Annotated in this window: 79 protein-coding genes, 5 tRNA genes, 1 other RNA gene and 1 pseudogene; 53 read left to right on the top strand and 33 right to left on the bottom strand. The window is 35.8% G+C overall.

What is annotated here, in order from left to right; translation table 11 throughout:
- Positions 1-185: 185 nt before the first annotated feature.
- The 11 genes and pseudogenes from J3U59_RS11165 to gltP all read left to right on the top strand — a co-directional run.
- A pseudogene (locus J3U59_RS11165) lies at positions 186-563 on the top strand (pseudouridine synthase); the annotation flags it as partial.
- 295 nt (positions 564-858) lie between these two features.
- Positions 859-1431 carry an RNA pyrophosphohydrolase gene (gene rppH, locus J3U59_RS11160; RefSeq protein WP_065633973.1) on the top strand — a complete coding sequence of 191 codons (573 nt, stop codon included), beginning with the start codon at positions 859-861 and terminating at the stop codon, positions 1429-1431.
- Positions 1428-2297, top strand: a complete 870-nt coding sequence (gene lgt / locus J3U59_RS11155) for a prolipoprotein diacylglyceryl transferase (protein WP_267334263.1) — start codon at positions 1428-1430, stop codon at positions 2295-2297. Before rppH ends, lgt begins: the two co-directional genes overlap by 4 nt.
- Positions 2294-3088, top strand: coding sequence for a thymidylate synthase (thyA, locus tag J3U59_RS11150; protein WP_267334264.1), 795 nt, complete (start codon positions 2294-2296; stop codon positions 3086-3088). The genes lgt and thyA overlap by 4 nt, the downstream gene beginning before the upstream one ends.
- A 244-nt stretch (positions 3089-3332) precedes the next feature.
- Positions 3333-4283 carry an LpxL/LpxP family Kdo(2)-lipid IV(A) lauroyl/palmitoleoyl acyltransferase gene (gene lpxL / locus J3U59_RS11145; RefSeq protein ID WP_267334265.1) on the top strand — a complete coding sequence of 317 codons (951 nt, stop codon included), beginning with the start codon at positions 3333-3335 and terminating at the stop codon, positions 4281-4283.
- Positions 4284-4329: 46 nt separating this feature from the next.
- A complete protein-coding gene (rlmM, locus tag J3U59_RS11140) occupies positions 4330-5412 on the top strand; it encodes a 23S rRNA (cytidine(2498)-2'-O)-methyltransferase RlmM (RefSeq protein ID WP_267334266.1) in 1083 nt (360 codons plus the stop codon).
- A gap of 22 nt (positions 5413-5434) precedes the next feature.
- Positions 5435-7297, top strand: coding sequence for a penicillin-binding protein activator (locus J3U59_RS11135; RefSeq protein ID WP_267334267.1), 1863 nt, complete (start codon positions 5435-5437; stop codon positions 7295-7297).
- Complete coding sequence (locus J3U59_RS11130; protein ID WP_267334268.1) at positions 7260-7631, top strand: YraN family protein; 372 nt, start codon at positions 7260-7262, stop codon at positions 7629-7631. Before J3U59_RS11135 ends, J3U59_RS11130 begins: the two co-directional genes overlap by 38 nt.
- A 16-nt stretch (positions 7632-7647) precedes the next feature.
- Complete coding sequence (locus J3U59_RS11125; protein WP_267334269.1) at positions 7648-8226, top strand: SIS domain-containing protein; 579 nt, start codon at positions 7648-7650, stop codon at positions 8224-8226.
- Between the two features lie 97 nt (positions 8227-8323).
- Positions 8324-11023: a DNA topoisomerase (ATP-hydrolyzing) subunit A gene (gene gyrA / locus J3U59_RS11120; protein WP_267334270.1), complete on the top strand. Its 2700-nt coding sequence runs from the start codon at positions 8324-8326 to the stop codon at positions 11021-11023.
- A 91-nt stretch (positions 11024-11114) separates the two neighbouring features.
- Positions 11115-12425: a glutamate/aspartate:proton symporter GltP gene (gene gltP / locus J3U59_RS11115; protein ID WP_065634049.1), complete on the top strand. Its 1311-nt coding sequence runs from the start codon at positions 11115-11117 to the stop codon at positions 12423-12425.
- Positions 12426-12706: 281 nt separating this feature from the next.
- Here the strand turns inward: gltP and rpmG are convergent, their stop codons facing one another.
- On the bottom strand, positions 12707-12874 hold the full coding sequence (gene rpmG / locus J3U59_RS11110; protein ID WP_034884348.1) for a 50S ribosomal protein L33: 168 nt from the start codon (positions 12872-12874) through the stop codon (positions 12707-12709).
- Between the two features lie 15 nt (positions 12875-12889).
- Complete coding sequence (rpmB, locus tag J3U59_RS11105; protein WP_034884345.1) at positions 12890-13126, bottom strand: 50S ribosomal protein L28; 237 nt, start codon at positions 13124-13126, stop codon at positions 12890-12892.
- A 381-nt stretch (positions 13127-13507) separates the two neighbouring features.
- Here rpmB and aroE point away from each other — a divergent pair, with 381 nt between their 5' ends.
- The 6 genes from aroE (at position 13508) to argA (ending at position 20063) form a co-directional block, all read left to right on the top strand.
- On the top strand, positions 13508-14338 hold the full coding sequence (gene aroE / locus J3U59_RS11100) for a shikimate dehydrogenase (protein WP_267334271.1): 831 nt from the start codon (positions 13508-13510) through the stop codon (positions 14336-14338).
- 149 nt (positions 14339-14487) lie between these two features.
- The gene (locus tag J3U59_RS11095; RefSeq protein ID WP_267334272.1) at positions 14488-14841 is read left to right on the top strand and encodes a DUF1870 family protein; all 354 of its coding nucleotides are present in this window, start codon (positions 14488-14490) and stop codon (positions 14839-14841) included.
- Positions 14842-15051: 210 nt separating this feature from the next.
- Positions 15052-15564: a shikimate kinase AroL gene (gene aroL / locus J3U59_RS11090; RefSeq protein WP_065633983.1), complete on the top strand. Its 513-nt coding sequence runs from the start codon at positions 15052-15054 to the stop codon at positions 15562-15564.
- Between the two features lie 254 nt (positions 15565-15818).
- On the top strand, positions 15819-17018 hold the full coding sequence (locus J3U59_RS11085; protein ID WP_267334273.1) for an MFS transporter: 1200 nt from the start codon (positions 15819-15821) through the stop codon (positions 17016-17018).
- Positions 17019-17097: 79 nt separating this feature from the next.
- Positions 17098-18393 (top strand): MFS transporter, encoded by a 1296-nt coding sequence (locus J3U59_RS11080; protein ID WP_267334274.1) that lies wholly within the window; start codon positions 17098-17100, stop codon positions 18391-18393.
- Between the two features lie 341 nt (positions 18394-18734).
- Positions 18735-20063: an amino-acid N-acetyltransferase gene (argA, locus tag J3U59_RS11075; RefSeq protein WP_267334275.1), complete on the top strand. Its 1329-nt coding sequence runs from the start codon at positions 18735-18737 to the stop codon at positions 20061-20063.
- An 809-nt stretch (positions 20064-20872) separates the two neighbouring features.
- Here the strand turns inward: argA and mutH are convergent.
- The 3 genes from mutH to J3U59_RS11060 all read right to left on the bottom strand — a co-directional run bounded on the left by mutH (position 20873) and on the right by J3U59_RS11060 (position 22796).
- On the bottom strand, positions 20873-21541 hold the full coding sequence (mutH, locus tag J3U59_RS11070) for a DNA mismatch repair endonuclease MutH (protein WP_267334276.1): 669 nt from the start codon (positions 21539-21541) through the stop codon (positions 20873-20875).
- 73 nt (positions 21542-21614) lie between these two features.
- Positions 21615-22163, bottom strand: a complete 549-nt coding sequence (locus J3U59_RS11065; RefSeq protein WP_267334277.1) for an NADPH-dependent FMN reductase — start codon at positions 22161-22163, stop codon at positions 21615-21617.
- 87 nt (positions 22164-22250) lie between these two features.
- Positions 22251-22796, bottom strand: a complete 546-nt coding sequence (locus J3U59_RS11060) for a Dps family protein (protein WP_065633990.1) — start codon at positions 22794-22796, stop codon at positions 22251-22253.
- Positions 22797-23064: 268 nt separating this feature from the next.
- On the opposite strand from J3U59_RS11060, the gene srlA reads away from it, so the two are divergent.
- The 6 genes from srlA to srlR all read left to right on the top strand — a co-directional run bounded on the left by srlA (position 23065) and on the right by srlR (position 27219).
- Positions 23065-23613 carry a glucitol/sorbitol-specific PTS transporter subunit IIC gene (srlA, locus tag J3U59_RS11055; protein WP_065633991.1) on the top strand — a complete coding sequence of 183 codons (549 nt, stop codon included), beginning with the start codon at positions 23065-23067 and terminating at the stop codon, positions 23611-23613.
- A 32-nt stretch (positions 23614-23645) separates the two neighbouring features.
- Positions 23646-24653 carry a PTS glucitol/sorbitol transporter subunit IIB gene (locus tag J3U59_RS11050; protein WP_267334278.1) on the top strand — a complete coding sequence of 336 codons (1008 nt, stop codon included), beginning with the start codon at positions 23646-23648 and terminating at the stop codon, positions 24651-24653.
- An 88-nt stretch (positions 24654-24741) separates the two neighbouring features.
- On the top strand, positions 24742-25119 hold the full coding sequence (gene srlB / locus J3U59_RS11045) for a PTS glucitol/sorbitol transporter subunit IIA (RefSeq protein WP_267334279.1): 378 nt from the start codon (positions 24742-24744) through the stop codon (positions 25117-25119).
- 2 nt (positions 25120-25121) lie between these two features.
- Positions 25122-25901 carry a sorbitol-6-phosphate dehydrogenase gene (srlD, locus tag J3U59_RS11040; protein ID WP_267334280.1) on the top strand — a complete coding sequence of 260 codons (780 nt, stop codon included), beginning with the start codon at positions 25122-25124 and terminating at the stop codon, positions 25899-25901.
- A gap of 73 nt (positions 25902-25974) precedes the next feature.
- On the top strand, positions 25975-26340 hold the full coding sequence (locus J3U59_RS11035; protein WP_267334281.1) for a transcriptional regulator GutM: 366 nt from the start codon (positions 25975-25977) through the stop codon (positions 26338-26340).
- 99 nt (positions 26341-26439) lie between these two features.
- Complete coding sequence (gene srlR, locus J3U59_RS11030) at positions 26440-27219, top strand: glucitol operon DNA-binding transcriptional repressor SrlR (protein WP_267334282.1); 780 nt, start codon at positions 26440-26442, stop codon at positions 27217-27219.
- Between the two features lie 277 nt (positions 27220-27496).
- Here the strand turns inward: srlR and serA are convergent, their stop codons facing one another.
- Entirely contained in the window at positions 27497-28738 is a 1242-nt protein-coding gene (serA, locus tag J3U59_RS11025) for a phosphoglycerate dehydrogenase (RefSeq protein WP_267334283.1), read from the bottom strand.
- A gap of 86 nt (positions 28739-28824) precedes the next feature.
- On the bottom strand, positions 28825-29490 hold the full coding sequence (gene rpiA, locus J3U59_RS11020; RefSeq protein ID WP_267334284.1) for a ribose-5-phosphate isomerase RpiA: 666 nt from the start codon (positions 29488-29490) through the stop codon (positions 28825-28827).
- 206 nt (positions 29491-29696) lie between these two features.
- Between rpiA and J3U59_RS11015 the strand changes: the two genes are divergently transcribed.
- The 4 genes from J3U59_RS11015 to J3U59_RS11000 all read left to right on the top strand — a co-directional run bounded on the left by J3U59_RS11015 (position 29697) and on the right by J3U59_RS11000 (position 32791).
- Positions 29697-30602 carry a LysR family transcriptional regulator ArgP gene (locus tag J3U59_RS11015; RefSeq protein WP_267334285.1) on the top strand — a complete coding sequence of 302 codons (906 nt, stop codon included), beginning with the start codon at positions 29697-29699 and terminating at the stop codon, positions 30600-30602.
- Positions 30603-30683: 81 nt separating this feature from the next.
- Positions 30684-31757, top strand: a complete 1074-nt coding sequence (hemE, locus tag J3U59_RS11010; RefSeq protein WP_267334286.1) for a uroporphyrinogen decarboxylase — start codon at positions 30684-30686, stop codon at positions 31755-31757.
- Positions 31750-32343, top strand: a complete 594-nt coding sequence (locus J3U59_RS11005) for a YjaG family protein (protein WP_267334287.1) — start codon at positions 31750-31752, stop codon at positions 32341-32343. The genes hemE and J3U59_RS11005 overlap by 8 nt, the downstream gene beginning before the upstream one ends.
- A 175-nt stretch (positions 32344-32518) precedes the next feature.
- Positions 32519-32791: an HU family DNA-binding protein gene (locus J3U59_RS11000; RefSeq protein ID WP_065634002.1), complete on the top strand. Its 273-nt coding sequence runs from the start codon at positions 32519-32521 to the stop codon at positions 32789-32791.
- Between the two features lie 146 nt (positions 32792-32937).
- Here J3U59_RS11000 and ybaK read toward each other — a convergent pair whose 3' ends face one another.
- From ybaK to glyQ, 4 genes are all read right to left on the bottom strand, one after another.
- Positions 32938-33423 carry a Cys-tRNA(Pro) deacylase gene (ybaK, locus tag J3U59_RS10995; protein ID WP_267334288.1) on the bottom strand — a complete coding sequence of 162 codons (486 nt, stop codon included), beginning with the start codon at positions 33421-33423 and terminating at the stop codon, positions 32938-32940.
- Between the two features lie 100 nt (positions 33424-33523).
- Positions 33524-34333, bottom strand: coding sequence for a hypothetical protein (locus J3U59_RS10990; protein ID WP_267334289.1), 810 nt, complete (start codon positions 34331-34333; stop codon positions 33524-33526).
- A 66-nt stretch (positions 34334-34399) separates the two neighbouring features.
- Complete coding sequence (glyS, locus tag J3U59_RS10985) at positions 34400-36472, bottom strand: glycine--tRNA ligase subunit beta (protein ID WP_416379611.1); 2073 nt, start codon at positions 36470-36472, stop codon at positions 34400-34402.
- A 9-nt stretch (positions 36473-36481) separates the two neighbouring features.
- Positions 36482-37414: a glycine--tRNA ligase subunit alpha gene (gene glyQ / locus J3U59_RS10980; RefSeq protein WP_267334291.1), complete on the bottom strand. Its 933-nt coding sequence runs from the start codon at positions 37412-37414 to the stop codon at positions 36482-36484.
- Between the two features lie 209 nt (positions 37415-37623).
- On the opposite strand from glyQ, the gene envC reads away from it, so the two are divergent.
- Both envC and J3U59_RS10970 read left to right on the top strand, forming a co-directional pair.
- On the top strand, positions 37624-38835 hold the full coding sequence (gene envC, locus J3U59_RS10975; RefSeq protein WP_267334292.1) for a murein hydrolase activator EnvC: 1212 nt from the start codon (positions 37624-37626) through the stop codon (positions 38833-38835).
- Positions 38835-39656, top strand: coding sequence for a divergent polysaccharide deacetylase family protein (locus J3U59_RS10970; RefSeq protein ID WP_267334293.1), 822 nt, complete (start codon positions 38835-38837; stop codon positions 39654-39656). Before envC ends, J3U59_RS10970 begins: the two co-directional genes overlap by 1 nt.
- Here the strand turns inward: J3U59_RS10970 and rapZ are convergent, their stop codons facing one another.
- The 4 genes from rapZ to dsbB all read right to left on the bottom strand — a co-directional run bounded on the left by rapZ (position 39657) and on the right by dsbB (position 42522).
- Positions 39657-40505: an RNase adapter RapZ gene (gene rapZ / locus J3U59_RS10965; protein WP_065634009.1), complete on the bottom strand. Its 849-nt coding sequence runs from the start codon at positions 40503-40505 to the stop codon at positions 39657-39659.
- An 84-nt stretch (positions 40506-40589) separates the two neighbouring features.
- Complete coding sequence (locus J3U59_RS10960; RefSeq protein WP_267334294.1) at positions 40590-41186, bottom strand: XTP/dITP diphosphatase; 597 nt, start codon at positions 41184-41186, stop codon at positions 40590-40592.
- Between the two features lie 67 nt (positions 41187-41253).
- A complete protein-coding gene (gene rluA / locus J3U59_RS10955; RefSeq protein ID WP_267334295.1) occupies positions 41254-41910 on the bottom strand; it encodes a bifunctional tRNA pseudouridine(32) synthase/23S rRNA pseudouridine(746) synthase RluA in 657 nt (218 codons plus the stop codon).
- Between the two features lie 78 nt (positions 41911-41988).
- Positions 41989-42522 carry a disulfide bond formation protein DsbB gene (gene dsbB / locus J3U59_RS10950; RefSeq protein WP_267334296.1) on the bottom strand — a complete coding sequence of 178 codons (534 nt, stop codon included), beginning with the start codon at positions 42520-42522 and terminating at the stop codon, positions 41989-41991.
- A 149-nt stretch (positions 42523-42671) separates the two neighbouring features.
- On the opposite strand from dsbB, the gene rluC reads away from it, so the two are divergent.
- Together rluC and J3U59_RS10940 are read left to right on the top strand one after the other, a co-directional pair.
- Positions 42672-43655: a 23S rRNA pseudouridine(955/2504/2580) synthase RluC gene (gene rluC / locus J3U59_RS10945; RefSeq protein ID WP_267334297.1), complete on the top strand. Its 984-nt coding sequence runs from the start codon at positions 42672-42674 to the stop codon at positions 43653-43655.
- 24 nt (positions 43656-43679) lie between these two features.
- Entirely contained in the window at positions 43680-44342 is a 663-nt protein-coding gene (locus tag J3U59_RS10940) for a histidine phosphatase family protein (RefSeq protein WP_267334298.1), read from the top strand.
- 81 nt (positions 44343-44423) lie between these two features.
- On the opposite strand, the gene J3U59_RS10935 is transcribed toward J3U59_RS10940, so the two are convergent.
- Together J3U59_RS10935 and proS are read right to left on the bottom strand one after the other, a co-directional pair.
- On the bottom strand, positions 44424-45881 hold the full coding sequence (locus tag J3U59_RS10935) for a M48 family metalloprotease (RefSeq protein WP_065798965.1): 1458 nt from the start codon (positions 45879-45881) through the stop codon (positions 44424-44426).
- A gap of 762 nt (positions 45882-46643) precedes the next feature.
- Positions 46644-48365 carry a proline--tRNA ligase gene (gene proS / locus J3U59_RS10930; protein WP_267334299.1) on the bottom strand — a complete coding sequence of 574 codons (1722 nt, stop codon included), beginning with the start codon at positions 48363-48365 and terminating at the stop codon, positions 46644-46646.
- 357 nt (positions 48366-48722) lie between these two features.
- Between proS and J3U59_RS10925 the strand changes: the two genes are divergently transcribed.
- Together J3U59_RS10925 and J3U59_RS10920 are read left to right on the top strand one after the other, a co-directional pair.
- A complete protein-coding gene (locus J3U59_RS10925) occupies positions 48723-50027 on the top strand; it encodes a serine/threonine transporter (protein WP_267334300.1) in 1305 nt (434 codons plus the stop codon).
- Positions 50028-50281: 254 nt separating this feature from the next.
- Positions 50282-51649 carry an L-serine ammonia-lyase gene (locus tag J3U59_RS10920; RefSeq protein WP_267334301.1) on the top strand — a complete coding sequence of 456 codons (1368 nt, stop codon included), beginning with the start codon at positions 50282-50284 and terminating at the stop codon, positions 51647-51649.
- Positions 51650-51721: 72 nt separating this feature from the next.
- On the opposite strand, the gene J3U59_RS10915 is transcribed toward J3U59_RS10920, so the two are convergent.
- The 6 genes from J3U59_RS10915 to xerD all read right to left on the bottom strand — a co-directional run bounded on the left by J3U59_RS10915 (position 51722) and on the right by xerD (position 58672).
- Entirely contained in the window at positions 51722-52081 is a 360-nt protein-coding gene (locus J3U59_RS10915) for a helix-turn-helix domain-containing protein (RefSeq protein WP_267334302.1), read from the bottom strand.
- A 55-nt stretch (positions 52082-52136) separates the two neighbouring features.
- Positions 52137-53621, bottom strand: a complete 1485-nt coding sequence (locus J3U59_RS10910) for an NAD(P)H-hydrate dehydratase (RefSeq protein WP_267334303.1) — start codon at positions 53619-53621, stop codon at positions 52137-52139.
- Between the two features lie 77 nt (positions 53622-53698).
- Entirely contained in the window at positions 53699-55093 is a 1395-nt protein-coding gene (gene mpl / locus J3U59_RS10905) for a UDP-N-acetylmuramate:L-alanyl-gamma-D-glutamyl-meso-diaminopimelate ligase (RefSeq protein ID WP_267334304.1), read from the bottom strand.
- A 122-nt stretch (positions 55094-55215) separates the two neighbouring features.
- Complete coding sequence (recJ, locus tag J3U59_RS10900; RefSeq protein ID WP_267334305.1) at positions 55216-56952, bottom strand: single-stranded-DNA-specific exonuclease RecJ; 1737 nt, start codon at positions 56950-56952, stop codon at positions 55216-55218.
- An 82-nt stretch (positions 56953-57034) separates the two neighbouring features.
- Positions 57035-57733, bottom strand: a complete 699-nt coding sequence (gene dsbC / locus J3U59_RS10895) for a bifunctional protein-disulfide isomerase/oxidoreductase DsbC (protein WP_267334306.1) — start codon at positions 57731-57733, stop codon at positions 57035-57037.
- Positions 57734-57757: 24 nt separating this feature from the next.
- Positions 57758-58672 (bottom strand): site-specific tyrosine recombinase XerD, encoded by a 915-nt coding sequence (gene xerD, locus J3U59_RS10890; RefSeq protein ID WP_267334307.1) that lies wholly within the window; start codon positions 58670-58672, stop codon positions 57758-57760.
- A gap of 241 nt (positions 58673-58913) precedes the next feature.
- Between xerD and J3U59_RS10885 the strand changes: the two genes are divergently transcribed.
- On the top strand, positions 58914-59540 hold the full coding sequence (locus tag J3U59_RS10885) for a Pr6Pr family membrane protein (protein ID WP_267334308.1): 627 nt from the start codon (positions 58914-58916) through the stop codon (positions 59538-59540).
- Complete coding sequence (gene grxB, locus J3U59_RS10880; protein WP_267334309.1) at positions 59537-60187, top strand: glutaredoxin 2; 651 nt, start codon at positions 59537-59539, stop codon at positions 60185-60187. The genes J3U59_RS10885 and grxB overlap by 4 nt, the downstream gene beginning before the upstream one ends.
- Before the next feature lie 158 nt (positions 60188-60345).
- On the opposite strand, the gene J3U59_RS10875 is transcribed toward grxB, so the two are convergent.
- Positions 60346-61380, bottom strand: coding sequence for a tagatose 1,6-diphosphate aldolase (locus J3U59_RS10875; protein ID WP_416379612.1), 1035 nt, complete (start codon positions 61378-61380; stop codon positions 60346-60348).
- 290 nt (positions 61381-61670) lie between these two features.
- Here J3U59_RS10875 and J3U59_RS10870 point away from each other — a divergent pair, with 290 nt between their 5' ends.
- The 3 genes from J3U59_RS10870 to J3U59_RS10860 all read left to right on the top strand — a co-directional run bounded on the left by J3U59_RS10870 (position 61671) and on the right by J3U59_RS10860 (position 65912).
- Entirely contained in the window at positions 61671-62990 is a 1320-nt protein-coding gene (locus J3U59_RS10870) for an MFS transporter (RefSeq protein ID WP_267334311.1), read from the top strand.
- A gap of 271 nt (positions 62991-63261) precedes the next feature.
- Positions 63262-64296, top strand: a complete 1035-nt coding sequence (gene adhP / locus J3U59_RS10865) for an alcohol dehydrogenase AdhP (RefSeq protein WP_267334312.1) — start codon at positions 63262-63264, stop codon at positions 64294-64296.
- Positions 64297-64463: 167 nt separating this feature from the next.
- Positions 64464-65912: an APC family permease gene (locus J3U59_RS10860; RefSeq protein ID WP_267334313.1), complete on the top strand. Its 1449-nt coding sequence runs from the start codon at positions 64464-64466 to the stop codon at positions 65910-65912.
- Positions 65913-66037: 125 nt separating this feature from the next.
- Here J3U59_RS10860 and rimL read toward each other — a convergent pair whose 3' ends face one another.
- From rimL to J3U59_RS10840, 4 genes are all read right to left on the bottom strand, one after another.
- Positions 66038-66589, bottom strand: a complete 552-nt coding sequence (rimL, locus tag J3U59_RS10855; RefSeq protein WP_267334314.1) for a 50S ribosomal protein L7/L12-serine acetyltransferase — start codon at positions 66587-66589, stop codon at positions 66038-66040.
- A 246-nt stretch (positions 66590-66835) separates the two neighbouring features.
- Positions 66836-68203 carry a PTS ascorbate transporter subunit IIC gene (locus J3U59_RS10850; protein ID WP_267334315.1) on the bottom strand — a complete coding sequence of 456 codons (1368 nt, stop codon included), beginning with the start codon at positions 68201-68203 and terminating at the stop codon, positions 66836-66838.
- Between the two features lie 20 nt (positions 68204-68223).
- Positions 68224-68496: a PTS sugar transporter subunit IIB gene (locus J3U59_RS10845; RefSeq protein ID WP_065634032.1), complete on the bottom strand. Its 273-nt coding sequence runs from the start codon at positions 68494-68496 to the stop codon at positions 68224-68226.
- A 29-nt stretch (positions 68497-68525) separates the two neighbouring features.
- Positions 68526-68969: a PTS sugar transporter subunit IIA gene (locus J3U59_RS10840; protein WP_267334316.1), complete on the bottom strand. Its 444-nt coding sequence runs from the start codon at positions 68967-68969 to the stop codon at positions 68526-68528.
- A 285-nt stretch (positions 68970-69254) separates the two neighbouring features.
- Here J3U59_RS10840 and J3U59_RS10835 point away from each other — a divergent pair, with 285 nt between their 5' ends.
- Positions 69255-70286, top strand: a complete 1032-nt coding sequence (locus J3U59_RS10835; RefSeq protein WP_267334317.1) for a LacI family DNA-binding transcriptional regulator — start codon at positions 69255-69257, stop codon at positions 70284-70286.
- Positions 70287-70306: 20 nt separating this feature from the next.
- On the opposite strand, the gene J3U59_RS10830 is transcribed toward J3U59_RS10835, so the two are convergent.
- The 3 genes from J3U59_RS10830 to tgt all read right to left on the bottom strand — a co-directional run bounded on the left by J3U59_RS10830 (position 70307) and on the right by tgt (position 71759).
- A non-coding RNA gene (locus J3U59_RS10830) (RtT sRNA) lies at positions 70307-70431 on the bottom strand.
- A 41-nt stretch (positions 70432-70472) separates the two neighbouring features.
- Positions 70473-70549 (bottom strand) — tRNA-Pro (locus J3U59_RS10825).
- Between the two features lie 73 nt (positions 70550-70622).
- The gene (gene tgt / locus J3U59_RS10820; RefSeq protein WP_267334318.1) at positions 70623-71759 is read right to left on the bottom strand and encodes a tRNA guanosine(34) transglycosylase Tgt; all 1137 of its coding nucleotides are present in this window, start codon (positions 71757-71759) and stop codon (positions 70623-70625) included.
- A 139-nt stretch (positions 71760-71898) separates the two neighbouring features.
- Between tgt and J3U59_RS10815 the strand changes: the two genes are divergently transcribed.
- The gene (locus tag J3U59_RS10815; protein ID WP_267334319.1) at positions 71899-72585 is read left to right on the top strand and encodes a M48 family metalloprotease; all 687 of its coding nucleotides are present in this window, start codon (positions 71899-71901) and stop codon (positions 72583-72585) included.
- A gap of 86 nt (positions 72586-72671) precedes the next feature.
- Here the strand turns inward: J3U59_RS10815 and queA are convergent, their stop codons facing one another.
- Complete coding sequence (queA, locus tag J3U59_RS10810) at positions 72672-73709, bottom strand: tRNA preQ1(34) S-adenosylmethionine ribosyltransferase-isomerase QueA (protein ID WP_267334320.1); 1038 nt, start codon at positions 73707-73709, stop codon at positions 72672-72674.
- Positions 73710-73899: 190 nt separating this feature from the next.
- Between queA and J3U59_RS10805 the strand changes: the two genes are divergently transcribed.
- Positions 73900-74661: a M48 family metallopeptidase gene (locus tag J3U59_RS10805; protein ID WP_267334321.1), complete on the top strand. Its 762-nt coding sequence runs from the start codon at positions 73900-73902 to the stop codon at positions 74659-74661.
- Between the two features lie 475 nt (positions 74662-75136).
- Here the strand turns inward: J3U59_RS10805 and J3U59_RS10800 are convergent, their stop codons facing one another.
- The gene (locus J3U59_RS10800) at positions 75137-76351 is read right to left on the bottom strand and encodes a pyridoxal phosphate-dependent aminotransferase (protein ID WP_267334322.1); all 1215 of its coding nucleotides are present in this window, start codon (positions 76349-76351) and stop codon (positions 75137-75139) included.
- 145 nt (positions 76352-76496) lie between these two features.
- Here J3U59_RS10800 and J3U59_RS10795 point away from each other — a divergent pair, with 145 nt between their 5' ends.
- From J3U59_RS10795 to J3U59_RS10740, 12 genes are all read left to right on the top strand, one after another.
- Positions 76497-76766, top strand: coding sequence for an ACT domain-containing protein (locus J3U59_RS10795; protein WP_065634040.1), 270 nt, complete (start codon positions 76497-76499; stop codon positions 76764-76766).
- A gap of 36 nt (positions 76767-76802) precedes the next feature.
- The gene (locus J3U59_RS10790; protein WP_065634041.1) at positions 76803-78158 is read left to right on the top strand and encodes a PFL family protein; all 1356 of its coding nucleotides are present in this window, start codon (positions 76803-76805) and stop codon (positions 78156-78158) included.
- Positions 78159-78437: 279 nt separating this feature from the next.
- A complete protein-coding gene (locus J3U59_RS10785; RefSeq protein ID WP_267334323.1) occupies positions 78438-78563 on the top strand; it encodes a hypothetical protein in 126 nt (41 codons plus the stop codon).
- A gap of 576 nt (positions 78564-79139) precedes the next feature.
- Positions 79140-79559, top strand: coding sequence for a hypothetical protein (locus J3U59_RS10780; RefSeq protein WP_267334324.1), 420 nt, complete (start codon positions 79140-79142; stop codon positions 79557-79559).
- Between the two features lie 91 nt (positions 79560-79650).
- Positions 79651-80226, top strand: coding sequence for a hypothetical protein (locus tag J3U59_RS10775; RefSeq protein WP_267334325.1), 576 nt, complete (start codon positions 79651-79653; stop codon positions 80224-80226).
- A gap of 111 nt (positions 80227-80337) precedes the next feature.
- Positions 80338-81141: a tRNA cyclic N6-threonylcarbamoyladenosine(37) synthase TcdA gene (gene tcdA / locus J3U59_RS10770; RefSeq protein ID WP_267334326.1), complete on the top strand. Its 804-nt coding sequence runs from the start codon at positions 80338-80340 to the stop codon at positions 81139-81141.
- Between the two features lie 289 nt (positions 81142-81430).
- Positions 81431-84130: a bifunctional acetaldehyde-CoA/alcohol dehydrogenase gene (gene adhE, locus J3U59_RS10765; RefSeq protein ID WP_267334327.1), complete on the top strand. Its 2700-nt coding sequence runs from the start codon at positions 81431-81433 to the stop codon at positions 84128-84130.
- A gap of 153 nt (positions 84131-84283) precedes the next feature.
- Positions 84284-84359: transfer RNA gene (locus J3U59_RS10760), tRNA-Thr, on the top strand.
- 33 nt (positions 84360-84392) lie between these two features.
- Positions 84393-84477: transfer RNA gene (locus J3U59_RS10755), tRNA-Tyr, on the top strand.
- A gap of 56 nt (positions 84478-84533) precedes the next feature.
- Positions 84534-84608 (top strand) — tRNA-Gly (locus tag J3U59_RS10750).
- Between the two features lie 3 nt (positions 84609-84611).
- Positions 84612-84687: transfer RNA gene (locus J3U59_RS10745), tRNA-Thr, on the top strand.
- Between the two features lie 183 nt (positions 84688-84870).
- Positions 84871-84955 (top strand): GTP-binding protein (locus tag J3U59_RS10740; protein ID WP_010312103.1); only part of this gene is annotated, 85 nt, incomplete at its 3' end.

Here is an 84955-nt window from a genome sequence, read left to right as displayed (position 1 = left end):
TATTACCCATGTGAGAGTAGGGTGCCGCCAGACTTTTAAATTAGCGCGAGAGCCCAGCAGAGATGCTGGGCTTTTTTGCTTTTTACAGCGGAATAATTATGACTAACAATGCTAGAAAATCGATAATGATTTACTATATTATTAAAAGTATTGTTATTGAACATTGTTAAATGGATAGGAAAAAAATGCGCTCATTAATTGCTTTTAACAAACCGTACAATGTAATTACGCAATTTTCTCCCCATGAAAAATATCAAACATTAAAAGATTTTATTTCATTACCCAAATTTTACCCGGCAGGTCGACTGGATACTGACAGTGAAGGATTATTATTACTGACCAATGATGGTAAGTTGCAGTCAAAAATCAGCTCGCCAAAATTTAAATTACCAAAAACTTATTGGGTACAAGTTGAAGGCTTAATTAGTCAACAAGCTATAGATAAACTCGCTCAAGGTGTTCAGTTAAAAGAGTTCTATACGGCCGCAGCTATAGCGACTAAGCTGGAAGCACCGACTAATCTATGGCAACGCGTTCCCCCTATTCGTGAACGTAAAGCTATTTCCAAATTGGTACAACATCAGTAACCATATGTAATATTTAAATCACAACAATAGAAGATGCGATTTCATATTTTTCTCAGTAGTGCATTATGAAGTATTTATAACTTATGCGGCTTTCTTGGTAGTTTAGTCATATAAATTCACTTTGCTATAATAAGCATTGTTATAAGAGCTAAATTATCTAAAAAATAGCTGATTAAAAGTATATTTGCTTGATAAATTCATTTTCCTATTTATTTATTTCTGTATGTATGAAACAATTTAGATATAGAAAAATAATTTTTTGAGGTAGTCAGTGATCGATAATGATGGCTACCGTCCAAATGTAGGAATAGTTATTTGTAACAGGTATGGTCAAGTTCTTTGGGCTCGTCGTTATGGACAAAATTCTTGGCAGTTTCCTCAGGGCGGAATTAAACTAAACGAAACGCCTGAGCAGGCAATGTTTCGTGAATTAAACGAAGAGGTAGGATTATTACCCAAAGATGTGAAAATTTTGTCTGTAACTAATGGTTGGTTGCGTTATAAATTACCTAAACGAATGATTCGTTGGGAAAATCAACCTGTATGCATAGGGCAGAAGCAGAAATGGTTTTTATTAGAATTGATTTCTGATACATCAGTAATTAATCTTAATACGTCTTCGACTCCAGAATTTGATGATTGGAAATGGGTGAGTTATTGGTATCCTATTCGTCAAGTTATTGCCTTTAAACGTGATGTCTATCGAAAAGCAATGAAAGAATTTTCTTTGCCAGTTTTTACTATACAGTCAGAGATAGAAGTGCCAACAGTTAATGTTTCTAAAAAGAAACGATTTAATTTCTTTGCTCATAAACGAAAAAATAAACAGCGTATAAAAAAATGAATCAATACTTACAATTTCCTAATTTTGATCCAATTGCTTTTTCAATTGGTCCTATTTCGCTACATTGGTATGGTGCAATGTACTTATTTGGTGTATTGGGCGCGCTTTATTTAGCTAAGCGCCGCGCAAGAAAGCCAAATAGTCAATGGACTACACAACAGGTTGAAAATTTATTATTTTGGGGTTTTTTAGGACTCTTTATCGGTGGCCGTCTTGGTTATATTTTGTTTTATAACTTTGATGCGTTTATTAAAGATCCGGTTATTTTGTTTAAAGTTTGGGAAGGCGGCATGTCATTCCATGGTGGTTTAATAGGTGCGATTTGTGTCATTGCGATTTTTGCTAAAATAACACACAAAACCTTTATGCAAGTAGCTGATTTTGTTGCACCTTTAGTTCCTATTGGGTTAATGTTTGGACGTTTTGGTAATTTTATTAATGGTGAATTGTGGGGACGCGTAACGCAATCACATATTGGAATGCTATTTCCAACCTCGTCTCATGCTGATTTTATGTATGTACAGTCTCATCCTGAATGGTTTTCTCTTTATACTCAGCTTAATGGTATTTTACCAAGGCATCCTTCGCAGCTTTATGAAATGTTGTTTGAAGGAATAGTATTATTTATTATTTTGAATTTATTTATCCGTAAACATAGACCTGTTGGTGCTGTATCTGGTCTATTTTTACTTTGCTATGGTTTATTCCGGTTTGTCATAGAATTTTTTAGACAACCGGACGAACAAATAGGCTTATTCTTAAATATGATAAGTATGGGACAAATTTTATGCCTACCAATGATTATTGGAGGTATTTTGATTCTGTTATATGCATATAGATTTAACCGTAAGGCGATTAAACGATGAAACAATATTTAGCGCTGATGCAAAAAATTTTAGCAGAAGGTACACCTAAATCTGATCGAACTGGAACGGGTACATTATCGATCTTTGGTCATCAGATGCGATTTAATTTGCAAGATGGCTTTCCATTAGTCACGACAAAAAAATGTCATTTACGTTCTATTATTCATGAACTACTTTGGTTTTTGAAAGGGGATACTAATATCCGTTATTTACAGGATAATAAAGTGACTATTTGGGATGAATGGGCCGATGAAAATGGTGATTTAGGCCCAGTATATGGTAAACAATGGCGGGCTTGGGGAGCTGCCGATGGCCGTCAAATAGATCAAATTACTCAATTAATTGAACAAATTAAAAATGATCCTGATTCAAGACGTATGATAGTTTCTGCATGGAATGTCGGTGAACTTGATCAAATGGCATTAGCACCATGCCATGCATTTTTTCAATTTTATGTTGCGCAAGGTAAACTTTCTTGTCAACTCTATCAACGCTCATGTGATGTATTTTTGGGATTACCGTTCAACATTGCAAGTTATTCACTCTTAATACATATGATTGCTCAGCAGTGTAATTTGGAGGTTGGTGATTTTGTTTGGACGGGAGGGGATACCCATCTATACTCAAATCATATGGATCAAACTAAGCTGCAATTAAGTCGAGAGCCAAGATCATTACCAAAATTATTGATAAAGCGTAAACCGCCAACAATTTTTGATTACGAATTTGAGGATTTTGAGATTGTTGATTATGATCCTTATCCTGCCATCAAGGCGCCAGTCGCAGTGTAAAGTATGTTGAAGTATTATGATAAAAAATACGTTTAATCTATTTTTTTACTCATACATAAGTTAACAATAGTATTATTGGGATTAATCAAATTAATCCCAATATTTTTTTAAATCTCTATTTTTATGATTGAACGCATCATGTAACAATAGCCGATTTTGTCAATCGGAATGTTATTTTCCTGCATATTGAGCCAAGATTGGTATATAATAGTTAACTTTGTTTAAATCATTAATTGATCTTAATATGAGTCAAAATCAGGAAATTCGTCCCGTTTTTACTAAGCACTTATTACATCCTCGTTACTGGTTAACGTGGTTAGGAATTGGTTTTTTATATTTATTGGTATTGTTACCCTATCCAATAATTTATCAACTAGGTAAATCATTAGGTTTACTTTCAATGAAGTTAATTGGGAAGCGAAAAGAAACTGCAAAACAAAATCTTAAACTTTGTTTTCCCGACAAATCACAACAAGAACGCGACGCGCTACTGCGTGATAATTTTATTTCGACTGGATTAGCTATTTTTGAAACGGGTATGGCTTGGTTTTGGTCCGATAGACGTTTAGCTAAGCATTCTTCTATAGTGGGTGATGATTATATTACAAAGGTACAGCAATCAGGACAAGGTGTTTTATTAATTGGAATTCATTTCTTAACACTCGAATTAGGTGCTCGAATTTTAGGTATGAGTCACCCAGGTGTTGGCGTTTATCGACCTAATGATAATCTGGTAATGGACTATGTGCAGCTTAAAGGCCGACTAAAATCAAACAAATATATGTTAGATCGTTACAATACCAAAGGTATGATTCGGGCATTAAAAAATGGTGAATTACTTTGGTACGCGCCAGACCATGATTATGGTCCTAAAAATAGTGTATTTGCACCATTATTTTCTGTTGAAAAAGCAGCAACCACAATCGGAACTCGCATTCTCGTTAAGTTGGGGCAACCTGCAATTATACCGTTTACACCTAAACGTGAAAAAAAAGGTCACTATATTGTTGATGTAACGCCTGTGCTTGAAGGTTATCCAATCGATGATGATGTACTTGCTGCCACGTTTATGAATAAAGCCATTGAGCATGAAATTTTAAAAGCACCGGAACAATATATGTGGTTACATAGACGTTTTAAAACGCGCCCTAAAGGTGAAGCTCCTTTATATACAGATAGTGTACAATCTGATTAATATCCGCTCATTAAATCGTGTTGAGAAGAAGAGTAAAAATTACAATATGCAAAAACTAAATAAAATTATTTTGTATTGTCGCCAAGGATTTGAAAAAGAGTGTGCGGCTGAAATCACTGATAAAGCATCACAAAAAGCAGTATTTGGTTTTGCTAAAGTAAAAGAAAATAGTGGTTATGTTATTTTTGAATGCTACCAAGATGGTGATGCTCAACACTTGATTAAAACGTTATCTTTTCGAACATTAATTTTTGCGCGGCAAATGTTTGCAGCCGGTGATTTATTAACCGATCTACCTAACCATGACCGTATTTCTCCCATCATAGATTCATTATCAGGCTTAATAGAGAAAGCCGGTGATTTACGGGTAGAAGTAGCTGATACTAATGAAGGAAAAGAACTGATAGGATTTTGTCGTAAATTTACTGTTCCTCTTCGTCAAGCTTTAAGACATAAACGTATTTTATTGAAAGTGGAAAATCCATCAAGGCCCGTCATTCATCTATTCTTTATTAATAGTCAGAGTTGCTATATTGGCTATTCGTTAAGTCAAAATAATTCGCCATTTTATATGGGAATACCTCGGCTAAAATTTCCAAGCGATGCGCCTAGCCGTTCAACCTTAAAATTGGAAGAAGCTTTCCATATTTTTATTCCATACGAAGAATGGGATGAACGATTAAAAGGTGGTTTAAATGCGGTCGATTTAGGTGCTTGTCCAGGCGGTTGGACTTATCAACTCGTTAAACGAAATATGATGGTTTATGCCATTGATAATGGTCCAATGGATAAAAAATTGATGGAAACAGGACAAGTAAAACATTATCGTGAAGATGGCTTTAAATTTGTGCCAAAAAAGCATAATATTTATTGGTTGGTCTGTGATATGGTTGAAAAACCAACTAAAGTGACACAATTAATTGCCAAATGGCTTATTAATGGTTGGTGTCGAGAAACTATTTTTAACCTGAAATTACCAATGAAAAAGCGATATGAAGAAGTAACACAAAATTTGCTGCTACTTCATGAAGAATTAAATGGTAAACAAATTAACGTCCAAATTCAGGCTAAACAGTTATATCATGATCGCGAAGAAATTACTGTGCACGTACAGCGGATTTGGGGATAACAAATTACAAGAGAATAGGTGTATGAATTTAAAACGGTCCTTTTATGCAATGCTAATACTTACATTGTTTACCTTATTGGCTGGATGTCCTGCCAATAAGCCACAAGTAATGACTGATTATGACCAGAATAAAAATTCTAGTTATTATTTATCACAAGCTGATAAAAGTTCTGGTTACGCCAAAACCAATTGGCAGTTAATGGCTATTCAGGCTTTAGTGAAAGAAAATCAACTAGCTAAAGCTGATGGATTACTATCGCAAATATCATCCCACCTTGATGCTAAGCAACAACAAGAGCGAACATTATTACTTGGTGAAATTGCAGTAAAATCAGGAAAGTCATTTGATTTTAATCAATTTTCTACTCAAGGCTTAACTCAAGCACAGTTATACCGTTACTATACTATTAAACTCAGTAGTGATGAAAAAAATAAAGAGATTAATGCACAAGCTCATGACTATACTGAATTAGAAAAATATGCGCCAGAAAATCAAAAAAAACAGATACTAAATAATACTTGGAATTTCTTTAGCAAGTTAAACGTAAATGAAATTAATTCAATTGTTGTCAACGAAGATGACAGCATTTTACAAGGTTGGATTAATTTAAGTTATGCGTACACAAACAACAGTAAAGCTCCCACTACGCAAGAAGGTGATACACCAGAAGTGATAGCCGAGAAAACGCAAAAACAAAAGCAAGCATTAAAACAAGCTGTTGCTGATTGGCTAACCCAGTATCCAGATCATCCAGCTAAAAATATCCTACCAATATTGACTGGTGAGCAGACCTTAGCTGCCGCAGACACGAATGCGAAAAAAGTAGCTTTATTATTACCATTAAATGGTTCATCACGTATATTCGGCGACACAATTAAGCAAGGTTACAGTGATGCAATAAAGTTCTTCCCGCAAGAACCACAGCAAAATGTCGTTTTACTCGACACAACAAGTGCGCCAATGGATACACTTATTCAGCAAGCAAAAGAGCAAAATGTTGAACTCATCGTTGGTCCTTTGCTCAAAGATGAAGTTGTTAAAATAAAACAATTAGCACCAAGCATACCGGTTTTAGCACTCAATAAAGTTGATAATAATACAATATCGACGAATAAAATGTGCTTTTTTGCACTATCACCAGAAGATGAAGCAAAGGATGCTGCCGATCATATTTATGCGCAAAGTAAGGTGAAACCCCTACTGCTTGTGCCACAAAATGATTTAGGCAAACGTGTCGCGCAAACTTTTGCTAAACAGTGGTCACAATTATCTGCTAATAATTCTCAAGCTTATGTGCAATATTTTGGCAATAAAAGTTCATTAAGTGCGAATATGAATCAAAATAGTGGAATCAGCCTGAATGGCTCACCTATTTTAATCAATGATGCAACTACTCAGCCGGTACCGCCTGAACAATCAGCTAGTTTTGATGCTATTTATATCTACTCTTCTTATGATGAACTAACCCTAATTAAACCTATGTTAGATATGGGGGCGGCTAAATCGGGAACTAACTTATCTCAGATAATGATTTATACCAGTTCAAAAAGCCATGTAGCCAATGCATCTAATGATTTTAACTACGATATGAATAAAACGGAATATGCTGATATTCCAATGATCATTAATCGCACCGATAATATGTTAGAAATAATACCAAGCAATATTCAGAAAGATTATTCATTATTGCGTTTATACGCGATGGGCATTGATGCATGGAGACTAGCAAACCGCTTTAATCAATTAGATTCTTATCAACCTAATTTTTTAGATGGAATGACAGGAAAATTATCGACAAGTAATCAGTGTGAAGTGACAAGAGCATTGTCTTGGCAACAATATATTCATGGTTCAACTCAAACTACCACAACAAGCGAAGAATAAACAAATTGGCAAGCATTATGAAAATATCGCTTGCCAATACTTACTTAAACAAGGGCTTTTATTAATTGCTAAAAATAGTCAATATCCCTTAGGTGAAGTTGATTTAATTATGCAAGATAAGCAATGTCTGGTTTTTGTTGAAGTACGTTATCGAAAAAATGCTAATTTTGGCGATGCTGCGATGACGGTAACGTTAAGTAAACAAACGAAAATTAAGCAAGCAGCACAACTTTGGATGCTATCTGAAAATTTGAATATTGAAGATACCGAGTTTAGGTTTGATATTTTTGCCGTAACAGGTAAAAATCAACAATGGATTATTAATGCGTTTTAATTATTAGGTGAAAAACGTGCAAGATTTAATTAAAAATTATTTTACTGAAAGTATTCAAACACAAATTGTAATGGCGGAGTCTTTAGGTTCATCAATCGAAAAAGCAGCCAATATCATTGTTCAAGGTTTACTTAATGGCAATAAAATTATGAGTTGTGGCAATGGTTCTTCCGCTGCAAACGTTCAAAGTTTTACCTCACGATTGATGACTAGCATTAATATAGAAAGACCCAGTATTCCTGCCTTAGCTTTAGTTTCTGATAATGTATTATTAAGCGCTATTGCCACTCATGAAGAAGTTTACGCACGTCAAATTCAAGCCTTGGGTCAACAAGGTGATATTTTGATTATAGCAACTAGCCAAGGTAACAGTCGATCAATTATACGGGCGGTACAAGAGGCGGTGATTAAAGATATGAAAATTGTTGCACTTACCGCTTTTGATGGTGGTGAAGTGATTGGTTTACTTAGCCAAAATGATATTGAAATTAGAGTTCCCTCCTATAAAAAAGTGATGGCTTACGAGATGCATGCAATGATTCTAAACTGCTTGTGCCAATTAATTGAAAATACATTGTTTATTCATGGTGAATAAGTTGAAATAAAAACAGTTTAGTTCTGCATTAATAGTGTTTTTATGCTATAATTATAAGCTATTTTGATGATCTAAATTAATAAGAGAACATGGTGTTATGACCGAACTAGCCAAAGAGATAACCCCCGTTAATATTGAAGATGAATTAAAATCCTCTTATCTTGACTATGCAATGTCTGTCATTGTTGGGCGTGCTTTACCCGATGTGCGTGACGGTTTAAAACCGGTTCATCGTCGGGTTTTATTTGCCATGAACGAAGCTGGATATGATTGGAATAAACCTTATCGAAAATCAGCGCGTGTTGTTGGGGATGTCATCGGTAAGTATCACCCTCATGGTGATTCTGCTGTTTATGATACGATTGTGCGTATGGCACAGCCATTTTCATTACGCTATATGTTAGTTGATGGGCAAGGAAACTTCGGTTCAGTTGATGGTGACTCTGCTGCTGCAATGCGTTATACCGAAATTCGTATGCAAAAATTTGCAGGTGCATTATTGACGGATCTTGATAAAGAAACCGTTGATTTTTCACCTAACTATGATGGATCCGAGATGATTCCAGACGTGTTACCAACACGTATCCCTAACTTATTAATTAATGGTTCATCAGGAATTGCAGTTGGTATGGCAACGAATATTCCACCACATAATTTATCTGAAGTGATTAATGGTTGCCTTGCTTTTATTGAAGATGAAAACATTTCTGTTGATGGTTTGATGGAGCATATTCATGGGCCTGATTTTCCAACGGCAGCGTTAATTAATGGTCGTAAGGGTATTGAAAATGCTTACCGTACCGGTCGAGGCATCATTTATATCCGCTCAAAAGCAACCATTGAAGTTGATGACCATTCAGGTCGTGAAACGATTATTGTTAATGAAATTCCATATCAAGTTAACAAGAAAAAGTTAATAGAAAAGATAGCTGAGTTAGTCAAAGATAAAAAAGTAGAAGGTATTTCAGCACTACGCGATGAATCAGATAAAGATGGGATGCGTATTGTGATCGAAGTTAAACGCGATGCCGTTGCTGAAGTGGTATTAAATAATCTTTTCTCTTTGACGCAGCTACAAGTTTCATTCGGTATTAATATGGTTGCTTTACATAAAGGGCAACCAAAACTATTAAACTTACGTGAAATGATTGAAGCATTTGTGCTTCATCGCCGTGAAGTGGTTACGCGCCGAACGATATATGAACTACGTAAAGCTCGTGAACGTGCCCATGTTTTAGAAGGTTTAGCAATAGCACTTGCCAATATCGATCCTGTTATTGAGTTAATTCGTGCTGCATCAACGCCAAGCGAAGCGAAAACTAAATTATTGGCGCAAGCTTGGCAGTTAGGTAATGTCGCTGCAATGCTTGAAAAAGCGGGTAATGATGCTGCGCGACCAGAAGAATTAGCACCAGAATTTGGTATTCGTGATGGTCACTATTATTTATCTGAAGCACAAGCGCAAGCTATCTTAGATCTACGCTTACATCGCTTAACAGGTCTTGAACACGAAAAAATTCTTGATGAATACAAAGCGTTACTTATTCAAATCGGTGAACTATTGCATATTTTAGCAAGTCCAGAAAGATTGATGGAAGTCATTCGTGAAGAGCTCGAAGCGGTTCGAGATCAATTCCAAGATGCAAGACGAACTGAAATCACAGCTAGCAGTGCTGATATTAATATTGAAGATCTTATCGCGCAAGAAGACGTGGTTGTTACCCTTTCTCACCAAGGCTATGTGAAATATCAACCGCTTTCTGATTATGAAGCACAACGTCGTGGTGGTAAAGGTAAATCGGCAACCAAAATTAAAGAAGAAGATTTTGTTGAAAAACTACTGGTCGCCAATACGCATGATACAATTCTTTGTTTCTCTAGCCGTGGCCGATTATATTGGATGAAAGTTTACCAATTACCTGAAGCAAGTCGTGGTTCTCGTGGTCGTCCAATTATTAATCTATTACCACTTGAAGCGGATGAGCGTATTACTGCAATTTTACCGGTTCGGGAATTTGATGACGAACATTGTGTGTTTATGGCAACGGCACAAGGTACAGTTAAGAAAACCTCACTAATTGAATTTAGTCGTCCTCGTAGTGGTGGTATTATCGCCATTAACCTACGTGATGATGATGAACTTATCGGTGTGGATCTAACAAGTAATGAAACATCAGATACCGTTGATGATGAAGAGCTCAATGATGATGTAATTGTTGATGAGACAGATAATGATGATGAAGTCTCTCAAATCTCTAATACAGAAGACATTATGTTATTTTCAGCTAATGGTAAAGTTGTTCGCTTCCCGGCGAATAAAGTTCGCTGCATGGGACGAACTGCGACCGGTGTTCGGGGTATTAAATTAGAAGGTGATGATAAAGTAGTCTCACTCATTGTTCCTCGAGGTAATGGCGCAATTTTAACTGCTACTCAAAACGGTTATGGTAAACGTACTGAACAAGAATTATATCCAACTAAATCACGCGCAACTAAAGGCGTAATTTCTATTAAGGTCAGTGAACGAAATGGAGCAGTTGTTGGAGCTGTACAAGTTGATGAAACCGATCAAATTATGTTGATCACTGATGCAGGAACGTTAGTCCGTACGCGTGTATCAGAAGTGAGCATTGTTGGTCGAAATACGCAAGGTGTTATGCTTATTCGAACGGCTGAAAGTGAAAAAGTTGTCGGATTGCAGCGAATTGCTGAAACAGAGGATGACGATAACGAGTCTGAATTTCCCTCGAACCAAGGTGAACAACGGACTGATTCATTAGAGGAATCCGAAGAATAATTTTTAATTATTAAAAAGGATTAGTTAATATAGCTAATCCTTTTTTATTTTAGAAAATCAGGAAAAGGAACAGTATTTGATGTCATTTTTTATAAAAAAAATTTTAACAAATCTTGCGTGGCAAATTTTAATTGCCTTGATCTTAGGTGTAGCAATGGGGGCTTATCTGTTCGAACTTTCTGTTCCAACTCACCCTTTACATTCTTATTATCAATTCTCTATCGTTAATATTTTCCAACCTGCGGGTGATATCTTTATTCGTTTAATTAAAATGATTGTATTACCTATTATATTAAGTACATTAACACTTGGTATTGCAGGTATCGGCGGCTCAAAACGATTAGGGACGTTAGGATTTAAAACAATACTCTATTTTGAGATAATTACTACCATCGCTATTTTATTGGGTCTTTTATGGGGCAATGTTTTCGCGCCAGGTGCAGGTATTGACTCTTCAACTTTAGCCACAACTGATGTGAGTAAATATGCAAAAGCAGCGGAGGAACTAAGTGGAAAACCTCATGGCCTTATTGTTATGATTTTAGACATGATTCCTGCCAATATTTTTAAAGCAATGACGGATGGTGCGGTTTTACCTGTAATTTTCTTCTGTGTGTTTTTTGGTTTAGGTTTAATGTCTTTACCAGATAAACAACGCGAACCATTTGTATTCTTCTTAAAAGTTGTTTCTGATACCATGTTCAAAGTGACAAATATGATCATGCGTTATGCACCAATTGGGGTATTTGCTCTTATTACTGTCACGGTGGCTAAATATGGATTCGAATCTTTATTACCACTATTCAAACTAATTTTGACCGTATATTCGGCAATGATTGTTTTTACCATAGTAGTATTAGGTATTGTGTGTAAACTCTGTAAATTTAGTATTTTTAAATTACTGAGAATTTTAAAAGAAGAATTAGTCATTGCATTTTCAACGGCCAGCTCTGAAACAGCATTGCCAAAAATCATCGAAAAAATGGAAGCTTATGGCGCACCTAAAGCGATAACCAGTTTTGTTATTCCAACCGGTTATTCATTTAACTTAGATGGATCGACTTTATACCAAAGTATTACCGTTATCTTCTTAGCTCAGCTATTTGGTATGGATTTAAGCATTATAGATCAAATTATTATTGTTATTACTCTAATGATAGCCTCTAAAGGTATTGCTGGCGTACCTGGTGCTTCAATATTAGTGCTATCTGCAACACTCGGAAGTGTCGGTATACCACTAGAAGGTATAGGCTATATTATGGGAGTCGAGCGTATTTTAGATATGGGTCGAACTGTTGTTAATGTGGTTGGTAATGCATTAGCGGCAATTGTTATTGCACGCTGGGAAAATGCATTTGATGATACAAAAGCCAGAGCTTATGAACAAAAATATTTAAAATAATCTAGGTATTAGTGTATTACTATCAAAAGCTTCTGTTTATAAAAATGGAAGCTTTTATTTTAACTAGAAAAATGATGATTCATCATAAATAGCCGTCTAGTCAGGTAGTAATTATAAACTGACTTAAAAATAATACTATTAATAACGGAAATAGTGCTCGGTTATTTTCTAATAGAAGATAAAGATCAATTGATGTAATATTTTTGATATTAATTATATTTTTTGTTTTTAGATAGATATAAAAAAACCCAGCATTTGCTGGGTTTCTCGTTTATACAAAACTATTTAATTTTAGCTTCTTTATAAACAACATGCTGACGAACAACAGGATCATATTTTTTGATCTCCATCTTTTCAGGCATGGTTCTTTTGTTTTTGCTAGTGGTATAAAAATGACCGGTACCAGCAGAAGAAACTAATCTAATTTTTTCACGTACACCTTTAGCCATGATATGGTTTCCTTATTAGTACTTTTCACCACGGGCACGAAGTTCAGCTAAAACTGCATCAATACCCTTTTTATCGATAGTACGCATACCTTTAGCTGATACACGTAATTTTACAAAACGTTTTTCACTCTCAATCCAGAAACGGTGAGTTTGAAGGTTTGGTAGAAAACGACGTTTAGTAGCATTCATCGCATGAGAACGATTATTTCCCACTAAAGGACCTTTTCCTGTTACTTGGCATACTCGTGACATGTCAATAATTCTCCGAAATTTCTATGCTTAAGCCTTGGGCGTAATATGTTAATGGAATTAACCTCGTCAGGCTTTTAGTTTGCTGCAGTTCTATTTGAGAAGCAGTCTAACCTCTCACACTACACCCATAATAATGAGGTAGCGAAGTATACGCTGTTATGCAAAGATTCTCAAGTATTATCTTATTTTAGACTAAAAATAAGTTCACTATGAGCAACGATTGATATAAAAAGATAAAGGTACCTATCAATTTGCTTCTATTTTATAACGAGCTTTACTTTAGTTAAATACAAAAATCGTTTTATTTTATAATAAATATGCTTTAATACTAAATGATAAATATATTTTTTGATTTAATTTTCTAACTTTCAAGGAGATTATATGAACCAGTTTAAGCCATATGACATCTATGGCATTATCGGTTATCCGTTAGGGCATACAATGAGCCCATTAATTCATACTACTTCGTTTCAAGATTATAATATTCCAGCTGTATTGGTTGCATTTCCAACGCCTCCAGAAGAGATACCTAACCTGTTCAAATCGGTTCGATTACTAAATATTCGCGGTTTATGTGTCACTATTCCTCATAAACAAACAATTATTCCTTATTTAGATTATGTTACTGATCATGTTAAAAAAGCAGGCGCAGCAAATTTAGTTTATTGGGATGGTGACAAGCTTTGTGGTGACAATACTGATATTGTTGGTTTTATGGAGCCATTAAGACAAAAAAAATTACCTGCCGAATATAAAAAGGTTTTATTGTTAGGCGCTGGGGGCGCAGCTCGCGCTGCTGTAGTGGGTTTGCAGGATCTCGGTTATACCGATATTACCGTTAGTGATATTTCTAAAGAACTACCCGAAGCACTAGCCAAAGAGTTCAACCTTAAAATTGTTGATTGGGAAGATCGTAGCAAAGTTGAGGCTCAAATCATTGTTAACTCAACCCCATTAGGCATGCAAGGCAAATTTGAAGACCAAACTCCTTATGAACAGGCGTGGTTTAAAGGAAAGGGCTTAGCTTATGACATTGTTTATACACCCTATAACACAAAATTTAGACAAGAAGCTGAAAAAGCAGGATGGGAATCGATTTCTGGGCGTGAAATGTTTATTGGTCAAGCAAATGCACAATTTAAAATTTGGACAGGAAAAGAACTGTCTCAACGAGCAAAACAAGCGGTAATAGACGCGCTAGCAGCAAAATAAATATTGAAAAAATAACATACATCTTATCAATGTTAATTTGATGTATGTTAGAACATTGATCATATTGTTCTATTATTCTGACATATTGATTGCCTGGATATAAATTTAATGAATTTTGTAATTTCACAATGTGAATACAAGGAGTATTTATGACAAATCTTGAATTGCAAGCTTATCGTCGTTTTTTGATGTTAAAAGTGCTAGAAGCGAGTGAATATATTGGTAAAACAGACATTAAAACTTGGCATGACTGGGAAAGCGGTAAGTTGCCTGTTCCTGAATTTGTAGCAACAGCGATGCAAGAATTAAAAAAAATTCGCCACGATAAAATCAATCTTATCATTAAAGGCATTAATGATCGGGTTGGCAGTAATACTATTCGTTACTTCATGACATATGAAGAGTTTAAAAAAGTCAATCCAGATCTTGATGTGATTCAATGGCGATTACACCAATCCATTGCCACTGAACTTTATTTTCGAGGTCTAGAAAAACTGTGCTAGCGGTTATTTTTTGTAATATGAATGACTTAATAATCTTATTGGTGTAAATATTATTTTACATTCTTTGACAGTTCTATGAAAAACATATTCATATAAATCAATAGTATTTATTTTTACAAGATTAAATGTAAAAAAAATGTTGCAAAAGATAAAGTGAATCACTAGCATAGACAAAATATTCTGAGATCTGTCAATCTGAAAGGACCCAATATGAATAAACCAATTTTTCTCGTCGGCGCAAGAGCAGCTGGCAAAACAACAATGGGAAAAATGTTAGCAAATAAGCTATCGTTTTCTTTCATTGATACAGATTGTCATTTACTCGAAACCACCCAAAAAACAGTGGCCGAAATTGTTGAAAAAGAGGGCTGGGAAGGGTTTAGGGCAAGAGAAAGCCAAGTACTGATTGATACAGCAAAACCTAATCGGGTCATTGCTACAGGTGGTGGAATGGTTTTAGCGGATCATAATCGCCAATTTATGAAACAAAATGGTATTGTTATCTTTCTTTCTGCGCCAGCGGCGACGTTAGCAGCTCGTTTAATGAAAGATCCAAATATTGCTCAGCGTCCTTCTCTTACGGGTTTATCAATTGTAGATGAAATGGAAAAAGTCGTAGCGGAACGATTGCCTTTATATCATGATGCCGCCCATTATGTTGTTAATGTCGATCAAGATGAACATCAAATTTTAAGCCAAATGCTTGAAATGTTGAATAATTAATCAACTTGTTTTGCCTAAACCCAGATAAAATACCACATTATTATGTGGTATTTTTTATGAAAAGTTATCGGGTTTTACTAATTTATCTGCCTCATCTATTGGTTTTGTTAACCATCATAGAGTTGGTAAAGTAATATCAGTAAAATATTCTTAATAAATTAATAGTTATCGCTTTTAGATTAATATTAATACTTGTATATTGAATTCGATTAACAGTTTAGTTTTAAATATATTTCAAATATGGAGTACGACAAATGGATACGTTAAAAGTCAATTCTTATGGAATTGTCGGGTCTATTTACGCTAATTATATCATTCAAAGTATTGCACTAATTGTGATTATGCAATTTTCCATTGATCTTACAAAACAGCTTAACACTGATCTTATTGGATTAGGCTATGTTGCTTCAGGTATAGGTATTGGAAAAATCTTTTTAATGTTTGTTGGTGGAATACTTTCAGATAAATTTGGTCGTAAGCTTTTTATTTTCCTCGGTATGGCGTGTTACGCGGTTTTCTTTATTGGTATGATATTTTGTACCAACATTCATCTCGCTTTTTGTCTGGCCATTGCAGTTGGGGCGGGGAATTCTTTTTTAGACACAGGTTCCATGCCTGCATTGACTGAATGCTTTCCAAGTTCTGCCGGTTCAGCAAGTGTGTTAATAAAAGCGTTTATTTCTATTGGGACTTTAGTACTTCCTTTTATCGTTACTTTTTTTGACACTAATCAAATTTGGTATGGTTGGGCTTTTCTTGGCTTTACGGCCTATTTAGTGATAAATGGCATATTATTATTACCTAAAAAATTTCCTCACAAAGATACTTCAATTAAAGGTGGCCAAGGTTCAGAGAACTATTTCAAAAGCCATCCTAAATTTGCATTTGAAGGCATTTTATTGATCATTATGGGATTTACTACAACAGCAACATTTGTCATTATTTTGCAATGGTTGCCAACTATTGCAACTGAAGGCGTAAATATGAGTGACCTTGATGCTAAACAATTAATTAGCTATTACAGTACCGCATCGATTATATCGGTATTTGTGACTGCTTTTGTCGTTAAACATTTTTTGAAACCTATCTTTTGCATCATAATATTACCTGCATTGTCAGCTATTGTTCTGATTATTTTTTATTTTAATATTTCACCTGTTATGTGCGTTATTGCAGCAATTGGTATGGGATTTACCGCAGCCGGTGGTGTACTTCAATTAACTTTAGTGGTAATGCAACAAATGTTTCCAAGCCGTAAAGGCCTTGCTGTTGGTTGTATGTATACTTTTAGTGGATTATCTTTTGTGGTTATTCCACTGATTGTGCCAAAACTTGCTATGATTGATGTTAGTTATGCAATTTTGATTGATTTTTTTATTGCGTCATTAAGTTTAATCTTAGGTTCAATTGTTTTTTATCGATTTAAAAACGTTATTGATATTACAAAAATATAATGATTGATTTAAGTATTTGTGTTCAATATTAAAACAAAATTAAAAATAATACCTTTTTGATATATATAGGAATTGAGGAATGAAAAACCGATATTGGGGCACAGCAAGTTGTTTATATATCAACTACTTTGTGCATGGAATGGGCGCGATTATTTTGGGATTAAATATTGATTATTTAGCTGCTCAATTTAACCCACAATCTGCTTATCTGTTTACTTTAAATAAAGAGGTACTCACGGCAGTACAATTAAATTTGATCAGCGAAGCAAAGCAAAGTGTTTACAACGTGATGATGGGATTGGGTATAGGCCGATTATTAGTATTATTTATTATGGGATCGTTATCCGACAGACTTGGTCGTAAACCCTTCATTGTTTTAGGTGGATTGTTTTATATCGGTTTTCTACTAGGAATTTTAGTTAGCCCGAGTGTACAAATTGCCTTTATGTTTGCTATTTTAGGTGGCATTGCCAACTCAACACTTGATGCCGGTACTTATCCAGCGCTTATGGAAGCTTTTCCTAAATCACCGGGCTCAGCATCTATTTTAATTAAAGCAGCTATTGCAGCAGGGCAATCCTTGTTGCCTATCATTGTCGGCATGATTATGGCTAACCAAGCATATTATGGTTGGTCATTCATTTTTTGTTGCGTTATTTTAGGGTTAAATGCATTGATAGTGTTTAAGATGCCTTTTCCAAACCACAAACTCACGCCAGAGCAAGAGCTAGAGAATCTAGAAAAAAATGAAAAAACAACGCCTGTTTTAAAACAAAAGGCTAATTTTTGGATAGAAGGTATCTGTTTTATCATCATTGGTTTCACTTCAACCGCGACCTTTTATCTGGTTTCGTCTTGTTTAAAAGATTTTTCACAAACAGTTGCGGGTATGGATTCTTCGGGTGCAGTACAAGCTTTTTCTTCTTATGGTATTGGGACACTTGCCAGTGTATTTTTAACTTCACTTTTGGTGAAAAGCTTAATTAAACCTGTGTATATTGTTGTGTTTTATCCACTACTTTCAACTATCATGTTGATAGTAATGTATTTTAACCCAACCCCTGCATTATGTATGATCGGTGGTTTTGTACTTGGTTTTACTGCGGCAGGCGGCGTTTTACAACTTGCACTTACCACCATGGCTGAATTTTTTCCATCAGGTAAGGGTAAAGTGCTGGGTATATTTTTTACTTCTTCCAGTATTGCAACCGCCATAATCCCGTTTTTAATTGGCTGGGTATCAACTAATTTGGGTTTACGTTATGTTATGTTGAGTGATGCCATAATAGCGGGGATTGGTACCATATTGGCTATTGTTGTATTGATGCGTTACCGAACCGTTTTTAACGTATCGCATACAATTACGGATAAATAATTAAAAAGTTGCTCAATCAAAAAATAATTTATAGATCATTTCTTAAACCTATTGGGTTGTCTGTCTAATAATCATGAAACATGATAAGGCATGCTTAAAAAAAGCATGCCTATTTAATGCTATGGTTTAAAGTTCAAGTTTATCACTGCATTTGTTAATCAATATGGTTGGTCTTAGTGGTTATTGTTAAATACAGTTATGATCAATTTATGTTCGTTGATCTTAATTTGTCTAATTTTCAGCTTTTAATCGATTTTGAAAATATTACTTGCCATTAAATTAAAAATAAATAAAATTACAATAAATGTGAATAAATATTCATTTTGATAACGGTGATTAAGATGAAAGAAAGAACAACTGAATTAGTCGAAGGGCTAAGACATTCAGTACCTTATATCAATGCTCATCATGGAAAAACGTTTGTAATTTTATTAACAGGCGCGGTATTAAAAAGTAATAATTATTCAAGCATTATTAGTGATATCGGGTTGCTTTACAGTCTTGGTATAAAACTGGTTATAGTTAATGGTGCACGTAATCAAATTGACGAATCACTTAAACATCATAATATTGAACCTAACTATCATAAGAATACGCGAATTACTGATGCCAACACGCTAGATATTGTTAAACAAGTTACAGGGCTATTGCAGCTCAATATTACAGCCAGTCTATCAATGTGCTTAAATAATACGCCATTACAAGGTGCGCATATTAATGTGGTAAGTGGCAATTTTGTTATTGCTCAGCCACTTGGTGTTGATGATGGTATTGATTATTGCCATACAGGCAAAATTCGCCGAATTAACTTTGAAGCGATAGATGAGCAATTAAATCGCGGTTCAATTGTATTACTTGGACCTGTGGGGGTATCGGTAACAGGGGAAAGTTTTAATTTATCTTCAGAAGATGTTGCAGCCGAAGTTGCAATACGTTTGAAAGCCGATAAATTAATTAGTTTTTGCGCTGAGCAGGGGGTGCTTGACGAACAGGGTAAAGTAATTACAGATCTTTTTCCTATTGATGCTGATAACTATGTTAATCAAAAAGAACAGCATGGAAAGCCGCTTTCGAGCGAAGCTCGATTTTTACGGGCAGCATCGAAAGCTTGTCGCAATGGCGTAAGACGAAGTCATTTAGTCAGTTATTTAGTCGATGGCGCAATTTTGCAAGAACTATTCTCGCGTGATGGCATTGGTACACAAGTAGCAATGCAACATTCTGAACAAATTCGCACAGCAACAATCAACGATATTGGTGGTATTTTAGAACTTATTCGTCCACTTGAAGAACAAGGCATTTTAGTTAAACGTTCACGAGAACAGTTAGAGATGGAAATTGATAAATTTACAATCATTCAACGTGATAATATGACTATTGGTTGTGCAGCACTTTATCCATATCCCGAAGAAAAAATGGGCGAAATGGCTTGCGTTGCTATCCATCCGCAGTATCGAAATTCATCGCGCGGCGATCTGTTGATCGAAAAAATCGCTGAAAGCGCCACTAATCTAGGATTGGAAAAAATTTTTGTACTCACAACCCGGAGTATTCATTGGTTTAGAGAAAAAGGGTTCAATCCAGCTGAAGTTGATGATTTGCCGATTAAAAAGAAACAACTTTACAATTATCAACGCAACTCAAAAATATTAATGTTCAATATCAAATAAATTAATTCACTATAAATCGACTTTTGGGTCGGTGATTTGCCTAATCATTAGATGTATTTGAGTTATCAGCTTAATAAAACTGATAACTCTTTTACTGTCACTTGAATAATTTAACTAATAATTTTATGAACAACGATAAGCTTGCACAATCCGTTTTTGGTAAAACTTTTTCTTTAATGCCTGATAAAACAAAAAATGGCAAAACCAGCACCGTAAAATATACAATGGCAAACCACTAATAACAGCGGCAATAATGTACCTTTAACATTAGCAGTAAAATTACCAAATATGGACGCTGTTTTATCTGTTATAAATAAAATTTGTTATGCATTTATGCAGCATATCAATGCGATAGTGAAAATGGTAACAACGCTAATAATTTTAGTAAAAAGCATACAATACAACCAACAGTAACTTGTTAGTAAAAAAGACCATTATAGTGATAGCCGCAACACGTTTTGAGCTAATAATTTAAACACATTGTTTAAATGTTGGAATATTTTTTTAGTGAAAATAACAATACCTTTTTTAGCAATAGATAACTTTTCAGCAATACCGCTGATAGTCCTAAGGTAAAAATCAGACAAGTATTATGCTTAAAAATATCCTTAGTCTGTTTTTTGTTGACACAATTGATCCCACCTAAATCGCTTTCGTAAAAAATAAGGTGTAGTTAAATAACAAAGTGAGAAGATTGGTAAAAAATAGGACAGAGAGTTTGATAATCATTACAGTGTTATCAATCATATTGTTGGTGGTAAATTAATGGTATTTATTACTGCATTTATTAAAATAACTGAGTGGTAATATTATTTAATTGCGTTATTTAAAATTTTCCAAGTAAATGACTTTTTTAAATAAAAACCGCGAGGTCGAGTTAAAATAATTTGACCATTTTCACCAATTGCTTCTGTTAATGCACGACCGTTAGCCGCTTTGGGGCGAATTTGTAAATAGGTTCCATAGCGAGCTGTAATTTTTTCAACTTGGCCAAGAGTGATCATATCCATCAGTTCTTGCCAATCTTGTTTTAGCTGTTGTTCTTGTTGAGGGGATGGCATCCACAAAATAGGACGACCAACTTTGCGATCTGCCAATGCAATAGTTCTTTCTCCTTGTATTGGGATCCAAAGCACTTTAGTCAATTTATATTTGACATGACTTGTTTCCCAAATGACCCCGTGGTTTGCCATCAAAGGGGCTACACTAACAAAAGTGGTTTCTAAAGGTTTTCCCTGGTTATCAATGGGAATGGTTTTAAGTTCAATGCCTAAACTAGCAAAATCCCGTTCGGCCTTACTACCTGCATTTGCTCCCAAAAAAGTTTCAATTAGATTGCCAACCCAACCTTTTTGTTTAGTAAGATTTTGTGGCATCGGCATATTCAAATATTTTGCGATATCAGCAAAAGTATAACCAGCTGCTAATTCAGCTCGTTGTAATAATTCTTGTTCACAATTAGGAAAAAATATTGGCATGTAAAGGCATTAACTTAATGGCGAAATATTCACAGCCAATTATATTGGCTGTGAATACGGAAATAAAGGACTATTAATTGAGTTTTTCAACCCAACTTGCATAGCTATTAATGATTAGAGAAAGGAATTCTTTAGTTTTTGCCGTTATGTTGCCGTTTTCATCGAAAGATGAATTGATATTTCCAATATAAGCTTCGGGTTGTTGTAGTGTCGGCATATCTAAAAATACTAAAGATTGGCGTAATTGATGATTTGCACCAAATCCACCGATTGCACCTTGTGAAACAGAAACAACTGCTGCTGGTTTTTTCGACCAAACGCTTTTACCGTAAGGACGAGAACCCACATCTAAAGCATTTTTGATAACAGCTGGTAAGCCTCGATTATACTCAGGTGTGACAAAAATTACGCCTTGGCATGCTGCGATTTCTTGACGAAAACGGGTGTAAGATGAAGGTGGTGTATCGGTGTCAATATCTTCATTATATAAAGGCAAATCACCAATAGAAATTAGTTGTAATGAGAGTGATGGAGGTGCAATTTCTTGAAATATTTTTGCGACTTTTAAGTTAAAAGAATCCTTGCGTAAACTACCTACTAATACCGCAATTTTTTTACTCATTTTCTATTCTCCCTAATATCTTATAAAATTAAGAGACACAGTTTGTGTCTCTTAATTATTGTTATTTATTATTAAATATAACAAATATTAATGACCAGAAGAATCCATTTTACGACCTGTTTCAAATAAGAACCAAGCACGTCTTTCAGTTTGATCGATCCACTCTTCGATTAAGCTTGCTGTAGCGGTATCATTATATTTATCGCAAATATCGTGTGCTTCACGCATACGAGATGTAAGTTTAATATTATCTTGGCAAAGTTCAGCAAGCATATCTGATGGTTCAACAAAATCAGCATCATTATCAGAAATACTTTGTAATTTTGAAATATGACCGATTGAACGAAGGGTGGTTCCACCTAATTTACGCACGCGTTCAGCGATAGGATCAGTCATCGCAAATAATTCTTCACCATGATCATCTAACATTAAGTGATAATCACGAAAATGAGGACCGCTTACATGCCAATGGAAGTTTTTAGTTTTTAAATATAAAGCAAATACATCAGCTAATACTGAATTCATAGCACTAGAGATATCTTTTGATGCTTTTTCACCTAAATCAGTTGGGAATAAAATTGCTGCTTGTTGAAGTTTTTTGGCGCTTTTTGTAGAGTTAGTCGTTTTAGCCATAACACATTCTCCTCGGTTAAATAATAAATAAATTTTCTTATATAAAATTACGCCAACTCAGCGTTAATGTCCAATGAAAATCAACTATTTTTAGCTATTACTGCTATTTCAGCAAACTATTATTTTTGTCTTGTTTTATGTTCTCCCATTTTTTTTGAAACATTTTCTTTCAAAATGAAAGAAAATGTTTCAAATTGTGATCTATATAAAAGTTTTTTCTTTTAATGTTGTTAATATGTCGACAAAGTTTAACTTAATAGGAGGCAATATGATTGACGCTATTTCATTTGGTGCTGAATGGTTTATAGGGCTATTCCAAGAGGGAGGTAAAGTATTAGTAGGAATGGTAACAGGAATTTTACCGTTATTAATCTCTTTACTGGTTGTGATGAATGCAGTAATTAAATTTATTGGGCAAGATCGTATAGAACGCCTAGCACAGGCTTGCGCTGGTAATCCAATTTCTCGGTACTTACTACTACCATTAATTGGAACCTTTGTTTTTTGTAATCCGATGACATTAAGTTTAGGGCGTTTTATGCCAGAGTATTACAAGCCAAGTTACTATGCCGCTTCTTCTTATAGCTGTCACTCGATGAATGGACTTTTTCCTCATGTTAATCCTGGTGAGCTGTTTGTGTATTTAGGTATTGCTGCTGGACTAACAACGTTGAATCTTCCATTAGGTCCATTAGCGGTTAGTTATTTTCTTGTTGGTTTGGTCACAAACTTCTTTCGAGGTTGGATTACCGATTTTTGTACTGCCGTTTTTGAAAGAAAAATGGGGATTAAATTAGATAGAGAAGTACATCTATAACATTCATCTATCAAGATAAAGAGGAAACGAAAATGGCTAAATTTATTCGAATAGAAAAAGGCGAAGCAGGTTGGGGTGGTCCTTTGGAATTACCTGTAATCGAAGGAAAAAAGATTGTCTACATTGCAGCAGGAACAAGACCGGCAATCGTTGATACTTTAGTTCAACTAACGGGTTGGGAAGCGATTGATGGTTTTAAAGAAGGTGAGCCAGCAAAAGAGGAAATCGGTGTTGCAGTAATTGATTGTGGTGGTACGTTACGTTGTGGTATTTACCCAAAAAATCGTGTACCTACGATTAATATTCATGCTACAGGTAAATCCGGTCCCTTGGCTCAATATATTGTTGAAGATATTTATGTTTCTGCGGTAAAACCTAATAACATTAAATTAATCGATAAGGACTCACAGACAGTTAAAGAGAGTTCTGTCACGCAAACGCAGCAAGCTAAAGCTAATAAAGATTCTGAGTTTAAACACTATGACAGTAGTAAAAAAATTACTGAACAGAGTGATGGTTTACTGGCCAAAATCGGCATAGGAATGGGATCGGGAGTGGCCGTTTTTTTCCAAGCTGGTCGCGATACTATCGACACTGTCCTTAAAACGATTTTACCTTTTATGGCTTTTGTATCAGCTTTAATCGGTATCATTATTGCATCAGGATTAGGTGATTTTATTGCTCATGGTTTGGTTCCTTTAGCCAATAACCCCATTGGGTTAGTCATTTTAGCTTTAATTTGTTCTTTCCCATTGCTTTCGCCATTTTTAGGTCCTGGAGCCGTTATTGCACAAGTCATTGGTACCTTAGTTGGTGTACAAATAGGGCTAGGCAATATTCCGCCGCATTTAGCTTTGCCTGCGCTTTTTGCAATTAATGCACAAGCTGCATGTGATTTTATTCCTGTCGGTTTATCACTTGCCGAAGCTAAACAAGACACGGTTAGAGTTGGCGTACCGTCTGTTTTGGTTAGTCGATTTTTAACAGGCGCCCCAACCGTGCTTATTGCTTGGGCGGTATCGTTATTTATCTATCAATAATTTGTGGGAAAAACTAGATATTTAAGCTGTGATCTTTTGTCTAGTTTGAAATGAATAAACGCACATTAAAGAAGAAAGAAGGTTAATAATGTCAAAGGTTATTTATCATTCAACTATTAATCAAATTGGTGACTTTGCGCAAGCTACTTTAGCTGATGGGATGCTGATATTATTCAAACAAGGCGCACCAGCAGATTTAGCTGATTACTGTTTTATTCATAATCATGATGATTTAAAACAGGAACTCGCCGTGGGTCAATCATTACAATTAGGTAATCATATTTATCAAATCACCTCTGTTGGTGATGTTGCTAGCGTTAATTTTCGTGAATTAGGTCATATCACACTAAGGTTTGATGGTAATCAGCAAGCGGAATTGCCAGGTACAGTGCATGTACAAGGTAAACTGCCAATTCAACTTAATGTAAATGATGAAATTAAAATTTTAAGTAATGAAGGAATATAAAAATGAAACAAGTCGCGGTCATTATAGGTGGTGGGCAAACACTCGGTGAATTTTTATGTCATGGTATTGCTGATGCTGGTTATCAAGTTGTTGTCGCTGATTTAAATATAGATAATGCTAATAAAGTAGCTCAAGCAATTAATCAAAAACATGGTTCAGGTACGGCTAAAGGTTTTGGTGTCGATGCGACCAACGAAGAAAGTGTTATCCAATTAGCTCAAGATGTTAATAGTTGTTTTAAACGTCTTGATTTGATGGTTTACAGTGCAGGTATTGCCAGAGCAGCGCCAATTACCAATTTTGCATTAAATGATTTTCAATTGTCAGTAAATGTTAATCTTACTGGTTATTTTTTATGTGCGCGTGAATTTGCCAAAGTAATGATTGAACATAAAACAGCGGGGCGAATTATTCAAATTAATTCTAAATCAGGTAAAGTTGGAAGCAAACATAATTCAGGATATAGTGCGGCTAAATTTGGTGGTGTTGGCTTAACTCAATCTTTGGCCCTGGATCTTGCTGATCATGGCATTACTGTTAACTCATTAATGTTAGGTAATTTGCTTAAATCACCCATGTTTCAATCGCTAATTCCACAATATGCTAAAAAATTAGGCATTCCAGAGAGTGAAGTTGAGCAAGTATATATTGATAAAGTGCCACTTAAACGGGGGTGTGATTATCAAGATGTGCTCAATGTACTGCTATTTTATGCAAGTGACAAAGCCTCTTATTGTACTGGGCAATCAATTAACATTACTGGCGGTCAAGTGATGTTCTAGTTAAAATAAAGTGCGAAAGCAAGTTTAATGCTTTCGCACTCTGTTTAACTCAATCAATACTGGAAAAGCGCATATGAATATGACAACCACTTTTATTATTGTTGCTTTAATTGCTTGGTGTATTCAAATTGTATTTAGTTGGTTGCAAATTCGCCGTTTTAATCAAGCTTTTTTAGCTTTAAAAAAAGGGGCGTATTTAGGCGTTGGTCGAAGTAAAACCAAACGTTTTAAACCAAGGGTTTTAATTGCGGTATCGTTAGACAAAAATCAGGTCGTGATTGATTCAGTCCGCATGAAAGGTATTACCGTGTTTGCTTTACCTAAACCCATTCCACAGTTACATGGGATGTTGGTATCGAATATTATTCCAGAAAACATTTTTCCCTATGATCTTGCCTCACAAAGCGCGCTTACTATTGCATTAACAACAAATAAATAACTTTTATTTTGAAAAGTATTTTCTTTCATAATGAAGTATAATATTTTTTAAAATAAATTTATTTTGTTGGTTAACAATGATAAGTGGTGGTAACTGGGTATGAAAGTAAAGCAACGGCAAACAGCTATTTTAGAATATCTACAAAATCACGGGCAAGTCAGTGTTGATGAATTGGTCGCCCATTTTAAAACAACAGGTACCACTATTCGCAAAGACCTTACACAACTAAATGAAAGTGGTTTAGTCCTGCGTACTTATGGTGGGGCTATGTTAAATAGGGAAATTGGTGATAGGGCGATTGATCATAAAACTTATATCAATACTGCGCAAAAAAAAGCGATAGCTAAAGAAGCGGCAAAATTGATTCATGAGGGCGATTCGATTATTTTTGATGCAGGTAGTACCGTTGCCCAGATGATTCCAATGCTTGCCCGATTCAATAATCTTACTATTATGACCAATAGTTTACATATGGTTAATGAATTAGTTGCTAATGATAACGACCAAACCATAATATTAACGGGGGGCACTTTCCGGCGAAAATCGGCATCATTTCATAATAATAATGCCTCAGCAATTGCAGCCTTTGAATGTTACACTTTTGATAAACTTTTTATGGGGGCTGATGGTGTAGATTTAGTTGGAGGTGTAACCACATTTAATGAAAGTTATCATGGCAGTGTTGCCATGAGTAAAGCTGCTGCTAAATTAATTTTGTTAGCAGATTCTTCAAAGTTTGGGCGACGTAGCCCCAATGTTGTATGTGATTTAAGTGCTGTTGATACTATTATCACTGATGATAACTTAGATGATAAATACTATGATGCATTCGTTGAGCGCAACATTAACGTTATCAAAGTAAAAGTAATGGATAACTAATTTGCTATACAACCACAATCCAAAAAAGAACGTTATTTTATTAAGATAACTTTTTTAAAATTGTATTACTTATTAGTAGTCATTAAAAACTTTAATGGTAAGCGCTGTTTTCACACAGCTTTACAAGCTACTGAGTTTAGCCAAAAAAGAATCATGTTATCGTGATTTTAGATCAGGCTAATTTCATTGATTAAGGGGATTTAGAATTCATCAATCCCCTTTATACTATAAATAGACTATATTTTATTCTAAGCACGTTATGAGTCTATTTAGTTATTTAAAAGAGTAATCTTGCTCTAATTGTGCCCGGTACACTTTTGAGTTTAACTAATAATTCCTCAGCTTTATTTTGTTCTACTCTTTCAATATCAATAACAACATAACCAATTTTGGGATCGGTCTGTAAATACTGAGCCGAGATATTCAATCCTTGTTCTGCAAATAATGTATTAATTGCTGTCAATACGCCGGGTTGGTTATTGTGTATGTTGATAAAACGGCTAGATCCTTTTGCCGGAATCGGTAATGATGCTTCAGGAAAATTTACAGCGGACAAGGTAGCACCTGTGTCGGAGTATTTAGCCAGTTTTGTTGCCACTTCAATACCAATGTTTTCTTGAGCTTCAGTGGTTGAACCACCAATATGAGGCGTTATGATGACATTATCAAATTTGCACAAAGGTGATTCAAATGGATCGCTATTGGTGGCCGGTTCAGTAGGAAACACATCGATAGCCGCGCCACTTAATTTATGACTTTGTAGTGCTTGAGTTAATGCATCAAGATCGATAACTTTACCACGAGAGGCATTGATAAGAATGGCGTCGGACTTCATCATATCAATTTCATTTTGACTAATCATATTAATTGTTGTTGAATTTTCGGGGACATGTAAGCTAACAATGTCACTTAATTGCAACAACTCCTTCATGGTTGAAATTTGTTTGGCATTACCTAATGGTAATTTGGTTTCAATATCGTAAAAATAGACGTTCATCCCTAAAGATTCCGCTAAAACGCTTAATTGACTGCCAATATGACCATAACCAATGATGCCTAAATTTTTACCACGAGCTTCATGAGAACCAGTTGCAATCTTATTCCACTTTCCTTGATGTGCTTTAGCATTGGCTTCGGGTACACGACGAAGTAATAAAATTGCCTCGGCTAATACCAGCTCAGCAACCGATCGAGTATTAGAAAATGGTGCATTAAATACCGGAATACCTTTAACGGCAGCTGTATCTAGATCGACTTGATTGGTACCAATACAAAAACAACCAATTCCGGCAAGTTTTGGTGCTGCATCTATGATGTCTTTGGTTAAATGCGTTCTTGATCGGATTCCAATAAATCGCGCATCTTTTATTGCTTGTTGAAGCTCCGATGGCGATAGGGCACCTTTATGATATTCAATGTTGGTAAAGCCTGCAGATTTTAATGTATCAATTGCACTTTGATGGACACCTTCGAGTAATAAAAATTTATTATCATCTTTGCTTAACGCCTGAACAACCATTTTTTTCCTCTCTTTATTTAAGCATATCTATTGCTGCTTATTGTTATATTTTTATTTTTTAAATTAACGTATTAGCTAAGCGATAACTAATAGCTCGGTGTAATTTCTTTTACACCTGAACGGGTTCCAACCAGTGCTACATTAGCCCCTTTGTTGGCAAATAGACCTACTGTTACAACGCCAGCAATATTATTAATTCGATTTTCTAATTCCATTGGTTTTGCAATGATAAGATCATGAACATCTAAGATAACATTGCCATTATCAGTGATTACACCTTGACGATAAATTGGTTTACCGCCGAGTTTAAATAGTTCACGTGCAACATAAGAACGCGCCATAGGGATCACTTCTACCGGTAATGGAAATTTGCCAAGCACATCGACAACTTTTGATTCATCAACAATACACACAAATTGTTTGGATAATGCTGAGACAATTTTTTCACGCGTTAACGCGGCTCCTCCACCTTTTATCATCTGCAACAGATGATTAATTTCGTCGGCACCATCTACATATACATCTAAACTATCAACTTCATTACAATCCAATACGGGAATCCCATAATCTTTTAATTTTTGGGTTGATGCTTCGGAACTAGAAACCGTTCCTCTAATCTGATCCTTTATTGTTGCTAAGGCATCAATAAAATATGATGCAGTTGACCCTGTGCCTACACCAACTAATGAATCGGGTTTGACAAATTTTAACGCTGCAAAGCCGACGGCTTTTTTTAATTCATCCTGTGTCATGGTATCACCGTATTTAGAATATAATTTTCTCGAAAAAATAAAATTTTAAAAGCAAAATGATTGAAGATATGGCATAGTAACCAATTGGAAAGCAAAAATCATTAGTATTTTTTAGAAAATATTTTAAGTTTTAGATCTATTTAAAACTTTGCCAATTAAAATAGCTCGATTATTCAAGCAATGAGCAATTTATTAATAAAGAGATTATGAAGCGTCCAGATTATAGAGCATTACAAGCCTTAGATGCAGTAATAAAAGAGCGAGGATTTGAGAGAGCGGCAGATAAATTGTGTATCACACAACCTGCGGTGTCACAACGTATTAAACAGTTAGAAAGCTTTTTTGGTCAACAACTATTAGTGAGAACAATCCCCCCAAAGGCAACTAAACAAGGGGAGCATCTGTTAGGATTATTGCATCAGGTCGAATTATTAGAACAACAATGGTTAGGCGATAATGAACAAAATACCACGCCTTTGTCATTGTCTATTGCGATTAATGCAGATTCTTTGGCTACATGGGTGTTACCGGCTTTAAAACCAGTTTTAGATAAAAATATTCTTCGATTTGATATACAAATTAAAGATGAAGAGCATACTTTAGAGCTGTTGCGTTTAGGTACGGTCGTTGCTGCAATTAGTATTCAAGCTAATCCTTTACCTGGTTGTTTATCTGATTTACTTGGTGCTCTCGACTACATTTTTGTCGCTTCGCCTGATTTTGCCAAAAAATACTTTCCAAATGGTGTGACACGATCATCTTTACTCAAAGCACCAGCTGTTGCTTTTGACCATTTAGATGATATGCATCAAGCTTTTTTACAGGAAAATTTTAACTTAACACCGGGTAGTGTAATTTGTCATATTACCAGTTCATCAGAAGCGTTTGTACAACTTGCTAAACAAGGTTCAGCCTGTTGTATGATTCCTATGTTACAAGTTGAACAAGAGTTAAAAAATGGTGAATTAGTTAACTTAACCGAAGGCTTGTATCAAAGACGTATGCTCTATTGGCATCGTTTTGCGCCAGAAAGTAGTGTAATGCAAAATATTTCTGAAACTTTAATTCGTTATGCTAAGCTCACATTATCACAACCTCAAGAACACAAATAAACGCTATGATTTTTTACTGATACGTGATGTTAACGTTGCATTGCTTGACATAATATAATAGTTACTTAAAGAGCGGATATCATGAGCCAATTAAAAAATGATCGTTATTTACGCGCATTACAATGTCTACCTGTTGATTATACCCCTGTTTGGATGATGCGTCAGGCTGGGCGTTATTTACCTGAGTATAGACAGTTGCGCGCAAAGGCGGGTAATTTTATGACTATGTGCCAAACACCAGAACTGGCATGTGAAGCGACTTTACAACCCTTAACGCGTTTTGATCTTGATGCGGCTATTATTTTTTCTGATATATTGACCATACCTGATGCAATGGGATTAGGTCTGTATTTCGAGCCGGGTGAAGGACCAAAATTTCGTCAAACAATATCGAGCTTGTCTGATATTGAGCAGTTACCTATTCCCGATCCAAATGATTCATTAAGATATGTGATGGATGCAATAAGCCTAACCAAAAAAGAACTTAATGGTAAAGTTCCGTTGATTGGATTTTCGGGTAGCCCATGGACATTAGCAACTTATATGATTGAAGGGGGAAGTAGTAAAACGTTTACTAAAATAAAAAAAATGCTGTATAGCAAACCGAAAGTTTTACATTTACTTCTTGAAAAGCTTGCCGAAAGCATCGCGTTATATTTAAATGCCCAAATCGAAGCGGGCGCTCAATCGCTCATGATATTTGATACTTGGGGTGGCGTTTTAAGCCATCAATGTTATCAAACGTTTTCACTGCATTATATGCAGTTAATTTTATCAAAATTAAAACGAGGTCATAAAACTCAAGCTATTTCGTCCTATGTGCCAGTCACACTTTTCACCAAAGGTGGTGGGTTATGGTTAGATAGTATTGTGAATACAGGATGTGATGCAATTGGTGTTGATTGGACTGTGAATTTGAGCCATATTGCCCAAAAAGGACGCATTGCGGTACAAGGCAATTTAGATCCATCTGTGTTGTATGCCGGAAAGTTAACAATAGAATCAAATGTTGAAGCTGTGCTTAATGAATTTGGATGCCATAATGGTCATATTTTTAATTTAGGGCATGGTATTCACCAAGATATTCCCGTAGAACATGTACAATATTTAATTGAGGCTGTACACGAGCGGTCTAAAAGGTTTCATTATGATTAAAAATCCAGTTCAGTTAAGAGTTGAAAAATTAGCACCATGGCAACAATATTTATTTATGGTTTGCTTATGTGAACGAATGTACCCAAATTATGTCTATTATACCAAGCAACAGCATAATGAAGATGATGCTAAAAGCTATAAAAACATTCTTGATTTAATGTGGGAGTCATTATTAGTTGAGAAAGTTAAAATTAATTTTGATTTACAATTAGAAAAATTAGAGGCGATTATTCCCACTGTGAATGAAGATAGCGCTTATATGATCTATCCTGCGATTGATGCTTGTCAGGCCTTAAGTGAGCTTATACATGCTCATCTAACGGATGATATTGCCGAACATACAGCAAAAGTTAGTAGTATATCGGCAACCACGGTAGCTGAATTCGAAATGACAAAATTAGATACTTATCTTTCCAAAGATGAACAGTTAAATTTACCGAGTGTGATTGAAGAATTTGATTTGCAATGGGAAATATTTCGATTATTGCGCGAAGAATCTCATGACAAGATTGATCTAATAAAGGGTTTAAAAGACGATATTAGGGCGGCTCAAATAAGCAATATTGGTGTTTTTTTGAGCGATTAAGCCGCTGAATGCCCTATTTTTTTATTTTTTACTAAATTTTTCTTTAACATTGGATGAATATAGACTACATTTAACATCAATGTAATCTAAACATTGTTTACAGGGGCAAAGTCGGTTATTGACATTGCTTATAATGTTAACTTTAACAATAAAATAATTATGTAAGGATATCTCCATGAATAAAACAGAACTTGTAGATGCAATTGCTAGCAAAGCGGATATTACTAAGGTTGCAGCTAAAACTGCATTAGAAGCAACTTTAGCAGCTATTACTGAATCATTAAAAGCTGGAGATCCAGTGCAATTAGTTGGTTTTGGTACATTCAAAGTTAATCATCGAAATGCTCGTATCGGCCGTAACCCTAAAACAGGTAAAGAAATCAAAATTGCTGCAGGCAAAGTACCAGCGTTCGTATCAGGTAAAAGCTTGAAAGAAGCAATTAAATAATTTTTTTCTGTCGATATTTACTTTTGACAGGGTATTTTAGGCCTTAAGGTAATCCCTTAAGGTCTTTGTATTTTCCCATCATTCTATTTTAAGTTTTAAATCACCATATAAATATTAAACTAACCCAACATGATATGATCAGCAAATTAGGCTTTAATATCAACCAATTGTGCAGGTAATGCGTTAACAAGATCTTGTGGTTTAATTTCGATTTCGAGACCTCTTTTACCGCCAGATATCAACATTGAGCTAAGATCATTAGCACTAAGATCAATAAGTGTGGTGAGCTGTTTTTTTTGTCCCAATGGACTGATTCCTCCTACCAAATACCCCGTGATTTTTTGCGCTAAATGGGCATCGGCCAACTCTATTTTTTTACAATTTAATGCTTTTGCCGCTTTTTTTAGATCCAAATGGTAATCAACAGGTACAACACAAACTGCTAATGTTTTATCATTGCCATTTAAAGTTACGACTAAAGTTTTAAATATTTGGTTGGATGTAATGTGTAAACTTGGATCGAGTTTATTTGCTGCTTCTTGACCATAATGGGTCTGATTAGGATCATGATCATATTGATGAATTTTGAATGGAATTCTCAATTTTTTTAGTTGGTCAATTGCGGGCGTCATCGTGTTTTCCAAAAGAATTAGATAATAGAAATGATTGTCTAATTTTAATCACTCTATTCACATTTGTTAATAGAGTGATTAAGAATAAGCGTAAATAATGTTAGATAGTTAAATTATTATTTTGCTCAGGTGTGTTATGTGATAGTTGCTCATTCTTTGACAGAATAGTAAGACGATAGAAGAAACAAATACAAAAAATACTTGTGAGTATTTGCAAAGTTGAGCTGATGATATTTATTACAAGGTTATTAAGTGCACTATCGACAATAGAAAAGAGAATTGATACCGTGCAATAAATTAAAACCATTGGAACGGTTAAACGCCAATAAGAAATGGCATATTTATGACTTTCTACAAAATGTTGAATAAACGTTTTTGTTGAAGGTGCAATAATTGAACCTTGAAAATAATAAGAAATTGTTACTATCAGCAATATTGCGGCAATGATTAATACACCAAACAAAAACGTTACCATTTTAGCGGGTAAAATAAATTGCAACATCATAAATATCAATGTTAAAAATATCATAGCAAACAGAATGATAAATAAATAAGTTAGGTAAAAACTTATGATATTGAGCGCATTTGGTAACATTCGAGATAAGATAAGATTAAAATCGAATTTATCGTGGATTGAATAGTTATAAACAACAGCAAGTAGTATCGCTTGCATGATGAAAGTGATGACCAAACTAATTAACGCAGGTTTTAATACATACATTAATAATTGATCGACTGTCATAGTCGTGCTCGATAATTGTTTAAACATTTGTGGATCAATTAAATAACTACTGATACATGTTGTAATTAAACTGACGATAAAACTGATAATAACGAGTTGTAAAAAACGGTTTTTGACAAAATTAGTTGTTTGATTAAATACTTGAGAAAAAGATACTTCGATTTGCATGTCTCGTTCCTACTAATAAGGTGGTAACCTAATTGGTTACCACTATAGTGATAAATAAATTACAAATTACGATTGTAGTAATGAAATATCCGCAACTTTTAAAAATAAATTTTGCAATTTTTTCAGCAATGCTAACCGATTAAGTTTAATTTTTTCATCATCTGCCATGACCATGGTTGAGGCAAAAAATGCATCAACAGGTGCTTTAAGTGCAGACAATTCTACTAAAGCTTGTTGATAACGACCTTGAGTAAAATAAGGGGCTAATTTATCGGTTAATACTGCAACTTGCATAGCAAGTTCACCTTCTGCGCCTGCTTCAAGTAGTGAGGCATTCACCGCATCAGGTATCACCAATTCTGTTTTAGAGAGGATATTTGATACCCGCTTGTTAGCTTCAGCAAGCGAAGAGGCTTCTGGCAGTGTTCTAAAATGTGTCACGGCTTTAATGCGCGCATCAAAATCAGCAGGCTTGGTTGGATTAAGTGCGAGTACTGCTTGTATGGTATCAATGGTAAAACCTTGCTCTTGATACCAGGCTCGGAATCGACCTTGCATAAAGCTGACAATATCTTCCACAACCTGTTTATTGTTGAGTTTGTCACCATATAATGAAACAGCAAAATTTGATAATTCGACAAGATCGAGCGGTAAGTTATTCTCAACAATAATACGCAAAATACCAATTGCAGCGCGGCGTAAAGCAAAAGGGTCTTTATCACCTTTAGGATGTTGCCCTATACCAAAAATACCGGCTAACGTATCCATTTTTTCGGCAATTGATACCGCACTTGATACATTTGTGCTTGGCAACTCATCCCCAGCAAAACGTGGTTTGTATTGCTCTTCAATCGCGGTGGCAACTTCAATGCTTTCACCATCTTTTAGCGCTAAATAACGTCCCATTATTCCTTGTGTTTCGGGAAATTCAAAAACAGTATTGGTGACTAAATCGCATTTAGTAAGTTTACCTGCACGTTTAGCTTGTTCGACATTAGCCCCAATTTTGTCGGCTATAAAACCAGCTAGTGACTCAATTCGTAATGATTTGTCTTTGACTGTTCCAAGCTGTTGTTGGAATAACACCGTTTCTAAACGAGGTAGACGATCTTCCAAGCGCTGTTTTAAATCTGTTTTGTAAAAAAATTCAGCATCGGCTAAGCGTGGGCGTACTACTTTTTCATTACCTGAAATGACCACTTGCGGATCTTTTGATTCGATATTGGCAACAAAAATAAAATTCGGTAATAATTTTCCTTGTTTATCATAAACAGGAAAATATTTTTGATCGCCTTTCATCGTATAAACCAGTGATTCGGCTGGTACATCTAAAAATCTTTCTTCAAATTTAGCCGTTAAAACAACAGGCCATTCAACCAATGACGAGACTTCTTCTAACAAGCTTTCGGTTAAATCAGCTTTACCATTTAATTTTGCTGCGGCTTGCTCTGCTTGCTGTTTAATAATTGATTTTCGTTTGTCATAATCGGCAATAACTTTACCACGTTGCTCCAACATTTCTGGATATTGGTCGGCATTATCAATGGTGAATTCCTGTTCACCCATAAAACGATGCCCACGAATGATGCGGTTTGACTCAATGTCTAAAATTGTGCCCGGTACTAATTCATCACCATATAACATCGTTACCGTATGACTCGGACGAATAAATTCAACTTGTCGAGCTGCCCAGCGCATTGGTTTTGGAATAGGTAATTTGCTTAACGCACCTTTAACCATATCACACAATAGGTTAACAACAGGTTGGCCTTTTTGGTTTTGGGTATAAGATAACCATTCACCTTTATCTGTTTGAATACGCTCTGCTTGGTCAACAGTAATACCACAACCACGAGCCCAGCCTTCAGCTGCTTTAGTTGGTTTACCATTAGCATCAAATGCTGCACTAACAGCCGGTCCTCGTTTAACAATTTGGCTATCGGGTTGAGTATCATTTAAATTTAGAACTTTTAATGCTAAGCGTCGCGGTGAAGCATACCAAAGTACTTCGCCATGTTCTAACTTGGCATTGTCCAGTTGCTCAATAAAATTTGCCGCAAAACTTTCAGCTAAAGTGCGGAGTGATTTTGGTGGTAGCTCTTCGGTACCAATTTCCACTAAAAATGTTTTTTGCATAATATTAAAATCCTACTTTGATGCACTTTGATTTGACGGTGAATGTTGGCACATTGGAAAACCAAGCGCTTCACGTGATGCATAATATGCTTCAGCAACCATTTTGGTTAATGTTCGAATGCGCAATATATAACGTTGGCGTTCAGTTACTGAAATAGCTTTACGCGCATCAAGTAAATTAAAACAGTGTGCAGCTTTTAAAATACGTTCGTAAGCAGGTAGTGGCAGCGGTTTTTCTAATTCAAGTAACATTTTTGCTTCTTTTTCATGTTGTTCAAAGCAATAAAATAGAAAATCAATATTGGCATATTCAAAATTATACGTTGATTGCTCAACTTCATTTTGATGGAACACATCACCATAAGTGGTTTTACCAAATGCGCCATCACTCCAAACCAAATCATACACACTATCGACACCTTGAATATACATCGCAAGGCGTTCTAAACCATAAGTGATCTCACCAGTGACGGGTTTACACTCAAGACCACCCACTTGTTGGAAATAGGTAAATTGAGTCACTTCCATCCCATTTAACCATACTTCCCAGCCAAGCCCCCAAGCACCTAATGTAGGGTTTTCCCAGTTGTCTTCTACAAAACGAATATCATTAACGGTTGGATCGAGCCCTAACTCTTTTAATGAACCCAGATAGAGCTCTTGAATGTTGTCTGGAGAGGGTTTTAAGATAACTTGAAATTGATAGTAGTGTTGTAACCTATTAGGGTTTTCACCATAGCGCCCATCAGTTGGACGGCGAGAGGGTTGAACGTAAGCAGCATTAATGGGTTCAGGTCCAAGAGCGCGTAAACACGTCATCGGGTGTGAAGTACCGGCCCCAACTTCCATATCCAATGGCTGAATCACCGTACAACCTTGATTAGCCCAGTAATCTTGTAACGTTAGTATTAACCCTTGAAAGGTTTTGACATTAAACTTTTGCATGATGTTATCTTTATGGTTGAATTGATTGTTCGATAATTTAAATAGTGTTGTATTTTATACTTTTTATTGGAGCTTGTGAAATGCCTAATTACTATCTGTTGCAATTACTCTCAATGCTTATCTAAATAGTTTTGGTTTTGCATCTTTATGCATTTCTAGGTATAGTGTTTTATCCCTTTTGCTTGGTTATCAATACTTATCATAATGCCATGGCTATTTATCGATATTTTCTAACGTTTATTTTTATTGGACTTACACAAGTTAATGTTTTGTATGCTGCTGATGATAATCAGCAGTTACAGACTTTGCGTCGTTCAATTCAAGAACAAGAAAATCGTTTAGCTGAGCAAAAAAAAGAGCGAAACCAATTAGTTAATGATCTTAAACAGCAAGAAACAGAAATTGCAAAATTATTGACTTCAATTGAGAAAAACGATTTAACTTTAAAAAAAATCGATAGTGAAATTAATCGGTTAATTAAACAAATTGAACAATTAAATATTAAGCAACAACAACAGCGAGATGCATTATCTAAACAACTTGAAAGCGCATTTAAATTAGGAAAAACAACAGGTTTATCGCTGATTTTTGCCAGTGAACAAAGTGAGCGTAATGAACGGCTGATTAATTATTATGGTTATATTAATCAAGCTAGACAACAACTGATTAATGCACTTCGTGAAACGCAATTACAGTTAAATGAAAAAAAATTAACGTTACAAAATAAACAAATTTCACAGCAAGCATTACAAACCAAACAGAAACAAGAACAAGTTGGTCTTGAAAAAAACCGTCAAGATCGACAAAAAACCATTACTTCGCTCGAATCATCCATGCAGGTCAATCAACAAAGATTGGCTGAACTGCGTGAAAATGAAACCAAGTTACAAGCAAAAATTGCTCAAGCCGAAAAAGAGAGTCGACGATTAGCCGAAGAAGAAGCAAGACAGGCAAAACATATTGAGCAGAAACAAAAAAACACCAACTACACTTTAAATTCTGATGAACGGGCATTAATGGCACGTGTCAGTGGTATAGGCAAACCACAACACCAATTTAATTGGCCGGTCACAGGGCCAGTCGTACATCGATTTGGTGAGTCATTGCAAGGTGAACTGTATTGGAAAGGTATGGTAATTAATGCGAAGGATGGTACCCAAGTTAAGGCAATCGCTGATGGTCGAGTGATACTGGCCAGTTGGTTGCAAGGTTATGGTTTTGTGGTTGCACTTGAGCATGGTAAAGGCGATATGAGTTTATATGGTTATAACCAACGTGTTTTAGTCGATGTAGGCGATAAAATCTCCACTGGACAGGCCATTGCTTTAGTTGGTTCAAGTGGAGGGCAAAATAGTTCTGGACTCTATTTTGAGATTCGCCGAGATGGTAAGGCGTTAGATCCTAAAGGTTGGTTAAAATAATGTATCGTTTAATCATTCACATACTTATTAGTCTGTTATTTTTTAATCCAAGTCTAGTTTTTGCGGCACAATTAGCTCTGGTTATTGATGATTTTGGTTATCGGCAACATAATGAAGAGCAAATTATAAAATTATCAACCGATATAACAGTTGCGGTTTTACCCCATTCACCTAATGCAAAACGTATCGCTAATATGGCTCATGAACAGGGGAATGATGTGATTATACACTTACCCATGGCACCAATGGGTAAGCAGCCACTAGAAAAAGATACATTGTTCCCCACTATGAGCGAAACTGAGATTAATCGCATTGTGAATAATGCTATTGAGCGTGTACCTCATGCTATTGGTGTTAATAATCATATGGGTAGTTTAATGACATCCAATCTTAATGGTATGCAATATGTTATGAAAGCACTTAGCCCACACTCTATGTTTTTTTTAGATAGTAAAACGATTGGCAAAACAGCTGTTAAAACAGCAGCGAGCGCCTATAATATACCTGTAGTTGTGCGTGATGTATTTTTAGATGATCAGCAAAATGAACATGCTATTAACCAGCAATTTGAATTAGCTATTCAAGTTGCTCGTAAAAAAGGGGTTGCCATTGCCATTGGTCATCCTCATCCACAGACACTCAATGTGTTAAAAAATAAATTAGCGCAATTGCCTTCAGATATAACATTAATCAAAGTCAGTGAGCTTGTTACACCACAACCTGAACCAATAAAGCCAAAAGCAACGTTAAAAGAGATTATGGACAGATATAAACAGCGCTGCGATCAAGTTTGGCATTTTTATCATACCGAAAACAAATAATTATTTTTTTTCTAAGGTTCGGTGACGGATTTGTACTTGCTTATTTTGTGCTTTGAAAAATTCAGCCAGCTGTTCAGCAATAAAAACGGAGCGATGTTGGCCTCCGGTACAACCAATAGCAATGGTTAAATAACTACGATTGTTTTTTTCTAACATCGGTAACCATTGCTGTAAATAACTGGCTGTTTGATAGATAAAATTGGTCACTTCATCATGCTGAAATAGATATTTTTTTACTGGCTCATCTAATCCAGTTAGGGGACGTAGTGCAATATCCCAATGGGGATTAGGTAAAAAACGGACATCAAAAACAAAATCGGCATCGACTGGCAAACCATGTTTAAAACCAAAGGATTCAAAGATCATGGTTAATTCACGTTCTTTTTTACCTAAAATACGTGTTCGTAAAATGTCTGATAGTTGATGTACTGAAAGATTATCAGTATTAATGACTAAACTTGCATTGGATTTTAATGATTCTAAATATTTTTCTTCAAGATCGATTGCTTCTTCAAGCGAGTATTTTTGATTGGTCAAGGGATGGATTCGTCTGGTTTCGCTATAACGACGAATTAGGGTATTGCGGCTACAGTCAAAGAAGATAATCTCGGGTGTGACAGAGTTTGGCAGTTGTTGCAAAATGTCGCGGTTAAAATCAAAATTTGGCGGTAAATTGCGAATATCGATGCTAACAGCAACGGGGGTATTATTGTTTTTTAATGAGTCGGCTAATTGTGGCAATAGCACAACAGGGATGTTATCCACACAATAAAAACCCATATCTTCTAGTGCACGTAGTGCAATCGATTTTCCAGAACCTGAACGGCCACTAACGATCATCAGAATCACAATGTTAACTCCAATATGCTAATTAACTTAAGTATATATCGTTTACTCAACAAGATGCAATTTCATATATCGATGATATTGCTATTAATATTCGGATTTTATTTTAGTAATTAACTGTTTTAACGCTTGACCACGGTGTGAAATCTGACTTTTATGTTCTTTGCTAAGTTGGGCAGCTGTGCAATCTAATTCTGGTATATAAAACAGTGGATCATAGCCAAAGCCGCCTTCTCCTTGCTCTTGATTTAGGATTAATCCATGCCATTTGCCTAAACAAATAATCGGTGTTGGATCGTTATCATGGCGCATAAAAACCAAGGCACAATAAAAATAGGCAGTGCGCTTTTCTGTTGGGACATTGTGTAGTTGTGAAAGTAATTTTTGATTATTTAATTTATCGTTACCATGGTAACCCGCATAACGCGCGGAATAAATGCCTGGCGCACCATTAAGGGCATCAACCACTAAACCTGAATCATCAGCAATAGCAGGTAGTCCTGTTAATTTTGCGGTATGCCTTGCTTTTAAAATGGCATTTTCGATAAAAGTTAAACCTGTTTCATCGACATCGGGAACATTAAATTCTTTTTGTGCCACAATATTAAAGCCAGCATCGGCTAAAAGCGTTTGCAATTCGTTGACTTTGCCTTGATTATTAGTTGCTAAAACAATTTTTTGCATCTTTAATTCCTTACCATAAAATTATGTTGATAACTATCGTTAACCGTTGTTCGATTTATAAGTTTCGTTAAAAATCGGGATCGCAGTTAAAGGTCATACTTTCACCTGTCTTGGGGTGGAGAATTGTTAACGATTGCGCATGGAGTAACAATCTTTTAGACCGAGAAAAGGCTTCAGGATGTGCATAAAATTTATCGCCTAAAATAGGATGTCCCAGTGCTTGCATATGCACGCGTAATTGGTGTGATCGACCCGTAAAAGGCGATAAGCTAACCCGAGTTGTGTTATCAGGGTTTCTTGAAATGACTTGATATAACGTCAGTGCAGGCTTGCCATTTTCTAAATCGACCATTTGTCGTGGACGGTTTGGCCAATCACAAATCAACGGTAATTCAACTTGACCGCTATCCTCTTTAATATGCCCATAAACTACGGCAATATAATTTTTTTTGGGGATTCGTTCTCGAAATTGCTTTTTTATTTCTCGATCGGCGAGTTTAGATAAAGCGGCAACCATAATGCCACTGGTTGCCATATCTAATCGATGAACGGACTCGACGTAGCTAAATTTTTGCTGTAAACGATGAATAATACTATCGATAAATTGAGGTTTGTTGCCCGACACCGATAAAATACCGGGTTGTTTATTGACAACAACAATATGATCATCTTGGTATAAGATAGAGAGCCAAGGATCAATAGGGGGATGATATTCCAAAAGCATTTATGTATGACAATTTATAAGATAAAATTGCCACACATTCTAACAAACTCAACAAAAAGTGCCAGTTTTATAGCACACCTAATTTTTCCATAAGGTATTTTTGTTTACTGCAAAAAATTGGGCAATAAACACGAATAATCCAACTATAAAATAGCAAGCAAAAATAATGATCATCCATTGTGACATTTCAATGGTTAAAAAAGACCAAATTTTATCTGCACACGAGCCGTAAGCATTAAACAGGCCCGGTATCCACTCGTTTAAAGGTAGCCATGATGGAAACTGAACATTAATAGCGCAAGTGTCACTAAAGTTTGGTTCGAATTGTAAATGGGCGTGAAATGTTGCTAAGTTAAAGCCTTTATATGCACTAATTAACCAAATGGCGATCCCCATTATTCTAAAAATAAAATTATTCGGTGCAATTAAGCCAATAATACTGGCTAACATGATGCCAAAAATGGCGCAACGTTGATAAATACACAGTGTGCAAGGCGCTAGTCCTAAGCTATGTTGAAAATAAAGTGCAGTTAACTCGAAAATAAGGGTTGAGAGGAAGAGTAAAAACCAAGCAAATCTTGCGCGAGAGTATTGATTAAGTAACGATAACATACTGTTTTATTCCTCCATATTCGGCTATAATTAGCTATCTTTAATTATATCGAAAATAATCTGTCTTTATTTTTAATTAGTGGTAGTGTAGTTTATTTTCGAATAATGTAAACGACTTTTATTTATTGATGGCGGATTAATCATTTCTTATGGATTCAAACGTTCCACAAACAAAATTACAGGTCTCATTTGTTATCATCACTGAAGAAAATGCGACGCAGCGAATTGATAACTTTCTTATCACACACTTGAAAGGTGTGCCCAAAAGTATGATTTATCGCATACTGAGGAAAGGTGAAGTACGCGTTAATAAAAAACGCATTAAACCCGAGTATAAGCTCAATATTGGGGATGAAATTCGTATACCGCCTATTCGCGTAGCAGAAAAAACCTCACCTGAAATCTCAACTAAATTAAATAAAGTTGCCGATTTAGAAAAAGCCATTATTTATGAAGATGATGTGATAATGGCTATTAATAAACCCTCGGGTATTGCTGTTCATGGCGGTAGTGGTTTAAGTTTTGGGGTCATCGAAGGACTTCGAGCATTAAGGCCTGAAGCAAAATTCCTGGAATTGGTTCATCGAATCGATCGCGAAACTTCAGGTGTGTTACTCATTGCTAAAAAACGTTCAGCATTAAAAGCACTGCATGAACAACTGCGTCTAAAACAGATGAAAAAGAACTATTTAGCATTAGTAAAAGGTGATTGGCCTTCTGAATGCAAAGTTATACAGGCACCGTTACTTAAAAATGTTTTGAAAAGTGGCGAACGAGTGGTTAAAGTCGATAAAGAAGGTAAACCTTCAGAGACACGTTTTAAAGTTGAAGAGAGATTTAAGTTTGCAACGTTGATTAAAGCCAGTCCTGTTACAGGCCGTACACATCAGATTCGTGTACATACTCAATATGCCAATCATCCTATTGCATTTGATGATCGTTATGGTGATAGCCAATTTGATAGGTTATTAGCCAATACTAAACTTAATCGATTATTTTTGCATGCAGCCAATGTGACCTTTATTCATCCTAAAACGTTACAAGATATGCAGTTAAGCGCAACAATGGATGATAAATTACAAGCATGCTTAAGTTATCTTAGAACAGAAAAGCATCATCAAACCGAATCTTAAATTGAAAAAAAGTAGTGAGGACGAATGAAAGATCTTAATTTATACTTAATTAGACATGGCCAAACCGAGTGGAATATTAAAGATCAGATGCAAGGATCGCAAAATTCACCGTTAACTGAACAAGGTATTTTGGGCGCGAAGATTACAGGCCAATATTTAAAGCATATTCCTTTTATGCAAGCTTATTCAAGCCCACAGCTACGCGCTAAAGAAACACGTGATTATATCGTTCACGAAAATGATAATAAAATTCCAACCTTTGAATTAGCCGATTTATGTGAGATGGATTTTGGTCTTTGGGAAGGAAAATCTGTCCCTTATTTGAAAAAAGAAGTGCCTGAATTTAATACTTATCTAACCGATCCAGCTAACTTTGATGCTTCTGTTAATCACGGTGAAAATTATCTTGATACACTGGTACGAATGAAACGTGCACTGCATACCATTACTCAAAATGCCAGTGAAGATAAAGGTAATATTTTAGTTGTTTCGCATGGCACCGTGTTACGTTTATTACTTTGTGTATTAAATGGTGGTGATTGGCGTTTACATCGGGATGAAGACTATTTTCCACGAATGTTAAATACCAGTGTCAGTGTAGTAAATTATCAGCAACAAGATGGTCAATCTGAAGGTAAATTTACGGTTAACTATTATAATAATGTTGATCATTTAGCTGATAAATAACCAGCAATTTACCCCATTTTTATTTCTCGACTAATGCCTTTTATAACGTTAGTCGAGAAATATTGAGCCTAATTAGTAAACTTATCTATTTTTACTATAAGGGGCGTAACGTTTTTGAAGTTGTTGTAACTGATTTATTCTGGCATCAATCTTCGATATCATTGTTTGATCGCCATTAGTTTGTTTTTTGGCATTTTGCAGTAATTGAATAGATTGTTGAAATTGCCCCTCTAATGCAACAAGTTCTGCTCTTGCACTCATTTCTTTTGCCCTTGAGTTTAATCCACCATAAGCTGTAATTAGTAGATCCCAACCATTTGTATCATCACTATGATCAAAGGTATAACGGTGTAATAAGCTCACCGCTTGTTGGTAATTACGATTTTTAACGTATGCATTAGCCAAGTTTAATTGTAATGCTGAACTATCTGGGGATTTTTTTAAAGCAGTTTGTAACCGATTAATCGCTGCTGCATTATTATTCATGTCCAGATCAATATCTGTCATTAAATCGATGTACCACAGATTATTTGGATCATTATCTAGTAATGGTTGAAGTTGCTGTTTGGCTTTTTGGTAATTGTTATTACGATAATCAAACAGAGCATTAGCATAGACTAAAGCAATCTTACTTTGTTCATTATTCAGCTTTTTATAATCTTCAATTAATAATTTACCGGTATTTTGATTATTAGTTATTAAAATAGCCAAACGCGCTTTTGCTAAATAGTAGTTTAGAGAGGGAGGTAGCTCTTTTTTACTATATTGCATAGAACGGCTACGGATATCAGATAAACGGCTATTTGGTAGTGGGTGAGTGAGTAAAATCTCAGGTGGTTTACTGCTAAAACGTGTTTGATCAGCTAATTTTTGTAAAAATTCGGATGAAGCATAAGGATCAAATCCTGCCTTAGCCAATGTTCTAAGCCCCACGCGATCGGCTTCTTGTTCATTAGCTTGTGTAAAACTAATTGTGTTTTGTGCAGAACCTGCCATCGTACTTGTCATCGCGGCCATTCCAGCATCAGGATTCGCCAGCGTAAGTAGTAATGAGCCTAATGCTGCACCCCAAACATAAGGACTATTACGGTTTTGGTTTTCCATTGCTCTGGCTAAGTGACGTTGAGTCACATGGCCGATTTCGTGCGCCATAACTGAAGCTAATTGACTTTCATTATCAGTGTCTAAAATCAGTTTAGAATGAATCACCACATTACCGCCAAAAAAGGCAAACGCATTTAAGACATCACTGCGCATAATATAAAAATGAAAAGGTGTTTGGACTGATTCCGCTTTTGACACGAGTTTTTTACCTAAATCATTAATATATTGATTGAGTACGGGATCATTGATGATAGGGGCATCGGCTCGTAGCAAACGCATATAATAATCCCCCATTTCCATCTCTTGACCGATGCTTAAGGTTGATGCAGCAGCGGTTCCCATATCAGGTAGGTTAATGTTATCAGCAAAAACTAACGGTGAGTTTTGCAACAATAATGAGGTAGTGAGTGCCAATGCGATTGCTTTTTTTAACATTATTTAGACCACTTAAATTAACAATTAGATTGCCTTATTTTAGCTGAAAAAAAACGCAATATCACTGTCAATTTTAATTCAATACGAATATTAAAAAGAGATTAACTTACGCGTGTAATTACTTACTTAGGGAAAGTTATTTTAAACTAATTTATTAAAAAAATTATTGAAATACTGCGTGGCAAATTTTTCAATATCAACTGTTTTATATACTTAATAATATTCGGGTACACATTATAGTGATGATCGAATTCAGGCTGCATTAATTGATTAACAACTTTAGCTTTACCCAATTGAAAAACTAAACGGTATATAGCACCGGTCATGCTAGTTCGTTCACTGCCATGTCAACAATGAACTAATATTGGTTTGGTGATTGTTTAAAGGATTTAAGTATTACAATGATTTTTCGTCGGTAATCTGACTAGTCCGTATCTTAATCCAAACTTCGGTAAGATCGGTATTATTCAAGCTATCCCGATCACTATGCAATACACGCAAGTTGATTATGGTTTTAAAACCTAGCTTATTCAGATATTGTATCTATTTTATAGTCGGCTGTTTTGTTCGACAAATATTATTCCAATTTGATAAAAATTATTGGGTTATTGTGAATGAGGTTTCACTTTATATTGATAGTCAATTATGGATAATGCTAGAAAACACAACAATAATATCTCCCTATTTTTTTAAACTCAAACATTAAGAGTGATTAAGTGTTGTGCTTTCTTTAACATTATTAAGATTAAATCAGTAATGGTTTTATGCTTTACTTTGACGATTTTTGATAAATTCTACAATATCGTTAATTTTTATCATTTGCTTATCACCACCACAGCGATGTTTATATTCCACTTCATCATTTTCTAGATTACGTTCACCAATAACAATAGTATGTGGAATACCAATTAACTCTGCATCGGCAAACATCACACCTGGTCGCTCTTTACGATCGTCAAATAAAACTTCAATGCCAGAAGCTTGTAAATCAGCATACAGTTTTTCAGCAGTTGCTTGCACTTTTTCTGATTTATGCATGTTCATTGGGATGATGACCACACTAAATGGGGCTATAGCTTCTGGCCATACAATACCTCGATCATCATGGCATTGTTCGATTGCAGCTGCAACAATTCGGCTAACCCCAATACCATAACAGCCCATAATCATTACGTGGTTTTGTCCATCTTCGCCTTGGACCGTTGCTTTCATTGCTTCTGAATACTTCGTACCAAGTTGGAAAATATGCCCAACTTCGATACCACGTTTAATCTGTAATGTCCCTTTACCATCAGGGCTAATATCGCCTTCCACCACATTACGAATATCTTCAACTCTTGGTAACGCAACATCACGCTCCCAATTGATATTAACGTAATGTTTATGGTCGATATTCGCACCGGCACTAAAGTCACTCATCACAGCCACATCGCGGTCAATAATGATTGGCATATTAAGATTCACAGGGCCTAATGAACCTGGCCCAGCATTGACAATTGCTCGAATTTCCTCTTCAGTTGCAAATTCAAGTGGTGATGCCACAATATCAATTTTTTCTGCTTTGATTTCGTTCAACGTGTGATCACCACGAACTAATAAAGCAACAAGTTGGTGCCCACTCTCTTTTGTCGCCTTAACCATGAGTGTTTTAACTGTTTTTTCAATTGGTAAATTGAATTGTGCAACTAATTCATCAATCGTTTTTGCATTTGGTGTATCAATGCGTTCCATCACCTTAGTTGGTGCTAAGCGGCTTTGCGTTGGTGCTAATGCTTGTGCCATCTCGATATTAGCGGCGTAATCAGATTCAGTTGAAAAGACAATATCATCTTCGCCACTATCGGCTAATACTTGGAATTCATGTGACCAGTTACCGCCAATTGAGCCTGTATCGGCACGCACCGCTCTAAAGTTTAATCCCGCACGGGTAAATACTGCACTATAGGCTTTATACATATCATCATACGTTTCTTGTAATGATTCTTGTGATGTATGAAACGAGTAGGCATCTTTCATAATAAATTCACGCGAGCGCATTACACCAAAGCGAGGTCGCACTTCATCACGAAATTTGGTTTGAATTTGGTAAAGATTAAGTGGTAATTGTTTGTATGAGCTGACTTCATTACGTAACAAATCAGTGATGACTTCTTCATGAGTTGGGCCTAAAACAAAATCACGATTACCACGGTCTTTTATCCGTAATAATTCAGGACCATATTGTTCCCAGCGCCCACTCTCTTGCCAAATATCGGCAGGTTGAACAACCGGCATTAATACTTCAATTGCACCTGCTTTATTCATCTCTTCGCGAACAATATTTTCGACTTTTTTTAGTACACGATAACCAGTGGGTAACCAAGTATACAATCCTGCTGCGACTTTACGAATCATGCCGGCACGTAACATTAATTGATGGCTAATCACTTCAGCATCTGCTGGAGTCTCTTTTAATGTAGAAAGAAGATATTTACTGGTTCGCATACATTTATCCTGAAAAATAATTTATCTATAAATATAATAAAAATGTTAGCTAGTTTAGCAGTACAGCGCGTAACACTAAAGTAATTTTATTGTTATTTTTTTAGCATCGGCGTAATGAACCTAAAGAGATTGAGCAAACAGACTCACAAATTTATTCACTAGCAATAATGCTTTTTGTGCATTTTGTATCAAAATTGATACTTTATTGATTTTGCGGTTGGCTAGGTATCAAAAGAGATATCTTTATCTTATTGATTATATTTGATTTTTTGTTAATTTGTGTGATGTAGATCACTTTAGTAACGTTTTTAAATTGATATCATACGCACAAATTTTTAGGTATAGGAGAATAGTAATATGGATAGTGCCATAGCCAATAAAAAAGCTAGTGAGGTAAAAAGTGAGGCAAAATTACCCAAGTGGCGTAAAAGTGATACGTTATGGATGCTGAGTCTGTATGGAACAGCAATCGGTGCAGGCGTACTGTTTTTACCGATAAATGCAGGTGTTGGGGGGTTAATTCCATTATTAGTAATGTTAGTGCTTGCCTTTCCGATGACATTTTTTGCCCATCAAGCATTATGTCGATTTGTTTTATCGGGTAAAAAACCTGAAGGCGATATCACCGTTGTTGTTGAAGAGGCATTTGGACGAACTGCCGGAAACTTTATCACGGTGCTCTATTTTTTTGCTATCTACCCCATTTTATTGGTTTATAGTGTTGGGATCACCAATACCGTTGATAGCTTTATGGTACATCAATTAGGCATGGCATCGATACCTAGGGCGTTATTATCCTTTATATTGGTCGCTTTTTTAATGTCGATTGTTCACTTTGGTGAAGAGCTGATTGTCAAAGTGATGTCGATTTTGGTGTTTCCGTTTATTGCTGTACTGATGATTTTAGCGTTATTTCTAATTCCGGAATGGAATGGTGAGATTTTTTCTAACGTTTCTCTCACCAGTGCTGGCAGTGAAGGAAGTCAAAGTATTTTAATGACGCTGTGGTTGGTTATTCCGGTTATGGTGTTTGCATTTAATCACTCTCCAATTATCTCTTCTTTAGCTGTTGCTAAACGCAAAGAGTATGGCGATGTTTATGCTGAACAAAAATGCTCTAGAATTATTGCAGCAAGTAATATAATGATGGTCGTTACTGTCATGTTTTTTGTGTTTAGTTGTGCACTATGTTTGACCCCTGCTGAGTTATTGGATGCAAAAGCACAAAATATTTCGACATTATCTTATTTGGCAAACCGATTTAATTCACCTGTGATTGAGTATATTGGTCCTCCAATTGCGTTTATTGCAATGGCTAAATCATTTTTAGGGCACTATTTAGGGGGTAAAGAGGGCTTTAATGGGGTGGTGAATAAATTACTACGTAGCTGTGATAAAACAATTTCACCAGCAAAATTAGATAAAATTGCCATTGGTTTTATGTTTATCACTGCTTGGGGAATAGCAACACTCAATCCAAGTATTTTAGGTTTAATTGAATCATTGGGGGGACCAATTTTAGCAATACTTCTGTTTTTAATGCCAATGTATGCAATTCACAAATTACCGGCATTAGCTAAGTATCGTGGCAAATTAAGCAATGTGTTTATTGTCATTATGGGATTGATTGCTATTTCAGCAGCTATTTATAATTTGCTTTAAGCTTGAATTTATCCGTTATGATGACCATCTAAAGAAAAAATCCGCTTAGGTTAATAGGCGGATAAATATTTTTCGAGTTGATATCAGTTGTGTTTTTAATCAATCTTGATTTTCATTTTAAGGATTGGGCGCGTTGCCCTAATTGCTGGTTGTTAAACGTTTAACACAGATATTTATTATCTAATTTGATTGAGTAATCTATAAAGTATCTATCAATGTGGTTTAGTTACATTGAGTTTTGAAAAGGGAAAAATATGAGTTCGGTATTTGAAATATTTAAAATCGGTATTGGGCCGTCAAGTTCACATACAGTCGGACCAATGCGAGCCGGAAAAGCATTTGTCGATGAGCTGATAAGTAAAGGGTTGATGCCGTCTGTGACAAGAATTGTAGCGGACGTTTATGGTTCATTATCATTAACAGGTAAGGGACATCAAACCGATATTGCCATTATTATGGGACTGGCAGGTGAAAAACCCGATACCGTAAATATTGATAACATCCCGATATTTATTGAAAAAATTAGCCAGACTAATCGATTACCGATTTATAACAATCGTTATGAAATTGATTTTCCGCTAGCTGAGTGTATGATTTTTCACTCTAAGTTTTTACCATTGCATGAAAATGGTATGACACTCAGCGCTTATCATGGTGATGATTTGCTGTTGCAAAAAACTTATTACTCTGTTGGTGGTGGCAAAATTGTTGAAGAAGCACAATTTGGTCAACAAGATCAAAATCCAGTTTTATTGCCTTACCCATTCTCGACTGCTGCGCAGCTATTAAAATCGTGTGAAGATAATTCGTTATCCATTTCCAGTATTATGATGAAAAACGAGCTGGAACTGCACTCTTATGAAGAGATTGAAAACTATTTTCATCATGTCGGGCAAACCATTTTAGATTGTATAAAACGGGGAATGAATACCGAGGGGCTATTACCGGGTCCACTTAAAGTGCCACGTCGTGCGTTTTCGCTATACCGTCAATTATCGACCACTAAAGATAATATTATTAGCGATCCTATGGTGATTATTGATTGGGTCAATATGTTTGCCTTAGCGGTGAGTGAAGAGAATGCTGCTGGTGGACGGGTGGTAACAGCGCCAACTAATGGTGCATGTGGGATTATTCCTGCGGTTCTTGCCTATTATGATAAGTTTATTAATCCTGTTACGCCTGAAATCTCAATGCGTTTCTTTTTAACTTGCGGAGCAATAGGGCAACTTTACCAAAAAAATGCCTCAATATCGGGAGCAGAAGTCGGTTGCCAAGGTGAAGTGGGTGTTGCTTGTTCAATGGCTGCTGCTGGTCTTGCCGAGCTTTTAGGTGGAAATCCACAGCAAGTTTGTATGGCCGCTGAGATTGCCATGGAACATAATTTAGGTTTGACTTGCGATCCGGTTGCTGGGCAGGTACAAGTGCCGTGTATTGAGCGTAATGCAATTGCCTCGGTTAAAGCAATTAATGCGACTCGAATGGCGTTAAGGCGCACAACAGTTGCCAAAGTGTCGCTTGATAAGGTGATTGAAACAATGTATGAAACCGGTAAAGACATGAATGCTAAATATCGTGAAACATCACGAGGCGGGCTGGCAATTACCGTTTACTGTAATTAATTCGCCGTTAACTGCGATAGATTAATCCTTCAATTTGCCGACTAGTAATTTGGCGAATTGAAGCGATCAAAGTTAATATTTCCAGCGCATGGTATTCGCCTTGGAACGTAAAAAGTCATTATTAACCAGCATATCGACTTTTTCACTTTTTATTGAACGTAACTTTCTTTTTCGTTTGGCTTGATTGGTTGATGTGCTATGCATTAGTTCATTGTAGGCGAGTAAATTATTGAGTTGATCAAGTTCGTCTAATCCTCGTAGAACGTTTATTAGTGTATGTAAAGTAATGGATTCACCATTTTCTATACGTTTAATTGTTGCTATGCCAAGTTCAGATTTTTGAGCAAGTTCTTGTTGAGATAAATTTTTTTCAATTCTTGCCAATTTAATTCTGCGACATAACATTGCAACAATTTCAGTTGTTTGATTCATGCGTGATCCTCAATATAAACATAATGCATTGAGTTTTGAGCCTATTGTATCGGGGTTAATTGGGTAGTATATGTGTTAAACCTTCGATGATATCAGAAGCTAATAAACTGTATTTATTTAATTTTTCAGCTGCCTTATTACCAGCCAAACCATGCAAGTAAACACTTACTGGGGCTGCTTGAGCTGCGGGTAAGTGACCGGCAATGAGTCCAGCTATAATACCAGTTAACACATCACCTGATCCAGCAGTTGCCATACCATTATTGCCTGATTGATTAATATAGGTTGGTTTGTTAGGGTGGGCAACGACGGTCTTAGCATCTTTAAGCACACAAATGACATTGTGTTGTTGCGAAAATGCTTTTGCTGTTGCAACTAAATTATTTTTAATCTTATCGATAGGTAGCTTTGTTAAGTTCGCCATTTCACCTAAATGTGGCGTAAGAATAAGGGTTGATTTTGCCTGTTCAAGTAATGACAAATCTTGCGATAAAACATTAAGCCCGTCAGCATCAATAATTATTGGTACGGTTGCATGGTGAACAACATAAGATAAAATCTTATAAGTATCATCAGATATCCCCATACCGGGACCGATAACAATTACTGATGCCCAATTTATCCCTGTTTCAAGTTCAGTAAAATTAACTTGATTCGGCGTAAAAGGCGATAATAATGCTTCGGGGAGTTGAGATAATAAAATGCCGCTATTACAACTTGGTGTGTAAATACGTACTAACCCAGCACCAGCTCGATAGGCGGCTTTAGCCGAAAAGTAAGCGGCACCGGACATGTTTTGCGAACCGGCTATGGTCAATACTCTACCATAAGAGCCTTTATGGGAATCATTTGCTCGCACAGGTAACAAGTTATCCAGATCACCTTGCTCAAAGGTATAATGCGCTGCTGGTTTGTCAGCATAAATGCCAATATCGGCAATGGTTATTTTGCCGGCTAGTTCAATGCCAGGATAAAAAGATAATCCGAGCTTCGCATAGGCAAACGTTACTGTCTGTTTCGCGTTTACCGCAGCACCTAATATTTTACCGGTGTTAGCACACACGCCGGAAGGGATATCAATAGCGAGTATATCGCCATGGCTTTGATTAATAAGCTCAATCGCTCGCAAAAAATCACCACTAACATCTCGATTAAGACCAATACCAAAAATGGCATCCACAACTGTTGTATAAGATGAAAGTGAATCAGGTAACGATATCATGATAGGGATTTGATAGTGCTGAGCTATTTTGATTTGTTGTAATGTTTCGGTCGAAGCATTATCAGCATTACCGACTAAATAGATAACAACATCAATTTGTTGTAATTTGAGTAGCCGAGCAACGGCAATACCGTCTCCGCCATTATTACCATAACCACATAGGAGCGCAACTTTGTTTAAATCAAATTCACCAGATTTAAGTTGTTTGATAACAGCAAGGGCAGCGCGTTCCATAAGTACCAATGGGGGTAAGCCCACATCCGAAGTTGTATAAGTATCGAATTGTTTCATTTCAGATGAGGTGACCAAGTATTGCATACTGCCTCCGTCTTGCCTTTAAAAAATAGCCACATTATGTGGCTAAATTATTATGGTGAGTTAATCTAATTTCTGTTTTAGATCAATAATTGTTCTTCTTGCTGATCTTTGAGTTGCTGCCTTTCTAAACTTTCTAGAATTTTTTTATGGATGCCACTAAAACCACCATTGCTCATAATCAAAATTGCATCAGTCGGTTTAGCTGATTTGCTGATCATCTCAACTAATAGATCGATATCCCCAGACCAATGTGCAGGCTGGATGCAGGCATCAACCACATCTGCAACTAACCAAGGTAAATGTTCAGGTTGAAAGATGAAAATTTCGTCAGCTCGTCCTAGTGAAGGTGCTAATTCATCTTTTGATACACCCAATTTCATGGTATTTGATCGCGGCTCAAGTACGGCTAATATTCGACGATTAGCCCCAATTTTGCTACGTAATGCTTCTAATGTAGCCAATATTGCTGTTGGATGATGGGCAAAATCATCATATATTTCGATATTATTGACTTCTCCATACAGCTCTAAGCGTCTTTTAGCGTTAACAAAAGTGCTTAATGCCTCGCATGCATCAGCAGGTGCAATTCCGACATTATGCGCAGCTGCAATCGCCATTAATGCATTATGCATATTATGTTCGCCAACAAGTGAATATTGCACTTCACCGACTTTTTGATTATTAAAATAAACCGCAAAATGACTTGCATCATTATTAATGCGTTGTGCAAGCCAGCCATTTTCAGATTCAGTAAATGTTTGTTCACTCCAACAGCCTTTAGCGAGTACTTGTTTTAAGTTGACATCGTCTTGTGGTGAAATGATAAGCCCTTTACTGGGTACTAAGCGCACTAAATGATGAAATTGTCTTTGAATTGCACTAAGATCATCAAAGATATCGGCATGATCAAATTCTAAATTATTCATTATCAAGGTTTTAGGACAATAATGCATGAATTTAGAACGTTTATCAAAAAAAGAACAATCATATTCATCGGCTTCAATAACAAAAAAGTTGCCTTCCCCCAGTCTTGCTGATACATCAAAATTACCCGGTACACCACCAATAACAAAGCCTTGATTATAACCTTGCTTTTCTAAAATCCAGTTAACCATACCTGCTGTTGTTGTTTTACCATGAGTACCGGCAACGGCTATGACCCAACGGTTGCATAAAACGTTATCGTGCAGCCACTGTGGTGCAGAAATATAAGGGATATTGTTATCAAGAATATATTCAATACAAGGATTACCCCTTGATAAAGCGTTACCAATAATAACTAAATCTGGTGTAGGTGTGAGTTGTACTGGGTCGTACCCTTCAATAATCTCTATATTTTCTTTTTGTAAGAGAGTACTCATGGGTGGGTAAACATTTTTGTCTGAACCAGTAACTTTATGGCCTAGTGATCGGGCTATCAAAGCAATTCCTGCCATAAATGTGCCACAAATCCCTAGAATATGAATACGCATTTTTAATCCTTAACTTTTATAAAATATATCGATGATAATAATTGTTTATCACTATAGTCGTTTTGAATGGTAATGAGATTCAACACCGATAGGTAAAGTTTATTATAGACGATTTTAAATCGTTATGCGATAGGCCATATATATCGAATCATTAACTTTGCCGCCTGATTACCTCGAAAATCATCTACAACTAAATGGTAAACAATTTTGACTTTTTTTATTGATTGATCCGGCCATTGTTGCAAATTAGCATTAAATAATATGCCTTCTATCAGACTACCACCATTTTGGGGTTCTAACACTAATCTAAGGTGTTTTTCTGCAAATAGGCGTTGCTGATGGATAATAAATTCCCCATCAAAAATAGGTTCATCAAACCCCTCACCCCAAGGTCCTCCCTCTTTCAATTGCAAAGCTATTGCATAATTAAAATCTTGTCCATCGATCTCACCATCAGTTTCTATTGTTGGTTGTAATACCTCATCACTTAATTTGTCATTTAATAGCGTTTCAAAACTGTCTCTAAATAGCTCGATGTCTTGTTCACGAATCGTTAAACCAACCGCCATTGCATGACCACCAAAACTCACGATTAAGTTCGGGTATTTTTGATCCAGTTCATCAAGTACATCACGTAAGTGAACACCTGGAATTGATCTGCCTGAACCTTTTAAATGCCCATCTTGGGTTGAAGCAAAGGAGATAACCGGGCGATAATATTTATCTTTTAATCGTGCCGATAAAATACCGATAATACCTTGATGCCACTGTGGGTGGTAAACGACAATAGCATTTGGGATGGATGTATCTTGTTTTTCAAGCTGTTGAATATATGCTAATGCTTCTTTCTGCATTGTTTGTTCAATTAGCTTGCGATCAGTATTGAGTATATCAAGATCTGTTGCTTGCTGAACTGCTAAGTCAAAATCATCACAGAGTAGTAGTTCAACACCTAGTGCCATATTATCCATTCTGCCTGCTGCATTGAGTCTTGGTGCAACATAGTAGGCTAAATCAATCGCTGTGAAGGAAATTGCTTCTTTTTTCGCGATATGTAACAGCGCTTTAATACCATTACAACAATAGCCAGATCGTATTCTATTCATGCCTTGGTGCACTAATATTCGATTATTATGGTCAAGTTTGACAACGTCAGCAATGGTACCTAAAGCGACTAAATCTAATAGATTGGCGATATTGTACTCGGTTAGATTATTCTTAAGGAACCAATTTTCTTTGCGTAATTTAGCTCTTAATGCCAGCATAAAATAGAATGCAACACCGACGCCAGCAAGATGTTTAGATGGAAAAGTGCAATTAGGTAAATTGGGATTAATTATTGCATCTGCAATAGGTAACTGTTCAGGGCATAAATGGTGATCGGTAATAATCACTGTTAAGTTAGCTTGCTTGGCAAATTTTACGGCTTCTAATGCGGCAATACCGTTATCAACAGTGATAATGAGATCTGCGTGTCTTGACATTGCTTTTTCAACAACACCTACACTTAAGCCGTAGCCATCTTCAAAACGATCTGGGATGATATAATCAACAAATTGGTAGCCCATCTTTCTTAGTGCAGTAACCGTTAATGCGGTACTTGTGGCTCCATCGGTATCAAAATCGCCAACAACGATGATACGTTGATTATTTTTTATTGCAGAATAAAGAATTTCAACAGCAGTGGTTGTTCCATCTAACTTATCATAATTGCACAAATTACGCGTAGAATAGTCTAGCTCTTGCATTGATTTGATATCTCGCATGGCATAGACTCGTTGCAATAATGGCGGAATATCTTGCGAGAATTCAGGAAGCGTTTGTGGTAATTGTCGATGTATTATTCTATTTTTATTCATATTTAAAATGTTAGCGCTAAAGCGCTAACACAAGTTGTTATAGTGGTTAGTTCGAATATTAATTGTTGTGATAAACGACTAATTATTTAACAGATTTTTTATTCAAAATATCAAGCAATTTATCAGCCGGGACATAACCTGACACCAGTTGGCCATCAGCTAAAACAATAGCTGGGGTTCCACTAATACCGAGTTGCTTACCAACATTAAATTGTTGAGTGACATAAGGTACCATACTGCTAGCGGGTGAAATCGTATTACCTTTATAGGCATTATCAAAAGCAGCTTTACGATCGGCAACACTCCAGATTGATTGCATGTTTTTGCCTACTTCACTATCCGCTCCTGCACGTGGGAACGCAAAATAGTGGATTGAAATGCCTGCATCTAAATATTTATCAATATTTTCATGCAGTAATTTACAATAATGACAAGTATAGTCAGTAAACACCGAAATAACATATTTTTCGTTTGGTGCTTTATAAACAATTGCATCTTTCTCAATAGATTTGATTAATTTAACATTGTTACTATTAGCGATGTTAACCGGTTCGTTACCTTCTAAGTTATAGAAAGGACCTTGCGTTAAATATTTACCATCATCAGAAACATAAAAAATACCATCAGGTGTATTAACACTTTTTAGTCCTTTTACAGGGCTGTCGGCAATTTTTAAGTCTTTTTCAGTATAACCTAATTTGCCGAGTGTTTTGGCAATATCAGCATTACTTGCCAGTACTGATGTTGAAATTAATGCTAAACCTAAAACTAATTTTTTCATTCAATTATCCTTATTTTTTAAGCATTATGCTCGAGGATGATGCTTACTGTGTAACTGTTTTAATCTTTCTGTTGCCACATGGGTATAGATTTGCGTTGTCGATAAGCTACTATGACCCAGCAACATTTGTACTACCCGCAAATCTGCACCATGGTTAAGCAAATGTGTTGCAAACGCATGTCGCAGTACGTGGGGTGAGAGTGCTTCAATATTAATGCCGGTTAGTATGGCATAATATTTGATTCGATGCCAGAATGTCTGTCGAGTCATTTTTTTACCTAATCGGCTAGGGAACAGCACGTCAATCGGCCCAGATTTTAAAAGATCATTACGGGCATATTTGAAATAGTATTCTAACCAATAAATGGCTTCTTCCCCCAGTGGCACTAAGCGCTCTTTATTACCTTTACCAATTACCCTTATCACCCCTTGCCGCAAACTGACATCACTGATTTCTAAATTGACTAATTCACTAACCCGTAATCCAGTTGCATAAAGCACTTCTAGCATAGCTTTGTCGCGTAGTTCGATAGGGTCATCAGTACTGGGCGATTCAAGCAACGCATCGACTTGTGATTCGGTTAAATCTTTAGGTAATTTTTTGGGTAATTTGGGCGATGACAAAACGGCAGAGGGATCATCGGTGCGATAATTTTCTTGATACAAATATTGAAAAAAACGTTTAGTTGCACTTAATAAACGTGCCGAGCTACTGGCTTTATAACCATCTTGCACGCGCCGCATTAAAAAATTTTGTAAATTAATGGTCTGCGCGCTTAGCATTGTGACATTTTGTTGCTGTAATGAGTGGCTAAGTGCAAACAAATCGAGTTTGTAAGATTCTATCGTGTTTTCTGCTAGATTACGCTCTAGCCATAATGAATCTAAAAACTGTTCAATTAACACTTTACTTTGTGTCGCAATACTTTTATTTGACATTCATGGTCATCTCTATATTCAATTTATTTACGTCATTATATACCAACTCGCTGACCGTTGCAGTTTAGACCAAGTAATGGCATGTAAATGAAAGGACCTTGTTATATTTATTGGGTAATGGTTTTTAGGTCGATTTATGCAAACTTAATTATAGCAAGTCAATTAACACATGATTCTCTTTTGTATTTTTAATAATATCTGATATATATTTGCATTAATATTTTATTTTGTGATGATGTGTATGTTAAAACGCGCTGTACCTCTTTTTATTGGGCTATATGCTTTTTTTGTTATTGGTATAGAAACTTATCTTTATTGGCATGCTCAACTTCAACCTTGGCAACCAGCGACGCCAGTTGGTCGAATCATTTTTTATTATAGTTTTTTTACTGTGTTATCGAATTTGATGTTGGCGGTGAGTTGTTTGTGGCTATTTTTTAATCCTAGTTGCCATCGTTTTAGCTTTAAAATTATTCGGTTAAATGGGCTAGTAGGCGTGATAATCACTTCTATCGTTTATAACTTAATGTTACGCGCTATTCATAAACCGCCAAATGATTTATTAAAATTCACCAATGAAAGTTTACATGTTGTTATACCATTACTCGGTGTTTTGAGTTGGTTAATTTGGGGACCATTTCGACGCATTAATTTTCGAGTGATAATGGGTTCATTAGTCTGTATGTTAGCTTATGGCATATATATTTTTGTCAGAGGATACTATACTAATTTATATCCTTATCCTTTTATTAATGTTGTGAAAATAGGCTATCCGAAAGCGTTGTTTGCTGTCGGTATGGTTTTTTTATTGTTTTTAGGTTCAGCCTTATTTTTATGGGTAGTTGATTGTTTGAGGAGAAAAACATGAAGCTGTATATTTATGAACATTGTCCTTTTTGCGCCAGAGCAAGAATGATTTTTGGTTTAAAACACATACCAGTTAAATTAGAAGTATTTTTGAGTGATGATAACAAATCACCTGAAAGTATGATTGGTGAAAAAATGGTGCCAATTTTACAAAAAGATGATGGTAGTTATATGCCTGAAAGTTTAGATATTGTTGATTATGTTGATAATAATTATGGCGATAGCCCTATATTGATTGGCCCTAAATCAGCGAAAATTGCCGAGATAATAAAAAACATACAGCAGTATGATTATAAATTAGAGTGTCCGCGTTATATTAAACTGGGTTTAGCTGAGTTTGCTACACAATGTGCCATTGAGAGTTTTGTCGCAAGTAAAGCTAAAAAGATGGGATCATTTGATGAATGTTTAGCGCAAACAAGTTCACTGGTTTTAGCTGTTTCTCAGTTGCTTGAACAACTAGATCCTTTGATTGTTTCACCACAAGCGTGTAATGGTCAATTGTCTTTAGATGATATTTGTCTATTTCCAGTATTACGTAATTTAACCTGTGTAAAAGATCTATCTTTTCCACCAAAAACGTTGGCTTATGTAACGGCAATGGCTAAATTGAGTCAGGTTGATCTATTTTTTGATCGCGCAATTTAATCAATCACTAAGTGAGTACGATAGCATGAGGCATTTTGACTGAGTTTGGTAACAGGGAAGATATTTAACGAGAGGTTGAAGAATATCACTATCAACTTTGTTCTTTCATTAATTCACTCATCACGTTTAGGTGATGAGTGTTAATTTATTGATTTACATTAGTCACCTAATTTCAGATCAATTACTTCAATACTGTCTTTACCACCATAGATATCATACCAAGGTGTAGCGTATTGTTTTAAAATTTTGTTAAGGTGCTCAACATTTTCACGACCAGTTTGATCTAACCAGCGTTTTAAACCCTCTTTACCGTCTTTAGCATAAGCCGCAACGCCTTCAAACCATGTTGCACGACCACCTAAAATACCACTATATTTAGCACCATTCTCACCAGCAAAAATTAATTCTTGATGGAACGTTTTTGTTGGTACGCCCGCACTTAAATAGATAAATGGACGAGTTGCCGCATCACTAGCTTGTTTAAAATAATCGGCAGCTTGTTTTTGAGTATAGACAACTACGTTGTTATCATTAAATCCTTCTACATTTTTAAACAACACGGGTACTTCAACTTTAAGTACATCAATGTAATACTGGTTTTTAGTGAATTCTTTAATGGTGTTAATCACTTTTTGTGGTTTTATTTTGGCAAACTCAGGGCTTTTATCATCGGTCACGACATTATCATAGACAATTGGTTCGACAAATAATGGAATATCGGCAGCTCTGGCTTCTGTACCAACACGTTCTAGAAACGCATGTTTTTTCTCTAAAATATCTTTAGGATCATCGGGATTATAATAAACTAATACTTTTGCTGCATCAGCCCCTTTTTTCAATAATCGTTGTAGAGAGTCTTCAGGTAAAACATCAGGTAAACGGCCAGGCGTGTTTGCATCATAACCGGTTTTCTCATAAGAAATGATTAATCCCGCATCCTTATTTTTTTTAGCCATACCTTTAAAGCCATATTCTTCATCTAACAAAATTGCACTCACATATTTTGTTAATTCTTGTGAAACAAGTTCTTTAAATTCATAGACCATTTCAACATTATAACGATCTTTACCAACAGCCGCTTCCATCATTTTTACCATTGAACCACGTTGGTCGATTGCTAGTGCCGCAATAACGCCATCTTGGTTTGATAACTGTTGCATGCGAGTGAATTTTCCACGAGAAATACGTTTTATACCCATTTTATAACTCTCCATTTAAAAAGATTTTATGATTGTAGTTTCTTTTCGCGACGATTTATTAATCATTTAGTGCTAGTTTAGATTATATACATAATTTAATAAATTGCAGTTTATTATCATCATTTTATCAGGACAATAAAAGAGCAATATGCACAAGTTAGTTTTAAGCGTTATACAATGTAAATTGGCGTATTATTTGATATTTTTCTTCCAAAAAAATTGTGTTGAGGTATATTAGTACACAATAATAGACTATGTGTAAAATATACTTTACAAGGATAATCATGTCATACGCACAAAACGCGACGCCAACTCGAACCTTAAACAATCAAGACTATAAAACTTTGGCTTTATCAGCACTAGGTGGTGCATTAGAGTTTTATGATTTTATTATATTTGTCTTTTTTTCCATTATTATTAGCCATCTTTTTTTTCCGGATGATATGCCAGCATGGTTAAGTCAAGTGCAAACATTTGGGATTTTTGCGGCAGGCTATTTAATTCGTCCATTTGGTGGCATTGTTATGGCACATTTTGGCGATTTATTTGGTCGCAAACGGATGTTTACGTTAAGCATTCTTTTAATGGCATTACCTACACTATTCATTGGTTGTTTACCGACTTATACTAATATTGGCATTTTAGCGCCTATTTTGTTATTAATTATGCGATTGTGCCAAGGTCTTGCTGTGGGCGGGGAGGTGCCTGGTGCTTGGACGTTTGTTGCCGAGCATGTTCCCAATAATAAAATTGGCTTAGCTTGTGGAATATTGACTAGTGGTTTAAGTTTGGGCATTTTACTTGGTTCACTGGTTTCAACTGTAATGAATAAAAGCATTTCACCCGAACAAATGAGTAATTGGGGTTGGCGGATTCCATTTATTATTGGCGGGATATTCGGTTTAATCGCCATGTATTTACGTCGTTGGTTGAAAGAAACGCCAATTTTTCTAGAAATACAAAAACGAAAGCAACAAGAATTAGCAAAAAAAATTCCAGTTATAACAGTATTAACTCAGTATTTACCTCAAACTATTTTATCTATGCTACTTACTTGGGTATTATCGGCAGGTATTATGGTTATTATGTTAATGACCCCAATTTTATTGCAAAAGCAGTTTGGATTTTCCGCTATTGATGCATTGCAAGGTAATATACTCGCTATTATTGGACTAATCATGAGTTGCACTTTTTATGGCATGATGATGGACAGATTTGCTATGGGTAAAGTGTTATTTATTGGCTGTCTTATTGCTGTCACTATAATTTCAATTTTCTATTTTTCATTAGATAACCCGCATCTTTTATTAATCACTTATCCTTTAGCTGGTTTTGGTGTTGGTATTGTTGGCTCGTTTGCTTATTTTATGGTTAAAGTGTTTCCTGCTGAAATTCGTTATAGTGGTGTTTCATTTTCGTTTAATATGGCCTATGCAATTGCCGGAGGATTAACACCTTTATTTATATCGTTCTTTAGCGATTTTGTTAGCAAAATGGCGCCTGCGATTTATGTGGTAGGGCTGTTTGGCTTAGGTGCGTTAATTGGCTTGTATTTATCCATGAAAAATAATAGCCAAAAATATATCGCTAAAGATATTGCTTAATATTCACTTTTCTCAATTTAAAATTAGAGGAACAATAAACACAGTTTTGTTCCTCTTTTTTATCAACTTATCCATTTATCCATCTACTCACGTTAACGGCTTTATTTTATCATTTTTTAATCTAATTTGGCTTGATGGCATTTTTTTATAAAGATTATTTAATAATCCTATTCTTTTGCAAATTTGTGAAATTAATCAAATTTTTAGAAAAAATTTAGTTTAAAATGAAAATCATTACATTTTAAACTTAAAACTTTTCAAGGAGAATATAATGAAAGCTGCTGTTATTAGACAAGAGTGTGATGGGCAAGTTGACATCAAAGATATTTCTCTTCGCCCTTTAGAAGCAGGTGAAGCTTTAGTCGATGTTGAATATTGTGGACTTTGTCATACCGATATTCATGTTGCATCGGGTGATTTTGGTAAAAAACCGGGGCGGGTTATTGGGCATGAGGGTGTGGGGATTGTGACTAAAATTGCACCTGATGTAAAAAGTTTAAAGATAGGCGATCGCGTCAGTATTGCATGGTTTCATGCCGGTTGTGGTACATGTGAATACTGTATTTCGGGTAATGAAACATTTTGTCGCCATGCGCTTAACTCGGGTTATAGTGTCGATGGTGGAATGGCAGAACAATGCATTGTTAAAGCTGATTATGCCGTTAAAGTCCCCGATGGGCTTGATCCTGCTCAAGCCACCAGTGTCACCTGTGCCGGCGTTACCACTTATAAAGGTATTAAAGTTGCAGACACAAAGCCCGGTCAATGGTTAGCCGTGTTTGGCATTGGTGGGTTAGGCACACTTGCTATTGAGTATGGAAAAAAGGTTTTTAATAACAAAGTTGTCGCAATTAGCAATAGTGACAGTCAGTTAGCGTTATGTAAAACATTAGGAGCTGATTTAGTGGTTAATCCGAAAAAGGTTGACGATGTGGGCGCTTATATTAAAGAACATACTGATGGCGGGGTTCATGGTGCGGTGGTGACTTCAGTAACTAAAACAGGCTTTAATCAAGCAATTAATTCTGTGCGTCCATTAGGACGAGTTGTTGCGTTAGGTTTACCTTCCGAAACTATGGACTTAAGCATTCCCAAAACAGTATTAGATGGTATACAAGTATTAGGTTCGCTTGTTGGTACGCGCGAAGATCTGGCGGAAGCATTTCGTTTTAGTGCTGAAGGTAAAGTGGTGCCTATTGTTGAGAAAAGGCCGCTCGAAGATATCAATGAAATGATCGAAGAAATGAAAGCAGGTAAAATTCGCGGTCGTATGGTGGTTGATATGAAAATGAAAAAGAAAAACTAATATTCATTTTACCAATTAATAAAAAAGTTAGTGTTTAGCTAACTTTTTTATAACCTTGATTTTTATGCCTTTCCAATTTTTTAAAATTAATCTTTCTTGTGTTTTATAAATAAATCCCTAATATAAGCCCATTTTGTAGATGTATTTTTATATTCAAGGGAACAGTTATGTCAGAACATAATCTAGAAAGTAAATTAAGAAAAGATCTTGGTTTAGTTTCTGCATTGTCGTTAGTTGTAGGAATGGTATTAGGGGCGGGCGCTTTTATGAAACCACCAGCCGTATTAGCCGTAGCTGGTGATTATAATTATGCGCTGCTAGCTTGGATAATTGGTGGTATTTTTTCTATTTGTGGGGGATTAACGCTGTGTGAATTGGGGGTTATGTTTCCAAAAACAGGTGGCATGCTCGTTTATTTAGAAAAAATCTATGGCCCTAAAATTGCTCATCTTTATGGCTGGATGATAACTGTGTTATTTGCGCCTTCTTTAGTTGGTGCGTTAGTTGGTTATTTTAGTTCAGTTTTTTGTTTGTTATTTAATATAGATGATAGTTATCGTATGGCGGTGAGCGCTGGCGTATTAGGCTTTATTGCATTTATTAATGCAATTGGTGTTAAACAGGCTGGGTATTTACAAACGCTAGCTACAGTTTGTAAATTAATCCCAATATTACTCTTAGCTGTATTTGGATTATGGAAGGGCAATGGTCAAGTTGCCTTATTTGGGGCTAGTGGACAGGGTATTGAAACTTTTGCACCTTTCGCTGTAGCGATTTTGGCGACCTTGTTTGCTTATGATGGATGGGCACAAGTTGCTTCGGTTGCTGGTGAAATTCATAATCCGGCAAAAGTTTTACCTAAAGCAATTATTTTAGGCATCATATTTTTAGTTATTGTTTATGCTTGTATAAATATAGCACTGTTTAAAATTTTTCCAGTTCAAGAAATGGTCACCCTTGGCCATGATGCTTCGGCTGTTGCCTCACAACGAATGTTTGGTCATTTAGGTGGGAATTTAGTGGCAGTAGGCATAATGGTATCAATTTTGGGTGGGATTAATGGGTATATTATGACATTATCTCGTACTATTTTTAGTATGGCTGAACGAGGTACGATTATTGGCGCTCGTTATCTTAGTACACTTGATGAAGCGAGTCGTTCACCAGTTAATGCGATCTCGGTATTAGTGGTGTTTGCCTTTTTATATTCAATCTTGCTTGATGCAGATCGCCTATCCGAGATATCCATGTTTTCAATATGGGTTTTTTATTTGCTGACGTTTATTGGCGTTATTATAGCGCGAAAAAAATATGCAGATATACCGCGTTCTTATAAAGTGATTGCTTATCCGATAGTTCCGATTATGGCGATCATTGGTGCAATTTATGTTATTTATGGCATGTTGGTTTATCAAACGTTTAATGGCATAGCATCAATAGTACTTACTCTACTTGGGTTACCATTATACTATTATTATCATAGCAAGAATAAAAATAGAGAGCTCTCCCTTGGCGAGATGAAAAAATATCGAACAAAAACACAATACCTCATCGCTATAGCAACTGTATTTGTGGTACTGCTGTTAGCAATTTGTGGTTATATCATCAATAAATAATTATTGCATGAGTGCATATTAAACGAACAGGCTATTACTTGATCAACACCGGCAATTGCCGGTTATTTTATTAAAAATGACAATCGTTGAGTTTTCAGTTTTACTGACAGATGTTCATTGTTGTTTTACATATAAGTTGAAATCAGTCCATAAATATTTTGGTCATGATAAATCCCATTTAAGTATTCGGCTTGTTTTAATCTTCCTTCATAACTAAAACCACAACGCTTTGCTACAGCGTTGCTTTTTATATTACTAACAGCACATTTAATAACAAACCGTTTAATAATTTTTTGTGATGCATAGTAGTTGGTAAGCGCTTGGACTGCTTGAGTCATAACACCTTTTCCTTCAGCTCGACTATCAAGCCAATATCCAATATAAGCTGTTTTATTGTTAGCATCGATTTGATTGAAAGACAATATACCGACAGCCCTATCATTTTGTATAATGACATAGGTTTTACTCTGATTTTGTTGATGTTTTAACCAGCACTCTTGTAAAAATTGAGCTGTATCTAACTCGTTTATCACAAATTTAGGCCATGCCATGAATTGGCTAAAATAGTTTCGATTAAAATCAATGACATTATATAGATCTTTAGCATAACTGTTATTAGCAGTTTTTAGTAATATATTGGGATTGACTAAAATACTCTCAGCTTGGCTAGTAGTCATTATTTGTTCCTTATTTCTTATAAATATATTGTCTGTGTCATTATTCTAACCGTCAAACACTCAAGGCAAATATAGCTTATCGATAGTAAAAAAAGCTTATCATGGTGCTTTGTGCATAGCCGAATGTAAGGTAATAATGATTAACTATAAGCGATAAATTATTAGTAAGTCTATAATGCACCCATAAAAAAATACCAGACTATGGTTTAGTCTGGTATAGCTTTTGAATAAAATAAAGCATATTGGTTATGCTTTATCGTTTTTGCTATTTTTAGGTTTTATCGTATAGTTGAAAATAACGAGTAAAGCGAAGATAGCTACAATAATTGCCATTATCACATCTTTATTAAACCATTTTGCCATATTACCGAGGATGATACCGACACCACAAAAATCAACATCAGAAAACGTAGTATTTGAAAAACCAAGTGAACCTAAAACTGGTAATAACATCACAGGTAAGAATGTTACCAATAATCCATTGGCAAATGCACCAAGCATGGCACCACGTCGGCCGCCCATTGCATTACCAAATACTCCAGAGGTTGCCCCACAGAAGAAATGCGGTACAACGCCCGGTAAAATTAATACTAAGTTTAATTGTCCAAGTACAAATAGTCCGACTAATCCACCTAAAAAACTACATAGAAAGCCAATTAATACTGCATTTGGTGCATAAGGAAATACGACAGGGCAGTCTAAAGCGGGTTTAGCATTCGGCACTAATTTTTCAGAAAAACCAGTAAATGCAGGGACAATCTCAGCTAGAATTAAGCGTACACCTTGTAGGATGATAAATACACCTGCGGCAAAAGTAATGGCTTCTATAATGGCATAAACGAGATAGTTATCACCTTTACTTAAAGTCGTTTCAACATAGCTAGAACCAGCAAAGATAGCAAGAATTAAATAGATAATCATCATGGTTAATGAGATTGAAATCGAACTGTCACGTAAAAAACTTAGATTTTTAGGTAGATTCATCTCTTCGGTTGAACGAGATCCTTTACCAACTGCCATTCCAAGCCAACCCGCTAAAACGTAACCTAATGTACCAAAGTGACCAAAAGCGACATCATCATTACCGGTTATTTTACGCATTTGCGGTTGTGCGAGTGCAGGGAAAAAGGCCATAATTAAGCCAAGTACTAATGATCCGGTGAAGACTAATTGCCATCCCTCAAACCCCGCTACCGTTAATATAATACTTATCATGCAAGCCATATAAAAAGTATGGTGACCGGTCAAGAAGATGAATTTTAAACGAGTAAAACGCGCAACGATAATATTGGCAACCATACCAAAGGCCATAATTAACGCTGTTGCTGCACCATACTCGTTAAGTGCCATTGAAACAATAGCTTCATTATTTGGAATAATACCCTGTAATTTAAACGCTTGTTCAAACATCATGCCTAATGGGGTAATAGCACTAATGAGTACGGTTGCCCCACCACTTAATACTAAAAAACCTAAAATGGTCTTAATGGTACCTTTGACGGTGTCAGCAAAGGATTTGCGCTGAGCAATAAGCCCAACCATGGCAATAAGTCCAACTAATATTGAAGGTACTTTTAAAATATCAACAATAAACTTTACTATTTCTTGTATCATAGCAAGTCCTCATAATATCATTAATGTTTAGCGAAATGTTCAACGAGTTTTGCTTCTAAATCGTTGATATCGATAATATTATTTAAAATAACTAATTTGTCCGCTGGAATGCCAGAGCTTGCCGCTAAATCCTTGGTCATGACAAATAAATCTGCTTGATCTGGGGTTGCTGAAGCAAGATCCGCATGGGTAACTTCAGCATCAACATTTAATTTTTTCAGAACTTTTTTGATATTCATTTCAACCATAAAACTACTACCAAGACCTGAACCGCAAACTGCCATAATTTTCATTTTGTTTATCCTTTTATTTTTTATTAAAGTTAATAGTGTTTAACTACAGCCAAAATTTCATCGCGTTGTTGTGCTTGAAAAATTCTCTGCATATCTTTTGATTCGCCAAATAGCGCGGCTAATTGGGTTAACATTTCAATATGACTGGTACTATCACTCGCGGCTAATAAAGTAATTAAATAGACGGGATCATTTTCTTGCGAATTAAAATTAACGCCTTGTTTAACTAATAGCATAGATAGACCTAATTGATTCACCCCTTGCTCTGGTCTAGCATGTGGCATGGCAATACCTGGAGCTAAAACATAGTAAGGTCCAATGGATTGGTGTAGTTGAAAAATAGCTTGGATATAACTAGGTGAAATGGCATTACTTTCTAATAATGGCTTAGCACAAAGTTGTATTGCTTCTTTCCAATCATCAACGGAATCGACAATATTAACTGTCTGGTTAGTTAACCATTTATCTAACATTTTTCCTCCATTAAAATCGATACCTTAAGTATTTTTTTACAAACTAACATATTGGGAAATAATAAAAATTAAAAAATAATAGAAATGTGATAGCGCTATCAAAGTTAATTAAAATTTTATTGATTTTGTGATTTAGATAACATTTTCAACTAAACACTCATAAAATTATCATTCAGACAGATTACTATGTATAGTATTGGGGCTTATGTCCTCTTTTTTGTTAACAAGTATGTTATGAGTCGTGTGTTAAATAACAGCTTTGATAATATTCAATTGGGATAAGAAATGCAGGATATAAAAAAACGTAGGAGTACAGGACAAATAACCTTATTTGATGTAGCTAAACATGCAGGTGTTGGCGCTATGACTGTATCGCGAGCGCTGCGAACACCTGAAAGGGTGTCTGATAAGCTACGCCAAAAAATTCAATTATCTGTTCAGACGCTTGGTTATAAACCCAATGTGGCAGCTAGCTTGCTAGCATCAGCGTCCGATAATCAAGTTATTGCAGTTGTTACTGACCAAATCTATGATAACTCTACACACATTTTACTTAATACCTTACAAATTCAATTAGCCAAACAGGGTTATACCACATTAATCATTGAAGCTTGCCATTACTACCATCGTGAATCACAATTATTAGAAACCTTATATAATCACAATCTTAAAGCGATTGTACTATTTTATATCAACAATGATGCGTTAATTAATCAAGTGATTGATAATAAAGCCGTACCAATTGTTAACATAGGACAACAAATTGATGAATTAGACAATGCCCATATTGGCCTAGATGATAGCCTTGCGATGTATGTATTGACCGAGCACGTTATAAAAAAAGGTTATCGCCATATTGGTTTACTTTGTGCGAATCAACAGTATCAACTATTTCAACAACGTTTACATGGTTGGCATAAAGCCATGCTAGCTTATCATTTACCCACTCATCGCATCATCAATGCGGCTAAACCGGCTAACTTTACTACTGGTAGTGAATTATTACCCGATATGCTACTTAATTGGCCAGAACTTGATGCACTAATTTGTACAACCGATGAATTAGCTTGTGGCGTATTGTATGAGTGCCAACGTCGACACATTCGCGTGCCTTATCAATTAGCAGTAAGTGGATTTGGTAATAATGAATTTAGTCAAGTCAGCTTTCCAACTTTAACAACAGTGGCTTTACCATCAAAGCAAATTGGTCAATACACCGCTGCTATGTTGTTAAATCGATTAAATAAACAGCTAGAGTGTGCAAAACCTGATTTATCAACATTAGTACCGGTGATTCAATCAAGAGCAAGTTTATAAAGTGAAGATCATAAAAAAATTGATCAGTGAGAGAGGATGACTCGCATTTTATGCTCGCCCGTTGGGCCGTTGCTAAAGCAACGTTGTCTCGCTGCGCTCGGCTCGAACCTCCGTCGGTTCTTATCTTTTAAGCTAAAGCGAATAATAAAAAAGCCCACTCAATGAGCAGGCTTTTTTATTTAAAATTGGTCGGCGAGAGAGGATTCGAACCTCCGACCCACTGGTCCCAAACCAGTTGCGCTACCAAGCTGCGCTACTCGCCGTTAGGATGCGCATAATACTTTGCTAACCATAAACTGTCAATAGTTACATTAAAAAATTATGCGCTTTGCTTAATTATATAGAGAAAGGTGCTGGTGTTTTGCCAATACGTTGATAAAATTCGGTAACAAATTCTTCATAACGTTTGTTAGCAACTGCTTCTCGAATCTCTGCCATTAAGCGTTGATAATAGCGTAAATTGTGAATAGTATTTAAACGAGCGCCTAGAATCTCACCACATTTATCTAAATGATGAAGATAAGATTTGGTGTAATTTTTACAGGTGTAACAATCACAATGTGGATCAAGTGGTGTTGTGTCATCTTTATATTTAGCATTACGGATTTTTATCACACCATCAGTCACAAATAGATGACCATTACGGGCATTACGTGTTGGCATGACGCAATCGAACATATCAATACCACGGCGAACGCCTTCAACTAAATCTTCTGGTTTACCCACACCCATTAAATAGCGAGGTTTATCAGCAGGTAATTGTGGACAAGTCCCTTCTAAAATTCGATGCATGTCGGCTTTTGGCTCGCCAACAGCTAATCCGCCAACAGCATACCCATCAAAACCAATTTCGGTTAATCCTTTAATTGAAATGTCTCGTAATTCTTGATGGATGCCACCTTGGACAATACCAAACAAGGCATTTTTATTACCGAGTTCATCAAAGCGTTGACGACTCCGTTTTGCCCAGCGTAAAGACATTTCCATCGATTTTTTGACATAGTCCCACTCTGCTGGAAAAGGGGCACATTCATCAAAGATCATGACAATATCTGAACCAAGATCATATTGGATTTCCATCGAAATTTCTGGCGAAAGAAAAATAGAATCGCCATTAATTGGATTGCGAAAATAGACACCTTCTTCTTTAATTTTACGGATATCACCAAGGCTAAATACTTGAAATCCGCCTGAGTCGGTTAGAATCGGACCTGGCCACTGCATAAAATCATGTAAATCACCATGTTTACGCATAATTGCTTGTCCCGGTCTTAACCATAAATGGAAAGTATTTCCCAATAGGATTTGTGCGCCGGTTGCAGCGACTTCTTCGGGAGTCATACCTTTGACGGTACCATAAGTACCCACCGGCATAAATGCTGGTGTTTCAACTGTATATTCAACGCCACGGCGATCGAACTTCATTCGTCCACGACGCGCTAAGCCGTCGGTATTATCTAATTCAAATTTCATTTTTTTGTTAACCTCTTGCGACCAAATAAACAGTTTGGCGCGAATTATTGATATAATACGTCATTGTATTATGATTTTTCGGCGCCTAGTTTAGCGTGGCTGACCGTATTAGACAATATTTAGAAGGTTTTTGACGTTTGTGAAAAGTTTTTTGTCGTTATTCTGGCTCGTTTATGTATTGCTATTTTGTTTGGTAGGTTGTCAAAGTCACAATAAAAGTACCTTAAAATTAATTTCTGCTGATGTAGCGAGTCGGTTATCGCCTTCTGATATTATGGCAATGAGCCAGCTTGCTTGTATGGAAATGGATGAAAAAGCAGTAATTCCTGCTAGTTATCATAAAATGAGCCAACGATTAAATAGAGTCGCCTCAACATTACCACAAACGATTAATCATATTAAATTAAATTATAAAGTCTATCTTGATACTGAGCCAAATGCATGGTCCACAGCCAATGGTTGTATTCGCATAAATAGTGGTTTAATAAAACTATTAAATGATGCTGAATTACAAGCAGTTATTGCTCATGAACAGGCTCATATTGCTTTACAACATTTTGTTAGTTCGTTTCAACAAGCTTCTTACATCGAACTTGCTGACAAAGTGAATGAAATTGTTATCTTCCAAAAAGAAGCTGTTGCTCAGCAACATGAAATAGACGCAGATAATTATGCTTTTGACTTATTAGTTAACCAAAACATTGATCCTATTGGTTTAGTTGGTATGTTATCTAAAATGCCTATTCATGCTGTAAAAGATCCAGCTTCACATCCTTCAACTTTAAAGCGTATCAATAATATTTTAGATAAGATGAGTGGCAAGTAACTTTGACAACTTGTTTAGTTAAAAAAGACCTGCCTAATTTTGATATTCAATCGGCAATAGGTAAAAGATTGAAATAATTCTAACTGTTATTGTTGATTTTGTTTAGTAATGAACATAGCATCGCCATAACTAAAAAAACGATATTGTTGTTTGACGGCTTCTTGATAAGCATTCATTGTATTTTGATAACCAGCAAACGCAGAAACCAGCATAATTAATGTTGATTCAGGTAAGTGAAAATTAGTAATTAAGCTATCGATAACATTAAAGTGATAACCAGGATAGATAAATATTTGAGTGTCATTAAAAAATGGTGCAATTTTACCGGTTTTTTGTGCCGCGCTTTCCAGTGCTCTAACCGAGGTTGTTCCAACTGCTATGACTTTATTGCCTCTTGCTTTGCATGCTAAAACAGCGTCAACTACTGATTGCGGGACTTGTGCATACTCAGCGTGCATCACATGTGATTCTATATTTTCTACTCTGACGGGTTGGAATGTGCCGGCACCAACATGTAAGGTTACAAAAGCCATCTCAATACCTTTTTGTTTTAATTTTTCTAATAAAGGTTGATCAAAATGCAATCCGGCAGTCGGGGCGGCAACCGCTCCCGGTATTTTACTGTAAACAGTTTGATAAACTTCACGATCATGGCTGTCATCGGGCCTATCTATATAAGGCGGTAATGGGATATGGCCAATTTTATTTAAGATTGCCAGCACATCATCAGGAAATTGTAGTTCAAATAAACTATCGTGCCGAGCGAGCATAATTACATTAACCGATGCATCTTCGCCTAATATTAATTCAGCGCCTTCTTTAGGTGATTTTGATGCTTTTATGTGGGCTAGCGCGCGATGATTATCTAACAATCGTTCAATTAAGATCTCAATTTTACCACCAGAGGCTTTTTTACCATAAACCCGAGCAGGAATTACTCGAGTATTATTAAAAACCAGTAAATCGCCAGGATTGATTTTATCGATAATATCGGAAAAGACGCCATGTTCTATCTGACCTGTTGCACCATCAAGTGATAACAGACGGCATGCACTTCTTGTTTCTGACGGGTGCTTGGCTATAAGTTCTTTGGGAAGAGTGAAGTCAAAATCAGATAATTGCATATTTATATACCTCAAAAAAATGACCCAATAGTCTAAGCTTCCTGATATAGGTAAGCAAGTAATTCTTTTTTCTAGTATAAAACAAGCAATTATTTATTGATTATTACGCAAGTTAGTTTAAAATTTTTGGAATCTAACTAAAAATTAGATAAAAGTTGATTATTAATAATATAAGGAAAGGAAAAAGAGTATGAAGAAACATCAAAAAACATTATTAGTTACGCTACCTTTGGTTGCAGCAATGTCTTTAGTCGGTTGTAACATCAACCCAAATGATGCAGTTAATTTGGGGATGAAAGGTCTTAAAGCGGTAACTTTAAGTGATAATGATGTTAAGCAATTAAGTCAAGAAGCTTGTGCTCAAATGGATGCTCAATCAAAAATTGCACCGGCTAATAGTACTTATACTAAACGACTCAATAAAATTGCTAAAGCGCTTGGTAATAATGTTGAGGGTACACCAGTTAATTATAAAGTTTATTTAACTAAAGATGTTAATGCGTGGGCAATGGCAAATGGTTGTGTGCGTGTATATAGCGGTCTGATGGACTTGATGAACGATAATGAAGTTGAAGGTGTACTCGGTCATGAATTAGGTCACGTTGCTTTAGGTCATAGCAAAAAAGCAATGCAAGTGGCTTATACTACTGAAATTGCTCGTGATGCTGCGGCGGCATCAGGAAACAGTGTAGTTTCATCAATTTCTCAATCACAATTAGGTGATTTAGCTGCAAAAGTTATCAATTCACAATTTTCACAAAAACAAGAAACCGCTGCAGATGACTACTCGTTCGATTTCTTAGTGAAAAGAAAGATTAATCCAGCAGGACTTGCTACTGCATTTGATAAATTAGCTGCTCAAGGTGATAGTTCTTCAATTTTAAGTACACACCCATCGTCAAAAGATCGTGCAGAAAATATTCGTGCAAAACTTGCTGGAATCAAAAAATAAATTTGATTCATTTTTCGATTAAAGCGCTTTTGATAGCGCTTTTTTTATAATACATTGAGTTAAAAACTCAACTTTAGCGTCTTTTTTAACAAAATCTGCTGATAGTGATTATCCTATATCATCATGCTATTTTAGATGTTCTTTTAGCAACTAATTCAAACAATTAGAATGTTAGTCTTCGCGGCAAGCTGATTTATTGGCGTTAGCATAAATTGGCAGTGAATATTGGCATCATTTCTTAAATAATCTTGTTGAGCAAGTATCAGTACAACTGGTGTAACGGGATTTGAGACGATAAGTTTAATTGGTTTAATAACCGTAATAGATAAATTTAGTTAGTGATAATTTGTGTCGATTAAAATTTATTAATAAACGATTTTAAGTTAATTAAATATGATTGTAGTGTTTTTGTTTAACCCCTCTAATTCTCAAGCAGCAAAAAGAGGGGGGAGAATCCTAAAGTAGATAATTTTGTTTATTGTTTATAACTAGATAAGAATTTAGCAAATCGTCCAATAGCATCTTCAAGCTGACCAGTATGAGGTAAAGCCACAATTCTAACATGATCGGGTTTATGCCAGTTAAATCCAGTTCCTTGTACTAACAATACTTTTTCTTGCAATAAAAAGTCTAACACTAATTTTTGATCATTATGGATATTGAATTTTTGTTGATCAAGTTTTGGAAATAAGTATAAAGCGCCTTGTGGTTTAGTACACGAAACACCGGGTATATCATTAAGTAAACGCCATGCCAACATGCACTGGTCATAAAGCCGACCACCCGGAACAATAAATTCATTAATACTTTGGTAGCCGCCAAGCGCACCTTGAATAGCGTGTTGTAATGGTACATTAGCACATAGTCGCATTGAAGCGAGCATATTTAAGCCTTCAATATAGCCTTTTACATGTTGTTTAGGGCCACAAAGTGCCATCCAACCTTGTCTAAAGCCTGCAACACGGTAAGTTTTTGATAAGCCGCTCATGGTGACAACAAATAAATCAGGGGCTAATGCAGCAATAGAATAATGGACTGCATCATCATATAAAATTTTGTCATAAATTTCGTCAGCAAAAATAATCAAATTATTTTGACGGGCAATTTCGGCAATTTCTAGTAATACTTCTTTGCTATAAACCGCACCTGTTGGATTATTTGGATTGATGATAACAATCCCTTTTGTTTTTGGCGTGATTTTTCGTTTGATATCTTCTAAATCGGGTGACCAATTGGCCTCTTCATCGCATAAATAGTGAATGGCATTTCCGCCAGATAGACTAATTGCAGCTGTCCATAATGGGTAATCTGGCATAGGTACTAGCACTTCATCGCCACTATTTAGTAAGGCTTGCATCGATTGTACGATTAATTCTGATACACCATTACCAATATAGATATCCTCAACATCAATATTTGAAACCCCTCTTGCTTGATAATGTTGCATAACTGCTTTACGGGCTGAGTAAAGACCTTTGGAATCACAATATCCTTGCGAAGTTGGTAGATTACGAATTACATCAACAAGGAGTTCATCAGGCGCATTAAAACCAAATGGGGCGGGATTTCCAATATTGAGTTTAAGAATCGTTTGCCCTTCTTCTTCTAGGCGTTTGGCATGATCGAGAATAGGTCCTCTAATATCATAACAAACATGATCCAATTTATTTGATTTTTGAAAATTTACCATAATGCAGCCCTTTCAATTTGTTGTAATCGTCTTTATTATTTCTAAAAAAAACAATCTACTCCTATTTCGATAATTTTTGAAGATGTTATTATAATCAACGCTATAAATATTTTTTAACTGTGTAAAAATTGTGCTGGAGAGTGTTATGAAAACCATTTTAACGGTTATAGGTAAAGATCAAACAGGGATTATTGCAGGTATTAGTCAAAAGCTTTATGAATTGGATATTAATATTTTAGATGTAAGCCAAACTATTATGGATGAATACTTTACCATGATTATGTTGTTAGATTTATCTAAAATCAAAGTGAGCTTTGATGAGGTAAAAACGGCATTAATTCAATCGGGTGAAAAACTGAAAGTTAAAGTCAATATTCAACGTGAAGAAATCTTTGATGCTATGCATCGCCTATAATCTAAATTTGATACTCATTACTGAAGGATAATACTAATGGAAACAAAACAGATCCTCGAAACCATTAAAATGATAGAGGAAGAGAAGCTTGACATCCGCACAATAACCATGGGTATTTCCCTACTAGATTGCATTGATAGTGATGGTGAAAAAGCGCGTCAAAAGATCTTTGAAAAAATTACTCGTCTTGCCAAAAATTTAGTTAAAGTTGGCGATGAGATCACTTCAGAATTTGGTATTCCTATTATCAATAAACGCATCTCTGTTACACCTATATCGTTAATTGCAGGTGCAAGTGACGATAAAGATTATGTTGAGTTTGCAAAAACGCTTGATGCGGCAGCTAAAGCTGTTGGGGTTAACTTTATTGGTGGATTTTCGGCTTTAGTGCAAAAAGGTTACCATAAAGGCGATGAAATTTTAATTAACTCCATTCCGCAAGCATTAGCTCAAACAGAACGTGTATGTTCATCGGTTAATGTGGGCTCAACTCAAACTGGTATCAATATGGATGCAGTTAAGCAGATGGGGCAAATTATCAAACAAGCAGCTAGTTTAACTGCAAATAATAGCAGTATGGCTTGTGCAAAATTAGTGGTTTTTGCTAATGCGGTTGAAGATAACCCATTTATGGCAGGGGCTTTTCATGGCGTTGGTGAGGCTGACTGTGTTATTAATGTTGGCGTCAGTGGCCCAGGTGTGGTTAAACGCGCACTGGAAAAAGTAAAAGGCCAATCTTTTGATGTCGTTGCCGAAACGATTAAAAAAACCGCTTTTAAAATTACCCGCATGGGGCAACTTGTTGGTAAAGAAGCTTCTGAGCGTTTAGGCGTAAAATTTGGGATTGTTGATTTATCATTAGCGCCAACACCGGCTATTGGTGATTCTGTTGCTCATATCTTAGAAGAAATGGGACTGGAAGTTGTTGGTACACATGGCACTACAGCAGCACTCGCTATGCTTAATGATGCTGTTAAAAAAGGCGGTGTTATGGCTTGTGGTCATGTTGGTGGTTTAAGTGGTGCATTTATTCCGGTTTCTGAAGATGCTGGTATGATAGATGCAGTTAATAATGGCGCACTGAATTTAGAAAAACTCGAGGCGATGACGTGTGTTTGTTCGGTAGGACTTGATATGATTGCGATTCCGGGCGATACGCCTGCCGAAACTATTTCGGCAATCATTGCTGATGAGGCTGCAATTGGTGTTATCAACCATAAAACGACCGCTGTCAGAATTATTCCGGCTGTTGGGTTAAAGGTTGGCGATAATATCGAATTTGGTGGTTTACTTGGTCATGCTCCCGTTATGCCGGTTAATAAATATAGTTCATGCGATTTTATTAATCGTGGCGGCCGTATTCCTGCGCCAATTCACTCCTTCAAAAACTAAGCGATTATTTTGTGATGCCTTGTATATCGAAAAAGACAAGGTATCACATAACTTTCTGTCTATTATTTCCATCTGATAATCTAAAACGCGATTTTCTTGTTCTTTTTTTTATGGTTATCCCTATGACGAGCAATCACATGGATACTATTTGGTAACAAATCAATTAGCCTTATTTTTTCTTCTCTAAAATTAACTATATAAAAAATAAGTTGATTTAATTTAGGTGGTAACCAGTAAAGCCTGCGTTTGGCAATTTGCTTTCACAATATGGAGGATAAGATGGCAGATAAATCTAACTACCAACTATTTTTTGAAAATTTCATTGTGTTAGATGAACGCGTCGACAATGCCGATCAATTTTTTGATTTTACGTTTCCTATTTTAAAACTAGAAAGCTATGGGTAAGACTCCTTTTTACTCGCTATTAAGCAACGAGAATCGTTATATTCAACCGTACTACTGACTGAACCTATGTTGTGGCTATGCCACATACCGATATCGAATATGTAATTAAACCTTTTATTTTTTAGCCGGGTTAAAGCGCCGATTGAATGGTGTAAAATGGCAAATAATATCCGTTCAATTGCTCATCATAGGGAGAAAGATTTCTATTTTCAAATTGGTAAAAACAATGATGGCACTCTTGTAGAGAAGTTTTAGGAAATATATGCATTTAAGTATAAAAATAAAGTTAACTAATAAAACGGCTAATTTTACGTTCAATGCTTTCGTTTAGTGATAATGAATAATCAATTGTTTACAGACTCAAAAAGTTTATAATCAGCATAAAGGTATGGTTGTTAAACAAACAAATAGGATGGTGTATATGAAAAGATTTTTAATTATTATTACAGCATGCTTTGTATTAAACATATCATTTAATCAAGTATTAAGTGCACCTCAATCAGATAAAACTTTTATTCTTCGCTCCGATAAAGCATTGCCATCCATTCAAGTATCTGAGCAAAAAATTTTTTCAATGTGAATTTTAATAAAGTAAAAACAGATAAAACAGATAAAACAGAAAAAATACAGCAATCCAATGAAAGTCAGATCGTACTTTATAGTAATGATGTAGATAATGCTCGGATTTTTATTATGTATGAAGTTGTCAATAATGAACAAGATGCGATGACAGTTTTTTTAACGCAATTAAAACTACGAGATAATGAAAATCCGGAAATTAAATCTTACAAAAATGTGAAATATATTGAAGGTATTGATTCCAAAGTAAATGGGCGCTATATCTATACTCAACAATTTGACCAAGCAAAAGGCTTTGTTGTAATAAAGGCTTTAATGTATCATATTGATGCAAAAAATAGTGATTTTTACCAAACAATAAATCCAATTCAAACCACCAAGCTAATAGATGAATTAATCAAATTTTCTAAACCATAACAAAAAAGGGTAGCAAATCAGCAAGTAAGTAAAGTCGTAGTAAAATTTTATTATTTTATTGTGTTTTTACTTAGCTCATGAAGGAAACAAAATGAAAAAAGTTATAATCAGTTTTATATCAATATTATTGTTTGGTTGTGGGACCTTAGAAAGTAATTATCAACCTAGCAATTATGGTCCGATGTTAACGGTAATTAATCAAAAATTACCAACTTATGATTTACCCAAAAAATTAGATTTCCACAATAAAACCTATTATATATATAATCAAAGTCGTGATAGTGGTTCAGGTAATCCTAATGATAAGCGTGCAATTATGTACATGCAAGATCCTAAATCAGCAACCTATTATGAAGATTATTTCATCATTATGGATGATATTGTTGCCAATGCTCAAGATGCTCAAAAACTCTTTAAATTGCAAATCGCAATGCGTTCATCTGATCCGAAAGTCACTCAAGAAGGTAACGTTTATTATGCCGTAGGAACTGATGCAAAAAATGGTATAGGTTATTTAATTGTCAGTACTTATGATGAATCAACCCATCTGGCTCGTAATCGTTTTTATCTCATTCTACTTAATGAAAAAAATGACCATTTAGTAAAATATATGCAAACCCATACTAAACAAATGGTACAAGAGATATTGAAATTAGGACGTAAATAGTTAATTTACCAGTCTAATACTGATAACATCAATGACAAGAATAGCAGCGTTAGTTGCGTTAATCGTTATGCACTGCTAGTATTGCAAAATTTCGATATAACAATGGTGATTATGCGTAACACATTTTCTGATAGTTACTTTCAACGTTTTAGCGGAATTGCGCGGTTATATGGTGAATCTGCATTGGCTTCTTTTGCTCGTGCCCATATCTGTGTGATAGGCATAGGTGGGGTTGGTTCTTGGGTAGCTGAATCACTAGCGCGTAGTGGTGTGGGTCAAATTACATTGATTGATATGGATGATGTTTGTGTCACCAATACCAATCGTCAAATTCATGCCTTAACAACAACTATCGGCAAAGCCAAAACAGCGGTTATGGCTGATAGAATTTTGCAGATCAATCCTGAATGCATTGTTAACGAGATCGATGATTTTATTAATGTTGATAATGTTAGCGACTATTTAGGCAGCAAACAGTTACCACGTTATGATTATATCATTGATGCAATTGATAGTGTCCGTGATAAAGCTGCGGTATTGGCATATTGTAAACGGCAGAAGTTAAAGGTGATCACGATTGGTGGGGCTGGCGGTCAAAAAGATCCTACCCAAATTAGGATCGTTGATTTAGCCAAAACGATTCAAGATCCATTAGCGGCTAAGTTACGCGAACGCTTAAAAAACGATTATAAACTCAATAAAGACAGTAAAGGTAAATATTCAATTCCTTGCGTTTTCTCAACCGAACAACTCACTTATCCAGCTAAAAATGGTCAAATTTGCTTTACCAAAAGTGATGCCGACGGCGCGAAAAAAATGGATTGTGCATCGGGTTTTGGGGCAATTACAACCGTTACAGCAACCTTTGGTTTTGTTGCAGTTAGTTATGTGTTAAATAAATTGTCTAAAATATAACGATACACCCCTCTATATTATTAATATTAAACATTAATTGTTAACTCATGACCATTTTTGTCTAAAAATGGTTTTTTATCAAAAAAATAACCGATATTTGTTGTTATTTATTCTGTTAATCACTTTCATTTTGTCTGCTATATTTATTTTTTGTGCAATATTATTGTATAAAGTAAAAAACTGATTTAGGATAACGACAATTTCGTTTAGTTGTTATGCTGAAGCATTTAAAATTCAAGGAAGAAGCCAAACGATCCAGATTTATTTTTTTAATTTCAAGGAGAAATCTATGGCAGTAACCAACATGAATGAGTTAAATGAGTTAATGGCCCGTGTTAAAAAAGCACAGGAAACTTATTCAACTTATACTCAAGAGCAAGTCGACAAAATCTTCGTCGCAGCCGCGACAGCAGCTGCAGCAGCTAGAATCCCACTAGCCCAACAAGCTGTAGAAGAATCAGGCATGGGAATAGTAGAAGACAAAGTCATTAAAAATTTATTTGCTGCTGAGTACATTCTAAATAAATACCGACATGATAAAACATGTGGTGTTGTTGCAGAAAATGAACCATACGGAACAATAACCTTAGCTGAACCTTTAGGTATTATTTGTGGTATCGTTCCAACAACCAACCCTACTTCTACCGCAATTTTCAAATCTTTAATCAGCTTAAAAACTCGTAACGCCATTGTTTTTTCTCCACATCCTAGAGCTAAAAAATCAACTATTGAAGCTGCTCGAATCGTCTTAAATGCTGCAATTAAAGCTGGTGCACCGAAAGATATTATTGGCTGGATTGATGAACCTTCTATTGAATTATCGAATGCATTAATGCATCACGATGATGTTGCTGCTATTTTGGCAACCGGTGGTCCAGGTATGGTTAAAGCGGCTTACAGCTCAGGTAAACCAGCACTAGGTGTTGGGGCAGGTAATACGCCTGTTATTATTGATGAAACGGCTGATTTAAAACGTGCTGTTGCCTCTGTACTTATGTCTAAAACGTTTGATAACGGCATGATCTGTGCATCTGAACAAGCGATTGTTGTTGTTGATTCTGTGTACGATGAAGTTAAACGTTTATTAACACAATATGGTGCATATGTTTTAAATGCTAAAGAAACTAAAGCCGTTCAAGGCATTATTTTAAATGATAAGGGTGCTTTAAATGCTAACATTGTTGGTCAACCAGCAACCAAGATTGCTGAAATGGCTGGCTTTAAAGCCCCGGCAGGTGCAAAAGTCCTTGTCGGTGAAGTGACTAAAGTTGATTTGTCAGAACCTTTTGCGCATGAAAAACTTTCACCAACATTGGCTATGTTCAAAGCAAAAGATTTTAATGAAGCTGTCGAAAAAGCCGAAAAATTAGTTGAAATGGGTGGTATGGGTCATACCTCTGTTCTTTATACTGATCAAGATAGTAATCGTGAGCGAATTGCTTATTTTGGCAGCAAAATGAAAACGTGTCGTATCTTAATTAACCAACCAGCTGCACATGGTGGTATTGGTGATTTATATAACTTTGATTTAGCGCCATCTTTAACATTGGGTTGTGGTTCTTGGGGTGGTAACTCGGTATCTGAAAATGTTGGACCGAAACACTTACTTAACAAGAAAACCATCGCTAAGAGAGCAGAAAATATGTTATGGCATAAATTACCAAGTTCTATCTATTTTAAACGTGGCTCACTACCTGTTGCTTTAAATGAAATAATTGAGCAAGGAGCAAAACGCGTCTTTTTAGTTACTGATAAATTTTTATTTAATAACGGTTATTCAAAGCAAATTACTGATCAATTAGAAGCACAAGGCGTAATTTGCGAAACCTTCTTTGATGTTGAAGCTGATCCAACCTTAAGTATTGTTCGTAAAGGAACACAATCAATGACAGACTTCCAACCCGATACTGTTATTGCTTTGGGTGGTGGTTCGCCAATGGATGCGGCTAAAATCATGTGGGTACTTTATGAACACCCAGAAACAAAATTTGATGAATTAGCGTTGCGTTTTATGGATATTCGTAAACGTACTTGTCACTTCCCTAACATGGGTAAAAAAGCTAAATTAATCTGTGTAGCAACTACATCGGGTACCGGTTCTGAAGTAACACCATTTGCCGTGGTAACAGATGATGCAACTGGTCAAAAATATCCATTAGCCGATTATGCCATTACGCCTAACATGGCAATTGTTGATGCTAATTTAGTAATGAATATGCCAAAATCACTTTGTGCTGCGGGTGGTTATGATGCAGTAACTCATGCTTTAGAAGCTTATGTGTCTATCATGGCAAGTGAGTTTTCTGATGGTCAAGCATTACAAGCATTAAGTTTGTTAAAAACTTATTTACCTGCAAGTTATAAAGATGGTGCGAAAAACCCTGTTGCGCGTGAAAAAGTGCATAGTGCGGCAACATTAGCGGGTGTCGCTTTTGCTCAAGCATTTTTAGGTGTTTGTCACTCAATGGCGCATAAAATTGGCGCTGCTTTCCATATTCCTCATGGTTTTGCTAATGCAATGCTTATTAGTAATGTAGTGCGATTTAATGCAACCGATAAACCAACTAAACAAGGTACGTTTAGCCAATACGGTTATCCTAAAGCGATAAGTCGTTATGCAGAAATTGCCGACCATTTAGGATTAACATCCGCAAGTGATAAAGATGAGAAGAAAGTTGAAAAACTGATCGCTTGGCTAGATCAACTTAGAATAGAGCTTGATATACCGTTTTCTATTAAAGAATTTGGTGTAGATGAAAAAGCATTTTTAGCGCAAGTTGATCAACTTGCTGTGGATGCCTTTGATGATCAATGTACTGGAGCAAACCCGCGTTATCCTTTAATTGCTGAATTAAAACAAATTCTACTTGATACTTATTATGGACGTCCATATCAAGATAAAGGTGACATCAGCGAGGATGTTGCAATGCATACTGCCGCTAAAGGTGTAGCAGTTGAATCAAAGAAAAAAGTCGCTAAGAAGAAATAATTTAAAATATTATTTTTGATTAAATAAAAACCTGAAATAGCTTAAATTTCAGGTTTTTTTTATGTTTTTGATTTTTTTTTAAGCAAACAAAATAAAATTTGATTTTTTTGCTTGCAAGCTTAAATGTTCTAGTCCATAATGCGCAGCACTTAGGCCGGCTTAGCTCAGTAGGTAGAGCAACTGACTTGTAATCAGTAGGTCGCCAGTTCGATTCCGGCAGCCGGCACCATTTTCCTAAGTAAACAAAATTATAAAGATTCGGGGTGGGGTTCCCGAGCGGCCAAAGGGAGCAGACTGTAAATCTGCCGTGTCACACTTCGAAGGTTCGAATCCTTCCCCCACCACCACATATCTAATATTAGCAATAGCTAATTGAAGCATTTAGGTAGCCGAGTTTGAACATGCGGGCATCGTATAATGGCTATTACCTCAGCCTTCCAAGCTGATGATGCGGGTTCGATTCCCGCTGCCCGCTCCAATTGCTGATATAGCTCAGTTGGTAGAGCGCACCCTTGGTAAGGGTGAGGTCGGCAGTTCAAATCTGCCTATCAGCACCATTCTTGTTAATCTCCTAAACTTCTAAAAATATCGAATTTGACTGCTTTAAAGCTTGTCACTCGATGGCTTTATCTGTTATCATTCAGAGCTAATTTTAAGTTAGTATTATATTGATATTAAATATGATACTTGGTTAATGTGGTGATTCACCACCGATTTGTATTACATTTGAGGGACGATAAATGTCTAAAGAAAAATTTGAACGTACAAAACCCCACGTTAACGTTGGTACAATCGGCCACGTTGACCATGGTAAAACAACTTTAA

This window comes from Gilliamella sp. B3783 (genome assembly GCF_026536125.1).
Classification (GTDB): domain Bacteria; phylum Pseudomonadota; class Gammaproteobacteria; order Enterobacterales; family Orbaceae; genus Gilliamella.
This window is presented reverse-complemented; position numbering and strand designations above follow the sequence as displayed.

What these genes read in the sequence shown, in the direction of transcription:
- lgt (WP_267334263.1), top strand. Translation starts at nt 1,428, where the DNA reads ATGAATCAATACTTACAATTTCCTAATTTTGATCCAATTGCTTTTTCA.
- thyA (WP_267334264.1), top strand. Translation starts at nt 2,294, where the DNA reads ATGAAACAATATTTAGCGCTGATGCAAAAAATTTTAGCAGAAGGTACA.
- lpxL (WP_267334265.1), top strand. Translation starts at nt 3,333, where the DNA reads ATGAGTCAAAATCAGGAAATTCGTCCCGTTTTTACTAAGCACTTATTA.
- rlmM (WP_267334266.1), top strand. Translation starts at nt 4,330, where the DNA reads ATGCAAAAACTAAATAAAATTATTTTGTATTGTCGCCAAGGATTTGAA.
- J3U59_RS11135 (WP_267334267.1), top strand. Translation starts at nt 5,435, where the DNA reads ATGAATTTAAAACGGTCCTTTTATGCAATGCTAATACTTACATTGTTT.
- J3U59_RS11130 (WP_267334268.1), top strand. Translation starts at nt 7,260, where the DNA reads ATGGTTCAACTCAAACTACCACAACAAGCGAAGAATAAACAAATTGGC.
- gyrA (WP_267334270.1), top strand. Translation starts at nt 8,324, where the DNA reads ATGACCGAACTAGCCAAAGAGATAACCCCCGTTAATATTGAAGATGAA.
- rpmG (WP_034884348.1), bottom strand. Translation starts at nt 12,874, where the DNA reads ATGGCTAAAGGTGTACGTGAAAAAATTAGATTAGTTTCTTCTGCTGGT.
- rpmB (WP_034884345.1), bottom strand. Translation starts at nt 13,126, where the DNA reads ATGTCACGAGTATGCCAAGTAACAGGAAAAGGTCCTTTAGTGGGAAAT.
- aroE (WP_267334271.1), top strand. Translation starts at nt 13,508, where the DNA reads ATGAACCAGTTTAAGCCATATGACATCTATGGCATTATCGGTTATCCG.
- J3U59_RS11095 (WP_267334272.1), top strand. Translation starts at nt 14,488, where the DNA reads ATGACAAATCTTGAATTGCAAGCTTATCGTCGTTTTTTGATGTTAAAA.
- aroL (WP_065633983.1), top strand. Translation starts at nt 15,052, where the DNA reads ATGAATAAACCAATTTTTCTCGTCGGCGCAAGAGCAGCTGGCAAAACA.
- J3U59_RS11085 (WP_267334273.1), top strand. Translation starts at nt 15,819, where the DNA reads ATGGATACGTTAAAAGTCAATTCTTATGGAATTGTCGGGTCTATTTAC.
- J3U59_RS11080 (WP_267334274.1), top strand. Translation starts at nt 17,098, where the DNA reads ATGAAAAACCGATATTGGGGCACAGCAAGTTGTTTATATATCAACTAC.
- argA (WP_267334275.1), top strand. Translation starts at nt 18,735, where the DNA reads ATGAAAGAAAGAACAACTGAATTAGTCGAAGGGCTAAGACATTCAGTA.
- mutH (WP_267334276.1), bottom strand. Translation starts at nt 21,541, where the DNA reads ATGCCAATATTTTTTCCTAATTGTGAACAAGAATTATTACAACGAGCT.
- J3U59_RS11065 (WP_267334277.1), bottom strand. Translation starts at nt 22,163, where the DNA reads ATGAGTAAAAAAATTGCGGTATTAGTAGGTAGTTTACGCAAGGATTCT.
- J3U59_RS11060 (WP_065633990.1), bottom strand. Translation starts at nt 22,796, where the DNA reads ATGGCTAAAACGACTAACTCTACAAAAAGCGCCAAAAAACTTCAACAA.
- srlA (WP_065633991.1), top strand. Translation starts at nt 23,065, where the DNA reads ATGATTGACGCTATTTCATTTGGTGCTGAATGGTTTATAGGGCTATTC.
- J3U59_RS11050 (WP_267334278.1), top strand. Translation starts at nt 23,646, where the DNA reads ATGGCTAAATTTATTCGAATAGAAAAAGGCGAAGCAGGTTGGGGTGGT.
- srlB (WP_267334279.1), top strand. Translation starts at nt 24,742, where the DNA reads ATGTCAAAGGTTATTTATCATTCAACTATTAATCAAATTGGTGACTTT.
- srlD (WP_267334280.1), top strand. Translation starts at nt 25,122, where the DNA reads ATGAAACAAGTCGCGGTCATTATAGGTGGTGGGCAAACACTCGGTGAA.
- J3U59_RS11035 (WP_267334281.1), top strand. Translation starts at nt 25,975, where the DNA reads ATGAATATGACAACCACTTTTATTATTGTTGCTTTAATTGCTTGGTGT.
- srlR (WP_267334282.1), top strand. Translation starts at nt 26,440, where the DNA reads ATGAAAGTAAAGCAACGGCAAACAGCTATTTTAGAATATCTACAAAAT.
- serA (WP_267334283.1), bottom strand. Translation starts at nt 28,738, where the DNA reads ATGGTTGTTCAGGCGTTAAGCAAAGATGATAATAAATTTTTATTACTC.
- rpiA (WP_267334284.1), bottom strand. Translation starts at nt 29,490, where the DNA reads ATGACACAGGATGAATTAAAAAAAGCCGTCGGCTTTGCAGCGTTAAAA.
- J3U59_RS11015 (WP_267334285.1), top strand. Translation starts at nt 29,697, where the DNA reads ATGAAGCGTCCAGATTATAGAGCATTACAAGCCTTAGATGCAGTAATA.
- hemE (WP_267334286.1), top strand. Translation starts at nt 30,684, where the DNA reads ATGAGCCAATTAAAAAATGATCGTTATTTACGCGCATTACAATGTCTA.
- J3U59_RS11005 (WP_267334287.1), top strand. Translation starts at nt 31,750, where the DNA reads ATGATTAAAAATCCAGTTCAGTTAAGAGTTGAAAAATTAGCACCATGG.
- J3U59_RS11000 (WP_065634002.1), top strand. Translation starts at nt 32,519, where the DNA reads ATGAATAAAACAGAACTTGTAGATGCAATTGCTAGCAAAGCGGATATT.
- ybaK (WP_267334288.1), bottom strand. Translation starts at nt 33,423, where the DNA reads ATGACGCCCGCAATTGACCAACTAAAAAAATTGAGAATTCCATTCAAA.
- J3U59_RS10990 (WP_267334289.1), bottom strand. Translation starts at nt 34,333, where the DNA reads ATGCAAATCGAAGTATCTTTTTCTCAAGTATTTAATCAAACAACTAAT.
- glyQ (WP_267334291.1), bottom strand. Translation starts at nt 37,414, where the DNA reads ATGCAAAAGTTTAATGTCAAAACCTTTCAAGGGTTAATACTAACGTTA.
- envC (WP_267334292.1), top strand. Translation starts at nt 37,624, where the DNA reads ATGGCTATTTATCGATATTTTCTAACGTTTATTTTTATTGGACTTACA.
- J3U59_RS10970 (WP_267334293.1), top strand. Translation starts at nt 38,835, where the DNA reads ATGTATCGTTTAATCATTCACATACTTATTAGTCTGTTATTTTTTAAT.
- J3U59_RS10960 (WP_267334294.1), bottom strand. Translation starts at nt 41,186, where the DNA reads ATGCAAAAAATTGTTTTAGCAACTAATAATCAAGGCAAAGTCAACGAA.
- rluA (WP_267334295.1), bottom strand. Translation starts at nt 41,910, where the DNA reads ATGCTTTTGGAATATCATCCCCCTATTGATCCTTGGCTCTCTATCTTA.
- dsbB (WP_267334296.1), bottom strand. Translation starts at nt 42,522, where the DNA reads ATGTTATCGTTACTTAATCAATACTCTCGCGCAAGATTTGCTTGGTTT.
- rluC (WP_267334297.1), top strand. Translation starts at nt 42,672, where the DNA reads ATGGATTCAAACGTTCCACAAACAAAATTACAGGTCTCATTTGTTATC.
- J3U59_RS10940 (WP_267334298.1), top strand. Translation starts at nt 43,680, where the DNA reads ATGAAAGATCTTAATTTATACTTAATTAGACATGGCCAAACCGAGTGG.
- J3U59_RS10935 (WP_065798965.1), bottom strand. Translation starts at nt 45,881, where the DNA reads ATGTTAAAAAAAGCAATCGCATTGGCACTCACTACCTCATTATTGTTG.
- proS (WP_267334299.1), bottom strand. Translation starts at nt 48,365, where the DNA reads ATGCGAACCAGTAAATATCTTCTTTCTACATTAAAAGAGACTCCAGCA.
- J3U59_RS10925 (WP_267334300.1), top strand. Translation starts at nt 48,723, where the DNA reads ATGGATAGTGCCATAGCCAATAAAAAAGCTAGTGAGGTAAAAAGTGAG.
- J3U59_RS10920 (WP_267334301.1), top strand. Translation starts at nt 50,282, where the DNA reads ATGAGTTCGGTATTTGAAATATTTAAAATCGGTATTGGGCCGTCAAGT.
- J3U59_RS10915 (WP_267334302.1), bottom strand. Translation starts at nt 52,081, where the DNA reads ATGAATCAAACAACTGAAATTGTTGCAATGTTATGTCGCAGAATTAAA.
- J3U59_RS10910 (WP_267334303.1), bottom strand. Translation starts at nt 53,621, where the DNA reads ATGCAATACTTGGTCACCTCATCTGAAATGAAACAATTCGATACTTAT.
- mpl (WP_267334304.1), bottom strand. Translation starts at nt 55,093, where the DNA reads ATGCGTATTCATATTCTAGGGATTTGTGGCACATTTATGGCAGGAATT.
- recJ (WP_267334305.1), bottom strand. Translation starts at nt 56,952, where the DNA reads ATGAATAAAAATAGAATAATACATCGACAATTACCACAAACGCTTCCT.
- dsbC (WP_267334306.1), bottom strand. Translation starts at nt 57,733, where the DNA reads ATGAAAAAATTAGTTTTAGGTTTAGCATTAATTTCAACATCAGTACTG.
- xerD (WP_267334307.1), bottom strand. Translation starts at nt 58,672, where the DNA reads ATGTCAAATAAAAGTATTGCGACACAAAGTAAAGTGTTAATTGAACAG.
- J3U59_RS10885 (WP_267334308.1), top strand. Translation starts at nt 58,914, where the DNA reads ATGTTAAAACGCGCTGTACCTCTTTTTATTGGGCTATATGCTTTTTTT.
- grxB (WP_267334309.1), top strand. Translation starts at nt 59,537, where the DNA reads ATGAAGCTGTATATTTATGAACATTGTCCTTTTTGCGCCAGAGCAAGA.
- J3U59_RS10870 (WP_267334311.1), top strand. Translation starts at nt 61,671, where the DNA reads ATGTCATACGCACAAAACGCGACGCCAACTCGAACCTTAAACAATCAA.
- adhP (WP_267334312.1), top strand. Translation starts at nt 63,262, where the DNA reads ATGAAAGCTGCTGTTATTAGACAAGAGTGTGATGGGCAAGTTGACATC.
- J3U59_RS10860 (WP_267334313.1), top strand. Translation starts at nt 64,464, where the DNA reads ATGTCAGAACATAATCTAGAAAGTAAATTAAGAAAAGATCTTGGTTTA.
- rimL (WP_267334314.1), bottom strand. Translation starts at nt 66,589, where the DNA reads ATGACTACTAGCCAAGCTGAGAGTATTTTAGTCAATCCCAATATATTA.
- J3U59_RS10850 (WP_267334315.1), bottom strand. Translation starts at nt 68,203, where the DNA reads ATGATACAAGAAATAGTAAAGTTTATTGTTGATATTTTAAAAGTACCT.
- J3U59_RS10845 (WP_065634032.1), bottom strand. Translation starts at nt 68,496, where the DNA reads ATGAAAATTATGGCAGTTTGCGGTTCAGGTCTTGGTAGTAGTTTTATG.
- J3U59_RS10840 (WP_267334316.1), bottom strand. Translation starts at nt 68,969, where the DNA reads ATGTTAGATAAATGGTTAACTAACCAGACAGTTAATATTGTCGATTCC.
- J3U59_RS10835 (WP_267334317.1), top strand. Translation starts at nt 69,255, where the DNA reads ATGCAGGATATAAAAAAACGTAGGAGTACAGGACAAATAACCTTATTT.
- tgt (WP_267334318.1), bottom strand. Translation starts at nt 71,759, where the DNA reads ATGAAATTTGAATTAGATAATACCGACGGCTTAGCGCGTCGTGGACGA.
- queA (WP_267334320.1), bottom strand. Translation starts at nt 73,709, where the DNA reads ATGCAATTATCTGATTTTGACTTCACTCTTCCCAAAGAACTTATAGCC.
- J3U59_RS10805 (WP_267334321.1), top strand. Translation starts at nt 73,900, where the DNA reads ATGAAGAAACATCAAAAAACATTATTAGTTACGCTACCTTTGGTTGCA.
- J3U59_RS10800 (WP_267334322.1), bottom strand. Translation starts at nt 76,351, where the DNA reads ATGGTAAATTTTCAAAAATCAAATAAATTGGATCATGTTTGTTATGAT.
- J3U59_RS10795 (WP_065634040.1), top strand. Translation starts at nt 76,497, where the DNA reads ATGAAAACCATTTTAACGGTTATAGGTAAAGATCAAACAGGGATTATT.
- J3U59_RS10790 (WP_065634041.1), top strand. Translation starts at nt 76,803, where the DNA reads ATGGAAACAAAACAGATCCTCGAAACCATTAAAATGATAGAGGAAGAG.
- J3U59_RS10785 (WP_267334323.1), top strand. Translation starts at nt 78,438, where the DNA reads ATGGCAGATAAATCTAACTACCAACTATTTTTTGAAAATTTCATTGTG.
- J3U59_RS10775 (WP_267334325.1), top strand. Translation starts at nt 79,651, where the DNA reads ATGAAAAAAGTTATAATCAGTTTTATATCAATATTATTGTTTGGTTGT.
- tcdA (WP_267334326.1), top strand. Translation starts at nt 80,338, where the DNA reads ATGCGTAACACATTTTCTGATAGTTACTTTCAACGTTTTAGCGGAATT.
- adhE (WP_267334327.1), top strand. Translation starts at nt 81,431, where the DNA reads ATGGCAGTAACCAACATGAATGAGTTAAATGAGTTAATGGCCCGTGTT.